101 protein-coding genes and 5 tRNA genes (2 of these 106 only partly in view) are annotated in these 115,343 nt (G+C 55.1%); 64 read left to right on the forward strand and 42 right to left on the reverse strand.

From position 1 onward, the window contains the following. On the forward strand, nt 1–95 hold the final stretch of the coding sequence (locus tag ACMG4M_RS08520) for a tRNA-(ms[2]io[6]A)-hydroxylase (RefSeq protein WP_035244177.1). The gene continues 511 nt to the left of window position 1, outside the view; the window shows 95 of its 606 coding nt (coding positions 512–606); its start codon lies off the left edge, out of view; it ends in the stop codon at nt 93–95. Between the two features lie 163 nt (nt 96–258). On the opposite strand, the gene ACMG4M_RS08525 is transcribed toward ACMG4M_RS08520, so the two are convergent. The 3 genes from ACMG4M_RS08525 to ACMG4M_RS08535 are packed head-to-tail and all read right to left on the reverse strand — an operon-like array spanning nt 259 to nt 2,088. Continuing rightward, nucleotides 259–987, reverse strand: coding sequence for a UDP-2,3-diacylglucosamine diphosphatase (locus tag ACMG4M_RS08525; RefSeq protein ID WP_335625617.1), 729 nt, complete (start codon nt 985–987; stop codon nt 259–261). A gap of 2 nt (nt 988–989) precedes the next feature. After that, entirely contained in the window at nt 990–1,586 is a 597-nt protein-coding gene (locus ACMG4M_RS08530) for a peptidylprolyl isomerase (RefSeq protein WP_277672961.1), read from the reverse strand. 4 nt (nt 1,587–1,590) lie between these two features. Continuing rightward, entirely contained in the window at nt 1,591–2,088 is a 498-nt protein-coding gene (locus tag ACMG4M_RS08535; RefSeq protein ID WP_272961884.1) for a peptidylprolyl isomerase, read from the reverse strand. Nucleotides 2,089–2,250: 162 nt separating this feature from the next. Between ACMG4M_RS08535 and ACMG4M_RS08540 the strand changes: the two genes are divergently transcribed. Next, nucleotides 2,251–3,933, forward strand: coding sequence for a glutamine--tRNA ligase/YqeY domain fusion protein (locus tag ACMG4M_RS08540; RefSeq protein ID WP_277672962.1), 1,683 nt, complete (start codon nt 2,251–2,253; stop codon nt 3,931–3,933). Between the two features lie 244 nt (nt 3,934–4,177). Here ACMG4M_RS08540 and folD read toward each other — a convergent pair whose 3' ends face one another. Further along, complete coding sequence (gene folD, locus ACMG4M_RS08545; protein WP_035244188.1) at nt 4,178–5,023, reverse strand: bifunctional methylenetetrahydrofolate dehydrogenase/methenyltetrahydrofolate cyclohydrolase FolD; 846 nt, start codon at nt 5,021–5,023, stop codon at nt 4,178–4,180. 243 nt (nt 5,024–5,266) lie between these two features. Between folD and ACMG4M_RS08550 the strand changes: the two genes are divergently transcribed. The 10 genes from ACMG4M_RS08550 to ACMG4M_RS08595 all read left to right on the forward strand — a co-directional run bounded on the left by ACMG4M_RS08550 (nt 5,267) and on the right by ACMG4M_RS08595 (nt 14,461). Beyond that, nucleotides 5,267–5,343, forward strand: a tRNA-Pro gene (locus ACMG4M_RS08550). Nucleotides 5,344–5,369: 26 nt separating this feature from the next. Then, nucleotides 5,370–5,446: transfer RNA gene (locus tag ACMG4M_RS08555), tRNA-Arg, on the forward strand. Nucleotides 5,447–5,474: 28 nt separating this feature from the next. Then, nucleotides 5,475–5,550: transfer RNA gene (locus ACMG4M_RS08560), tRNA-His, on the forward strand. A 179-nt stretch (nt 5,551–5,729) separates the two neighbouring features. Continuing rightward, nucleotides 5,730–7,043: a trigger factor gene (gene tig, locus ACMG4M_RS08565; RefSeq protein ID WP_035244191.1), complete on the forward strand. Its 1,314-nt coding sequence runs from the start codon at nt 5,730–5,732 to the stop codon at nt 7,041–7,043. Nucleotides 7,044–7,363: 320 nt separating this feature from the next. Beyond that, nucleotides 7,364–7,981 (forward strand): ATP-dependent Clp endopeptidase proteolytic subunit ClpP, encoded by a 618-nt coding sequence (gene clpP / locus ACMG4M_RS08570; RefSeq protein ID WP_035244764.1) that lies wholly within the window; start codon nt 7,364–7,366, stop codon nt 7,979–7,981. Nucleotides 7,982–8,112: 131 nt separating this feature from the next. Beyond that, nucleotides 8,113–9,393 (forward strand): ATP-dependent Clp protease ATP-binding subunit ClpX, encoded by a 1,281-nt coding sequence (gene clpX, locus ACMG4M_RS08575; protein WP_035244193.1) that lies wholly within the window; start codon nt 8,113–8,115, stop codon nt 9,391–9,393. An 82-nt stretch (nt 9,394–9,475) separates the two neighbouring features. After that, on the forward strand, nt 9,476–11,818 hold the full coding sequence (lon, locus tag ACMG4M_RS08580; protein ID WP_414431127.1) for an endopeptidase La: 2,343 nt from the start codon (nt 9,476–9,478) through the stop codon (nt 11,816–11,818). 185 nt (nt 11,819–12,003) lie between these two features. Then, complete coding sequence (locus ACMG4M_RS08585) at nt 12,004–12,276, forward strand: HU family DNA-binding protein (RefSeq protein WP_035244197.1); 273 nt, start codon at nt 12,004–12,006, stop codon at nt 12,274–12,276. A 10-nt stretch (nt 12,277–12,286) separates the two neighbouring features. Continuing rightward, nucleotides 12,287–12,363, forward strand: a tRNA-Asp gene (locus tag ACMG4M_RS08590). Between the two features lie 166 nt (nt 12,364–12,529). Beyond that, nucleotides 12,530–14,461, forward strand: a complete 1,932-nt coding sequence (locus ACMG4M_RS08595) for a SurA N-terminal domain-containing protein (protein ID WP_414429825.1) — start codon at nt 12,530–12,532, stop codon at nt 14,459–14,461. A gap of 85 nt (nt 14,462–14,546) precedes the next feature. On the opposite strand, the gene ACMG4M_RS08600 is transcribed toward ACMG4M_RS08595, so the two are convergent. The 8 genes from ACMG4M_RS08600 to gloB all read right to left on the reverse strand — a co-directional run bounded on the left by ACMG4M_RS08600 (nt 14,547) and on the right by gloB (nt 25,439). After that, the gene (locus tag ACMG4M_RS08600; RefSeq protein ID WP_035244203.1) at nt 14,547–15,347 is read right to left on the reverse strand and encodes an enoyl-ACP reductase; all 801 of its coding nucleotides are present in this window, start codon (nt 15,345–15,347) and stop codon (nt 14,547–14,549) included. Between the two features lie 110 nt (nt 15,348–15,457). After that, complete coding sequence (locus ACMG4M_RS08605) at nt 15,458–17,086, reverse strand: ABC transporter ATP-binding protein (RefSeq protein ID WP_272961880.1); 1,629 nt, start codon at nt 17,084–17,086, stop codon at nt 15,458–15,460. After that, nucleotides 17,083–18,126 carry an ABC transporter permease gene (locus ACMG4M_RS08610; protein ID WP_035244205.1) on the reverse strand — a complete coding sequence of 348 codons (1,044 nt, stop codon included), beginning with the start codon at nt 18,124–18,126 and terminating at the stop codon, nt 17,083–17,085. Before ACMG4M_RS08610 ends, ACMG4M_RS08605 begins: the two co-directional genes overlap by 4 nt. Continuing rightward, complete coding sequence (locus ACMG4M_RS08615) at nt 18,126–19,202, reverse strand: microcin C ABC transporter permease YejB (RefSeq protein WP_035244207.1); 1,077 nt, start codon at nt 19,200–19,202, stop codon at nt 18,126–18,128. The genes ACMG4M_RS08610 and ACMG4M_RS08615 overlap by 1 nt, the downstream gene beginning before the upstream one ends. After that, nucleotides 19,202–21,019: an extracellular solute-binding protein gene (locus tag ACMG4M_RS08620; protein ID WP_414429826.1), complete on the reverse strand. Its 1,818-nt coding sequence runs from the start codon at nt 21,017–21,019 to the stop codon at nt 19,202–19,204. Before ACMG4M_RS08620 ends, ACMG4M_RS08615 begins: the two co-directional genes overlap by 1 nt. 159 nt (nt 21,020–21,178) lie before the next feature. Further along, nucleotides 21,179–22,975, reverse strand: a complete 1,797-nt coding sequence (locus tag ACMG4M_RS08625) for an extracellular solute-binding protein (RefSeq protein ID WP_414429827.1) — start codon at nt 22,973–22,975, stop codon at nt 21,179–21,181. 16 nt (nt 22,976–22,991) lie between these two features. Next, nucleotides 22,992–24,596 carry a LysM peptidoglycan-binding domain-containing protein gene (locus ACMG4M_RS08630; RefSeq protein ID WP_277672706.1) on the reverse strand — a complete coding sequence of 535 codons (1,605 nt, stop codon included), beginning with the start codon at nt 24,594–24,596 and terminating at the stop codon, nt 22,992–22,994. A 69-nt stretch (nt 24,597–24,665) separates the two neighbouring features. Then, nucleotides 24,666–25,439: a hydroxyacylglutathione hydrolase gene (gene gloB / locus ACMG4M_RS08635; RefSeq protein ID WP_035244214.1), complete on the reverse strand. Its 774-nt coding sequence runs from the start codon at nt 25,437–25,439 to the stop codon at nt 24,666–24,668. A gap of 57 nt (nt 25,440–25,496) precedes the next feature. Between gloB and ACMG4M_RS08640 the strand changes: the two genes are divergently transcribed. Genes ACMG4M_RS08640 through dnaQ form a run of 3 tightly spaced genes read left to right on the forward strand, consistent with a single transcriptional unit; the run spans nt 25,497 to nt 27,470 of the window. Then, nucleotides 25,497–26,273, forward strand: a complete 777-nt coding sequence (locus ACMG4M_RS08640) for a class I SAM-dependent methyltransferase (protein ID WP_035244215.1) — start codon at nt 25,497–25,499, stop codon at nt 26,271–26,273. A 4-nt stretch (nt 26,274–26,277) separates the two neighbouring features. Then, nucleotides 26,278–26,733 carry a ribonuclease HI gene (rnhA, locus tag ACMG4M_RS08645; RefSeq protein WP_035244217.1) on the forward strand — a complete coding sequence of 152 codons (456 nt, stop codon included), beginning with the start codon at nt 26,278–26,280 and terminating at the stop codon, nt 26,731–26,733. Next, nucleotides 26,733–27,470, forward strand: coding sequence for a DNA polymerase III subunit epsilon (gene dnaQ / locus ACMG4M_RS08650; RefSeq protein WP_035244219.1), 738 nt, complete (start codon nt 26,733–26,735; stop codon nt 27,468–27,470). Before rnhA ends, dnaQ begins: the two co-directional genes overlap by 1 nt. A 96-nt stretch (nt 27,471–27,566) precedes the next feature. Here the strand turns inward: dnaQ and nhaB are convergent, their stop codons facing one another. After that, the gene (gene nhaB / locus ACMG4M_RS08655; protein WP_035244221.1) at nt 27,567–29,156 is read right to left on the reverse strand and encodes a sodium/proton antiporter NhaB; all 1,590 of its coding nucleotides are present in this window, start codon (nt 29,154–29,156) and stop codon (nt 27,567–27,569) included. A 517-nt stretch (nt 29,157–29,673) separates the two neighbouring features. Here nhaB and ACMG4M_RS08660 point away from each other — a divergent pair. The 6 genes from ACMG4M_RS08660 to ACMG4M_RS08685 all read left to right on the forward strand — a co-directional run bounded on the left by ACMG4M_RS08660 (nt 29,674) and on the right by ACMG4M_RS08685 (nt 36,290). Next, entirely contained in the window at nt 29,674–31,353 is a 1,680-nt protein-coding gene (locus ACMG4M_RS08660; RefSeq protein WP_035244223.1) for a hypothetical protein, read from the forward strand. Further along, a complete protein-coding gene (nudC, locus tag ACMG4M_RS08665) occupies nt 31,353–32,159 on the forward strand; it encodes an NAD(+) diphosphatase (RefSeq protein WP_414429828.1) in 807 nt (268 codons plus the stop codon). Before ACMG4M_RS08660 ends, nudC begins: the two co-directional genes overlap by 1 nt. A 12-nt stretch (nt 32,160–32,171) precedes the next feature. Next, complete coding sequence (locus tag ACMG4M_RS08670; protein ID WP_035244225.1) at nt 32,172–32,819, forward strand: hypothetical protein; 648 nt, start codon at nt 32,172–32,174, stop codon at nt 32,817–32,819. A 147-nt stretch (nt 32,820–32,966) separates the two neighbouring features. Beyond that, nucleotides 32,967–34,019, forward strand: coding sequence for a protease SohB (gene sohB, locus ACMG4M_RS08675; protein WP_198030595.1), 1,053 nt, complete (start codon nt 32,967–32,969; stop codon nt 34,017–34,019). Between the two features lie 185 nt (nt 34,020–34,204). Continuing rightward, entirely contained in the window at nt 34,205–35,194 is a 990-nt protein-coding gene (locus ACMG4M_RS08680) for a YhdH/YhfP family quinone oxidoreductase (RefSeq protein ID WP_414429829.1), read from the forward strand. Nucleotides 35,195–35,333: 139 nt separating this feature from the next. Then, the gene (locus ACMG4M_RS08685) at nt 35,334–36,290 is read left to right on the forward strand and encodes a zinc transporter ZntB (RefSeq protein ID WP_414429830.1); all 957 of its coding nucleotides are present in this window, start codon (nt 35,334–35,336) and stop codon (nt 36,288–36,290) included. 42 nt (nt 36,291–36,332) lie between these two features. Here ACMG4M_RS08685 and ACMG4M_RS08690 read toward each other — a convergent pair whose 3' ends face one another. The 3 genes from ACMG4M_RS08690 to ACMG4M_RS08700 form a co-directional block, all read right to left on the reverse strand. Beyond that, nucleotides 36,333–36,824: a DUF934 domain-containing protein gene (locus tag ACMG4M_RS08690; protein WP_272974604.1), complete on the reverse strand. Its 492-nt coding sequence runs from the start codon at nt 36,822–36,824 to the stop codon at nt 36,333–36,335. Beyond that, nucleotides 36,817–38,463 carry a nitrite/sulfite reductase gene (locus ACMG4M_RS08695; RefSeq protein ID WP_035244231.1) on the reverse strand — a complete coding sequence of 549 codons (1,647 nt, stop codon included), beginning with the start codon at nt 38,461–38,463 and terminating at the stop codon, nt 36,817–36,819. The genes ACMG4M_RS08690 and ACMG4M_RS08695 overlap by 8 nt, the downstream gene beginning before the upstream one ends. 181 nt (nt 38,464–38,644) lie before the next feature. Next, on the reverse strand, nt 38,645–38,878 hold the full coding sequence (locus tag ACMG4M_RS08700) for a DUF2970 domain-containing protein (protein WP_035244233.1): 234 nt from the start codon (nt 38,876–38,878) through the stop codon (nt 38,645–38,647). A gap of 409 nt (nt 38,879–39,287) precedes the next feature. Between ACMG4M_RS08700 and nfuA the strand changes: the two genes are divergently transcribed. Beyond that, the gene (nfuA, locus tag ACMG4M_RS08705) at nt 39,288–39,887 is read left to right on the forward strand and encodes a Fe-S biogenesis protein NfuA (protein ID WP_035244235.1); all 600 of its coding nucleotides are present in this window, start codon (nt 39,288–39,290) and stop codon (nt 39,885–39,887) included. 113 nt (nt 39,888–40,000) lie between these two features. Here nfuA and ACMG4M_RS08710 read toward each other — a convergent pair whose 3' ends face one another. The 3 genes from ACMG4M_RS08710 to ACMG4M_RS08720 are packed head-to-tail and all read right to left on the reverse strand — an operon-like array spanning nt 40,001 to nt 43,876. Beyond that, nucleotides 40,001–40,792, reverse strand: coding sequence for a M48 family metallopeptidase (locus ACMG4M_RS08710; protein ID WP_272961875.1), 792 nt, complete (start codon nt 40,790–40,792; stop codon nt 40,001–40,003). Nucleotides 40,793–40,799: 7 nt separating this feature from the next. Continuing rightward, a complete protein-coding gene (locus tag ACMG4M_RS08715; RefSeq protein ID WP_035244239.1) occupies nt 40,800–42,461 on the reverse strand; it encodes an ABC1 kinase family protein in 1,662 nt (553 codons plus the stop codon). Then, entirely contained in the window at nt 42,458–43,876 is a 1,419-nt protein-coding gene (locus ACMG4M_RS08720) for a haloalkane dehalogenase (protein WP_272961873.1), read from the reverse strand. The genes ACMG4M_RS08715 and ACMG4M_RS08720 overlap by 4 nt, the downstream gene beginning before the upstream one ends. 89 nt (nt 43,877–43,965) lie before the next feature. Here ACMG4M_RS08720 and ACMG4M_RS08725 point away from each other — a divergent pair, with 89 nt between their 5' ends. Continuing rightward, on the forward strand, nt 43,966–44,289 hold the full coding sequence (locus ACMG4M_RS08725; protein WP_035244240.1) for an SET domain-containing protein: 324 nt from the start codon (nt 43,966–43,968) through the stop codon (nt 44,287–44,289). Nucleotides 44,290–44,408: 119 nt separating this feature from the next. Here the strand turns inward: ACMG4M_RS08725 and ACMG4M_RS08730 are convergent, their stop codons facing one another. From ACMG4M_RS08730 to ACMG4M_RS08740, 3 genes are all read right to left on the reverse strand, one after another. Then, on the reverse strand, nt 44,409–45,086 hold the full coding sequence (locus ACMG4M_RS08730) for a pseudouridine synthase (RefSeq protein ID WP_035244241.1): 678 nt from the start codon (nt 45,084–45,086) through the stop codon (nt 44,409–44,411). Nucleotides 45,087–45,177: 91 nt separating this feature from the next. Beyond that, a complete protein-coding gene (gene lon / locus ACMG4M_RS08735) occupies nt 45,178–47,550 on the reverse strand; it encodes an endopeptidase La (RefSeq protein ID WP_272961872.1) in 2,373 nt (790 codons plus the stop codon). 109 nt (nt 47,551–47,659) lie between these two features. Next, nucleotides 47,660–48,295, reverse strand: a complete 636-nt coding sequence (locus ACMG4M_RS08740) for a class I SAM-dependent methyltransferase (protein WP_035244245.1) — start codon at nt 48,293–48,295, stop codon at nt 47,660–47,662. Between the two features lie 123 nt (nt 48,296–48,418). Here ACMG4M_RS08740 and ACMG4M_RS08745 point away from each other — a divergent pair, with 123 nt between their 5' ends. Further along, nucleotides 48,419–49,666, forward strand: a complete 1,248-nt coding sequence (locus ACMG4M_RS08745) for an ABC1 kinase family protein (protein WP_035244247.1) — start codon at nt 48,419–48,421, stop codon at nt 49,664–49,666. A gap of 16 nt (nt 49,667–49,682) precedes the next feature. On the opposite strand, the gene ACMG4M_RS08750 is transcribed toward ACMG4M_RS08745, so the two are convergent. The 3 genes from ACMG4M_RS08750 to rimO all read right to left on the reverse strand — a co-directional run bounded on the left by ACMG4M_RS08750 (nt 49,683) and on the right by rimO (nt 52,925). Beyond that, nucleotides 49,683–50,633 (reverse strand): alpha/beta fold hydrolase, encoded by a 951-nt coding sequence (locus tag ACMG4M_RS08750; protein WP_414429831.1) that lies wholly within the window; start codon nt 50,631–50,633, stop codon nt 49,683–49,685. Nucleotides 50,634–50,749: 116 nt separating this feature from the next. Continuing rightward, nucleotides 50,750–51,595, reverse strand: coding sequence for a DMT family transporter (locus ACMG4M_RS08755; RefSeq protein WP_035244773.1), 846 nt, complete (start codon nt 51,593–51,595; stop codon nt 50,750–50,752). 4 nt (nt 51,596–51,599) lie between these two features. Further along, complete coding sequence (rimO, locus tag ACMG4M_RS08760; RefSeq protein WP_414429832.1) at nt 51,600–52,925, reverse strand: 30S ribosomal protein S12 methylthiotransferase RimO; 1,326 nt, start codon at nt 52,923–52,925, stop codon at nt 51,600–51,602. Nucleotides 52,926–53,046: 121 nt separating this feature from the next. Between rimO and thpR the strand changes: the two genes are divergently transcribed. Continuing rightward, nucleotides 53,047–53,559: an RNA 2',3'-cyclic phosphodiesterase gene (gene thpR / locus ACMG4M_RS08765; RefSeq protein ID WP_035244250.1), complete on the forward strand. Its 513-nt coding sequence runs from the start codon at nt 53,047–53,049 to the stop codon at nt 53,557–53,559. A gap of 85 nt (nt 53,560–53,644) precedes the next feature. After that, on the forward strand, nt 53,645–54,274 hold the full coding sequence (locus ACMG4M_RS08770; RefSeq protein ID WP_035244251.1) for a YbhB/YbcL family Raf kinase inhibitor-like protein: 630 nt from the start codon (nt 53,645–53,647) through the stop codon (nt 54,272–54,274). A gap of 63 nt (nt 54,275–54,337) precedes the next feature. On the opposite strand, the gene ACMG4M_RS08775 is transcribed toward ACMG4M_RS08770, so the two are convergent. Continuing rightward, nucleotides 54,338–54,414: transfer RNA gene (locus ACMG4M_RS08775), tRNA-Pro, on the reverse strand. A gap of 141 nt (nt 54,415–54,555) precedes the next feature. On the opposite strand from ACMG4M_RS08775, the gene ACMG4M_RS08780 reads away from it, so the two are divergent. Further along, nucleotides 54,556–55,662 carry a methyltransferase gene (locus ACMG4M_RS08780; RefSeq protein WP_414429833.1) on the forward strand — a complete coding sequence of 369 codons (1,107 nt, stop codon included), beginning with the start codon at nt 54,556–54,558 and terminating at the stop codon, nt 55,660–55,662. A gap of 114 nt (nt 55,663–55,776) precedes the next feature. On the opposite strand, the gene mtnC is transcribed toward ACMG4M_RS08780, so the two are convergent. The 5 genes from mtnC to ACMG4M_RS08805 all read right to left on the reverse strand — a co-directional run bounded on the left by mtnC (nt 55,777) and on the right by ACMG4M_RS08805 (nt 59,231). Then, the gene (gene mtnC, locus ACMG4M_RS08785) at nt 55,777–56,166 is read right to left on the reverse strand and encodes an acireductone synthase (protein ID WP_414429834.1); all 390 of its coding nucleotides are present in this window, start codon (nt 56,164–56,166) and stop codon (nt 55,777–55,779) included. A 400-nt stretch (nt 56,167–56,566) separates the two neighbouring features. Next, complete coding sequence (locus ACMG4M_RS08790) at nt 56,567–57,112, reverse strand: 1,2-dihydroxy-3-keto-5-methylthiopentene dioxygenase (protein WP_035244271.1); 546 nt, start codon at nt 57,110–57,112, stop codon at nt 56,567–56,569. A 5-nt stretch (nt 57,113–57,117) separates the two neighbouring features. Next, complete coding sequence (locus ACMG4M_RS08795) at nt 57,118–57,753, reverse strand: methylthioribulose 1-phosphate dehydratase (RefSeq protein ID WP_035244272.1); 636 nt, start codon at nt 57,751–57,753, stop codon at nt 57,118–57,120. Between the two features lie 4 nt (nt 57,754–57,757). Continuing rightward, nucleotides 57,758–58,786, reverse strand: coding sequence for an S-methyl-5-thioribose-1-phosphate isomerase (gene mtnA, locus ACMG4M_RS08800; RefSeq protein ID WP_414429835.1), 1,029 nt, complete (start codon nt 58,784–58,786; stop codon nt 57,758–57,760). Continuing rightward, nucleotides 58,776–59,231, reverse strand: a complete 456-nt coding sequence (locus tag ACMG4M_RS08805; RefSeq protein ID WP_035244276.1) for a PGPGW domain-containing protein — start codon at nt 59,229–59,231, stop codon at nt 58,776–58,778. Before ACMG4M_RS08805 ends, mtnA begins: the two co-directional genes overlap by 11 nt. 123 nt (nt 59,232–59,354) lie before the next feature. On the opposite strand from ACMG4M_RS08805, the gene ACMG4M_RS08810 reads away from it, so the two are divergent. Beyond that, complete coding sequence (locus tag ACMG4M_RS08810; protein WP_035244281.1) at nt 59,355–59,813, forward strand: DUF2489 domain-containing protein; 459 nt, start codon at nt 59,355–59,357, stop codon at nt 59,811–59,813. 71 nt (nt 59,814–59,884) lie between these two features. Here ACMG4M_RS08810 and ACMG4M_RS08815 read toward each other — a convergent pair whose 3' ends face one another. Further along, nucleotides 59,885–60,670, reverse strand: coding sequence for a DUF3108 domain-containing protein (locus ACMG4M_RS08815; RefSeq protein WP_332248846.1), 786 nt, complete (start codon nt 60,668–60,670; stop codon nt 59,885–59,887). On the opposite strand from ACMG4M_RS08815, the gene ACMG4M_RS08820 reads away from it, so the two are divergent. Then, nucleotides 60,650–61,327 (forward strand): hypothetical protein, encoded by a 678-nt coding sequence (locus ACMG4M_RS08820; RefSeq protein ID WP_035244282.1) that lies wholly within the window; start codon nt 60,650–60,652, stop codon nt 61,325–61,327. The two genes, ACMG4M_RS08815 and ACMG4M_RS08820, sit on opposite strands and share 21 nt — an antisense overlap. Beyond that, entirely contained in the window at nt 61,317–61,706 is a 390-nt protein-coding gene (locus ACMG4M_RS08825; protein WP_232221941.1) for a PilZ domain-containing protein, read from the forward strand. The genes ACMG4M_RS08820 and ACMG4M_RS08825 overlap by 11 nt, the downstream gene beginning before the upstream one ends. Nucleotides 61,707–61,764: 58 nt before the next feature. Here the strand turns inward: ACMG4M_RS08825 and ACMG4M_RS08830 are convergent, their stop codons facing one another. Next, complete coding sequence (locus ACMG4M_RS08830; RefSeq protein WP_335625658.1) at nt 61,765–62,391, reverse strand: hypothetical protein; 627 nt, start codon at nt 62,389–62,391, stop codon at nt 61,765–61,767. A 427-nt stretch (nt 62,392–62,818) separates the two neighbouring features. On the opposite strand from ACMG4M_RS08830, the gene ACMG4M_RS08835 reads away from it, so the two are divergent. Next, nucleotides 62,819–63,736 carry a 5'-nucleotidase gene (locus tag ACMG4M_RS08835; RefSeq protein WP_035244285.1) on the forward strand — a complete coding sequence of 306 codons (918 nt, stop codon included), beginning with the start codon at nt 62,819–62,821 and terminating at the stop codon, nt 63,734–63,736. Between the two features lie 227 nt (nt 63,737–63,963). Here the strand turns inward: ACMG4M_RS08835 and ACMG4M_RS08840 are convergent, their stop codons facing one another. Further along, on the reverse strand, nt 63,964–64,761 hold the full coding sequence (locus ACMG4M_RS08840; RefSeq protein WP_272974978.1) for a sulfite exporter TauE/SafE family protein: 798 nt from the start codon (nt 64,759–64,761) through the stop codon (nt 63,964–63,966). 179 nt (nt 64,762–64,940) lie between these two features. On the opposite strand from ACMG4M_RS08840, the gene cysB reads away from it, so the two are divergent. Then, on the forward strand, nt 64,941–65,915 hold the full coding sequence (gene cysB, locus ACMG4M_RS08845; RefSeq protein ID WP_035244292.1) for an HTH-type transcriptional regulator CysB: 975 nt from the start codon (nt 64,941–64,943) through the stop codon (nt 65,913–65,915). A gap of 194 nt (nt 65,916–66,109) precedes the next feature. Further along, entirely contained in the window at nt 66,110–66,727 is a 618-nt protein-coding gene (thrH, locus tag ACMG4M_RS08850; protein ID WP_035244297.1) for a bifunctional phosphoserine phosphatase/homoserine phosphotransferase ThrH, read from the forward strand. Nucleotides 66,728–67,110: 383 nt separating this feature from the next. Here the strand turns inward: thrH and ACMG4M_RS08855 are convergent, their stop codons facing one another. Both ACMG4M_RS08855 and ACMG4M_RS08860 read right to left on the reverse strand, forming a co-directional pair. Continuing rightward, a complete protein-coding gene (locus ACMG4M_RS08855) occupies nt 67,111–67,332 on the reverse strand; it encodes a hypothetical protein (protein ID WP_232221942.1) in 222 nt (73 codons plus the stop codon). A 162-nt stretch (nt 67,333–67,494) separates the two neighbouring features. After that, nucleotides 67,495–68,433 (reverse strand): anthranilate synthase component I family protein, encoded by a 939-nt coding sequence (locus ACMG4M_RS08860; protein ID WP_272974979.1) that lies wholly within the window; start codon nt 68,431–68,433, stop codon nt 67,495–67,497. 525 nt (nt 68,434–68,958) lie between these two features. Between ACMG4M_RS08860 and ACMG4M_RS08865 the strand changes: the two genes are divergently transcribed. The 19 genes from ACMG4M_RS08865 to ACMG4M_RS08955 all read left to right on the forward strand — a co-directional run bounded on the left by ACMG4M_RS08865 (nt 68,959) and on the right by ACMG4M_RS08955 (nt 96,452). After that, nucleotides 68,959–69,819 (forward strand): DUF6160 family protein, encoded by an 861-nt coding sequence (locus ACMG4M_RS08865; RefSeq protein WP_272974980.1) that lies wholly within the window; start codon nt 68,959–68,961, stop codon nt 69,817–69,819. A 114-nt stretch (nt 69,820–69,933) separates the two neighbouring features. Continuing rightward, entirely contained in the window at nt 69,934–71,841 is a 1,908-nt protein-coding gene (locus tag ACMG4M_RS08870) for a tetratricopeptide repeat-containing sulfotransferase family protein (protein ID WP_272974981.1), read from the forward strand. A gap of 202 nt (nt 71,842–72,043) precedes the next feature. After that, the gene (locus tag ACMG4M_RS08875; RefSeq protein WP_035244303.1) at nt 72,044–72,853 is read left to right on the forward strand and encodes a C39 family peptidase; all 810 of its coding nucleotides are present in this window, start codon (nt 72,044–72,046) and stop codon (nt 72,851–72,853) included. A 45-nt stretch (nt 72,854–72,898) separates the two neighbouring features. Continuing rightward, entirely contained in the window at nt 72,899–73,915 is a 1,017-nt protein-coding gene (locus ACMG4M_RS08880; RefSeq protein WP_052042407.1) for a transporter, read from the forward strand. 30 nt (nt 73,916–73,945) lie between these two features. Continuing rightward, nucleotides 73,946–75,613 (forward strand): outer membrane protein transport protein, encoded by a 1,668-nt coding sequence (locus ACMG4M_RS08885; RefSeq protein WP_035244305.1) that lies wholly within the window; start codon nt 73,946–73,948, stop codon nt 75,611–75,613. Further along, nucleotides 75,613–76,428, forward strand: a complete 816-nt coding sequence (locus ACMG4M_RS08890; protein ID WP_272974985.1) for a MalM family protein — start codon at nt 75,613–75,615, stop codon at nt 76,426–76,428. The genes ACMG4M_RS08885 and ACMG4M_RS08890 overlap by 1 nt, the downstream gene beginning before the upstream one ends. A 44-nt stretch (nt 76,429–76,472) precedes the next feature. Further along, nucleotides 76,473–78,416, forward strand: a complete 1,944-nt coding sequence (locus tag ACMG4M_RS08895) for a hypothetical protein (RefSeq protein ID WP_035244308.1) — start codon at nt 76,473–76,475, stop codon at nt 78,414–78,416. Between the two features lie 97 nt (nt 78,417–78,513). Then, nucleotides 78,514–79,209, forward strand: a complete 696-nt coding sequence (locus tag ACMG4M_RS08900) for a GntR family transcriptional regulator (RefSeq protein ID WP_035244311.1) — start codon at nt 78,514–78,516, stop codon at nt 79,207–79,209. 78 nt (nt 79,210–79,287) lie between these two features. Continuing rightward, on the forward strand, nt 79,288–80,175 hold the full coding sequence (gene prpB / locus ACMG4M_RS08905; protein ID WP_272974986.1) for a methylisocitrate lyase: 888 nt from the start codon (nt 79,288–79,290) through the stop codon (nt 80,173–80,175). Nucleotides 80,176–80,306: 131 nt separating this feature from the next. Then, the gene (prpC, locus tag ACMG4M_RS08910; RefSeq protein ID WP_035244315.1) at nt 80,307–81,437 is read left to right on the forward strand and encodes a 2-methylcitrate synthase; all 1,131 of its coding nucleotides are present in this window, start codon (nt 80,307–80,309) and stop codon (nt 81,435–81,437) included. A gap of 143 nt (nt 81,438–81,580) precedes the next feature. Next, nucleotides 81,581–84,172, forward strand: coding sequence for a Fe/S-dependent 2-methylisocitrate dehydratase AcnD (acnD, locus tag ACMG4M_RS08915; protein WP_339840356.1), 2,592 nt, complete (start codon nt 81,581–81,583; stop codon nt 84,170–84,172). A gap of 123 nt (nt 84,173–84,295) precedes the next feature. Next, entirely contained in the window at nt 84,296–85,474 is a 1,179-nt protein-coding gene (prpF, locus tag ACMG4M_RS08920; RefSeq protein ID WP_035244320.1) for a 2-methylaconitate cis-trans isomerase PrpF, read from the forward strand. Nucleotides 85,475–85,640: 166 nt separating this feature from the next. Next, the gene (locus tag ACMG4M_RS08925; protein WP_272974989.1) at nt 85,641–87,125 is read left to right on the forward strand and encodes a bifunctional 2-methylcitrate dehydratase/aconitate hydratase; all 1,485 of its coding nucleotides are present in this window, start codon (nt 85,641–85,643) and stop codon (nt 87,123–87,125) included. Between the two features lie 368 nt (nt 87,126–87,493). Continuing rightward, on the forward strand, nt 87,494–88,789 hold the full coding sequence (locus ACMG4M_RS08930; RefSeq protein WP_339840358.1) for a hypothetical protein: 1,296 nt from the start codon (nt 87,494–87,496) through the stop codon (nt 88,787–88,789). A 92-nt stretch (nt 88,790–88,881) separates the two neighbouring features. Beyond that, nucleotides 88,882–89,607: a hypothetical protein gene (locus ACMG4M_RS08935; protein ID WP_272998407.1), complete on the forward strand. Its 726-nt coding sequence runs from the start codon at nt 88,882–88,884 to the stop codon at nt 89,605–89,607. Nucleotides 89,608–89,609: 2 nt separating this feature from the next. Continuing rightward, the gene (locus ACMG4M_RS08940) at nt 89,610–92,054 is read left to right on the forward strand and encodes a DUF6160 family protein (protein WP_272998408.1); all 2,445 of its coding nucleotides are present in this window, start codon (nt 89,610–89,612) and stop codon (nt 92,052–92,054) included. A gap of 95 nt (nt 92,055–92,149) precedes the next feature. Further along, nucleotides 92,150–93,676: a hypothetical protein gene (locus tag ACMG4M_RS08945; RefSeq protein ID WP_272998409.1), complete on the forward strand. Its 1,527-nt coding sequence runs from the start codon at nt 92,150–92,152 to the stop codon at nt 93,674–93,676. Nucleotides 93,677–93,846: 170 nt separating this feature from the next. Then, a complete protein-coding gene (locus tag ACMG4M_RS08950) occupies nt 93,847–95,511 on the forward strand; it encodes a hypothetical protein (protein ID WP_414429836.1) in 1,665 nt (554 codons plus the stop codon). A 116-nt stretch (nt 95,512–95,627) separates the two neighbouring features. Then, nucleotides 95,628–96,452, forward strand: coding sequence for a phytanoyl-CoA dioxygenase family protein (locus ACMG4M_RS08955; protein ID WP_272998411.1), 825 nt, complete (start codon nt 95,628–95,630; stop codon nt 96,450–96,452). Here ACMG4M_RS08955 and ACMG4M_RS08960 read toward each other — a convergent pair. After that, on the reverse strand, nt 96,394–97,410 hold the full coding sequence (locus tag ACMG4M_RS08960; protein WP_339840365.1) for a lysylphosphatidylglycerol synthase transmembrane domain-containing protein: 1,017 nt from the start codon (nt 97,408–97,410) through the stop codon (nt 96,394–96,396). The two genes, ACMG4M_RS08955 and ACMG4M_RS08960, sit on opposite strands and share 59 nt — an antisense overlap. A gap of 45 nt (nt 97,411–97,455) precedes the next feature. On the opposite strand from ACMG4M_RS08960, the gene ACMG4M_RS08965 reads away from it, so the two are divergent. The 4 genes from ACMG4M_RS08965 to ACMG4M_RS08980 are packed head-to-tail and all read left to right on the forward strand — an operon-like array spanning nt 97,456 to nt 100,620. Then, complete coding sequence (locus ACMG4M_RS08965) at nt 97,456–98,088, forward strand: sterol desaturase family protein (RefSeq protein ID WP_414429837.1); 633 nt, start codon at nt 97,456–97,458, stop codon at nt 98,086–98,088. A gap of 38 nt (nt 98,089–98,126) precedes the next feature. Next, nucleotides 98,127–99,044: a hypothetical protein gene (locus ACMG4M_RS08970; protein WP_272998415.1), complete on the forward strand. Its 918-nt coding sequence runs from the start codon at nt 98,127–98,129 to the stop codon at nt 99,042–99,044. A gap of 3 nt (nt 99,045–99,047) precedes the next feature. Further along, the gene (locus tag ACMG4M_RS08975) at nt 99,048–99,794 is read left to right on the forward strand and encodes a hypothetical protein (protein ID WP_272998416.1); all 747 of its coding nucleotides are present in this window, start codon (nt 99,048–99,050) and stop codon (nt 99,792–99,794) included. Beyond that, the gene (locus ACMG4M_RS08980) at nt 99,787–100,620 is read left to right on the forward strand and encodes a hypothetical protein (RefSeq protein ID WP_272998417.1); all 834 of its coding nucleotides are present in this window, start codon (nt 99,787–99,789) and stop codon (nt 100,618–100,620) included. Before ACMG4M_RS08975 ends, ACMG4M_RS08980 begins: the two co-directional genes overlap by 8 nt. A gap of 9 nt (nt 100,621–100,629) precedes the next feature. Here the strand turns inward: ACMG4M_RS08980 and ACMG4M_RS08985 are convergent, their stop codons facing one another. Both ACMG4M_RS08985 and ACMG4M_RS08990 read right to left on the reverse strand, forming a co-directional pair. Beyond that, nucleotides 100,630–101,196, reverse strand: a complete 567-nt coding sequence (locus ACMG4M_RS08985; protein ID WP_414429838.1) for an aspartyl/asparaginyl beta-hydroxylase domain-containing protein — start codon at nt 101,194–101,196, stop codon at nt 100,630–100,632. A 33-nt stretch (nt 101,197–101,229) separates the two neighbouring features. Beyond that, nucleotides 101,230–102,258, reverse strand: a complete 1,029-nt coding sequence (locus tag ACMG4M_RS08990; RefSeq protein WP_414429839.1) for a hypothetical protein — start codon at nt 102,256–102,258, stop codon at nt 101,230–101,232. Nucleotides 102,259–102,682: 424 nt separating this feature from the next. Between ACMG4M_RS08990 and ACMG4M_RS08995 the strand changes: the two genes are divergently transcribed. Both ACMG4M_RS08995 and rffA read left to right on the forward strand, forming a co-directional pair. Then, complete coding sequence (locus ACMG4M_RS08995; RefSeq protein ID WP_414429840.1) at nt 102,683–102,955, forward strand: hypothetical protein; 273 nt, start codon at nt 102,683–102,685, stop codon at nt 102,953–102,955. 347 nt (nt 102,956–103,302) lie between these two features. After that, nucleotides 103,303–104,451: a dTDP-4-amino-4,6-dideoxygalactose transaminase gene (gene rffA / locus ACMG4M_RS09000; protein WP_414429841.1), complete on the forward strand. Its 1,149-nt coding sequence runs from the start codon at nt 103,303–103,305 to the stop codon at nt 104,449–104,451. 210 nt (nt 104,452–104,661) lie between these two features. On the opposite strand, the gene ACMG4M_RS09005 is transcribed toward rffA, so the two are convergent. Beyond that, on the reverse strand, nt 104,662–105,480 hold the full coding sequence (locus ACMG4M_RS09005) for a pyruvate, water dikinase regulatory protein (protein ID WP_035244330.1): 819 nt from the start codon (nt 105,478–105,480) through the stop codon (nt 104,662–104,664). A 465-nt stretch (nt 105,481–105,945) separates the two neighbouring features. Here ACMG4M_RS09005 and ppsA point away from each other — a divergent pair, with 465 nt between their 5' ends. After that, the gene (ppsA, locus tag ACMG4M_RS09010) at nt 105,946–108,318 is read left to right on the forward strand and encodes a phosphoenolpyruvate synthase (RefSeq protein ID WP_035244333.1); all 2,373 of its coding nucleotides are present in this window, start codon (nt 105,946–105,948) and stop codon (nt 108,316–108,318) included. Between the two features lie 216 nt (nt 108,319–108,534). Then, complete coding sequence (locus tag ACMG4M_RS09015) at nt 108,535–108,837, forward strand: Rieske (2Fe-2S) protein (RefSeq protein ID WP_035244335.1); 303 nt, start codon at nt 108,535–108,537, stop codon at nt 108,835–108,837. An 83-nt stretch (nt 108,838–108,920) separates the two neighbouring features. Here the strand turns inward: ACMG4M_RS09015 and ACMG4M_RS09020 are convergent, their stop codons facing one another. Further along, complete coding sequence (locus ACMG4M_RS09020) at nt 108,921–109,571, reverse strand: transglycosylase SLT domain-containing protein (protein ID WP_035244337.1); 651 nt, start codon at nt 109,569–109,571, stop codon at nt 108,921–108,923. A gap of 346 nt (nt 109,572–109,917) precedes the next feature. On the opposite strand from ACMG4M_RS09020, the gene gorA reads away from it, so the two are divergent. Then, nucleotides 109,918–111,282, forward strand: coding sequence for a glutathione-disulfide reductase (gene gorA, locus ACMG4M_RS09025; RefSeq protein ID WP_272998422.1), 1,365 nt, complete (start codon nt 109,918–109,920; stop codon nt 111,280–111,282). A gap of 304 nt (nt 111,283–111,586) precedes the next feature. Here the strand turns inward: gorA and ACMG4M_RS09030 are convergent, their stop codons facing one another. Beyond that, on the reverse strand, nt 111,587–112,930 hold the full coding sequence (locus tag ACMG4M_RS09030; RefSeq protein ID WP_035244340.1) for a cytochrome P450: 1,344 nt from the start codon (nt 112,928–112,930) through the stop codon (nt 111,587–111,589). Between the two features lie 470 nt (nt 112,931–113,400). Here ACMG4M_RS09030 and ACMG4M_RS09035 point away from each other — a divergent pair, with 470 nt between their 5' ends. From ACMG4M_RS09035 to ACMG4M_RS09045, 3 genes are all read left to right on the forward strand, one after another. Further along, nucleotides 113,401–114,183: a ParA family protein gene (locus ACMG4M_RS09035; RefSeq protein ID WP_272961828.1), complete on the forward strand. Its 783-nt coding sequence runs from the start codon at nt 113,401–113,403 to the stop codon at nt 114,181–114,183. Beyond that, nucleotides 114,173–114,574: a YkvA family protein gene (locus ACMG4M_RS09040; RefSeq protein ID WP_272961827.1), complete on the forward strand. Its 402-nt coding sequence runs from the start codon at nt 114,173–114,175 to the stop codon at nt 114,572–114,574. Before ACMG4M_RS09035 ends, ACMG4M_RS09040 begins: the two co-directional genes overlap by 11 nt. 281 nt (nt 114,575–114,855) lie before the next feature. After that, nucleotides 114,856–115,343 carry the 5' portion of a hypothetical protein gene (locus ACMG4M_RS09045; RefSeq protein ID WP_035244346.1) on the forward strand. The gene runs 307 nt beyond the window's last position, so 488 of the gene's 795 nt are visible here — the first part of the coding sequence; its start codon is at nt 114,856–114,858; the stop codon falls past the right edge of the window.

A 115,343-nucleotide genomic window follows, 5' to 3' on the forward strand; every position in this document is an offset into this window, starting at 1 on the left:
AGGAGAGGGTGAGTTTTTTCAAGGAAGTGGAGCGTGAATTGGTGGAGTCGCCGGATTCGGAGTTTCGGTTTCATTCCGGTATTCCGCAAGCCTGACAGAATTCCCTGTAGGAGCGGTGCTCTCTGTGCTCTGCGAGTATGAGCCGCGAACCTCGCTTGCGAGGAAATCGCCGATAGGCGATCAGGCATGGTCGCTAGGGACAGATCTGTCAGGTATTTTCCGGCGGATTCGCGCCTCGAGCGGCGCTCCTACAGGAGGTCAGATTTCAAAGCTTTCCAGTCTTAAGCCCTTCTCGCTATCCGCCACAATCTGCCACCCCAGCTTGCCCCAATCACCCAGCACCCAGCGCTTACCCTGGCCGTCGGCCAGTTCAACATCGTGGATATTGGGGCGATGGGTGTGGCCGTGGATCAGGTGTTTGACGCCGGCCTCTTCCATAACCCGAACCACTTCTTCCGGGGTCACGTCCATGATGTTTTCTGCCTTGTTGGCGTTGTTGCCCTGGCTTTGCATGCGCATGCCCTGGGCGATCATGCGGCGCTCTTCCAGCGGCTTTGCCAGCATGCCCTGTTGCCACTGGGGATTACGGGCCATGGTGCGAAACTGCTGGTAGGCGGTATCCAGGGTGCACAGGCTGTCGCCGTGCATCAGCAGGACGGGGGTGCCATACAGATCCACCACGGTGCCTTCTTCCAGCAAGGTGCCGCCACAGGCAGCGGCGAAATCGTCACCGAGCATGAAATCCCGATTGCCATGCATGAAATAGAGCTGGCTGCCGTTGTCACTGAAGCTGCGGAAGGCGCCAATGGCTTCCTGATTGAACGGGGTGTCATCGTCGTCGCCAATCCAGGCTTCAAACAGGTCGCCCAGTACATAGAGGGCATCAGCCTGGCCGGCGTGGGCTTCCAGCAGTTTGCCCAGCGCTTCCAGATGCTCCGGCCGGGCCGGATCCAGGTGCAGGTCTGAAATAAACAGGGTATAGCTCATGGTTACTGTGCGCCTTTTTCTTCTTCGCCGGCTGAATCCAGGCGGTAGGCTCGGGTAATCAGAATGGGCACTTCCGGCACGTCCCGCGCCAGCATTCCGTTGAGGCGCTGGCTGGTGGTGCGTTCACTGGCGATGTTGTCCACTACCGCCATCCCGTCTGTGACCTTACCGAAGACGGCATAGCCCCAGCCACGGGCATTCTTGCCAGAAAAGTCCAGGTTGTCATTGTCGACCAGATTGACGAAGAACTGGGCCGTGGCAGAGTGCGGGTTGCCGGTGCGGGCCATGGCCAGGGTGCCACGCTCATTGCTCAGGCCGTTGTCCGCTTCATTCTGGATCGGTGAGCGGGTGGCCTTGCGCTGCCCGCTCTGGTCAAAGCCGCCGCCCTGTATCATGAAACCGCGGATTACCCGGTGGAACTGGGTGCCGTCGTAGAAGCCGTCATCCACATACTTGAGGAAGTTGGCGACTGTCTGCGGTGCCTTGTCCTCGTAGAGTTCCACGGTGACCGGGCCGGCAGAGGTTTCCAGGCGAACCTGCGGGTTGGCGAGCAGCAGGGTCGGTAACAGGGCAAGCAGGGCAGTGGCCAGAACGCGCATGGTGTCAGTCCTCGATCAGTTCAGCAGACTCGATGAGTACCGGCTCCACCGGCACATCCTGGTGGAAACCGCTGTTGCCGGTGGCCACATTGCGGATTTTTTCCACCACGTCCATGCCGTCGCTGACCGCGCCGAATACCGCATAGCCCCAGCCGTCCTGGCTGCGTTCCTTGTCCAGGAAGTGGTTGTCGGCCACGTTGATGAAGAATTGGGCGGAAGCGGAATGGGGATCCGGGGTGCGCGCCATGGCGATGGTGCCGGCCTTGTTGGACAGGCCATTGCCGGCCTCGTTCTGGATCGTGTCACGGGTGGGCTTCTGCTGCATATCTTCGGTGAAGCCGCCGCCCTGGATCATGAAGTTGCTGATAACACGGTGGAAGATGGTGCCGTCGAAGTGGCCATCCTTGACGTATTGAGCAAAGTTCTCGGTGGTAATCGGCGCCTTCTCTGCGTCCAGCTGCAGGGTGATTTTGCCGTAGGTTGTTGTCAGCACCACTTTCATCAGGTTTTCTCCGCAAGATGGGCCTGGTTAGGGGTTTTTGTTCCCCGGCGGGCCCTGAGTCTTTGACTGTTGGGGGGCGTACAGTACACTAGCGCACCTTCATTTTCACCGTGAGAGCCTGCCCATATTCAGGCTCTCTGCCTTCCGGACTGGCCAAGACCCATGAGCGAAACGAAAGCGCCCAGCAATTTTATCAGACAGATCATCGACCGTGACCTTGCAGAAGGTAAAAACGACGGCCAGGTGGTGACCCGTTTTCCACCGGAACCCAATGGGTACCTGCATATTGGTCATGCCAAGTCTATCTGCCTGAACTTCGGGATTGCCGAAAGCTATAACGGCAGTTGCAATCTGCGCTTCGACGATACCAATCCCGAGAAGGAAGAGGACGAGTACATCCAGTCCATTAAGCAGGATGTGCAGTGGCTGGGCTTTACCTGGAATGGCCAGGAGCGTTTCGCCAGCAACTACTTCGACCAGCTTTATCAGCTGGCGGTGGAGCTGATTCATAAAGGGCTGGCCTACGTGGACAGCCTGAGCCCGGAGCAGATCGCCGAGTACCGCGGTAATTTCACCACGCCGGGCAAGCCCAGCCCCTATCGCGAGCGCAGCGTGGAAGAGAATCTGGCCCTGTTCGAGCAGATGCGCAGCGGTGAGATGGACGAGGGGGCGGCGGTGCTGCGTGCCAAAATCGACATGCAGAGTGCCAACCTGAATCTGCGCGATCCGATTCTCTATCGCATCCGCAAGAAAGTGCATCATCAGACCGGTGACAAGTGGGTGATTTATCCCATGTACGACTTCACCCATCCGCTGTCCGATGCCCTCGAGGGGATCACGCACAGCCTCTGTACCCTGGAGTTCGAGGATCACCGGCCGTTTTATGACTGGGTCATCGAGCACACCTCCGTGCCGGCGAGCCCGCGCCAGTATGAGTTTGCCCGCCTTAACCTGAATTACACGGTGACCAGCAAGCGCAAGCTCAAGCAGTTGGTAGATGAAGGGCATGTGGAAGGCTGGAACGATCCGCGTATGCCCACCATCAGCGGTCTGCGTCGTCGTGGCTACACACCGGCTTCACTGCGCACATTCTGTGAGTCTGTGGGCGTCAGCCGGGCGGATTCCGTGGTGGACATGGGGATGCTGGAAGCCGCCATCCGCGATGATCTGAATCAGCATGCCCCCCGCGCCATGTGTGTGCTGAATCCCTTGAAAGTGGTCATCGAAAACTGGGAAGGGGGCAAGGAGGAATCCCTGACCGCCCCGGTGCATCCGCAGAACGAGACCATGGGAACCCGCCAGGTACCCATGACCCGGGAGATTTATATCGACCGGGAGGATTTTCGGGAAGAGGCCAACAAGAAGTTCAAGCGCCTGGTGCTGGGCGATCGGGTGCGTCTGCGCTACGGCTATGTGGTGCGTGCTACCGATGTGGTCCGCGATGACAGCGGCGAGATTGTGGAAGTGCGCTGCAGCTATGATCCGGACACCCTGGGCAAGAACCCGGAAAATGCGGATGACCAGGGCAAACTGCGCGGGGTGATCCACTGGGTCAGTGCCAGCAAGGGTGAGCCCTGTGAGGTGCGTCTCTACGACCGCCTGTTCACCGCTGCGAACCCCAACAAGACAGAAGAAGGGCAGACCTTCCTGTCCCATATCAATCCGGATTCATTGAGCGTGCTGGATGGTTGCTGGGTGGAGCCAGGTCTGCGTGGGGTTCTGGCCGAAACCCGTTACCAGTTCGAGCGTGAGGGTTACTTCTGTGTGGATCAGAGCAGCAGCGCTGACAAGCTGGTGTTCAATCAGACTGTCGGTCTGCGTGAGTCCTGGCCCAAAGACAGTTAGTAATTAACAGTGAAGAGTTAATAGCTGCGCGATGTCGCGTGCGTGGTGTTGACAGAAAGCAAAGAGGCCGCGCCTAAGGTTTGGGTGCGGCTTTTTTGTGGGAATTTACATTTGTGGAACGCGATTATCAGTAGGGCCGGCGCCTGTTGGTGTTGTAGTGGTGGCACCGTTAGAGGCGTTAATTAGGCAGTAGTGGCCACCCAAAAGCCGCGACCATAATGAACGCGGCTTTTGGGTTGGTCGGTTAGCCCAGGGCTTTTTCACCGGACTGCAGGGTCTGGAAAATCAGGGTGTTGATGGTCATGGGGCCGACGCCGCCGGGTACCGGAGTATAGGCGCTCACTCTATCTACCAGTGGTCCCAGCTCGATGTCGCCACACTTTTCCGGGTGGAAGCCGGCATCGACGACCACGGCGCCATCCTTGATCCAGTCTGCCTTGATGAACTCCGGCTTGCCCACGGCGCCGACAACGATGTCAGCCTGTTTGACCAGGGCTGGCAGATCCCGGGTGCGGCTGTGGCAGATGGTGACTGTGGCATTGGCTTCCAGCAGCATCATGGCCATGGGTTTGCCAAGAATGGCGCTGCGACCCACCACTACGGCATGTTTGCCTTCCAGTTCCACCTGGTAGTGCTCCAGCAAGCGCATGATGCCTTTGGGGGTGGCGCAGCCGTAAGCGTCCTCACCCATGCTCATGCGACCAAACCCGAGGCAGGTGACGCCGTCCACGTCCTTTTCCAGGCTGATGGCGTCGAAACAGGCGCGTTCATCAATCTGGGCGGGCACCGGATGTTGTAGCAGAATGCCGTGCACATCCGGATTGGTGTTGAGTTCGTCAATTTTTGCCAGCAATTGTTCGGTGCTGGTGTCTTCGTCCAGCTCAATGGCGACAGATTCCATGCCGACACGCTGGCAGGCGTTGCCTTTCATCTTTACATAGGTGGCAGATGCCGGGTCAGCACCCACCAGAATGGTGGCAAGAATCGGCGTGCGGCCGTTGGCCTTGGCTTTCAGGGCGTCGACGCGCAGGCGCATCTCCTGTTCGAACTGCTGGGCCAGGGTTTTGCCATCAAGAATCTGGGCGGTCATGTGGGCGGTCTCTCTGAAATTGACTACAATAGGGGGCGGCTTGGCGCGGTTGCGTTAATCGCAGCCTGCCGGGGCTAGCCGTGAACGGCGCGATTCTCGCACGCGCAGGCACAACGCGCAAAAGTTGACTAAAATCTGAACGTTAGACATTTTTTTGCGTCGAACCCCGTTGACGCTCATGGGGGTGCCGAGTATTATGCGCGCCTCGCTTTCGAGCTTAGTCACTGACGCAGCTTTAAAAGACGGGGTGTAGCGCAGCCTGGTAGCGCGCCTGCTTTGGGAGCAGGATGTCGGGGGTTCGAATCCCTCCACCCCGACCAGTTGGCTTGATGGCGGAAATCTGCAAGCGCCTGTAGCTCAACTGGATAGAGCAACGGCCTTCTAAGCCGTAGGTTGCAGGTTCAAGTCCTGCCAGGTGCGCCAGGCAGGAAAGAAAGCAGACAGTTTTATGGTGATTGTAGCTCAGTTGGTAGAGCTCCGGATTGTGATTCCGGCGGTCGTGGGTTCGAGCCCCATCAGTCACCCCATATTAAAAGCCTCCGGGATAGATCCCCGGAGGCTTTTTCGTATGGGCTTCAGGCACTGCTGAACAGTCAGGCTGTAGGCAGCGAAGCCCCCTTTGATTATAATCTTCGCCCTTCATTAGGCCGTCTTCGCGTTATTTCGGCGGCGGGCAGAGATAAAAGTCTTTTTTAAAGAGGATGTTATGCAGGTTTCTGTTGAAACGACTTCAGGTCTTGAGCGCCGTGTAACGGTGGGTGTACCCGCGGAAAAAGTGGATGTGGCAGTAGAAGGCAAGCTGCAGGAAGCCCAGAAAACGATCCGTCTGGACGGTTTCCGCCCGGGTAAAGTGCCCATGCGTGAAGTAAAGCGTCGCTTTGGCGGGGCCGTGCGTAACGAAGTGCTGGCTGACGTAATGCGTGAAGCCTTCATCGAAGCGGTGGAGCAGGAAAAGCTGCAGCCAGCGGGTATGCCGGGCTTTGAAGCCAAGACCAACGAAGCAGGCAAGGACCTGGAATTCGTGGCTACCTTCGAGGTATACCCGGATGTCGAGCTGGCGGCTTTCGATTCCATCGAAGTGGAAAAGCCCAAGGCTGAAGTGTCCGATTCCGATGTGGATACCATGATCGAAACCCTGCGCCAGCAGCGCGCCGAGTTCGCCGATGTGGATCGTGCCGCGGAAACGGGTGACCGCGTCAACATTGATTTCAAAGGTCTGAAAGACGGTGAAGCCTTCGAAGGCGGTAGCGCCGAAGGGCAGAACCTGGAGCTGGGCTCCGGCCAGATGATCCCGGGCTTTGAAGACGGCATCGTTGGCATGAAAGCTGGTGAGGAAAAAGACATCGACGTGACCTTCCCGGAGGACTACCAGTCCGAAGAGCTGAAAGGCCAGTCCGTGGTGTTCCAGATCAAGGTCAACAAGGTTGAAGGCAAGGCGTTGCCGGAAGTGGATGCCGAGTTCATGAAAGCGTTCGGTGTTGACGATGGCGACGAAGCCAAATTCAAGGCAGAAGTGCGCAAGAACATGGAGCGCGAGCTGAAGAATGCGGTAACCGGCAAGGTGAAAGAGCAGGCGATGGATGGCCTGGTCAACCTGCACGAGTTTGACCTGCCGGGCGCCCTGGTTACCCAGGAAATCCAGCGCATGCGTCAACAGATGATGCAGCAGTTTGGTGGCGGTCAGCAGTTTGATGCCTCCATCCTGCCGGATGATCTGTTCAAGGAGCAGGCTGAGCGTTCCGTGCGTCTGGGCCTGGTGGTTCGCGCTATCCTCGACAAGCACGAGATCAAGGCCGATGCCGACAAGGTGAAAGCCCGTGTTGAGGAAATCGCCGAGCAGTACGAGAAGCCGGAAGAGGTGGTGAGCTGGGTTTACAGCAATCCGCAGCAGCTGCAGCAGATTGAAGGTGCGGTACTGGAAGAGCAGGTTGTCGACCTGGTTCTGGATAGTGCCAAGGTGGAAGAGAAAGCCATGTCCTACCAGGACGCGGTGAAGCCACGTGAGCAAGCAGAAGGCTGATTCTTTCCGCTTTTTGACACCAAAACGGGGCCTTCTGGCCCCGTTTTGCGTTATTTATGCACAATTTGCGCAAGTTTTGCGCATTCAGACCCCGCCAAAGCCCACTTTTATAGACGCCCCCCATACACCGTCATAAGATGCGGGAAGCCCTGTTCGTCCAGCCTGCCTTGTTTTCGGCTATGTCAGCCCCCATTGCAGCATTCAGGATGAGGTCGGCTACCGGCCGATACCAATAAATCGCAAGAGCGTCCCCGGACGATCGACGAGAAGGAAAGCGCTACATGATCGACTTGAGCCGTATCAACTCCATGACCCCGGAAATGCAAGAGCTGAGCAAGGATCCCACCAATCTGGGTCTGGTGCCGATGGTGATCGAGCAGACTGCCCGTGGTGAGCGTTCTTTTGATATCTATTCCCGCCTGCTCAAGGAACGGGTGATTTTCATGATCGGCCAGGTGGAAGACCAAATGGCCAACCTGATCGTGGCCCAGATGCTGTTCCTGGAGTCGGAAAACCCGGACAAGGACATTCATCTCTATATCAACAGCCCGGGTGGTTCTGTCACAGCCGGCATGTCCATCTATGACACCATGCAGTTCATCAAGCCGGATGTGTCCACCATGTGCGTGGGCCAGGCTGCCAGTATGGGGGCTTTCCTGCTGGCCGCCGGTGCAGCAGGCAAACGCTATGTGCTGCCCAATGCCCGGGTGATGATCCATCAGCCGCTGGGCGGTTTCCAGGGCCAGGCTTCGGATATCGAGATCCACGCAAGGGAAATCCTCAAGATCAAAGGGCAGCTCAACAGCCTGCTGGCGCATCACACCGGCCAGTCGCTGGAAAGGCTGGAGAAGGATACCGACCGCGACAACTTCCTGGGCGCGGAAGAAGCGCAGGAATATGGCATCGTTGACGCGGTATTGCGTCAGCGTCCGGTGTAATTCGGTAACCTTCGTACAAAAAGTGTCCTAACGGAAGGCCTGAGAGGCCCGGCGGGCTTGAAAAAGCCCCCGTCTCCCTGCATCTTCAAAGAGACGCAAATACTCAAATACACAGGTTTAGAGGCGATTCAATGACCGACTCCACTGGCAAGGGCGACGACGGCAAGCTGCTGTACTGCTCTTTTTGTGGCAAAAGCCAGCATGAGGTCCGCAAGCTGATTGCGGGGCCCTCGGTCTTTATCTGCGACGAATGCGTGGATCTGTGTAATGACATCATCCGCGAGGAAGTGCAGGAAGACACCGGGGACACCGGCGGAGAAGCCCTGCCCAAGCCCAACGAAATCAAGGAAACCCTTGATGAGTACGTGATTGGCCAGGAGCGAGCCAAACGAGTCCTCGCCGTGGCGGTATACAACCATTACAAGCGCCTGCGCAGCAGTAGCAAGGGCCGTGATGAGGTGGAACTCGGCAAGAGTAATATTTTGCTTATCGGTCCCACCGGTAGTGGTAAAACGCTGTTGGCCGAGACCTTGGCGCGGTTGCTCAATGTGCCTTTCACCATCGCGGATGCCACCACCCTCACCGAAGCCGGTTACGTGGGTGAGGATGTGGAAAACATCATTCAGAAACTGTTGCAGAAGTGCGACTATGATGTGGACAAGGCCCAGCGCGGTATTGTCTATATCGATGAAATCGACAAGATCTCCCGCAAGTCTGACAACCCCTCCATCACCCGTGATGTGAGCGGGGAGGGCGTGCAGCAGGCCCTGCTCAAGCTGATTGAAGGTACCGTGGCCTCTGTGCCTCCCCAGGGCGGGCGCAAGCATCCCCAGCAGGAGTTCCTGCAGGTGGACACCTCCAACATGCTGTTTATTTGTGGTGGTGCCTTTGCCGGCCTGGACAAGGTGATTCGCGAGCGCTCCGAGAAAGGTGGTATCGGCTTCTCTGCAGAAGTGAAGAGCAAGGATGATGCCCGTAACCTGGGTGAATTGCTGGTAGATGTGGAACCGGAAGATCTGGTCAAGTATGGCCTGATTCCCGAGTTTATCGGCCGTCTGCCGGTGATCGCGACCCTTGAAGAGCTCAGTGAAGAGGCGCTGGTTCAGATTCTCACTGAACCACGCAATGCCCTGACCAAACAGTACGCCCGCCTGTTCGAGATGGAAGGCGTGGAGCTGGATTTCCGCGATGATGCCCTTCGCGCCGTGGCCCACAAGGCCATGGAAAGAAAGACAGGGGCCCGGGGTCTGCGCTCCATTCTGGAAAGTGTGCTGCTCGATACCATGTACCAGGTTCCTTCCATGGACTCTGTTGCCAAGGTGGTTATCGACAGTCCCACCATCAAGGGCGAATCCGATCCGTTGTTGATTTACGAGAACAACGAGCAGTCTTCCAAGGTGGCACCGGATTAAGGTGCCACCACGGCAATAGAGGCAATACGTGCTGAAAGATATCCCGCTTTTACCACTGCGTGACGTAGTGGTGTATCCCCATATGGTGATCCCGCTGTTTGTTGGCCGGGAAAAGTCCATTGCTGCGCTTGAAACCGCCATGGCGGACGACAAACAGATCATGCTGGTTGCCCAGCGCAATGCCTCTGACGATGCCCCGGGTGCGGATGACATTTACCGGGTCGGTACCGTCTCAACCATCCTGCAGCTGCTCAAACTGCCCGACGGCACCGTCAAGGTGCTGGTTGAAGGCGGTCAGCGTGCCCACGTGGTCAAGGCCGAGTTCGGCGACCAAGGTGGTATCGCTGATGTGCGAGAGCTGGAAGAGGGGCTGCCGGATGAGGGTGAGCAGGAGGCACTGTCCCGCTCGCTGCAATCCCAGTTCGAGGATTACGTCAAACTTTCCAAGAAAGTGGCGCCGGAAGTCACCGGCTCTGTCTCCTCCATTGATGAAGTCAGCCGTCTGGCCGACACCATTGCCGCCCACCTGCAATTGAAACTGGAAGAAAAGCAGGACGTGCTGGAAATGGTGGATGTGCGTGAGCGGGTTGAACACCTGATTGCGCTGATGGAATCCGACATTGATGTGCTCAAGGTGGAAAAACGCATTCGTGGGCGCGTCAAGAAACAGATGGAGAAAAGCCAGCGCGAGTACTACCTGAACGAACAGATGAAAGCCATCCAGAAAGAACTGGGTGATCTGGACGACAGTGGTAACGACCTGGAAGACCTGGAAAAGAAAATTGAAAGCGTGGGCATGCCCAAGGAAGCCCTCGAGAAATCCATGAACGAGCTGAACAAGCTCAAGATGATGTCGCCCATGTCTGCGGAAGCCACGGTAGTGCGTAGCTATCTGGACTGGATGACATCGGTGCCGTGGAAGAAGCGCAGCCGGGTACGTCACGATCTGGCCCATGCCAAAAAAGTGCTGGATGAGGATCATTACGGTCTGGAAGAAGTGAAGGACCGGATTCTGGAGTTCCTGGCGGTACAGAGCCGTGTGGGCAAGGTAAAGGGGCCGGTGTTGTGCTTGGTGGGCCCGCCAGGCGTGGGTAAAACCTCCCTGGGACAATCCATTGCCCATGCCACCAACCGCAAGTTTGTCCGCATGGCGTTGGGTGGAGTGCGAGATGAAGCTGAAATTCGCGGTCACCGTCGCACTTATATCGGCTCGTTGCCGGGCAAGGTAGTGCAGAAGCTGTCCAAGGTCGGTGTCAGGAACCCGCTGTTCCTGTTCGATGAAGTGGACAAGATGGGCATGGATAACCGTGGTGATCCGGCCTCTGCGCTACTGGAAGTGCTCGATCCGGAACAGAACGATACCTTCAGCGATCACTATCTGGAGGTGGATTACAATCTGTCGGAAACCCTGTTTGTCTGCACCTCCAACTCCATGAATATTCCGGCACCCTTGCTGGACCGTATGGAAGTCATTCGTCTGCCGGGCTACACCGAGGACGAAAAGGTCAATATTGCTCTCCAGTATCTGGTTCCCAAGCAGATCAAGAATAATGGTCTGAAAAAGGACGAAGTGGTTTTCGACGAATCCGTGCTACGTTACGTGGTTCGTCATTACACCCGTGAAGCCGGGGTTCGTGGACTGGAGCGTGAAGTCAGCAAGATTTGCCGCAAGGTAGTCAAGGAACACCTGCTGGCTGGAGAGAGTACCAGTGTCGCGCTCACCGAGGAGCTGGTGGAACAATACCTGGGTGTGCGCAAGTTCAGCTTTGGCCGTGCGGAAGAAAAGGATCAGGTAGGGCAGGTTACCGGACTGGCGTGGACCTCTGTAGGTGGCGAGCTGCTGACTATCGAAAGTGTTTCCACTCCGGGCAAAGGCCGCGTAATCTCTACCGGCTCCTTGGGCGATGTGATGCAGGAATCCATTCAGGCGGCCTGGACGGTTGTGAAAAGCCGTGCTGGCACTCTTGGTATCCGTCGCCGCACCCTGGACCGTAACGATTTGCACATGCATGTGCCGGAAGGTGCTACGCCGAAGGACGGCCCCAGTGCGGGTGTCGGCATGTGTACTGCCATGGTGTCCGTGCTCACAGGTATACCGGTGCGTGCAGACGTGGCCATGACTGGTGAAATTACCCTGCGTGGCCAGGTTCTGCCCATTGGTGGCTTGAAAGAGAAATTATTGGCTGCTCATCGTGGTGGCATCAAGACGGTATTGATACCGGAAGAAAACGAGCGGGATCTCAAGGAGATTCCGGACAATATCAAGTCGTCCCTGGATATCCGTCCTGTTAAATGGATTGACCAGGTGCTTGATGTGGCGCTGACTCATCAACCCAGCCCGCTGAGCGAAGCGGAACTGGAAGAGGATTTGGCGCTCGCAGAAGAGAAAAACCAGGAAGGTGAAAAGCGGCCCAGTACACATTAATGAGCCGGAATTGAAGCTTTTTAAATTATTGATCTATATGGTTTTTCATTTTTTTTAACTTGGGTGCGATGATACCTTTCCTTTCTTGACGCTCCTTATACCCGTTGGTATAAAGGCTGCTTGCTCAGGAGGAGAGTACATCACGCCTCGACCATAAAACCGGGAAAAACAGAAAGGGGAACTTTGTGAATAAGTCAGAGTTGATTGATGCGATTGCCGCTAGCGCGGATATTTCCAAAGCCGACGCAGGTCGTGCACTGGATGCTACTTTGGAAGCGGTTACTGGCGCCCTGAAAAAAGGTGACAGCGTTTCTCTGGTAGGTTTTGGTACTTTTGCTGTGAAAGAGCGCGCTGCTCGCGAAGGCCGCAACCCGCAAACTGGCCAGACTATTCAGATCGCCGCTGCCAAAGTACCGGGCTTCAAAGCTGGTAAGGCACTGAAAGACGCGGTGAACTAAACTGTTTGCTGGAGCGGTAGTTCAGCTGGTTAGAATACCGGCCTGTCACGCCGGGGGTCGCGGGTTCGAGTCCCGTCCGCTCCGCCAGTTTGAGGAAGCGCAGCCGTAAGCGGGTGCGCTTTTTTCCGTTTAGGGGAACCTGTGGTAAAAATTGCGGTTCTCACATAACAAGATCGAATTCGAAAGTTTTCACCTGAAGCCATGCTTAAGTCACGGCTCCAGGTTTTAATAAGAGTCCCTACGGAGTATTTTCATGCAGGAGTTCAGACGGTTTGTCCGCGGTCCCGTGGGCAAGGTCCTGCTTGCCGCGATTATCCTTCCTTTTGTGATTTCCGGTTTCTACGGCTATTTCACCGGTGGTGGAAGCGGAGATGTGGTTGCCGAAGTGGAAGGCAACAAAATCACCCGCAGTGTGGTGAATCAGCGTGTGGAGCGTGTTCGTGACATGCTGCGCCAGCAGAGTCCGAATATGGACCCGTCCATGCTGGATTCCTTTGTTCGCCCCGAAATGGTGCTGGAAGGACTGGTTAACGAACAGCTGATTCTTGCAGCAGCGGATAACGCCAAGCTGGCATTCAGCGAAAAGCAGGCCGCCCGCGATATTTATCAGGTCCCCCTTTTCCAGGAGAATGGCAGGTTTTCCGAGATTCGTTTCGAGCGGGAACTGCGTAGCCGTGGCTTGACGCCACAGGGTTATATTCAGGGCCTGCGTCAGGACATGCTGAAAGAACAGTATCGCTCCGGCTTCATGGCAACGAATTTTGCATTGCCAACGGAACTGCAAGAGCAGCGCCGACTGGGTGAGCAGGTTCGTGATATTCGTTATGTGACGCTGGACCTGAACGCGCTACGCAGTGATTTTTCCGTCAGCGATGAAGACATCAAGGCTTACTACGATCAAAACCAGGCAGAGTTCATGCGTCCGGAAGAATTCCGGGTTGCCTATGTGAAGCTGTCAGCGCAGGACTACACCGATCAGGTATCCGTGAGTGAGGAAGACGTGGCGGCGGAGTACGAAGTCCGCCGCTCTATCATGGAAGAATCAGGTGCGAGCACCGCTCGCAAAGTGGCCCATATTCTTGTCGAGATCAATGGCGACAGAGATCTTGAGCAGGCTCAGACCCGTGCGACTGAAGCCGCACAGGCAATTGCCGCCGGTGGCTCCTTTGCTGAAGTGGCCGCTCAGTACTCCGACGATCCAGGCTCTGCCGACGCCGGTGGCGATCTTGGTGTGGTATCCAAGGGGGCGCTACCTGAAGAAATGGAAGAGGCTATCGCCAGTCTGGAGCCGGGCATGGTTTCCGATCCGGTGGTGACCGATGCCGGCGTGCATCTGATCAAGGTATCTTATGTTGTCCGTGAGCAGGATTTGCCCACACTTGAGGAACTGGCCGAGCAGATTCGTGCAGATCTCAAACAGGGCCGCGCGGAAACTCTGCTGAATGAAGATGTGGCACGTCTGGAAGAGCTTCTGTACGAACACAGCGACATGACCGTTCCCGCCGAGCAGGTTGGCATCGAAGTCGTAAGCACCGACTGGGTTTCCCTGTCGTCGCTGCCTGAGCCACTGTCTGCTCGTCAGGTGCAGCAAGCTCTCAACAGTGACCAGGTTCGTAAGGATCGCCACAACAGTGATCTGATCGAGACTGCCCCTGGTGAGTACCTGGCTGTCAGTATCCTCGACGACAAACCGGCGGAGCCGCTGCCGCTGGAAGATGTCTCCTTCGCAATTCGCGAGCGCCTCAAGGGCGAGCGAGCTGCTGACAGGGTGCAGGAATTGTCTGCACAGGCAGAAGAGAAATTGCAGCAGGGCGCGAGCCTGGATGAGATCGCCGCCTTGTTCGAGACCGGGATTGAAGAGCAGGAAGGCCTTCAACGTGGTGGGGCCGAGCCCTCCATGGAAGTTGTCAACGGCGCCTTTGCGCTGCCGAAGACTGCGGAAGGGGAAGGTTCGGCTATAGAGCTGACTCGCGTGGGTGACGGTTCTCTGGTGGCTTACCAGGTGACCCGGGTGGAAGACGGTAATGCCGAACCGCTGTCGGACGCCCAGCAACAGGCCGCGCTGCTTGAGCTTGGAAATATCGAAGGGCAACGTAACTTCCGTCAGGTGGTTGCATTGTTGCGCGACGAAGGTGATGTGGACCTTAATCTGCAGCGACTGAGTAGCAGTTCTGCCGATCAGTAATCGAGCGGTAGAAACAAAAAAAGCTCACCAGCGATGGTGAGCTTTTTTTTTGCCGCAATTCCGGGTTGCGGGTGCTTCTTCTGATTTACTCGTTTTCAAGCTCAAAAGGCATGGATACGGTGCTGGCGCCGGCATCCACATAGGTGATTTCGCCGGTGATGCCGGATGCCAGGTCAGAGCACAGGAAAGCGGCCACGTTACCCACTTCCTCGATAGTCACATTCCGACGCAGCGGTGCCTTGGCGGCGTTGTAGTCCAGCATGCTGCGAAACTTCTTGATGCCGGATGCTGCGAGGGTACGGATGGGGCCGGCGGAAATCCCGTTCACACGAATGCCGTCCGGTCCCATGCTGGAAGCCAGATAACGAACTGAGGCTTCCAGGCTGGCCTTGGCCAGGCCCATCACGTTGTAGTTCGGCACGGTCTGACGCGCGGCATGGTATGTGAGTGTCAGCAGGGAGCCATTGCGGTTGGCCATCATCTGACGCCCGGCTTTGGCCAGGGCAACGAAGCTGTAGCTGGAAATATCATGGGCGATGCGGAATCCTTCGCGGGTTGCCACTTCCGCAAAGCTGCCATCCAGTTCGCTGCCTGGAGCAAAGCCCACCGCGTGGATAATTCCATCCAGCCCGTCCCATTGATCGCCCAGCGCCGTGAATACTGCCTCGATCTCTTCGTCACTGACGACATCGCAGGGGTAGCATAGTGTTTGGTTGCTGCCATAGCGTTCTGCGGCTTTCACGACACGGCTTTTCAGCTTCTCGTTCTGGTAGGTAAAGGCCAGCTCGGCGCCTTCGCGGTGCATCGCTTCGGCAATACCCGTGGCAATGGAGCGGTCACTGGCGACGCCGACGATAAGGTAGCGTTTGCCTGCTAGAAATCCCATGTCTGTCCTCGATGTATTTTGAGTTGGAAGTTGGAAGTTGGAAGTCGAAAAGCGCGTGTTAATGGCGCTTCTTAACTTTCAACTTTCAACTTGTTACTGATTATAGGCAATTAAACGGGTTTTGACGTCTGCTCAGGGGTTGCCAAATGCAACGGTGTGTTTCCCGTGGCAAAGGCCGCGGACATGAGCTTGTGGGTATAACTGTGTTGTGGCTGGTCAAAGATAGCCTCTGTATCGCCTTGCTCAACCACCTTGCCATCCTTCATCACCATCACCCGGTGACAGATGGATCGTATGACTTTCAGATCATGGCTGATAAACAAATAGCTGAGATCATGTTTCTCTTGCAGGGATTTGAGCAGTTCCAGGATCTGATATTGCACACTCCGATCCAGGGCTGAGGTGGGTTCATCCAGAATCAGCAGCTCGGGTTCCATGATCAGGGCACGGGCAATGGCGATACGCTGCCGCTGACCGCCGGAAAACTCATGGGGGTAGCGATGTCGTGCTTCGGCCGGAAGGTCCACTTCTTCGAGCATCTGGATGACTTTGGCATCCCTTTCCTGTCGAGACAGGCTGCCGGCGTGCACGGCCAGACCTTCCGCCACGATCTGGCCCACGGTCATGCGCGGATTGAGGCTGCCGAATGGGTCCTGGAAGACCACTTGCAGGCGGCTGCGCCAGCCGCGCAGCTGCCGGGGGGTTAGTTGTCGCAGATCGGTACCGTCCATGAGGATCTGGCCCTGGCTCTTTACCAGGCGCAACAACGCCAGCGCCAGAGTGGATTTACCAGAGCCGGATTCGCCGACAATACCGAGGGTCTCGCCGCGCCTGACGCAAAGATCAATCTCATCCACCGCCCGCATCAACGGGGCAGGGGAGAACAGGCTCCGGCGCTTTTCCTTGAAGGTGACCGCCATGGTACTGGCTTCCAGAAGCAGCGGTGCATCCTCCGCCAGTGGCGGCATCCGGCCTCGGGGCTCCGAGTCGATCAGATGGCGCGTATAGGCCTCCTTGGGCTGTTCCAGCACCTGTGCCGTGGGGCCGGCTTCCACTTTCTTGCCGCGATGCATGACAAGAATGTCATCGGCAAAGCGGCTGACTACCGCCAGATCATGGCTGATCAGCAGGATCGACAGGTTCAGTTCGTTCTGCAACCGCTTGATCAGCGTCAGAATAGTTTCCTGAACGGTCACGTCGAGAGCGGTGGTGGGCTCGTCGGCAATCAGAATCTGTGGATCGTTGGCCAGGGCCATGGCAATCATTACCCGCTGGCGCTGGCCACCACTGAGCTGGTGCGGATAACGGCCCAGCATTTCCGATGTAGCAGGAAGCTCAACCTGGCCGAGTAATTCCAGGCAGCGCGCACGGGCCTTCTGCCGGCTCATTCCCTGATGAACAAACAGGCTTTCGTTGATCTGTTTTTCCACCGTATGCAGAGGATTCAGGGCCGTGAGTGGTTCCTGGAAAATGGTGCCGATACGGCCGCCGCGCAGGGCGCGTTTGCGGTTTTCCGTGAGCCCGAGCAGGTTTTCGCCATCAAGAGTCAGTGTGTCGGCGTGCCAGCTGGCACTATCCGGCAACAGATCAAGGATCGACAGGGCGGTCAGGGACTTGCCGGAACCAGACTCGCCCACCAACGCCAGCATGTGGCCGGGTTCCAGATCCAGGGACAGGTTATCTACGGCCACATCCTGGCCAAATCGAATGGTCAGACCACGCAGGGATAGGAGGCTCATTGCAGAAACTTCCTCGTGTCGAATGCATCACGAACGGCTTCGCCGATAAACACCAGCAGGGTCAGCATGACCGTGAGTGTGGCAAAGACGCTGATTCCCAGCCAGGGAGCGTGCAGATTGGCTTTCCCCTGACCCACCAGGCGGCCCAGGGAAGGCGCATCGGGGGGTAGACCGAAACCGATAAAGTCCAGGGAGGTGAGTGTCACCACGGCACCGTTGAGAATGAAAGGCAGGAAGGTGATGGTGGCCACCATGGCATTGGGCAGCATATGGCGGAACATGATCACCGGTGTGCGCACCCCCATGGCGTGAGCGGCGCGTACATAGTCCATATTACGACAGCGCAGGAATTCGGCCCGCACCAGGTCCACCAGTGTCATCCAGGAAAACAGCAGCATGATGATCAGCAAAATCCAGAAGCTAGGCGTCACAAAGCTGGAAATGATGATAATCAGGAACAGGGTCGGCATGCTTGACCAGATTTCCAGAAAGCGCTGCCCGGCCAGATCCAGCCAGCCACCGTAGTAGCCCTGAATGGCACCAACAATGATGCCGACAATGCTGGAGAACAGAGTCAACATCAGCCCGAACAGTACGGAAATACGAAAGCCGTATATTAATCCGGCGGCCACATCGCGGCCCTGGTCATCGGTGCCGAGCCAGTTTTCCGCCGAGGGTGGGGCAGGCGCGGGTTCGCTCAGATCGTAGTTGATGGTGTTATAGCTGAATCGAATCGGCGGCCAGAGTATCCAGCCATTCTCTTCGATCAGATCTTTTACCACCGGGTCCCGGTAGTTGGCTTCCGATTCGAAAAAGCCGCCAAAAGTGGTTTCCGGGTAGGCATTGAATACCGGGGTGTAGAGGTCGCCGTCATAGTGAACCAGCAAGGGCTTGTCGTTGGAGATGAATTCCGCGCCCAGGCTGAGGATAAACAGCACAAGGAAAATCCATAACGACCAGTAGCCCCGGCGGTTGCTGCGAAAAGCTTGCCATTGGCGGGCCGATACCGGATTGCTGAAACGCAGGGAGGGTAGAGCCATTAGTTATCCCTCCGTTCAAAGTCGATGCGCGGATCCACCCACATATAGGTCAGGTCGCTGACAAGCTTCAGCAACAGGCTGATGAGGGTGAAGATGAACAGGGTGCCAAAGACCACCGGATAGTCGCGGTTGATCACCGATTCAAAGCCCAGCAGCCCGAGCCCGTCCAGGGAGAAGATGAATTCGATCAGCAGTACACCGGTAAAGAACATGCTGATAAAAGCGGCGGGAAAACCGGCGATGATGATCAGCATGGCGTTGCGGAACACATGGCCGTAGAGCACCTGCTTTTCACTCAGTCCCTTGGCTCGGGCGGTTTGCACATACTGTTTGCGAATTTCGTCCATGAAGGAATTTTTGGTCAGCATGGACAGGGTGGCGAAGTTGCCGACCACGATGGCGATGGTGGGCAGTGTGATATGCCAGGCGTAGTCGACAATCTTGCCGAACAGGCTAAGCTCATCAAAATTGTCAGAGGTAAGGCCGCGAAGCGGGAACCACTCGAAATAGGAGCCGCCGGCAAACAGCACGATCAACAGGATGCCCAGCAGAAAGCTGGGGATGGCAAAGCCGACAATAATCGCGGTGCTTGACCAGACATCAAAGCGAGAGCCGTCTCTGACTGCCTTGTGAATGCCCAGTGGAATGGAAATCATGTAGGCAATCAGGGTGCTCCACAGCCCCAGAGAGATGGACACTGGCAGGCGTTCTACAATCAGCTCGGTGACGGAACGGTCCCGGTAATAGGATTCGCCGAAATCGAAGCTGAAATAGTTTTTTATCATCAGCCAGAAACGTTCATGGGCAGGCTTGTCAAAGCCGTACATCTTTTCAATACGTTCCACCAGCTCCGGTGGCAAACCCCGGGAACCACGGTATTCGCCGCCGCTGACGGTGTCCGCACTGCCGCCGGCAAAGCTGCTGCCGGTGCCGCCGCCGCCAATTCCTTGCAGTTCCGCCAGGGTCTTTTCCACTGGTCCGCCGGGAGCGGCCTGTACCACCAGAAAGTTCAGTAACAGGATGCCGAACAGAGTAGGAAGAACCAGCAGCAGCCGTTTGGCAATGTAGTAGCGCATCATTTCGCTGTGCTATCCCACCAGGTATCCAGGGCCGCATCCATGCCAACGTACTTGCCAAGTTCAGGGTGTCGCAGGCGGGACTGGTAGGCGAGTCGGTATTGGTCGGAATACCAGTTGAAGACACTGTAATGCTGCCATTGCAGCACCCGGTCCAGGGCCCGGCAGCGGGTAATCAGTTCTTCACGGGTCTGGGCTGCGACGATCTTGTCCACCAGCGCATCCACAACCGGATTCTTGATGCCAATCAGGTTGCGGCTGCCGGGCTGTTCGGCAGCCTGGGAAGACCAGTATTCTTGCTGTTCATTGCCCGGTGAGCTGGATTGCCCCATGCGATACACAATCATATCGAAGTCGAAATTCTGGATGCGCTCAACCCACAGGGACGAATCCACCTTGGAAACGTTGGCCACAATACCCAGTGCCTTCAGGTTACGGGAGAAAGGCAGAACGATGCGCTCAAAGGCCGGAGAGCTGAGGATAAACTCGAAGCGAACCGGCTTGTTGTCCGGGGTGTAAAGCTGTCCGTCGCGGAGCTGATAGCCGGCTTCCTTGAGCAACATGGATGCCTTGCGCAGATTTTCACGGGGACGACCAGACCCATCGGTTTTGGGAGGCTGGTATTCCTTGTTGAAAACCGCTTCCGGTAGTTGCTCTCGGTATGGCTCCAGCAATGCCAGCTCCGCCTTTGAGGGAAGACCCGTGGCGGCCATTTCGGAGTTATCAAAGTAGCTACGGTTCTGTTTGTATTGTCCGTAGAACAGATTGTCGTTGGACCATTGGAAGTCAAACGCGTAACCAATCGCCTCTCTCAGGACTTCATCCTGGAATAATTCCTTGCGCAGATTGAAGATGAAGGCCTGTGCGCCCCAGGGGTTTCCGTGGCTGACTTCATCAGTAACAATCTTGCCGCTTTCGAAGGCCGGGCCCCGATACGCTGTGGCCCAGAGTTTGGAATTGTTTTCATGGCGCCAGTCGTAGCGACCACTTTTGAAGGCTTCCAGAGCCGCGGTTTCATCCAGATAGTAATCATAGATGATGCGATCGAAGTTATTACGTCCCTTCATCACAGGCAGTGATTGCGCCCAGTAATCCTTGCGGCGCTGGTAAACCACTTTCTTGCCGGGTTTCGCTTCGGCCAGGCGGTAAGGGCCTGAGCCAAGGGGCGGGAGCATGCCGTCTTTGTCGAACTCCCGATCTTGCCAGTGGTGCTTGGGCAGCACGGGAAGCTGGCCGATGATCAGCGGCAGTTCCCGGTTGTCACTGGCCTTGAAGTGAAAGGTAACGGTGCGCGGATCGTTGATTTCCACGCGTTCAACGGCTGCGTAGTAGTAGCTATAGAAAGGCTTGCCTTTCTCCATCAGGGTGTCAAAGGTCCAGGCCACATCGTCGGCCTGCACCGGTTCTCCATCTGCGAAACGGGCCTCCTCGCGAAGGTGGAAACGCACCCAGCTGCGGTCATCCGGCCATTCGATGCTTTCTGCAAGCAAGCCGTACTGGGTGAAAGGTTCGTCTTCACCGCGCACAGTGAGTGAATCGTACAGGTAGGAGTTGTCCAGATACGCCATGCCAGCGGCGGCGCGGCCCTTGGAGACAAAGGGGTTGAGAGAGTCGAAACCGCCGATCACATGCAGCCGCAGCTCGCCGCCTTTGGGGGCGTTGGGGTTGGTGTAATCAAAATGCGAGAACCCGGGGGAATATTTGGGCTCGCCATGCATGGCAATGGCGTGGCTCTTGTGGATTTCGGCATGTGCCAATGCTGTGAACGCACACAGCCCAACAAACAGCCCACGCAGCACAGTGCTGTGAATGGCCATAATGACTCCTTTTTTTCATGCGGCACGCTCACGGGCAACATGCAACGGGCTATAGCAACAATGTCGTCGCTGCTCCAGGTATCGTGGCGTAATCAGTGCTGGCCCACCAGGAATAAGCGTGGCCATGCTTGTTACATGCCAGCGTGAAGCGTGCGCGCGTTATTTATTTTTCATCCACCAGGTATCCAGACCCAATCCGAACGGGATCGGTTCCGAAGGGCGGGAAAATCTGTCCCACCAGGCAACCCGGTGATGGCGAATATGGTAATTCAGGACGCCGTAATGCTGGTAGCGCAACATCCGGTCCAGCGCTTGCAGGCTGAGCACATACTCGGCTTCTTGCTCAGCAGACAGGGCAGTGCGAACCAGAAAATCGACAACCGGGTGGCTAATACCCGCCAGATTCTTGCTGCCGGGGATATCTGCACTGCTTGAAGCGAAATAATCGGTCAGCTCCGGTCCGGGATAGTCGCGTACCGGCAGTACAAACAGCACCACATCATAGTCGAAGTTGTCCAGCCGCTCCTTATAGGCAGCGGGTTCTACTTCCCGGTAATCGGCCTCAATGCCCAGACGCTGCAGGTTACGGAACCAGGGGGCGACGATGCGATAAATGCCGGGGTTGTGATAATTGAGAACGGTAAAGCGGAGCGGCTTGCCTTGCTCGTTGACCAACTTGTGATCCTGCAGGCGCCAACCGCTTTCCTGCAGCAGTGATAGTGCCTCGCGCATGCGGTTGCGGATCTGGCCGCTGCCATCATTCACGGGAGGATGGATATCAGCGCTGAAGAAATTGTCCGGCAGATGCTTGGCTTGATCAGCCAACAGCGCTTGCTCTTCAGCGGTTGCGGGAACCGGGGCAGTGTAGGGGCTGTTGGGAAACCAGCTGACAGTGCGGCTATAGGCATTACTGAACAGGTTGCGGTTGGACCATTCGAAGTCAAACAGCAGGCTGGCAGCCTTACGGACGTTCAGGTCATTAAACGGGGCGCTGCGGGTATTGAAAAAGAAAGCCTGCACCGGACGAGGCATCTGGTGAGGGATTTCCTGTTTGATTATCTGACCCTGTTCAACGGCGGCAAAGTCGTAGGCGGTGGCCCAATGCTTCGAGCTGTAGTCGTAATGCAGGTCATAATCGCCAGACTTGAAGGCTTCAAAACCCACATCAGCATCGCGGAAAAACTCGAAAATCACTTGATCGAAGTTGTAACGGCCGCGGTTAACAGGTAGATCCGCTGCCCAGTAATCCTTGACCCGCTGGAAAACCACCTGCTTGCCCGGTTTGACTGAGCTGACCTGATAAGGGCCGCTGGAGAGTGACGGAGTCAGGGTGGCTCGCTCGAAATCGTGCTTCTCCCAATAATGCTTGGGGAGGATGGGGATCGAGCCGACCACCAGGGGTAAATCCTTGCGGCCTTCCTTGAAGGTGAACCTCACCGTGAGCGGGTCCACCGCCTTAACATCGGCCAGGTCAGCCAGCTGCAAGGTATACTCGGGCTTTCCCTTGCTGAGCAGAATCTCAAAGCTGAACACCACGTCTTCGGCGCGGATCGGGTGGCCGTCATGGAAGCGAGCCTGTTCGCGGATGCGGAAAGTGGCCCAGCTGCGGTCATGAGGATATTCCACCCATTCGGCGATCAGGCCATAAGCGGCTCCGGGTTCATCGCCCAGCCGGTTATGGGACTGGTTGCCCATCAGCAAACTGTCGGCCAGCTCGGTGACACCGTACATCTGCATGCCGGGGGTATCAGCCGGGCTAATGCCCTTGAGAATATACGGGTTGAGGCTGTCAAAGGAGCCCTGGCCATAAAGACGCATAGTGCCGCCTTTGGGGGCATCCGGGTTGACGTAATCAAGGTGCTGAAAGTCGGCGGGGTACTTGAGGTTGCCGAAGGGATGGTAGCCGTGGCTGCGGGTTACCTCGGCGTGGCAAGCCACGCCGAGGAGCAGGGCCACAAGGGCCAGTAAGGGTCTAGAACGTTTTGCGAATATCAACGTAGAGTGTCAGCCGTTGCCCGGGTTTAATGTAACGATTGCTGGCTACACGGTCGTTCCAGCTCTTGATGTCGTTCACCGATACATTAAAGCGGTCTGCAATGGCATACAAGGAGTCTCCGTTGCGTACTGCATAGCGTAGCTTGCGGACCATCTTGTCATTTTCCGGCGGGACGACGCTGCTGCTGTTCTGGGCGGATTCACTCCACACGGCCAGGGACTGGCCGATGCTAAGGCTGTCGCCGGGGGCCATGTTGTTCCATTTGGCCAGTTCCTTCACGCCAACACTGTAGCGACGGGAAATTTCCCACAGGGTGTCGCCGGATTGCACGGTGTAATTGACCCGTTGCCGACCTTTGCGCTCCCGGGACTGATTGGCGGCCAGGCGCGAATCTTCACTCAGGCTGTAGTCGCCTTTCCCGGAGGAGGGCCCCGGAATCAGGAGGGTTCGACCGGCGATGATGGTGTTGCCGTTGAGCTTGTTGATGCTGCGCAGGACCTGCGGCGTGGTGCGATGTTTGCGAGCAATGGCGCCCAGGTTATCGCCGGGGCGGATTTCGTAGCGGGCCCACTGCATGCGCTGGTCCCGGGGCAATTCGGCCAGCCCGGTACGGAAGCGCTCTTCCCGGTCAACCGGAACCAGAAGACGGTGTGGACCATCCGGCGAGGTGGCCCAGCGGTTAAAGGAAGGGTTAAGCAGATAGAGCTCTTCCACGGAAATATCCGCCAATCGGGCGGCCTGGGTCAGGTCAATCTGGCCACCGATTTCCACGCTGCTGAAATAGGCTTCGTTACGGATCGGATGCAGGGTGACGCCGTAGGTTTCCGGCTCCTGCACGATCTGGGCAATCGCCAACAGCTTGGGAACGTAGGCGGTGGTCTCCCGCGGCAGATTCAGGTTCCAGAAATCCGTGGGCTTGCCCGCCTCTTCGTTGCGGCGGATGGCTCGCGACACGGTACCGCCGCCGGCATTGTAGGAAGCCAGTGCCAGTAGCCAGTCGCCGTCAAAGCGGTTGGAGAGCTTTTGCAGGTAATCCAGAGCTGCGTTGGTGGATTTGAGAATGTCCCGTCGTTGATCCTGCCACCAGGTGCGCTCCATGCCGAAGTAATCACCGGTAGACGGAATGAACTGCCAGGGGCCAGCGGCTCGGCCGTGGGAGTAGGCGAAGGGGTCAAAGGCGCTTTCCACGATGGGCAGCAGGGCCAGCTCCAATGGCATGTTGCGCGCTTCTGCTTGCTCGATGATGTAGTGAAGGTAGCGCTCGGATCGGGTGGTGACACGGGTGAAGTATTGCGGGTGGCGGGCGTACCAGTCGCGCTGGACGCGAATGCGGTCATTTTCCACTTCCAGATCAAGGCCATAACCCTGACGTAGTCTTACCCATAAATCGTTGTTGTCTTTATCTTGATCCGGGCTGCTTTCCACGGGGGTCGGCTCGTCCATGCCGTTGGCGAGATTGACATCGTCCACCGACGGTTCGGCGGCGGGCATGGGAGGAAGCTCATCCAGGGACTGATTCGAGGCACAGCCTCCCAGGACTCCCAAGCCCAGACACAGGGCGAGAGTGGTAATTTTTTTCATAATAATAACGACAGCAAAATATTTTAGTCATTTTAGGGGCATGCAAAGGGCCCCCACAAGCAGTCTCAGCTAAAAGTTGTCTTTCCAGCGACGCAAGGCGGCAAAACACTGCATATCAGAGCCGGCCGTTCCCGCTTCCCGGGCTTCGCAGGCGCGCTTGAGTGTCGGCTCATGGGCGCGCAGAAAGGGGTTGCTGCGTACCTCTTCTTCCAGGGTGGAGGGCAGGGTGATCTGACCCGCCTCGCGGGCCTGGCGCACGGTGTCGAGGCGTTTTGCCACAGCATCGTCATCCGGGGTGACTGCCGCAGCAAAAGTCAGGTTGGCCAGGGTATATTCATGGGTACAGAATACCTGCGTTTTAGCGGGCAGGCTGGCTAGCCGCTGCAGTGAGTCAAACATCTGCGCCGGGGTGCCCTCGAACAGCCGTCCGCAACCGCCGGCAAACAAGGTGTCACCGCAGAACAGCCAGCAGCGGTCTGTGTCGTGGAAGGCGATATGGCCAAGGGTATGGCCGGGAACTTCCATGACTGCCAGGGTCATGTCCACGCCTGCTGGCTGGATGGTGTCGCCTTCGGCAAGCGGGTGCGTCATCCCGGGGATGGTTTCCCTGGCAGGCCCGTAAACGGGAATATCCCTTTCCCGGAGTAGAGCAGGAATGCCGCCGACATGGTCCGGATGATGGTGAGTCACCAGAATGCTGGTGAGTCGCAGCCCGTTGTCCTTAAGGAACTGCTCGACTGGTGCAGCATCGCCCGGGTCCACCACCACGCAGCGGTCCTCCTGGCGGATGGCCCAGATGTAATTGTCGCGAAATGCGGGGATGGCGGTGGGGCTTGGCAACATGTCGTGCTACGCTCCTGAAAAACGGCAATCTTTTGTGATCAGGGGTCATTGTCCGTCATGCAACTGCCTCCACTCAACCGTATTTCCTATAATGCTTCTTCACCGGAGCTGGGCCGCAATTTTGATAACTGGCTGGACAGCGAGCCAGGTCAGGCTTTGCTGGCCGCAGAGCGAGCCATGCTTGGGGAGTGGTTGCGCAGCCAGGCCGGCCAGCGTGCGGTGGCCCTGTATAGTGGCAGCGGTCGGGATATGTTGGCCGAGAGCCCGCTACCCTGGCAGACCAGCATCTCTACCGAAGGCTTCGGAGGCACCCGGGTTCGCGCCCGGCTCGAGCTGTTACCCCTGGCCAAGGCCAGTGTGGATCTGCTCCTGCTGCACCATGTCATGGACTTCAGTCATGACCCCCACCAGGTGTTGCGTGAAGCGACTCGAAGTATTGCGCCTGGCGGCAAGGTGGCCATTATCGGCTTCCACCCGATCAGCCTGATGGGGCTGGCTCGGTGGTTCTTCTGGCGGAAGCGGCCGGGCTGGTCCGGGCGCTTTTACCGGCCCACCCGGCTCACTGACTGGTTGCAGGTATTGGGATTTGAGGTCGATGGCATGGCCAGTGGCTTCTATACTATGCCGCTTTCCGACCGTGGCCGGGAGCGGCTTGGGCTGCTTGAGTGGCTGGGTAGTCTGCTGTGGCCCCGCCATGGCAACGCCTATTTACTGGTAGCCCGCAAGCGGGCCGGCATTGCCAAGTTGTTGCCCAGCCGGCAACACAAGGTGCCGCGCAATACAGTGGTGCCCGTACCGGTTGCCCGCTGGGGACAGCAAAACAAGGAGTCCTGATTCATTGAAGCAAGTGATTATTTTCACCGACGGCGCCTGCCGCGGTAACCCCGGCCCGGGTGGTTGGGGAGCGCTACTGCGTTACGGCACCACCGAGAAGACGCTTTTCGGTGGTGAACCTGATACCACCAACAACCGCATGGAGCTGATGGCCGCGATCATGGCCCTGGAAGCGCTGACAGCGCCCTGTCAGGTAGTGCTGACAACGGACTCGCGTTATGTCATGGATGGCATCACCAAGTGGATGGCCAACTGGAAGAAGCGGGGCTGGAAAACCGCATCCAGGCAGCCGGTGAAAAATGCGGATCTGTGGCGACGCCTGGATGCGGCCTGCGAGAAACACACCATTGAATGGCAATGGGTCAAGGGCCACAGCGGACATCCCGAGAATGACAAGGCCGATGCACTCGCCAACCGTGGCATTGATGAACTGCTTCAGAAAAAAGGAATGCCGAGCTAATGCGTCAGGTAGTACTGGATACGGAAACCACCGGCCTTGAGCCTAATGATGGCCACCGGGTGATCGAGATTGGTTGTGTAGAAGTGATTAATCGTCGCCTCACCGGCAACAGCCTGCATTTGTATCTCAATCCGCAGCGCGAGATCGATGAAGGAGCGCTGGCCGTTCACGGCATCAGCACCGAGTTCCTGGCGGACAAACCCACTTTCGACAAGGTGGCGGATGAATTCCTCGCCTTTGTGGATGGTGCGGAGCTGGTGATCCATAACGCCCCGTTCGATGTGGGCTTCCTCAACCACGAGTTGCGCCGCCTTGGCAGCCGCTATGGGACCATGGAGCAGCGCTGCGGCGTGCTCGATACCCTGGTAATGGCGCGGCAGAAGCATCCGGGGCAGAAGAACAATCTGGATGCGCTGTGCCGCCGTTATGGGGTGGAAAACGGCCACCGGGAGCTGCACGGGGCCCTGCTCGACGCGGAGATCCTTGCCGACGTCTACCTGGCGATGACCGGCGGCCAGACCCGACTGTCACTCGACGGCAATAACAGTGCAGAGCAGGGCGGAGAGATGGCGGCTGAGGCTATCCGCCGGCTGGATGGTCAGCGCCCGGGGCTGACCGTGGTGCGTGCCTCGGATCTGGAGTTGCAGCGGCATCGCGACAAGCTGTCCGCCATCGCCGACAGTAACGGTGAGCCCACCCTGTGGGACCGGCAGGAAGAAGACAGCCCGCTGCATTGATGAACGCCTGACGCAAAAGAATCAAAAAAGGCGGAGATGGGTTTAATGCCCATTTCCGCCCTAAGACCACTATTTGCGTCAGGTGTCAGGTATCAGCTAGTGCCCCTTGTCTGGAGATACCTGGAATTCACTGACATCGTGGTGTTCGATCCAGCCCTTCTCGTAGAGATAATCCGTTGCCGGCCCCAGTGCCATCATCGACATGAGCAAGCCGGTAATCGACATGACGATGGTATAGGGCAGGGCCATGACGACCATGCGTCCGTAGGACAGCCGCACCAGCGGCGCCAGCGCCGAGGTCAGCAGGAACAGGAAGGCGGCCTGGCCATTCGGAGTGGCAACCGAGGGAATATTGGTGCCGGTGTTGATGGCCACTGCCAGTAAATCGAATGTGTCCCGATCGATTTCACCCTTCAGTAGTGCCTGACCGACTTCATCCACATAGACCGTCGCCACAAAAACATTATCGGACACCGCCGACAGTACCCCATTGGCTACATAGAAGGCTGGACCCTGGATCTGTTTTTCCAGGCTCAGCACGTATTCAATGATCGGTGCGAAAAGTTGCTGGTCGGCAATTACCGCCACCACGGCAAAAAACACCGTCAGCAGGGCGGTAAACGGCAAAGCTTCTTCGAACGCGGCACCCAGACGGTGTTCCTCGATGATGCCGGTAAAGGAGGTGGCCAGAATGATCACCGTCAGACCCACCAGGCCCACGGAGGCGGCGTGGGTAGCCAGCCCGACCACCAGCCAGACGGCGGTGAGCGCCTGTACCACCAGAGCGGCCCGGTTCTGCATGGTCCGTTTGCGGTCCTGCTCCAGGGCGTATTGGCGCATGATGCCCCGGACCTTTTCTGGGATGTCTTCGCCATAACCAAAGCTGCCGCTAATTTCCAGGAACACGCAGGTCAGTAGGCCCATGACCAGAACCGGCAGGGTGATTGGCGCCATCCGCAGGAAGAATTCGCCGAATTCCCAGCCTGCCTTGTTCGCGATCAGCAGGTTCTGAGGCTCGCCCACCAGAGTGCAAACCCCGCCCAGGGCAGTGCCCACTGCTGCATGCATGAGCAGGCTGCGCAGGAAGGAGCGGAAGCGGCGAAGGTCTTCGCGGTGTAGGTCTTCAACACTGGTGTCGTCGCCGTGATCATGCTTCTGCTGAAAGGTCTTGCCTGAGGCCACCTTGTGGTAGATGCCGAAGAAGCCGGTACACACTGCAATGACCACAGCGGTAACGGTGAGCGCATCCAGAAAGGCCGAGAGAACTGCAGCCGCCACACAGAACAGCAGGCTCAGGCGTACCTTGGATTTCACCCCCAGCAGGATGCGGGTAAACAGGAACAGCAACAGATCCTTGAGAAAGAAAATCCCCGCCACCATGAAGATCAGCAGCAGCATCACCTCCAGGTTGCTCTCAACCTTGTGCAGTACCGTCTCCGCAGAGGTGAGCCCAATTAGTACCGCTTCAATGGCGAGCAGGCCGCCCGGCTGGAGCGGATAGCACTTCAGTGCCATGGCCAGAGTAAAGATGAACTGCGCCAGCAGCAGCCACCCGGCGACGACCGGACCCAGAGTCAGGTGGATCAGCGGATTCACTGCCAGGAAGGCAATGATGGTGTACTTGTACCAGGCGGGAGCTTGCCCAAGAAAGTTGTGCAAAAAGGCACGGCCAAGCGTGGCTGACATGGCGGAATCCTGCGCGAGGGATGAACGGGGTTTTTGCGGTCGCAATCATACGGACTTGCCTTGCCCCAGTACAGTGCAGATGGCGGGGAGCGGGACCGGACGATGGTAGGGGTTGACACTCAAGCAGCCGGTTTAGGGTTGGCGATGGTTAAAACGCCATTGCCAGAGTGTGGCCAGGTTAACAAATGGCCAATAAATCAGTTGCTTACAAATGAAAGTTGACGCACTGTTTGATGACGTGCAAAAGTTGATGCGCCTTTCTCGGTCGGTGCTGAAAAGGACAGTAAAGTCCTTTTCTTGCCGCCTGGACGGCAGGCTGCCGCCAAGGTAGACACAGTAAACCACGTGCTCTGCGTGTTTGAGATGACAGCAATGCTGTCTCTGTGGTGTCTGCCCGGCTTGCTTTCGATGGCCTGCCGACACTTCTATCATGAGAATTGCGGCGTATCCGGGGGTTTTTGTACGGCTTTACGGATCGGACCGATGATAATAACAGTTGGGTGCTTGCGGAGAGTCCATGGTCGCCATAACGAATACCACCTCCCTGACTTTTCTCAAGGAAGCGATTGACGCCACCCTGACGGAAGCGGAAAACAGCTTGGAGGCATTTTCCGACGACCCCTCCCGTCAGGAGGAGCTGGCACGCTGTGCCGAAGACTTCCAGCAATTGCGGGGTATCTGCCAGGTGGTAGAGCTGCCTGCGGCTGCGCTGATGAGTGAAGAGATGTCTCTTGCCGCCCGGGAGCTGCGTGAAAAGCAGTCCGATGCCCGGGTACAGGCATTGAGTAATGCCATTGTGTTGCTCACCCGCTATTTCGATTATGTCCAGTTGAAGAACCGCACTCTGCCGGCACTGTTGATCGGCGGTATTAATGAGCTGCGTCGCGCCGGTGGTAAGGCACTGATTCAGGAAAGCCATTTTTTTAGTGCCGAGCTATCCCGGCCCCGTAACCCGGTAGCGCCGGACAGTGACCTGCCTCGCGCCGAATTGCCGGCACTGGCCCGTCGCCTGCGCCACATGTATCAGACTGGCCTGCTGGGTGTATTGCGAGATCTGAACCCTTCGGTAAGCCTCCGTCTGATGGGGCGGGCCATGGTGCGCCTGGATCGCGCCGCCGGTGATTGTGGTCTGAGTCGGTTTCTGTGGATTGGCCAGGCCGTCATCACGGCCATGGTGGCCGATGACATGGCGATCACCCCGGCCCGTAAGGCGCTGTTGTCCCAGTACGACCGACAATTGAAGAAGCTGGTCTATGGTGGGGATCAGGCGCTCAGCGAAGAAGCGCCGTTGTTGATGATCAAGGAAAGTCTCTATCTGGTGTCTCTGTCCTCCCTGGACACAGGTGTGGTTGCGGAAGTGAAGCAGGCGTTTGCTCTGAACAATGATGTATCCGACGCCATCCTGCAGCGCGAACTGGCACTGATGACCGGTGCCAGCGGCTCGGTGATCCGTTCGGTTGCCAGTGCCATGCGCGATGAAATCAGTGAGCTGAAAGAAAGCCTGGATATGGCCTCCCAGGGAGTGGCTGACACCAATTATCAGTCCGTGGCCGCCAGCCTCAACCGTCTCGGTAGCACCCTGGCCATGATCGGTAAGGACGATGAGGCAGGAGTGATCAAACAGCGTGCCGCGCAGGTAAACGAGTGGCGTGCTGACCAGAACGTTGAAAGCGAAGCATTTCATGCGCTGGTGGATGACCTGCTTATGGTTGAGAACGTGGCGGCAAATCTGGAGCGCAGTATTGCGCCGGAAGACGACATCCATCGTGGCAGCAACAACAGCGGTATTTCTCTTTACCAGCTGGATGATGCTCGCATGACCGTGGTCGGGGAGTGCCGTGCCGGGCTGGCTCTGGCCAAGCGCTCCATCAGTTCTTTTATGGATAACAACTGGGATGCCATGCATCTTTCCAATCTGCCCGGCACCTTTGCGTCAATTGCCGGCGGCCTGATGTTCCTGGAGTTGCAGCGGGCCCGTGGTGTGACTGAGTCATGCCACAAATACATCGTTCATCAGCTCATTGAGGCTCCGACCACTCCCACCAAGGAAAATATGGAAACCTTGGCCGACGCCCTCACCGGCGTGGATTACTACCTGGAAAGTATGGAAGAGCAAAAGCCCATCGGCGACGGTGTGCTCGAGGTGGCTGAAGAAAGTATGAAAGCGCTGGGTTACCCGGTGGCCAAAGTGGCTTGATGACCATGATTGATCTCTCCAGCCCCGAACCCAAGGATGCTGAACACGCCCGTTGTTATGTCATCCATGAGCAAAATATCCTGATTGCCGCCGATCAGTGGCAGCTGCCGGTGATGCCGGCTTATATGCTTCGCCAGCATCCTCATTACTTTTATCTGGGTCTGTTGAACGGCGAGCCCTGTTACGTTTGTGAACTGGTCAACCACGAACTGGATGATGGTTCCCTGCAACCGGTGCCGCTACGGCAATTGATTTCCGGAGGCCTGGATGAGCCAGGCTTCTCGATGGTCAGCCGGGCCTTGCAGTTCCTCAGTTGGCAAAAGAACCACCGTTACTGCAGCCGCTGTGGCTCACTCACTGAAGCCCACCATCAGGATCTGGCCATGACCTGTCAGGCCTGTGGCTATTTCCAGTACCCGAGAATCACTCCCTGCATCATTACCCTGGTGACCCGCGGCGAGCATGCACTGCTGGGGCGCTCAACCCGTTTCCCGGAAGGGATGTATTCCTGTTTGGCGGGTTTCATGGAGGCAGGGGAGTCGGCGGAGCAGGCGCTGGCCCGTGAAGTGCGGGAAGAAAGTGGCATCGAAGTGACCAATCTTGAATATCTCACCAGCCAGTCATGGCCGTTTCCGCATTCGTTGATGCTGGGCTTCCACGCAGACTACGCCGGCGGGGAAATCTGTATTGATGATGACGAGATAGTAGCGGCGGACTGGTTTCACTACCGGTCACTGCCAATGATACCGCCACCGGGCAGTATCGCCCGAACCCTGATTGACCATTGGGTAGCGCGTTTCCAATAAAGGACAGAAGCAATGAACTACACACTCGCGCCTCTGGTGATTTTTATTTTCAGCCTGCTTTTCGTCTTGCTGGGCGCCTGGGTGCTGCTGCGCCAGCAATGGTTGATGCAATGGCTAAAAGGCACGGCAGGGCTGCTGATGGTGGGTCTGGCTATCTATCTGAGCCTGTTCGCCCTGAATATCTACGGCTACCGTGAATACGCTCAGGAAGTGTCCGTGGCCACGGTCAGCTTTCGTCAGTCCGGTGAGCAATCCTTCATTGCCACCGTTACCCGCACCGATGGCACCACCGAAGATTTCCGTCTGAAAGGGGATCAGTGGCAGCTGGATGCCCGGATTATCAAATGGAAAATGCCTTTCAGCCTGTTGGGCCTGCAGCCCGGCTACCAGTTGGACCGCATCTCCGGTCGATATTACGCACTGGAAGATGAGCGCTCGCGGGACCGCACTGTCTACAGTCTGCACCGTGACCCGGTGGGTATTGATGTCTGGAAGATGGCCCGGGACGGCTGGAGTCTGCTGGTGGATGCCAGTTATGGCAGTGCCGCCTATTTGCCCATGGCCGAAGGGGCGCTGTTTGAAGTGAATGCCGGCGCCACCGGTCTGGTGGCTCGCCCCATGAATGGCAGTGCCCAGCAAGCCATCTCCGGCTGGGATTGAGGCTGTCGGCTGGTCTTGAGGTGCCATTACAGCGTTCCTGTGGTGGCCGCCATACCCCATTGCCGCTCGGTTAGGTAGAATCCCTCTCACTCCTTTTCATCTGCCGACCACGGGCAGGTACCAATCCTACGGACAAGCAGGTAAACAGTGATCGCGTTTTTATCCGAATATGGCATGTTTCTGGCCAAGGTCGTTACTCTGGTGGTAGCAATCTTGTTTGTGATCGGCGGCATCGCCGCTACCGCTTCCCGCGGCCGCAACAAGGCGGGCCAGGACGGAGAACTGAGAGTCCGCCACCTCAATGAAGAATTTGAGGACCTCAAGGACTCTCTGGAGGCGGAAATCCTGCCCGAGGCACAGCGCAAGAAAGCCCATAAAGCGAAGCGCAAACAGGAAAAACTGGCAGCCAAGCAAAAGAAAAAGGCCGGGACCGAAGACAAGGTCGAACCACGCCTGTTCGTGCTGGATTTCGATGGCGATGTGCAGGCCAGCGCGGTGGATCATCTGCGCCGGGAAATCAGTGCCGTGCTGCAGGTAGCCACCCAGAATGACGAAGTGCTGGTGCGTTTGCAGAGCCCTGGTGGTCTGGTGCACAGCTATGGCCTGGCTGCGTCCCAGCTGCGCCGCATCCGTAATAGCGGCATCAAGTTGACCGTGACTGTGGACGAAGTGGCTGCCAGCGGCGGTTACATGATGGCCTGCATTGCTGACCGTATTGTGGCGGCGCCTTTCGCGGTGATTGGCTCCATTGGTGTGGTTGCCCAGATCCCCAACTTCCATCGTCTGTTGAAAAAGAACGATATCGACGTGGAGCTGATGACCGCCGGTGAATACAAGCGCACCATGACCATGCTGGGCGAGAACACCGAGAAAGGGCGCGCCAAATTCCAGGAAGAACTGGAAGAAACCCACCAGCTGTTCAAATCGTTTGTTCGCGACAATCGCCGCGGCCTGGATCTGGATAAAGTGGCCACTGGCGAGCACTGGTTTGGTAGCCAGGCCAAGGAACTGGGCCTGGTGGACGAGATCATGACCAGTGACGAACTGTTGCAACTGCGCCAGGGCACCCACTCTCTCTATCAGGTACAGTGGGAAGCCAAGCGCAAGCTGGGCGAACGGCTCGGTTTCTCCCTGGAAACCAGCCTGCACCGCGCCGTAGAAAAATTCTGGCACCGAGGCAGCCAGCGACAGATTCATTAAAAACTAGCTACTAGCTGCGAGCCACAAGACGCGGGAAAGTAGGGTGCCAATCGACAGAATATTGTCGCTGCGCACAGAGTCGCAAAGGTGTTGTTTCGCTGCGAGAGCGTTTCTGCTTGGTCGCAACTTGATTCGCGACTCGTAGCTGGTCGCTCGTAACTAGCCGCTTCAGAAGGAGTTCCATCATGAGTTTCCAAGCCCTGCTGACCCGTGAAACCGAGAACGGGTACCAAACCGCACTGGAAGAACGCGAACTGACTGATCTGGGGGAAGAGGGTGTGTTGGTGCGTGTGCACTGGTCATCTCTGAACTATAAAGATGCGCTTTCAGCCACCGGCAACAAGGGGGTTACCCGCCAGTTCCCCCATACGCCAGGTATTGATGCGGTGGGTGTGGTGGAGGAAACCACAGACGGCCCCTTCAGCGTTGGCGATACTGTGATCTGCACCGGTTATGACCTTGGCATGAATACGGATGGTGGCTACAGCCAGTACATCCGGGTGCCTGCGGAATGGCTGGTTCCGCTGCCTGAGGGGTTGGCCCCCCGTGATGCCATGGTGCTGGGTACCGCCGGGCTCACCGCTGCACTGTGCGTGGAGTCATTGCTCGATACCGGTCTCAATCCGGATCAGGGTCCGGTGTTGGTGACCGGCGCCACTGGGGGAGTGGGGAGTATCACGGTCGCCATTCTCTCCAAGCTGGGTTTTTCCGTGACCGCTGTGAGCGGCAAATCGGAATCACACCCGTGGCTCAAGTCGCTGGGCGCCAGTGAGGTGATCAGTCGCGACAGTTTTCTTGAGAACGCCGGCAAACCCATGCTGAAAGAGCAATGGGCCGGGGCGGTGGATTGTGCCGGTGGTGATATGCTGACCACGGCATTGAAGAGCCTTAAATATGGTGGCTGTGCCGCCTGCTGTGGGTTGGCGGCATCTCCCAAGCTGGAAATGACCGTATTGCCCTTTATTCTGCGCGGTGTGAACCTGTTGGGCGTGGACAGTGTTGAGCTGCCCTGCGAGATCAAACAGCAAATGTGGCAGTTACTTGCGGACGAATGGATGCCCGTGGATCTGCCTCTGCTGGAAGCGGATGAGGTTGAACTGGAAGGTGTTAACGCCTGGGTGGATAAAATTCTCCAGGGCGGCGTCCGGGGCCGTGTGGTTGTGCGCTTGCCCTGATGGCTGAAACGTTCAATCTTGATAAAAAAGCGCGGCGAGGCCGCGCTTTTTTATTTGTCTGAAGAAAGGCACTAACGCATTCTATGAGCATACGGTATTTCGATAGCATGCAGGCGAGACAACAAGGGCATGAGCCACAATGACTGACAGCAATTGGCTGAAAATTGCATTGCAACTGAATGGCCAGGGTGGCGCATCTGAACTGGCCGCGGAGCAGTCTCTGGCGGAAAGGACTGCCTACTGGGTGCATCTGGACTACACCCGCGAAGAAAGTGAGCAGTGGTTGCGCCGACAGTCCATACCGCTGGCGGTGATCGATTCGCTGACCGCAGCGGAAACCCGCCCTCGCGCCTCGGAAGTGGCCGGTGGCGTACTGGTGTATTTGCGCGGCGTTAACCTGAATCCCGGTGCCCGGCCCGAGGACATGATTGCCTTGCGCATGTGGGTTGGGCCAATGGGCCTGGTGAGCAGCCAGAGACGTGCCTTGCTCAGTGTTGATGCGGTGAAGGGCACGCTGGACAGTCAGCAGGGGCCGGAATCAATCAGCGCTCTGGTGGCCGAATTGGTAGATCAGTTGATCTGGCGTATGGAAGAGGTAATCGCGAATCTGGAGTCCGAAGTCGAGGGCTGTGCCCTGCAGCTGGAAGAGGCTCCCACATCCAGCCTGACGCCACAACTGAGCCTGCTACGCCGGCGAGCGATTACGCTGCGACGGTATCTTGCCCCCCAGCGTGAGGCATTGATCAAGCTACAGAATGAATCGCTGTTTGCGGCGGCGGATACCATGCTGATCCGAGAAGCCACGGATCGTTTGCAACGTTTGCTGGAAGATCTGGATGCAGCCAGGGAGCATGCGACCTTGTTGCAGGAAGAGGTCTTTTCGGTGCAGAACGAAGCGATCAATGATCGTATGTATCTGCTGGCGATCATTTCCGCATTGTTCCTGCCGCTGGGGTTTCTGACCGGCCTGTTCGGTATCAATGTGGGCGGGCTGCCGGGCGTCGAGGATCCGCATGCTTTCTGGTGGTTCTGTTCCGGCGTGGGGGTGATTGCCGTTGGCGTCGCCATCTGGATGCGAAAACGCCGCTGGTTGTAGCCAGCGGCGTTGTCGTGGATCTGCCGTTGAGGGGGTTGCCGTTCAGCCCCGGCGGTAGATCGGTTTGGGCTCGTTCACATCGCCCTGGTAGGTAATGCTGAAATCCTTGAGGCCCTGCAGTGCGTCTTCAATGCTACGATCTGCACGGACTTCAAAGGCATTGAAGCCGCAGCGGGTCATATAGAACAGCTGGTCACGCAGCACATCGCCGGTGGCACGAACTTCACCTTTGAAACCATAGCGGGTTCGCAGCTCACGGGCATAGGAGTAACCGCGACCGTCCTTGAAGGCCGGAAAGTGGATCGCCACCAGCGGCAGGCTGGCCAGATCGTCTTCCAGGTCCTTGGGCTCTTCGCCCGGTGCAAGCCATACGGCCACATCACCACGGTCGATCAGGGCATCGCGATTTTCCTGCCAGTAGGCCAGCGGCACAATGATTTTGCCTTGTGCCGGCACGCCGCTTTCCAGAGCATCTGCTTCCAGTCGCTGCCACAGGTTGTCCGCGATGGCGCCATCAATGATTACCTTATCCATAGATGCGCTCCTTGAACGGGTCCATGCCAATGCGCTCGTAGGTGTCGATAAACGGCTCGTTTTCGAGGCGCTTTTCTACATAGAGCTTGATGATATTTTCAACCACATCGGTAATCTGATCAGACTCGAAGGACGGGCCCAGTTTCTCGCCCACGCGTGACTCTCTGTCACCACGGCCACCCAGGGTGACCTGGTAGAACTCCTTGCCTTTCTTGTCCACGCCGAGAATACCGATGTGGCCAATATGGTGGTGACCACAGGCGTTCATGCAACCGGAAATGTTCAGGTCGATGAGCCCCAGGTCATGCACATAATCCATGTTATCGAAGCGGCGCTGGATGGATTCCGCCACCGGAATGGATTTGGCGTTGGCCAGGGCGCACAGATCGCCACCGGGGCAGGCCACGATATCGGTGATCAGGCCCAGGTTGGGGGTGGCGAAACCGAGAGCGTCCAGAGCTTTCCACAGGTCGTAGAGATCCGAGGCGGCCACATCAGCCAGCACCATGTTCTGCTGGTGACTGTTGCGCAGCACACCGAAGCTGTACTGGTCCGCCAGATCGGCAACGGCTTCCAGCTGCTCATCGCTGATATCGCCCGGTACCCGACCAGTTTTCTTCAGGGTCAGGGTAACAGCGCGGTAACCGGCCTGTTTGTGGGCGCGGGTATTGGTGTGATACCAACGGCTGAACGCCTTGTCTTCGGCCAGTTTGGCGTTCAGGGCGGCGCTGTCCACGGTTTGGTAGTCCGGGGCGCTGAAGCAGGACTGAATACGTTCTACTTCTTCCCGGGTCAGGGTCATCGGGCCGTCTTTCAGCTCGGCGAATTCCTGTTCCACCAGCTCGCGGTACTTGTCGGCACCCAGAGCCTTGACCAGAATCTTGATACGGGCCTTGTACTTGTTGTCGCGGTTACCGTACTTGTTGTACACCCGCAGGATGGACTCCAGGTAGGGCAACAGGTCTTGCCATGGGACAAACTCGCCAATCACGGAACCTGTCATGGGGGTGCGGCCCAGGCCGCCACCGGCCCATACCTGGAAGCCGGTCTCGCCGTTGGCATCGTGAACCAGCTGTACGCCTATATCGTGGACGCCGATCAGGGCCGGGTCCGCATCGGGGACGGCATTCACGGCAATCTTGAATTTACGCGGCAGGTAGGCGAATTCCGGGTTGAAGGTGGACCACTGGCGAATGATTTCACACCAGGGACGCGGATCTTCAATTTCGTCCGGATTCACACCAGCGAATTCATCGGTGGTGATGTTACGGATACAGTTGCCGCTGGTCTGAATGGCGTGCATCTGCACGTCAGCCAGCTCGGCAAGAATATCCGGCACTTCTTCCACGGAAGGCCAGTTCAGCTGAATATTCTGGCGGGTGCTGACGTGGCAGAAGCCCTTGTCATAGGTGCGCACAATATGAGCCAGACGGCGCAGCTGACGACTCGCCAGTAAGCCATAAGGAACGGAAATGCGCAGCATCGGCGCATAACGTTGAATATAGAGGCCGTTCTGGAGACGCAGGACGAGAAATTCGTCTTCGCTCAGTTCTCCAGCCAGATAACGGCGGGTCTGGTCGCGATACTGCGCAACCCGCTCTTCCAGCAGTCGCTGGTCATGTTCCTGATAGACGTACATGGGACCGATTCACCGTCCTTTATGCTTGAACCTAAATCCATGTCAAATCATAGATTCGGGTTAGAATTCAACAGGTAAGCGTCGCCCTCAGGGGAGGGAGAGCGGCACTCTAACAAAGCGCCCTTATAGTGAAAAGAAATATCTTGGCATATCGCTATAACGAATGCTCATCTAAGCGGGCTTATTTCGCGACGGCGTCCAGTACCATATTCACGGTAACGATCATGCCGATGATCAGTGCCAGAACCAACACTACATAGACACCGATATAGTTGCCGGCATCGCCTTTGGTGAAGTCCCGCTCGCGGTTTTTCGAGCTCTGGACCCCGAATAAAGCGGCCAGAATGCTGCTGATGGTCTGGATTAACGTCGGTTTTTTGCCCTGATCGGAGGGGGTGTGATGCTGCTCGGACATGGAAAATCCTGCGTTTTGGCGATTGGCTGAACGATAAATTACGTCTGCTATTGTACGCTTGCCGAGCGCCGGGTAACAGCGGAGAAGGCCGGGGTTGAATTCACTTCACCACGGCACCATTGCAACTGTGGAATACCTGACTAAAATAGTCAGGAAAGCATTACCACCCCCAGCAGGCTGGTGAAAAACCCTTTGCCTGCTCAGGCTTTCAGGCTGGCTGGTAATCTAGGCGCAATTTTGAAGGTGTGTGTCCACCCATCGAGAAATTGCAACAACGAGTACGGGCCAGCCTGAAAGCCTCGAAGGGCGTCGCCTGAAGCGCATATCTGCTGCGCGCTTCAGGCTACGCTGAGCATGCAAGGGGTTTTTCAGCAGCCTGCCAGGTGGCCATTCATCCCGAACAGGAATCATGATGGCAGAGCAGTTGATCGATATTACCGAAACCGCCCAGGATTACTTGCGTGACCTGTTGGGCAAGCAGGATCAGCAGGGCGATATCGGCGTGCGCATTTTTGTAGAGCGTCCCGGTACCCCCCATGCGGAGTGCTGCATGGCCTATTGCCCGGATGGCGAACAGGAAGACAGCGACGTTCGCTACGACTACGAGGGCTTTCACGCCTGGGTAGAAGGCAAGAGCGTGCGCTACCTGGAAGATGCGGTGATCGACTACAAGAAAGACAGCATGGGAGGTCAGCTCACTTTCCGCGCCCCGAAATCCCGGGTGCCCGATATCAGCGAAGACGCCAGCATCGAAGAGAAAATCAATTACGTCTTGTATGCCGAAATCAACCCCAACCTGGCGGCCCATGGCGGCAGCGTTCAATTGCTGGAGCTGACGGAAGATAACGTGGCCGTGCTGGAATTCGGTGGCGGCTGCCAGGGTTGCTCCGTGGTCGATGTGACCCTGCGTGATGGCGTAGAGAAAACCCTCAAAGAACGCGTGCCGGACCTGACCGGTGTGCGCGACAAGACCGACCACACCGTCACGGACAACGCTTACTACAGCTAACAGCTTCGAGCTACTAGCTTCTAGAAAAGAAAACGCAGCCTTAGGCTGCGTTTTCTTGTTTAAGGTCTTCGCGTTTACTAGAAGCTAGTGGCTAGCAGCTCGTAGCTTCCCCCTCACCCGCACTGCGGCTTGCGTCCCGCCGCCTGAGCTTGCTGATACAGCGGCATCACTTCCGGTATGCGCGCGCGCAGTCCGTTAATGCGGGTGGAATTGGAGGGGTGAGTGGACATGAATTCCGGCGGCTCGTTACCGCCATTGGCCGCTGCCATGTTCTGCCACAGATTGACGCTTTCGCGGGGATCGAAACCGGCCTGAGCCATCAGCTGCAGGCCAATGATATCGGCTTCCGCTTCGTGCTTGCGACTGAAGGGCAGGGCAACACCATACTCTGCGCCCACCCCCAGTGCGGCCATGATGCCCTGTTTGGCCGCGCTGTCCTGGCCAGCCAGGGCGCCCAGAAGCTGCATGCCGCCCTGGGTGGCATACTGCAGGGACATCCGTTCGTTGGAGTGCTGGGCTTGCACATGTCCGATCTCATGGCCGATCACGGCGGCAAGCTGGCTCTGGTTCTTGGCCACATTCAACAGGCCGGTGTGGACACCGATCTTTCCTCCGGGCAGGGCAAAGGCGTTGGCGCTGTCTTCCTGGAACACGGTGACTTCCCATTGCTGGTTGCCACCCACGGTGTTGGTAATGGCATTGCTCACGCAAAGGACATAGTTCACTTCACGGCTATCTTTGCTCTGTGGTTTCTCTTCTTTCATTTGTGCATAGGCGGTGGCGCCCATTTGGTCCATCTCACCGGCGGGCATCAGCAGGAACTGATTGCGGCCCAATGGCGAGGTGGCACAGGCCACAAGCCCGGCAGTGAGGGCGGAAATCATAATCAGACGTCGAAATTTCATTATTCTGTTACTCCCATTCCCGCAGAAAACGGCGGGACACAAACATAAGCCAGCTTGCCCAGCCAGCGCTTCCGAGGAAGATGATAAGGCCAAACAGGGAAATTTCCCATGGTGCAGGAGGCACACGGCCGGCCAGCATAAGTGAACCGCCTATAAAACCGGCTGACACCAATAACGCTTGGACCTGTCGATACTGGCCGCGTTCCAGTCTGGCTACCAGCCTTTCAAGGTGGCGTGGATCAATGCTGCCCTCCTGTTGCGACGGCAAATTGCCGGCGTGGGGCGGCGCATAAACCTTGTCCACCACGTCCAGTGCACGCAGGCTCAGGCTCTTGGCCAGCCGCACCGGGGAGTAGCGGGTGCGGATCATGCGTTTGAGTAGTGGCTCCGCCTCGGTCATCAGATCAAAATCCGGGTTGAGCAGACGCCCGAACCCTTCCAGCGTGATAATCGCCTTGATGAACAGGGCGATATCACTGGGTAGTACCAGGTTATGGTTGCGCACCAGGGCGGTGATATCCGTGAGCAGGGCAGTAATGTCCAGCTGTGACAGGGAGATGCCGTGGTACTGGCTGATCACGTCTTCCACGTCAGACACTAACTGATCGAAGCGGACCGGTTGGCCATCGGACCAGTTGGAAAGCACCGCCGCGCATTGCTCGGCCTCGCGCAGCACCACCGAGCGGGTGATCTGCAGTATCTGCTCGCGGCGGCTATGGCTGAGTTTACCGACCATACCGAAATCCAGCATGGCGATGCGGTTGCCGCTCTGGATGATGAAGTTACCCGGGTGCGGGTCGGCGTGGAAAAAGCCGTCTTCCAGGGCCATCTTCCAGGCGGCCAGGGCACCGCGCCGGGCGATTAGTACCCGGTCGAGGCCTTCTGCATCCAGCTCGTCTGTGGCGCGGGCGGGAATGCCCTGGATATGCTCCTGCACCTGCAGGGTCTGTGATGACAGCTCCCAATACACCCGGGGAACTGTCAGCCACTTCAGAGAGCGCAGGTTCTTGCGAATACGATCGGCGTTGCGCGCTTCGATGGTGAAATCCAGCTCCCGGGTGAGGGAGCGTTTGAACTCGCGCACCAGTTCCACGGGACGGTAGCGGCGCAGCTCCACAGAGTTGTCCGCCGCCAGCTTGGCGAGCTGGTCCAGCAGGCGCAGATCGGATTCGATTTTGGCGCGGATGCCGGGTTTCTGGATCTTCAGCACCACTTTCTGGCCACGGCGGGTAAGGCCGCTGTGCACCTGACCGATGGAGGCTACACCAATGGGTTTGGGATCGATGCGGGCAAAGGCCGACTCCAGAGATTTGCCCAGGGCCGCTTCGAGATGGGGGACCAGTTCTTCATAGGGGATGGCGGTGGCCTGGTCCTGGAGCTTCTCGAACTCGGCAATCCAGTCCAGCGGGAACAGGTCCACCCGGGTGGCCAGTACCTGCCCCAGTTTGACGAAAGTGGGGCCCATCTCTTCCATGGCATGGCGCAGTCGCTCGGCGGTACCCATGCGCAGCATGTCCGGGCGCATGGAACTGCGCACCAGCTTGCCGGCATGTTCCACCGGAGTGGAAAGCCCCAATCGACGAATCACGTCGGCAAAGCCGTATTTGAGCAGAATGGTGGCCAGCTCATTCATGCGTAACAGATCTTTGCCGGTGTGGAGAATGCTCACGGGGAATTTCCTTTTGTCGTACTCTCCTGATCCAGCAACCGCTGTTTCAGTGCTGTGCCCCAGTAGAATCCGCCGTGACCCCCATCGGCACGGGTGACCCTGTGACAGGGCACCAGGACTGCCAGGCGGTTCTTGCCCACTGCCTGGCCTACGGCCCGGGCCTGGCTGCCAACTTGCCGGGCAATCTCGCCATAGGAGCGGGTGCTGCCGGGGGGAATGTGTAATAGCGCTTGCCATACCTGTCGCTGGAATGGCGTGCCGCAAAGATGTAGCGGGCTCGGCGCGGAATCGGGGTGGTCCAGGGTGGCCAGCAGTGCCGGGGTGGGTTGCTCTATGAGGTTAGCGGCGGGAAAGCGCTGCTTCAGTCTGCCCAGCGCGTCATCCTTGTTGTTGCAGAAATCGAAGTGGATCAGGCCGTGAGCGGACTCGGCGACCAGAGCATGGCCATAGCAGCTTTCGCCATAGTACCAGGTCAGTGGCTCTGCATAATCGTCGGATTCATGCAGGTGCGGACTGGCGGGGGTGGCGGCCTCTGCCATGGTTCCTGTCAATGGATGCAGCCAGTGTTCGATCGCATCAGCGATCGCCTCAGGGTTATCTTCCTGCACATAGTGCAGCCCGCGACCGCAATCGGAAATATCCAGATTGGGGATCTGATCCAGCAACCAGCGAATGCGCGCCGGGCCGAGCACGGCCCCGGGGCGAAACCTCAGTAGCAGCATGGGCTGGGGCATGCTGCCCAGTCCCTTTTCAATCTCCTCAATGGCCTTCCAGGCTTCATCCTGGCGGTCATTGATCGGTAGTTGGTTGGGCCAGACATATACCGGGTAGCGGGACGCCCGCTGACGAAACGGCTTCTGGTAGATGCGCCTGACGCTGCGGGGAAGATGACGAATAACACCGAAAGGCAGCACCATCCTGACAAACAGATTGCGGTTGATAATCAGAAACCGGCCCAGGCGTTCTTGTCGGAAGGCAAAGAAAAGAGGGCGCAAGGGCAGGGGGAACTCATCCCAGTCACAGGTGAACGGGAAGGTTTCCATAAAACACAGACGGCTGACGGTCCGGGGTTGTTGCTGTGCCAATCGAAAACCCAGGGGGCCGCCCCAGTCGTGGAGCACAAGGGTGATGTCGGAGAGCCCCAGGGTAGCAACGAAATCTTCCAGATAGCGGTAATGGGTCAGAAAGCGGTAATCGATGTCGGGCTGGTCGCTGTTGCCAAAACCGATCAGGTCCAGAGCGATACAGCGATAGTGGCCCCGAAGCGGCTTGATCACGTTGCGCCACAGGTAACTGGAGGTGGGATTGCCATGGATGAACAGCAGTACCGGTCCTTCACCTTCATCAATATAGTGCAGGCGGTGGCCATTCAGCGTGACGTAACGTGACTCAAACGGAAAATCCGCAAAACCCATGACATGCATCCCTTGCATCGAATTTTTCAACTGTTACCGCTTTTCTGGCAAGATGCCATGGCTGTGTCAGTAACGTAAAGTGCGAAAAAATGTCAAAACCCTATCTCCGTGACGATCTAGTGGAAGTGCGCCATAGCGCCGTCCATGGTCGTGGCCTGTTTGCCACCCAGCGAATCAAGAAAGATACCGAGCTGGGTTTGTGTAAAACCAAGGTTGCCAAAAAAGATGGCCCCTATGTGTTATCGCTGGATGACGAGGGCAAAGAGCGCTACCGGGTGCTCTGTGATCTGCGCTTCATCAACCACGGCAAGAAACCCAACGTGGCTTACTATGACGACCTGACCGTGGTGGCCCTGAAGTCCATCAAGGCCGGGGAAGAGCTGCTGCACGACTACGGCGATGATTGGGAATAACCTGTAGGAGCTATGCTTGCATGGCGAACCTGCTCGCGATGATATTTATCGCGGTTTCCGGGCGGTTCGCCATGCAAGCATAGCTCCTACAGCTGCGCAGGGTGCACCATTTGGGTTGCTTAAAACGGGCAGGGTGAGGTGAATTCCTGCCATAGCCCGGTCATCGGGTGGTTGAAGGCCAGCCACTCCGCGTGCAGCAACAACCTCGGGCTCAGTGCCTCAATCTCCGGCGGCGCATACATGTCGCAGCCTATGATGGGATGACCCAGCTCCCGACAGTGAATCCGTAGTTGATGGCTGCGGCCGGTGACGGGGCTTAACGCTAGCCGGGTGCGGTTGCGGGCTTCGTCCCGTTCCAGCACCTGGTAATGGGTGAGGGCGGACTTGCCTGTGTCGTAACAGACCTTCTGCAACGGGCGGTTGGGCCAGTCCGCGATCAATGGCAACTCGATGCTGCCGCTATCTTTTGCTACCAGGCCGTGCACCACCGCCTGATAGCGTTTCTTCACGGTACGTTGCTGGAACAGCCGGCTGAGTTGGCTCTGCGCCTGGCGGGTGAGAGCGAAGACCATGATGCCTGACGTATCCAGATCCAGTCGGTGTACCAGGCGTATATCCGGATCTTTTCGCGCCAGGCGTCGCACCGCACAGTCCTGATTTTCCGGTGCGCGCCCCGGCACACTGAGCAGATAGGCCGGTTTGTTGACCAGCAGAATATGCTCATCCCTGTACACCGTGCTCACCCGCTCATGGCAGGTGGGCACGACATAGTAGGGTTTGTCGGCGGGTGAATTCATCGGGCAGTTCGTCGTTGAGATCGCAGAGATACTGACTCCGGGACTTCAGCCCGTTTTTGCCTTTCGCTATTCATCACTCGTTTCTCGCAACCTATTTACCCCAGAGTATCTGAAAGACATCGTCGTACTGTTTGGCAAAATGCACAGTGAGTCCGTCTTTCAGGTACCCCGGCAGTTCGTCGAAATCCCGCTGGCAGGCGTCCGGCAAAATCACCTCACGAATACCTACACGCCGGGCGGCGATAATTTTTTCACGGATGCCGCCAACCGCCAGTACCTGGCCGGTGAGGGTCAGCTCGCCGGTCATGGCCACCTTGCGCGGCAAACGCTTCTTCAACAGTAGTGACAGCAGGGCGCTGGCCATGGTGATACCGGCACTGGGGCCATCCTTGGGGGTTGCCCCTTCCGGCACATGGAGATGGAGAAAGGCTTCATCCAGGCGCTCTTCGCTCAGGCCGTAATCGCGCAGATGGCTGGCTACATAGCTGTAGGCAATCTCCGCGGACTCTTTCATGACATCACCAAGCTGACCGGTGAGCTTGAAGCCCCGCTGCTTGCTGTGCACCTGGCTGGCTTCCACGGAGAGCGTGGCGCCGCCCATGGAGGTCCAGGCCAGGCCGGTTACCACGCCCACGCCTCGCTGGGTCTTCTCGGTCTGGAAGTAGGGTTGGCCGAGGAAATCCGCCAGATTCTTGCCGGAGACGCTCAGTTTCTTTTCCCCAGCCAGCAGTTTCACCGCCGCCTTGCGGATGATCTTGTTGAGCTGTTTTTCCAGATTACGGACCCCGGCTTCGCGGGCATAGCCTTCCACGATCTGGCGCAGCGCGCTGTCGCTGATGCGCAACTGGCCGGGTTTTACGCCGGCACGTTCCAGGGCACGGGGCCACAGGTGCTGGCGCGCGATCTGCACTTTTTCTTCGGTGATATAGCCGGACAGGCGGATCACTTCCATGCGGTCCAGCAAGGGACCGGGAATGCTGTCCATGGTATTGGCGGTACAGATAAACAGGGCGTGGCTCAGGTCCAGCCGTTCATCCAGGTAGTGGTCGAGAAAATCCTGGTTCTGTTCCGGGTCCAGCACTTCCAGCAAGGCCGAGGCAGGGTCACCCTGGAAAGACTGCCCCAATTTGTCCACCTCATCGAGCATGATCACCGGATTAGCGGTGCCGGTTTCCTTGAGTGCCTGCACCAGCTTGCCGGGCATGGCGCCGATGTAGGTGCGCCGATGGCCCTTGATCTCGGCTTCGTCGCGCATGCCGCCCAGGCTGAATCGGTAGAATTTGCGGTCCAGGGCATCGGCGACGGATTTACCGATGCTGGTCTTGCCCACACCCGGTGGGCCCACCAGCAGGATAATGGACCCTTTGACCTCGCCACGCAGGGCGCCCACGGCCAGAAATTCCACAATCCGGTCCTTCACATCATCCAGGCCGCTGTGGTGGGCTTCCAGGATCTCCCGGGCATGTTTCAGATCCAGGTTGTCGTCGCTGTATTGGCCCCAGGGTACGCTGGTGAGCCAGTCCAGATAGTTGCGCGTGACGCCATATTCCGGTGAGCCGGTTTCCAGCACTGACAGCTTCTGCAGCTCGTCTTCAAAACGTTTCTGTACGGATTCCGGCGGCGCCAAGGCGCTCATGCGTTCGCGGAATTCCTCCGCTTCGGCGGTCTTGTCATCCTTGCTCAGGCCCAGCTCCCGCTGGATGATCTTGAGCTGCTCGCGAAGGAAGAAGTCGCGCTGGTGCTGACTGACCTTCTCGTTGACCTCTTCGGAAATCTGGCTCTGCAGTCGGGCCACCTCCAGCTCTTTCTTGACCAGAGTGAGCACTTTTTCCATGCGCGGTTTCAACGGCACGGTTTCCAGAATGGCCTGCAGCTCAGCGCCGTTGGCGCTGGTTAGCGCTGCTGCGAAGTCAGTCAGCGGCGAGGGGTCGCTGGGGGAGAAATTCTGTAGATAGTGACGCAGCCCTTCATTGTAGAGCGGATTCAGGGGCAGCAGTTCGCGGATGGTGTTGATAATGGCCATGCCGAAGGCGCGGATGGTTTCATCCGCCTCGACACGAGGTTCCGGATAGCTGACCTCAGCCATGAAGGGCCGCTTGCGGGTCAGCCAGTTTTCAATATGAAATCGCGTGGTGCCCTGAGCCACCATCTGGAACTGGTCGTTTTCTTCATTGAGGGCGTGAACCTTGACCAGGCAGCCGTATTCCGGGAAATCTTCCGGCGTCACCGAATCCGGGTCGTTATCGCCGACATAGACCAGCCCCAGCGACTGATGTGGGGTCTGACTGACTCGTTCCAGGGTCGCCTGCCAGCGTTCCTTGTCCAGCATCACCGGTTGTACCAGCCCGGGCATGAAAGGCCGGTGCTGGACGGGAATCAGGTAGATGCGTTGGGGTTTCGGCTGGTCAGGCAGCGCCAGGCTGCTCGAGGGTTGCTCAACAGTATTGCTATCGTCTTGGCTCATAATGTTGTCACTTCCATTCAGCGTGGAAACAACATGGTGGCGAGGTGCGAAAAATCAATAGTGCGGCACTGGGGTGCGCCGCATGTTTGATACATCGCAGACCGCTGCGTTAGCGATTAATAATCAACAGATCCGCGCTCAGGACTTTTGGGGTTTTGGTCCGGCGCTCCACGACACGGGCATCCATACCGGCATTCTCGCATTTTTCCGCAAGGGCATAGAACGGCGACCGCCCCGGGTCGGCAATAATCACCTGTTTGACCCCGCTGCGCAGGCCCCGGCGTATCAGATTGAAAAGCACCGGGGTCAGTTCATCCCAGAAGCAGATGTCGGCACCGGCAATGATGTCCACCTCGGCCAGGCGCTTTTGGGTGAGCTTTTCGAAGCTATCCTGCTGTTGGTTGATCTGAACCTTGTTGATCTGTGCATGCAGGTCGAGATAGGGAAACACATCCGGATCGGCATCCACAGCCGTGACCCGGCAACCGAAACGCTTGGCCGCAAAGATGGAAAGGGGACCCCAACCACAGCCAATATCCATCATATGCTCGTCGGCAGACACTTTTCGGCGGGTCAGGTGGTCCATGATCAGGAAGCTGGAGTTCCAGACCTTGTTACCGTGAATGGAGGGGGTGTGGTTTGCACGTTTCAGGCGACGGATTTCCCGGTGGCCGGAACGCAGCAGGGTGATGCCGCGAGTGCGAATGGTATGCGGCTCTCCAGCGCGTATAACTGTTCCTGACATAATCGCTCACCAGCGGCAAAGCTAGAAACAGTACGGTCAAGCCCGACGGGTTTCAAGCCGTATCTATGCGGCTTACTCTGGGCAAACCGAATTCCGGTGAATAACCATAATGAATAAAGCCTAATGATTAAGAAAAGTATCGCCGGTGTCGGTGGCCTGGCTGGAGGGCGCTCCCGGTATTTGCGGGCACTGACGGCCATGGCTCGTGTGGCGGCGATCTATGCGGGGGGCGTCGGCAAGGATGATCGCCACCAGCGTCACTGCCGGGGAGCGGACATTCTTACTGCCCTGTGTCGACGCAATGGTGCGATCTGGGTCAAGGCGGCCCAGTTCTTCAGTTGCCGGCCAGATGTGCTGCCGCAGGAATATATTGAAGCGTTTCAGCAATTGCAGAATGACGCAGCCCCGGTGCCTTTTTCACGGATTGAAGCTGCCCTGAAAGAATCCCTTGGTGCTGACTGGCGTGATGCTTTTCGCTGGGTGGACGAAAACCCGGTGGCAGTGGCCTCCATCGCCCAGGTGCACCGGGCGCGCCTGGAAGATGGCACCGATGTGGCGATCAAGGTGCGCTTGCCCGGGGTCAAGAAGCTGTTCGAGCAGGATGCCAAGGTATTCCAGGTTCTGGCGGCGATTGCCGCGCCCCGGTTTCGGGAATTTGATCTGAAGCAGGCCATAGAGCAGCTGCTGATCATGACCGCCATGGAGCTGGATTTTCGTAATGAGGCCGCCAATACCCGGCGCTTTTCCCGCCAGCCCCATCATGACCGTATTCGTATTCCCGATTTGATTGATGGCTTGTGTAGTGAGCGCATTCTGGTGACCAGTTGGGAGCATGGCTCAAGGTTGCGCAACCATCTGGATGAGAATCCGGAACAGGCCAGGGACCTGCTCTCGGTACTGTTAACCAGCTACCTTCAGCAGGTGACCCGTTTCGGGGTCTACCAGGCGGATCCGCACCCAGGCAATTTCCTGGTCAACGACCAGGGCCAGGTGGTGATTCTGGATTTCGGTGCCATTGGTGTGCTGACGCCGGACGAAGTGCGTCGCTATTCACGGCTGCTGTACGGCCTGATGGGCTTTGAAGGGGATGTGGATATCGGCGAGTTGTTTGTTCAGGCAGGCTTTAAAGGCGGAAGCCCGGAAACACTGAAAGAGCTGGCTCTCTTTGTACTGACTGACAAGGTCAATCAACAGGGGCCGGTGGCGGCGATGGGGGAGTTGATGCAGCGGTTCCGAGAAGAGCGAATCAGTATTCCCGATTCCTATATCGGCATCTCGCGGGTACTGATTACGCTGGGGGGGTTTCTGATGAGCTACCAGGTGCCGTTTGACTGGACTCCGCCGGAGCAGCGGCAGGCCCAGTCAACCTAGCGACGGTAAAGATGAATCAGGAGCTTGATTGCGCTTCCCGCCAGAATACCCGGAAAGCATCGGCACTTTTGGTAGGGGCTTCTGCCATGGGCACATGGCCAATGCCATCAAGGATCACCGCCCGGGCTTTGGGCAGTTCCTTGAGGAAAACATCCACGTTGTCCACGCCTAACAAGCGATCCTCACGGCCCCAGAGAACCAGTGCTGGTTGCTCAAGGCTGGCTAGTTTGCCGGTGCCTTCAAGGCTTAGACCCGGGTCAGTGTCCATATCCTCCCAGATCTTCTCGGTCACAGGAGCGTTCTGCGCCTTTTTCGCGCCCATGATATCGATGAAGAATTCCGGGATATAAGGTGCGTCTTCCATGGCCCACTTTAGCGTGGTGTGGAATTGTTCCGGGCTGCGCGGGATCAGCGGGTTGCTGTCGCTGGTGGCAAGTATGGCTTTGAATTCCTCGGTCTGGCGAGTCAGCCCGGCCGCATCCACCAGCCCCATGGAAAGCACCTGCTGTGGCGCTGCTTGCGCCAGAGCCAAGGTGATGGCGCCGCCCATGGAATTGCCGGCCACGTGGTAGGCTGGAATCTCCAGGGTCTTCATCAGGGTCACCAGGCGCTCTGCCTGGGCTGCCATGGTGTAATCCAGATCCGTGTTACGGGTGGTGTCGCCATGACCTGGCAGGTCCGGAACGACAAAATGGAAGTCGCCTTCAAGTTCGTTGACGAAGCGTACCCAGTTACTGGAATCGGCGCCGAAACCGTGAATCAACAGGACAGCAGGTTTGTCCTGCTGACCTTCACTGCGTAGCAGGTGCCACTGAATGCCGTCGCTGGTTCCCACGGTCTGATCCGTCAGACCGGCGCGACCCTTTTCCAGGCTCAAGCCACTCTCGTAGGCCCATTTTGCCAGTCCATCGCAGCCGGAAAGGACGATCGTGCTGATCAACAGCAGGCTGAGTTTTAATGAATGCATGCAGGAATCCCGTTGGTTGTTTTGCCGACCCAAGAGCATAGGGGATTTTGTCGCCTCGTGTCCTTCTCTGCGGGCCAATATCCAATAGGACCGTGAAGGCCTTCTGTAGATACTCACTAGCGGCTCTTCAGATTCCAGACGCCGGCGGCAACAATCAGCAGGGTACCGATCAGGGTGGTCAGGACCAGGGTTTCGCCCCAGAACATCCAGCCGAGCAGGGCGGCCCAGATGACAGATGAATAGTTGTAGACTCCCACCTGGCCCGGGCGGGCAATCTGGTAGGCGGTGGTCATGGCGTATTGCCCGCCGGTGGCCACCAGGCCGATGGCGAACAACCACAGGTAATCGCTGCCAGCAGGAGGAGTGCTGGCCCAAGGCAGGGGCAGGGCGGAAAACAGGGTGGCAAACAGGGCGAAGTAAAACACCACCCGTTGCGCAGGTTCCGATACTGCCATGCGCCGGATGCTTACCTTGGCCACACTCATGATGGCGGCCCCGGCCAGCGCCACCCACATCACCGGGTTCACGCTGCCACTGCTCACATCCATGATCACGGCAACCCCGGCAAAACCACCGATGATAGCCAGCCAGGTGCGCACGCTGATCACTTCCTGCAGCCACAACCAGGCCACGATGGGCAGAAAGAAGGGTACGGTCATTTTCACCAGTACCGCTTCTGCCAGGGCAATGTGACCGATGGTGTAGAAGAAGCAAAACATGGCAGTGACCCCGGTAAAACCGCGGATCATGTGCAGGTGCAGGAAGCGGGTGCGCAGCTGGCCAAAGCCGCCGCGCGAAGCAATGATGGGCAACAGGATCAACAGCCCGAACAGATTGCGGGCAAACACGATCACCTCGGTGTCGAGGTGATCGGACAGATGCTTGATCATGGCGGCCATCACCGCCAGCAGACCCTCACCGAGGACCAGTAGCAGAGCGCCCTTGAGAGGCTGGTCGTTCACCGGATTAATGGCCGACCGGTACCGGAGTACCCCACAGATCATGCTCGTCGGCGTTCTCGATATTCACCATTAACCGCTGGCCGGGCTTCAGGTCACTTTCCCCGTTGAGATAGACCAGGCCGTCGATCTCCGGCGCATCAGCCTGGGAGCGGGCGATGGCGCCTTCCTCATCCACCTCGTCCACCAGCACTTCCAGGGTTCTGCCGATTTTCTTCTGCAGCTTGGCGGCACTGATGCGGGCCTGCACGTTCATGAAGCGCTCGCGGCGTTCTTCCGCCACGTCCGGATCCACCGGGTCTGGCAGGGCGTTGGCCGGGGCACCGTCTACCGGGGAATAGGTGAAACAGCCCACCCGGTCCAGTTGCGCTTCTTCCAGCCAGTCCAGCAGAAGCTCGAAATCTGCATCGGTCTCACCGGGGAAACCGGTGATAAAGGTGCTGCGCAAGGTGATGTCCGGGCAGATTTGCCGCCAGCGACGAATTCGCTCCAGGGTGTTTTCGGAATGGGCTGGGCGCTTCATGTTTTTCAGTACGCTGGGGCTGGCGTGCTGAAAGGGAATATCCAGATAGGGAAGAATATGGCCTTCGGCCATCATCGGGATGATGTCGTCCACATGGGGGTAGGGGTATACATAGTGCAAGCGTACCCAGGCGCCAAGCTGGCCCAGGGCCTGACACATTTCCAGCATACGGGTCTTCACCGGCATGCCCTGCCAGAAACCGGTCTGGTACTTGCGATCCACCCCATAGGCGCTGGTGTCCTGGCTGATCACCAACAGTTCCTGCACACCGGATTTCACCAGGCGCTCCGCTTCATCCATCACATCGCCAATCGGGCGTGAATCCAGTTTGCCGCGCATGCTGGGGATGATGCAGAAACTGCATTTGTGATTGCAGCCTTCGGAAATCTTCAGGTAGGCGTAATGACGGGGAGTCAGTTTAATGCCCTGAGGGGGAACCAGATCGAGAAAAGGGTCATGGTTCTGGCTCGGCGGCACCACCTGGTGAACGGCGTTAACCACCTGTTCGTATTGCTGCGGGCCAGTGACGGACAGGACCGAGGGATGTACCTTGCGAATGGTGTCTTCTTCCACGCCCATGCAGCCGGTCACAATCACCTTGCCGTTTTCGCTGAGTGCTTCGCCAATGGTATCCAGGGATTCGGCCTTGGCATCGTCGATAAAGCCACAGGTGTTGACGACTACTACGTCCGCATCGTCGTAACTGGATGTGACTTCGTAGCCTTCCGTGCGAAGCTGGGTCAGAATACGCTCAGAGTCCACCAGGGCCTTGGGGCAACCCAGGCTGATGAAACCGACTTTACCGGACATAGTGATACCTCGAGATTGGCTGTCGTTCGCCGATAGCCATAACGGGGCGCAATTCTACCGCCGTGACCGCTTTGAAGCCATGCCGCTCGGCTGGCTTGGTTGATAGACAGGAGGTTTTTTCATGCGCTGTTTTGTCGGCGTACCGGTCACCGGGTCTCTGGCCCGGGAGTGCAAGGAGCTTTCCCTGGGGTTGCCGCGGGCCACTCCTCGACCCAACCTGCATCTGACGCTGGCCTTTCTGGGGCAATGTACCCCGGCGGGGGTGGCCCGGTTATCCGGTGAATTGCAGTCGCTGGCTGGCCGCTTTCCGGCGTTTGAACTGGACTTTGATTGCTGCGAAGCCTTTCCGGCGGAGCAGGGGCCTTTTCTGGCGCTGACCACGACCGTTTCCGGTCCTCTCAATACCTTGCACGAAGCCCTGTGGGAATGCCTCAGTCGCCAGGGCGTAGAGCGCGAACAGCGAGCCTTTCGACCGCACATTACCCTGGCAAAGCCGGGGCTGGCATTGGTACCGCAAACGGGGCACTGGCTGTTGTCGGTAGATCAACTCTGTCTGTACCAGAGTGAAATGATACAGGGCGAGGTCCCTACCTACCGGCCATTATCCCAGCACCCGCTGACCGGCATGGTTTGAACTGAAATGGCCATGACAGGTTGAATTTATCGCCTGCAACTGCAAGGTTGGGGGTTGTGCAAACACTGATTTAAGGAGTCGTACCATGGAGCTACTCAGTAACAGCATCACCGATCAGGCTCCCATCGCTGAGAAGTTCGCTTTCGCAGTGATTGACCCGGATAACCATGTGGCACTGTCCAGCAACATCAATCCTCATCTGGCCTGGAAAGGCGAGCCGGCCGGGACCCGCTCTTTCGCGGTGGTCTGTCATGACCCGGATGTACCCAGTGCGGGCGATGATGTGAATCAGGAAGACCGCGAAGTCCCTGCCGACTTGCCGCGGGTGGATTTCTATCACTGGACCCTGTTCGACATTCCCGCTGACCAGAGCGAGCTGATGGAAGGCAGCCATTGCCAGGGGATAACCCCACGGGGCAAATCCGGGCCTTCAGCACCACAGGGTATGCGGCATGGTCTTAACGATTACACCAGCTGGTTTGCCGGCGACGGGGATATGGAAGGGAGTTACTTCGGTTATGACGGCCCCTGTCCGCCCTGGAACGACAGCATTGTGCATCGTTATGTCTTTACCGTTTACGCACTGGACGTGAGCACATTGCCGGTCAAGGATGATTTCAGTGGTGCGGCCATTGTTGCGGCCATGGAAGGGCATGTACTTGCCAAAGCCAGTATCACGGTGAGCTACACGCTGAACCCGCGATTGGCAGACTGAGAAGACACAAAAAAGGCCGCAAAAGCGGCCTTTTTTGTAGGCCCTTGAGACAAGGACCTGAATTGGTCGGAATAGCAGGATTCGAACCTGCGACCCCTACGTCCCGAACGTAGTGCTCTACCAGGCTGAGCTATATTCCGAGTTCGCTGGCGCATTCTAGCAGCGAAATTGCAAAATACCATACCTAAATAGGCGTCGCCGGGCTGTTTGCGCAGAATCTGGCCAACAGCCGGTAGGGCAGGCAGAATGCGCGGTCTGATCGATCGGCAAGCAGGAATGGTATGACAACCTTTGAGCACCCCTGGGGCGAATTGACCCTGCAGCGTTGGCCTCGTCGCCGTAATGAGCCTCTGCAGGCCTGGGACAGTGCCGATCACTACCTGCTGAAGACTCTCAAGGAGCGCCATGCCGGTCCGTTAACGCTGGTGGTCAATGATCAGCAGGGGGCGCTGGCATTGGCAGCGGCCCAGCATGGGCCAGTGGTCAGCTGTGGCGATTCTTTTCTGGCCAGCCGGGCGCTGACCCATAACCGTCTACTGAATGGGCTGCCGGAGCAGGGAGCGACCCTGTGGCCTTTTGATCTCCTGCCGCAAGTGCCTGATCAGGTGATCATGCGTGTGCCCAAGTCTCTGGCGCTGCTGGAATGGCAGTTGCAATGGCTCAGCGAGCAGCTGGCGGGCGGCACACCGGTCTGGCTGGCGGGCATGGACAAGCACCTGCCTCGGCAACTGGTGCCGCTGATGGAGCAGTACCTGGGCAATGGTCGGGCGGAGCTGGGCTGGAAGAAGGCACGTCTGTTCAGTGCGACGGCGCCCGGCGAACGGCTCGTTGTGGCGCCATACCCCACCGAGGTGGAGGGCCCCATGGGGCCATTGACGGTACATGCGGGGGTGTTTGCCCAGCAGCAGCTGGATATCGGTGCACGTTTTTTTCTGGCGCATCTACCCGGCAGTCTGTCAGCGGGGGCGAAGGTGGCAGATCTTGGCTGCGGCAACGGGGTGATCGGGCTGGCACTGCTGCAGGCCCACCCGGACAGTCATCTGGTGTTTTGCGACGAATCCTGGCTGGCCCTGCAAAGTGCCCGTGACAATGTGGCTAGGTATTGCCCGGAAAGCACCAGCGAATTTCATCTCGGTGATGGTCTGGCCGGGTGCGATGAGCGTTTTGATCTGATCCTTCTCAACCCGCCGTTTCATGAAGGGCATGTGGTCGGTGATCACGTGGCGCGACGCCTGTTCCGACAAGCGAAGCAGGCGCTGAACGCTGGCGGGGAACTGCGGGTGATCGGTAACCGCCACCTGGGCTACCACAAGCTGTTGGGCAAGCTGTTTACCAAGGTGGAGGTGCTGGGCAGCAACCAGAAATTTGTTGTCTGGGGTTGTTCGTAGGACGCACTGAGCCGAAGGCAAACTGCTCCGACCCAGTGCCTGAATGATGCAGTTCGCCTTCGGCTCAGTGCACCCGGCATTTCCTGTTTTCCCGTTGTGCGGCCGTAGGTGGCGCTACAGGGCGATTTCGTCGAATGACGTCACTACCCGGTGCCGACTTTCCCCCTGGCTGCCTTCCCGGTCCAGGCGAATAGTCTGGAATCCCGCGTCAGCCGCCGCATCCAGTTCCGCTTCCACATCCGACAGAAACAGCAATTGCTCCGCCGGAAAATCGATCGCTTGCTGGATGGTGCGGTAGCTACCAGCGTCCTGTTTATGGCCGGAGGTGGTGTCGAAATAGCCGGAGAGAAGGCCGGTCAGATCCCCCGCATCGCTATAGCCGAAGAACAGTTTCTGGGCAGCGATGGAGCCTGAGGAGTAAACGTACAGGTCCAACCCCTTTTCCTTCCAGTGCTTGCAGGGCAGCGGCGGTATCCGGGTAGAGGTGAGCGGTGTAATCCCCATTTTGATAGCCGGCCTTCCAGATCATTCCCTGCAAGGGATTTCAGCGGGGTGGCTTTACGGTCCTCGCGGATCCACTGCTGGAAGAGGGCATTGGCTGAGGCTGGGCTTTCCAGAGTCCGACCGCTTTCCTGTTCGGCCGCCCGCACTTGTGCCTGTATCTCCGGTTGATCCCAGTGCGTTTCGAGAAACGCCGGAAATTGTCTGGCGGCATAAGGGAACAGGACTTCCTTGACGAAGGAAATGCTGCTGGTGGTGCCTTCAATGTCGGTAACGATGGCCTTGATCATGATTCGGTTCGCGGGTTGGATGGGCTGTTGTAGGAGGTTGCTTGCAGCCGAACCAGGCAGCCAGATTACGCACGGAGGTTCGCTTGCAAGCAAGCTCCTACAGGGGCCAGGTTTCAGTTTTCCAGGCGGTTGAACTGTTGGGCGATATCGCTGCCGGTAAAATTAGCCACCCAGCCTTCCGGGTTATTGAACAGGCGAATGGCGACAAAGCGGGGGTTGGGGCCCATGTCGAACCAGTGCGGGGTGTTGGCGGGCACGCTGATCAGGTCGCCTTTGCTGCAGAGTACTTCGTACACCTTGTCCTCGATGTGCAATGTGAACAGGCCCTGGCCTTCCACGAAGAAGCGCACTTCGTCTTCGCTGTGGCGGTGCTCTTCGAGAAATTTCTGTCGGAACGCCGCTTTTTCAGGGTGATCCGGCACCATGCTGACCACGTCCACGGTCTGGTAGCCTTCCTCATCAATCAGGCGGTCGATATCGGCCTTGTAGGCGGCGATGACTTCGTCTTGTTGAGGGGCATCGGACAGGGCCTGTGTGGCTTGCCACTGTTCATAGCGAATACCGGCCTTAGCCAGAGCGCTGGCCATGGATGCCTTGTCAGTCAGGTGCTGCTCAAGGGTATCGGGCTGGTTGTCATGAAAGATTTTCAGTTCGCTCATGGTGTTCACACTCCTTGCAGACGGCGGCGATCCAGCTCTATGGCGAGCAGGGTCTCCAGCGCTTCAAGCTGACGATAGCAGGTGGGTAAATCGCTTGCCCAGGTGTACAGGCCATGGCCGCGGATCAGGTAGGCGTGGCTAATACCATCGTCTGCCATGGCGGCATCCACCTGGTCGGCGAGGGCAGCAATATCCTGGGTGTTATCGAATACCGGGATGACCAGCCGGCTGTCATGGGTCGTAAAGCCTTCCAGGGCCTTGAGCAGCTCGTAGCCTTCCAGGGTGATGCTGTTGGCGGGCCAGTGCATGGTCAGCACGGTGCTGGCATGGCTGTGGGTATGCAGGACGGCCCCCACGGTGTCATGGCGACGGTACAGCTGGGTATGCAGCAGGGTTTCTGCTGATGGTTTGCCATCGCTAGCGGCCTGGCCGTTCATGTCCACGGCCATGATATCGGTTTCCTGCAGCAGCCCCTTGTCCTTGCCGGAGCGGGTAATCGCTGCATGGCTGGCATTCAGGCGCACGGAGTAGTTGCTGCTGGTGGCCGGCGACCAGCCATGCTGATAGATGCGCTGGCCGATAGTCGCCAGGGCGTGGGCAGCATCACGGTAAACGGCGGTAGAGTAGGGGCGCTCGATCATGTTTTTATCCACGAAGATGTGCCAACAGTGTATCGGTGGAGGGGGCCCGGATCACACCCCGTTCGGTGACGATGGCGGTGATCAGCTCTGCGGGCGTCACATCAAAAGCCGGGTTGTACACCGGGCAGTGGGCCGGTGCCAGCGTCTTGCCCTGAATGCTGCGTACTTCACTGGCATCACGCTCTTCGATAAAAATGTGGCTGCCATCAGGCAGTTCTGCATCCAGGGTAGACAGTGGTGCTGCAACGATAAAGGGAATGCCGTGATGGCGTGCCAGCACGGCCAGATTGTAGGTGCCGATCTTGTTGGCAGTATCGCCATTGGCGGTAATGCGGTCGGCACCGACGATCACGGCCTGTACCTTACCTTGCTGCATAAGTTGGCCGGCGGCACTGTCCGCGACAAGCGTGACAGGGATGCCGTCGTTGAGCAGTTCCCAGCTGGTAAGGCGGCTGCCTTGCAGCCAGGGCCGGGTTTCGCCTGCATAAACCTGCTGCAGATTACCCCGTGACCAGGCTGTGCGGATAATGCCGAGCGCCGTGCCATGCCCGCCGGTAGCCAGAGCGCCGGTGTTGCAGTGGGTATAGACGCTGGCGTTGGCCGGCAGCAGGTCAGCACCCAGCTCGCCCATGCGCTGGTTGGCCGCCAGGTCTTCCTGGTGAATGGCCTGTGCATCTGCTTTGAGGGCGCTGATCAGCGCCGCGCCGGAAAGGTCGCTGGCGATTCTCTGCAGACGCTCAAGGGCCCAGAACAGATTGACGGCCGTAGGGCGGCTGGCGGCAAGGGTGGCAATGGCAGGCGCCAGCGCTGCCGCTGAAGCGTCATCGCCCAGACGGGCAGCCTCCAGGGCGAGGCCGTAGGCGGCGGTGATGCCAATGGCAGGTGCTCCGCGAACGACCATGTCATGAATGGCGGTTGCGGCATCGTCGCTGCCGTGGATTGGCAGCCAGATGGTTTCTGCCGGCAGGCGTCGCTGGTCGAGCAGCTCGAGGTGATCGTCATGCCAACGGATGGCAGCGCTGTTAATGGCCATCGGTGATGTCCTTGTCATGTCCGTCAGGGTGTTTCAGAGGTGTTCTGTGGTATTTGCGGCGTATCCAGTTGGCTGTCCGGAAGATGCCGGGGCGGCGCATAATAGCGCGTTCCATACGGTATTTCCCTGGAAAAGTGCTTGTCATCAGTGCTATCAGAATGGTCAGCAGCCCTTGCCCGGGAAGCACCAGCATCAGAATGCCAGCGACCAGTAATACTATCGCCAGTACGTTACGAATCAGCCAGAAACACCAGGCCAAAGGGCCTCGGTGGGCGTGAGGCAGATAGCTCTCGGTGAAATAATCCTCAGGCATTCGCAGCAATAGCCAGGGAATGGCGACACAGGAGGCCAGGGCCATGACAATACCAGTTACCGTGAGTGCCGGCAGCCAGGGTTCCAGGTGCTGGGCCAAGGGCTCCAGCCAGACGGGTAACTCTGCGTTCAATGGGCCTCCGGTTTGCGGTGCTGTAGCAGAGAGAGTGTGCCGCGTACAATGCGACTATGCCCGCGGATTTTCAATGCCGATGGCATGGCTTTTTATCTTCACAGACTCCAAGGAGAATGCGTTATGGCCCAGGCCGGACAACTTATACTGGCAGCCTTGATCGGGCTGTTGATTGGTGCAGCCCTGGGCCTGGTGCTTTGGCGGTTCTGGCTGGCACGTCGCGAGACACGGGAAATACGAGCTCAGCAGGTGCACATTATCGAGAGTCTGGATGTGCTATGCCGGGCTGTGGAGCAGAAGCAGGTGGAATTAAGTGAGGCTTCCATCCGTATCAGCGCCTTGCTGGACTGCCTGCCTGACAGCATTGAACCAAAAGTGGATCTGGCCGCCATTCATCAGTTTGCCGAAACCTGCCAACAATTTGATCGCGGTGAGCAGCGCCAGGAACTGACTCCCCGGGCGCGATTCCAGCAGGATTCCCGTCGCTGGCAGCTGGAAGAGGATCAGGATGAGGTGGTCAACCAGGCGGCACGCCGCCTGGCAAAAGTACTGCCAACCTGGCGAAGCGGCTTGGGAGTCTAGGTTGGCAAGCCTGTGATGCTACCGGGGCGGCAGAGATTGGTCCCCTGCAGCAGATACAGATAAGGCGGGCTTCAGGGGGGCACAGTGAGATAACGGAACGAGGTCAACTCAATACGCCCCCGCACGAACAGGTTTTCCTGATGGTCCATGCGGACCATGAAGTAATCCAGCTCCCGCGCCGCCCAGAATCGGGAGCGTTTGCCCCGTTCCGGATAATCCCGCTCTATGCTGGCAGCATTCCAATCCCCGGCGGGCGTTTCCAAATTTTCCACACCCAGAGAACGGTATTGATAGTGTGCCATGCCGTCCGGCTCTGCTACCGGGTAGCTGAATTCTGCGTCTCCCTTTGCCATGTTGCAGCGTGCCACCATGGCGACACTCAAGGCATCCAGGGCTTCGTCGACTAATGGATAGATCGCCTTGCTCCCCTGAGCTTCCCGGTCTTGCCAGTCAAACACAATCTCCCCTTCACGGCGCAGTCCGAAACCGGCACTGGCGTGGCGATAGTGGTGGGGACGGGCGGTGCAGTCATGCCAACGGAAGGTGGCAACTTCTTCATGTTGAAACAGGCGATTTTCAATCCGGAAATGAAGCCGGTAGTCCTGGTCTTCCTGCGTGAGCCGGATGGTGGCGTTGAGACCAAGTGGGATGCCATTGACGACAACGCGGTACTCGGCCTCAGCAGGCTGCAGCGCTACCGGGAACGGGGCAGGCCGATTGCCGGGTTGAGCAAACAATGACTGGGACGCCAAAAGCAGCAGGCCCGACAGCAGCCGTAAGGGCCGCAGGATTACAGTATGATTCGCCACTTTCCCAGTGTCCCCAGTTAAATGAATATGGATGATAGCACGCTCCACATTGCCTTCGAGGCCTCACTGCCCCTCCAGCAATCCATTGAGGAATTTATTGATGGCGTGCCGGCTCAGCCCGGACGTTGTCACCTGGAAGAACTGGACGCTTTGGTTGTGTGTTTTGTCGATGAAGTGCTGTCTGTGTTCTTCAAGGGGCCGCTGCAAGCCGCCGAGGCAAAGGGGACATCGGCCAGATTGATTCTGGGTGCCATGAGAGTGATAAACCGGTCGGCTAACAGTCTGATTGGTCGCTTGATGAAAAATACCACTCTGGACGAGCAGCTGGCTCTGGCTCGCTATTTCCAGAATCTTCGCCGTTATCAGGGCAGCAAATTGTATGTGGCTTACCCCCTCAGCCCGGCCATGGCAGAGAAGGCCTCTCTGGTGTTTCAGGCAAGCCTGCTGGGTGAAGAAGACATGGGCGGGTTGCTGGTTGTGATGCAGGCGATCAATGATGGTGCGATCACCCATTTCATGGACAACTCGGTGGCTTGTCTGACACTGGGGCGGGTAAACCGTGCATTAGTATCGGCAGCTCGTGTTACAATTTGTAAAGCAACGGCATCAGCCACTCAAAAGGGGGTGCCGGGCATGGAGGCCAACGCCAGGACGGCGGTGGTGCGTTATTTTGATCAGATGCTGATACGGTTCGATGATGGATAGCAGGGAAAATCGCGGTGCCAACCGCCGAAAGCTGGCACGAATCAATACCCAAATGCGGGTCGATATCTTTCGCCACCGTTTGATTGGCGGATGGCGCTTTGTAACTCGTGCCAAGGCCATGGACTACAATCGCTATGGGGTGGGTCTGACATCACCGGTGAGTCTGTCACAGGGCACCCGACTCAAGCTGGACTTGTATGCGCCGGGCATGATTCTGCGGCAGGTATCCGCAGAAGTGGTCAGTTGCCATCGGGCAGGGCAGGCATATCGGATCGGCTTGCGCACCTATTCCAGCCTGCGGGAGCTGGCTGATGATGCGCGACAGCATCAGATCCGTTATCTGGCAGGAATGGAAGAACAGCTTTTCCCCCAGGGTTGAGGCTGGTAGCGAACACAAAAAAGCCGCCCTGAGGCGGCTTTTTTGATATTGGCTTGGCTCATTCGCCGGAAGAAGGCGCTGCCGCTTTCTTCTTGGCAGGAGCCCGCTTTGCAGGTGCTTTCTTCTTAGCCGCTGCTTTCTTGGCTGGGGCCTTTTTGGCGGCCGCTTTCTTCTTGGCAGGAGCCTTGCGAGTAGCAGCCTTTTTGGCAGCCGCTTTTTTCTTCGCAGGTGCCTTTTTGGCAGCCGCTTTCTTGGGAGCCACCTTGCGCTCAATTTCCTTGGCGCGTTTTTCCAGATCTTTCTCGTACTGACCGATAACCCGCGACAGGCTGTGGGCCTGCTTGGCAGTGGCCTTCAAAACCCGCACCTCGGTTTCCAGGATGCGCTTGCGGCCCTGAGAGGTTTCCACCTGTTTGCGGGCATCTTCTGCCGCCTTACGGGCGCGGTCGATCTGTTTCTTGACGGTGGCGGTGGCACGGTCACGGTATTCCGCCTGCAGCTTTTCAACTTTGGCGAAGTACTCCCGCTGACGCTTCATTTCCTGGTTCAGGCGATCGCGCACCTTCTCCAGTTGTTTCTCAAGTTGACTGATCTGTTTCTCGCGTTCCTTGTCGAAGCGCTCAGCCAGCTTGCGAATCTGAGCCTGAAGTTCCTCGACAGTATCTTTCACCTTGCTAGCAGCCATGGATGACTCCCTTTCCCCTTCGGATTGTTCGTAGTGGCTTTGCGCTGGTGAGCAGCAATGCCCGGATTCAATAGTAACGTGCAACGCCGTTGCTGTAGCAACTTTATGCCACATCCCACTACTGAACAACCATTGATCAATTAAAGAACGCTGGAAGTGGGATTCTCAACGCCAGACACAAGTCATTAGCCGCGATTTGATCGCGGTCCTCAGAGGAGGGCCAGGGAAGTAACAGGGGCGATAGTGAATGATGAAATAGAGGCAAGCCTATGTGGGAAGTGATGCTTGCATCGCGAATCAGGCCGCACTGGAACACAAGCCTTGCCTGCTGCAAAAGCACTGGCATACCTGGTGCTGCGTTGAGCTGTTGCGATTCAATGGGGCGCGCAGGATACTGGGTAAAATTCACCTTCACCCGGGACCTATCATGCCGGTTTCCTTTGATGGCAAGCTGGTTATCGCGATCAGCTCACGTGCCTTGTTCAATCTTGCAGACAGCCACAAGGTCTATCTGGAAGAGGGTCTGGAAGCGTTTCAGGATTACCAGACCCGCCATGAAGACGATGTGCTGGAGCCTGGCGATGCCTTTACGCTGGTGCAGAAGCTGCTGGCCATCAACGAACTGAAAGAGGGGAAAGGGCGGGTCGAAGTCATTCTGCTATCGCGTAATAGCTCGGATACCGGACTGAGGGTCTTCAACTCCATCGAGCATTACGGATTGCCGATCACCCGTGCGGCCTTTGCCGGCGGGCAAAGCCCCCACCGCTATGTATCTGCCTTCGGTGCCCATCTGTTTCTGTCAACAGACCCGGATGATGTACAGGAGGTACTGGAAGCCGGCTATGCGGCCGCCACCATTCTTTCCGGCGGCCAGTGTCAGCGCCCGGATGGCATTTTGCGGATTGCCTTCGATGGCGATGCGGTGCTGTTTTCCGATGAGTCAGAACAGATTTTCCAGAGTGATGGCCTGGAGGCCTTCACTGAGAACGAAAAGCGGTCCGCACGTCAGCCACTGGACGGCGGCCCGTTCAAGCCTTTCCTGGCCGCCTTGCATCAACTGCAGGACAGCTTCCCGGTGGAATCCTGCCCGATCCGCACCGCCCTTGTGACCGCCCGGGGGGCTCCTGCTCACGAACGGGTGGTACGAACCCTGCGCGACTGGAATATTCGGCTGGATGAAAGTCTGTTTCTGGGAGGGCTGGCAAAAGGGGATTTCCTGCGGGCGTTCGGTGCAGATGTGTTCTTCGATGATCAACAGGGCCACTGCGAATCCGCCGCCCGACACGTGGCGGCCGGGCATGTTCCCCATGGTGTCGCCAATCGGCGAAAAAGCGGTGAAGCTTGAGATCGCGTTTTTTGCCCCTGTAGGAGCCATGCTTGCATGGCGAACCTGCTTGCGACTGGGCGGCTGTTTACCATGCAAGCATCGCTCTTGCGTCTCTTACTATTAACCCGCAAGGGGTTGTTTCGCTGTAGGAGCCGCGAACCCGGCGTCCTTGCTTACCATTCGCGGCTCTAGCGCCGCTCCTACGGCGCACTTTTTTGCGTCCGGGTTAATATCAGAGCCTTCCTTCAAAACACCGCATACTTGATACCCAACGCCAGCAACACCGTCACTAACACCGGATGCATGATGTGGTTGGGAACCCGATGGCCCACATGGGTGCCGATATAAATTGCTGGCAGGGACCCCATCAGCAAGGCAGCGAGCAGCCCCAGATCCACATGGCCAAGAGCCAGATGCCCGAGGCCGGCGATCAGGGTGAGGGGGACCGCATGGGCCAGATCGGTACCCACCACCCGAATCGGTGCCAGGGCAGGGTAGAGAATCAGCAACACGGCGGTACCGATGGCGCCAGCGCCCACCGAGGACAGGGTGACGAAAACGCCCAGCAGAACCCCCATGACTACCGTCCACGCGCCGGCTCGCTGCTGAACGGATCCCAGTACGCCAACAGGACGGTGGTTCACCATCGCCTGCAGACGATGCTTGAACAGTAGCACCAGGGCGGTGACGATCAGGGTTATACCCAGTGCCGTTGTCAGCAAGGGGGCATAGTCGTCGGCATCGGAAGCCAGTAACCAAAGGGACGCTGCGGTGAGCAGGGCGGCAGGGATGCTGCCGGCAGCCATGCGCTTCATAATGGTCCAGTCCACGTTGCGGCGACGGGCATGCATCACCATACCGGAGGATTTGGTAATGGCGGCGTAAAGCAGATCGGTGCCGATGGCAACCTGGGGCGGGAAACCGAACATGAGCAGGAGCGGGGTCATCAGCGAGCCACCACCGACCCCGGTGAGGCCAACAGCAAAACCGACCAGCGCACCGGCGCTTATATAGAGAAGCAGCTCCGGTTGCAGTATCGGCATACAGTGGCTCCTGGCAGATTCTGTGGGAGAAATACTTGACGGAGCTACTATAAAGACGGTTATCTATGCTTTGAACGAATAATTATTCATATTTTTATAACCAGGTTGAGCTGTATCCTGATGTATCAACAAAGGATAGTCACTGAACCTGGCGCCGTGTTCCGATTGCGGAGGCAAGGATGAAACTGCAGCAACTACGCTACATTTGGGAAGTGGCCCGCCATGATCTGAATGTGTCTGCCACCGCCGCGGCGCTATTCACTTCCCAGCCGGGTATCAGCAAGCAGATCCGCATGCTGGAGGATGAACTCGGCGTCGAAGTGTTTGCCCGTAGCGGCAAGCATCTGACCCACATCACCCCGGCTGGCCAGGCGATCTTGAAGATTGCCGGCGAGATCCTCCAGCAGACCGAATCGATACGCCGGGTTTCCCAGGAATACCGGGACGAATCCCGCGGCGAACTCAGCATTGCCACCACTCATACCCAGGCCCGCTACGCCTTGCCACCGGTCATCCAGCAGTTCACCGGGCGCTTCCCGGATGTGTCCCTGCATATGCATCAGGGCACTCCCATGCAGATTTCCGAGATGGCCGCCAACGGCAGTGTGGATTTTGCTATCGCCACGGAAGCCCTGGACCTGTTTACCGATCTGGTCATGATGCCCTGTTATCGCTGGAACCGGACAGTGGTGGTGCCGGAGGGACATCCGCTGACCAAGGTGATGCCGCTGACACTGGAAGCCCTGGCTGAGTACCCCCTTGTCACCTACGTGTTCGGCTTTACTGGCCGCAGCAAGCTGGATGATGCCTTTGTCGACAAGGGGCTGGAGCCGAAAGTGGTGTTTACCGCCGCCGATGCGGATGTGATCAAAACCTATGTCCGTCTTGGCATGGGGGTAGGAATCATCGCCCACATGGCCGTGGATCCGGTGGAAGACAAGGGGCTGGTGGCGTTGGATGCCGGCCATTTATTTGAATCCAGCACCACGCGTATCGGTTTCCGCAAAGGGACCTTCCTGCGCGGCTTCATGTATGACTTCCTGGAGGCTTTCGCGCCACACCTGACCCGGGATCAGGTGGATGCTGCCATCAAGGCCCCCAACCGGGAGGAGCGTGAAGCCCTGTTCGAGGGCATTGAGCTGCCCATCCGCTAGTTCCTCCGTTGCGACCTCGTTGGAGCCTTGCTTGCAAGGCGAAGAGTCTCGGGAGCAGTGGCGCTTTCTCAGGCCCTTCGCCTTGCAAGCAAGGCTCCCACGGGTTCCGCCAAGCCTGAGCGTCTGTCAGCCATTGCAAAGCCCCCGGGGCGCCGCTACATTGTGCGCGCCTTATTAACCCAAAGGGGAAAACCGTGGAATTGCTGTGCCTGGACCTGGAAGGGGTGTTGATCCCCGAAATCTGGATCAACTTTGCGGAAAAGACCGGTATCGACGAGCTGCGTGCCACTACCCGGGACATTCCGGACTATGACGAGCTGATGCGCATGCGCCTGCGCATTTTGGATGAGCATGGCTACGGGCTACCCGACATCCAGGAAGTCATCGATACCCTGGACCCCATGGAGGGTGCCAAAGAGTTTGTCGAGTGGGCGCGTGAGAACTTCCAGCTGATCATCCTTTCTGACACCTTCTACGAGTTTGCCAGGCCGCTGATGAAGAAGCTGGGTTGGCCGACCCTGTTTTGCCATCGCCTGGAAGTGGACGAGAACGGCAGGATCACCGACTACAAGCTGCGCCAGAAGGATCCCAAGCGGGCATCGATCAAGGCATTCCATTCCCTGAACTACCACTGCATCGCGGCAGGTGATTCCTACAACGACACCACCATGCTGTCAGAAGCCGAGCAGGGCATCCTGTTCCATGCCCCGGACAACGTGATTGCGGAATTCCCCCAGTTCCCCGCCGTGTTTAGCTACGACGACCTGAAAAAGGAAATCGTCAAAGCCAGCCCGCGCGATATCCCGCTGTAATCAACTTGGGCCAAGCCCCCTGTAGGAGCTTGCTTGCAAGCGAACGCGAACACCGGCCTAGATCTGCCAACCCGGTTCGCCTGCAAGCAGCCTCCTACAGGACGGCGTGCTGTAGGAGCGTGCTTGCACGCGAACCCGCGCTACACCCAAACACAATCCCAATGCGGATACTCGCGAACACTACGACACAGCCCCGCTCTTAACGGATTGGCCACGATATAGCGAGCAGCACGGATCAAACTCTCCTCATTTCGCATGGCATGATCATGGAAGCCAGCCTGCCAGACCTGATTATGAATGTTGGTCTCTTGTTGTCTCAGCCCGCGAGTGACTTCTGACTTGACCCTCTGCACAACACGAGACAACGGTTCTTTATTTTCCAGTTAAACCAGCCAATGAAGGTGATCAGGCATCACCACAAAGGCATAAGTGCTGGAAAACCCCTGCCGGTCACTATTAAGAAGAGCCCGAACCACCACTCGAGCACTGTCAAAGCGCTGGAACCAGAAGTGACGCTGTTTGGTGACTATCGTAACAATGTAAATATTACCCGGCGCACTATGTCGGCCACGCCGAAGGGCCTTGCCATGAAAAACTTGATTCATGGAAAAAGCCTGACATGGCCTCATTTACATGGTTGTAAGCCCCTCGCTTCAGCCCGTGCCAGCAATGCTCGGAATATACTGTAGGAGAACCCCCTGTAGGAGCTTGCTTGCAAGCGAATGCTTTTCGTTCGGCCAGGTGTGGGTTCGCTTGCAAGCAAGCTCCTACAATGAAAGAAACCGCTCTTCCAGCGCCCCCATCAACTTGGCAACTTTAAAGCGGCTCTCCTCATATTCCGCTTCCGGCACGGAATCGAACACAATACCGCCCCCGCCATGACAATAGAGCCGGTCACCCTCGGTTTGCAGGGTGCGAATCAGAATGTTGCTGTCCAGATTGCCCTGGTTATCCATCCAGAAGAAGCTGCCGCAGTAGGCGCCGCGGGGCGACGGTTCTAGCTCGGCAATAATCTCCATGGCCCGTTTCTTCGGGGCGCCAGTGATGGAGCCCCCAGGAAAAGCGCCGAGCAGGGCGTCCAGTGGTGAGAGATCCCGGCGGAGGGTGCCTGTCACTGTGCTGACCAGATGTTGCACATTGCTGAAACGTCGTAACTCGAACAATGGATATGCCTGAATGCTGCCGGGTTCACAGCAGGCCCCCAGATCATTGCGCAGTAGGTCCACGATCATCAGGTTTTCCGCGCGATCCTTGGGGTTGGAGAGCAGCTCGTCGCCAAAAGCCTGATCTTCTTCAGGACTGTTGCCACGCGGTCGCGAGCCCTTGATCGGCTCGGTCACCACCCTCCGGTCGCGGATAGACAGAAAACGCTCCGGCGATACTCCGAAGATCTGGCTGTCGCCCGTATCAAAGTAGCAACTGTGCGGGGCAGGGTGAGCCTCCTGTAACGCAAGCCAGGCGGTAAGGGGATCGCCCTCGAAGTGGGAGCTGAAACGCTGGGCCAAGTTCACCTGATAGCAGTCACCGGCAGACAGATAGTCCTTGATCCGCGCGAGACTATGCAGATATTCCTCCCTGCGTTGCTCGGCCCGAAACGCTCCGCCGAGGATAAATCCCCCTGTACGAGCGGCGCTCGAGCCGCGAAAGGGTTTAGGGTGCGTCTTATAGAGATGAATTACCGCAGGCATCACAGAATGGTTATGCAAGCCCCTCCCTTTCACGGTACAGGAACGGTTAACCCCTCTCAGCCACGCCCCGGCCTCATAAGGCAACACGCCGGCCGCAAAAGCATAGCCCCCAGCCAGGGCCTTTTCCGCTTCCACAGTACAGCGCACCAGATCCGCGGCGTTATCCGCAGACAGCGTTAGATCGGGCCTGTTTAGGGCGACTAGTCCATTTGTATTACTGAAGAGACAGCTCGATGACATCATGGGCAACCAGATTCAGGAGCAGGTAGTCTACCCGTCGAGGTGAAACTTGCCTAACTCTGTTACTGAGCGTAACAGGTAGACTTTAACATGGGCTGTGTTTACATCTTTGTTCGATTGATGCTGGTGTATGTAAGGCTATAAAAGCAAATAAAAACAATGACCTATGTTTGAAATGCTGCGATTTCGACTTTTGTAACGGATGCATTTGTTTTTGTAACCATTGTGTTAACTTAGATGCGTGCCGATAAACGTGGCACCCGAACGATTACAACAAAACGTTGTGCACACGAGGAGATAACAATGAAATTCAAGAAGCTTGCTCTGGCGGCCGCCGTTGCAGCCCTTCCGGCTACCGGTTTTTCCATGGAAGCTATGGAAGATAGCGCTTTGTCCAGTGTAACTGGTCAGGACGGTATCACCATTGGCCTTAACACTGCACTGAGTGCTGAACTGCGTATTCACGATGCTGACGGCTTTGTAGATCCTGCTGGTGTCACTGCAAATGACCGCACTGATTCTGCGGCACTTATCTTCCAGGACTTTGCCATTACTGCTATCGGTGGTGGTGCTGCTCAGATCGATCTGGAAATTGATGCTGGTACCAACGCGGGTAATGATCCGACTTTGAACATCAATGTGGATCTGGCTAACGGTATTGATGTGAACATGGGTGATCTGGACGTGGCGGATTCTGGCCGAACTACTGCCTCCACGATTAGTGCAGGTTGGACGGTTGGCACTTCCGTTGGCACCAACCGCGTAGACAGCGTGATCAGCCTGGGCTCCCTGACTCTGGGTGCGGGGACTTCCCTGAACATCCAGCTGGGTAATGAAGCTCAAGGTGACATGATCGCTATCGACACGACCATCTCTAATGGTATCTCCATTAGCGGCTTCGCTATTAATGATGCTGACAGCGGTGGTGGTATTACCCAGGACGTAAGCATTGTGGATAACGGTGGTACTGATCTGACCGTGGCTACTGGTATCAACGTTGATGCTGACTCTCTGAATATCGGCCTTGCGGGCATCGGTAACGGTGGTGGCATGGATGTACGTCTGGCTAACCTGAACATCGGTGATGGTACTGGCGGTAACGTCGGTGATATCGAGCTGGTTGGCCTGCAGCTGACTGGTAGCCTGGAAATTTCTGGCCACTAAAGCTGAAGCTTGCCGTATGGCTTGCAAACGAAAACCCGGCCTTTTCAGGCCGGGTTTTTTTATTTTTTTTAACGATATACAGTCAATTCATTTTATATCTATGATTTCATGACCATGAATCAAACCCCGAAAGCCCAAGTACTGGTGCGCCAGGCTGCCTCATTGCTGCAACAGGGCTTTTCTCAAAAGGCGCAGCAGGCTATCAATCTTGCCTTTCAGCAGGGGGCTACATCCGGCGTGGCGTGGGATATCTACGCCCAGGCATGTGCGAATTTAAACCAGGTGCAACCTGCGATTCTCGGTCTAAAGAAAGCTATTTCTCTGGACGGAGGGCGGCTCGACCGTGCCCTTTTATTGGGGCAAATGCTGGTCCGGGCTGGACAATGGCAGGACGCTGCAAATATTTATCAGCAGGTTATTCAACAGGATGACAGTCAGGCCAAGGCATGGTTTGGCCTGGGCGAGAGTTTGCTTGGCACCAAGGATGTCGAACGAGCGTTGCGTTGTTTTAGCGGGGCTTTAGAGCGTGAGCCTGATTTCCCTGAGGCTCGCCAGCGCCTTGCCGTGTGTTTTCTCGAAAAAGGCGAGGCATTGAAGGCGCTTCGTCTACTTGAGAAATTGATTTCAGATTTTCCGGACGCGGTTGGCCCCAAAGTTGATTATGGCGAAGCCTTGCGTCAGGCAAATCGTTATCGGCAAGCCCAGCAGGAGTTGGAAAAGCTTCAAGACCACCCGGTTGTTGGGGCGCTGGCTCGGAGACGGCTCGTTGATGTGTACTTGCATACCGGTGAATATGATCTTGCTGAACAATTTCTGGATGGTATGGATGAGGTGCATCAGAAAGAGCCTGACTGGATTTTGCAGCGTGTGCGTCTGGATAACATTTATGGCCGCAATGCAGAGGCCTGTGAGCGTTTGCGTTTTCTCCTGCAAAGCGAGCCGGGAATTGCTAATGGTTGGAAGCAGCTTATGGAGCTCACCAAAAGCCCTCTTAGTGATGGAGAGTTAAGCTGTCTTAAGGAGCAGGCCCGCTTAGCGAGCAAATTTGGGCGTCAATCGACCGCCGCGGACTTTCATTTCGCGTTGGCTTTTCACTTCGAGCTTACGGGGGAAAGGGAGCTGGAGTTTCAATCTCTTGAAAAGGGTAACAATTTAAAGCATGGTTTGATCCGCTTCGATTTTGATAACTATCTTTCACGAGTACAGCCCTCGCGTGAGTGCTATTCCGCGGAAAATATCCATGAATGGTCGGCAGACTCGAAAGCCCGACCTTGTCCCGCGCCAATTTTCATTCTCAGTCTCCCTCGTTCAGGAAGTACTCTGGTAGAGCAGATCCTGGGAGTGCATGAAGATGCTGAAGCAACGGGGGAATCAGACTTTGCCGAGCAGGCCTGGTTTGCATTGACTGGTGAGCGGTCTTTGTTTTCTGCCCCTGAATTACACCGTCAAATGTCAGCAGAAAAGGTCGAAAAATTCCGTCAGTATTATCTTGCAGCGGCGGCAGAGGCCGGTTTTGATACGCGTAAGCGTTTGGTAAATAAAGGAATTAACAATCATAAATTTGCCGGATTGCTAAAAGCAGCCTTTCCCGAGGCCAGTTTTATCGATCTTCGGCGGAATATCATGGATGTAGCCTTTGGCTGTTATCGGCAAAATTTTGCTAGTCAGTTATTCAGCTTTTCCATGGACGGGTGTGCCCGCGAAGTGGCGCTTTTCTATGACAATATGGCCTTTTGGTATAACCAGTTGCCCGCTCAAGAGTTCCACTCCTTGTATTATGAGACCCTCGTCAATAATTTTGAGCCACAGGTCAGAGAGCTTCTTGCTTATTGTGCGCTTTCATGGGATCCGCGCTGCCTGGAGTTTCAACGCGCCAAGGGTAAGGTGAGTACTGCAAGCATCAACCAGGTAAGCCAGGGGCTCTTTACTCAGGGCGTTGCTCGATGGAAAAAATATGAGGCGTATCTAGGGCCTATGATGGATGCCCTGAGGTCACATGGACTGGAGCCATTAAGGGACTAAGGGGTGCTTCGTTGGACTTTCCTTTAAAAACAAGCGCTTATGGACGGAATTATAAGCAATAAGCTTCATTCGGGTGCCAACAAGATTGGCTGGAACGCCACCTGAGTCTGTCAGAATAGGTGGTTGCCTGCCTACTGGGACATGGTTAACATGTCTGCCTATGTTTGAAACAAACAATAACAATAACAGCGGATAACTTGCCATGCTGACGTCCATGCTGGGTGTAGCGCTGATCTACTTTGCCGCCAATGAGTCGGTAGTGGTCGAGCCCCCCGAGAAAGGCGTGATCTATTACGAGCACTCCACTGGTGACGGGCCTCTGCGTGAGAGGGGGGTTGCTGTTAAACCAGTTTCTGAATTCCGTTATCACAACGTTACGCGGCAGGCGTACGACTATTCCTGTGGCTCCGCTGCTCTGACTACCGTATTGAATCAATATCTTGGACGACAGTTCCAGGAGCGCCAGATCATGGAGGGCCTCTTGCGGTTTGGTGAAACCGAAAAGATTGTCCAGCGCCGTGGCTTTTCGCTACTGGATATGAAACGTTTGGCAACTGCCCTGGGTCACCCTAGTGGTGGGTTCAAGGCGGAGATGAAAGATATCGAGAGCCTTGACCACCCGGCAATCGTTCCTATCGCTTATGGCGGCTTTAAGCATTTCGTTGTGCTGAAAAAATATCAGGACGGCCATATCTATGTGGCTGACCCGGCGTTGGGCAATATCAGCTTTACTGAATCCAAGTTTCTTGAAGTTTGGGACCAGAATGTCCTGTTCATTGTATTTCCTAACGGCTTTGAGCCACAGGATGGTCTCGAATTGACTGATTATGACCTCCGTTTGCTGGATGAACGTACTATTAATCGATTGGCTTTCCAGGAGTTTCCAGTGTTTACCAATACCATCGAAAACTGGGCGGATAAGGCCAGTACGCTTCGTCGGGTATTGATTGAGGAAGAGGACGGTACAGAGCGTGTGATCAATGTGCCAACCCGCACCTATTTCAGAAAATAAGAGCCTGCAGTGGCAAATAAAAAACAGAATAAAGGACGGCTTTGCATGAATATGAAGTCTGGAAAAGTGGCAGCGATTGCTGCACTCCTGCTTGCCCAGCCCTATGTCTGGGCGGCCGAAAGCGTTGAAGAAGCACGCGATGCCCTGCAGACCAAAGAAGATGATGTGACCGAAGAAAAGAACCTGGAAGAAGTTTTCCAGGCGGCGGAAAAACAGTACTCCTTATTGCCCAGTGGACAGATGTCACTGAATTTCTCGGCGAACTATAACTATTATCGTGATGATAGAATTGATATTGCTCTGGATGAGGATAGTGGCAATATCAGCCGATTCCGTATTGAGCAGGATGCCCAGCACTCCTTCGGCTCCTCGCTGTCTTTTGATTATGGTATCTGGAACAACCTGACATTCAATACCCGGTTGCCTGTTTCCTACAAGTATGACACTGAAAAGGATGTGTCCCAGGCTGCCCTTGGGGATGTGTCTTTTGGGTTGCGTTATCAACCTTTCCCGGTGCGCCCTGGCGCCGTAAATACCACACTTTATACAACGTTGACGACGCCGACAGGGGATAGCCCTTACGACATCAACGTTAACAGTGAGGTTTCCAGCGGTTCCGGGTTCTATTCCCTGGGTGGTGGCGTCAGTATGAGCAAGGTTGTTGACCCCGTCGTGTTGTATGGCTCATTGGGCTATTCCATGGCATTTGACATTACCGGTATCAATCAGCGACGCGGCTCGGATATCCTTGAAGAGGTAAACCCGGGGGACAGCATCAACTTTTCCATGGGCTTAGCTTATGCGCTGTCCTATGAAGTGTCTCTGAGCGCCAGCTATCAGCAATCCTATAATTTCGATACCGAGTTCTTCTTTGATGGTGGTCGGATTGCTCGATCAGAAGACTCCACTTCCAGTGTAGTGAATACTTCCATTGGTTTACGTTCTTCCAAGAACCGCATCATTAACCTGAGTTTCGGCTTCGGTCTGACCGAAGACTCTCCCGACGTGCTGCTTGGGTTGTCCATGCCGATTGATTTCAGCGGTTTGAAACCCGGTGCCTAAGCCGATATTTGCAGTTGTGAGAGGCATGCCATGAAGAACAATAATAAGGCTTTGGCCTGCGGCCTGGCGGCTTTGCTGGCGGGTTCTTTTGCGACAGGTGCCAAGGCCCAGTTGGCTAACAACTTGGCGATTGATGTGCGTGCCATGAGTATGGGCCATGCGGTAACCGCTGATCCCCCAGGCATTATGGCAATCCATTTCAATCCAGCAGGGTTGGCCAAGCTAGACGGACGCAGGGTCGACTTACAGTTTTTGGCTGCGGACTTCAGCTTGAACTCCGAGTTTTCTGCGCCCCCGGACTATAATGTTTTTGGTTTTTCTGATGATCCGGTTGTCTGTAACGATGCGCCGAATGATGGTGTGGATTTCTGCCGTGATTTCAAAACCGCCAACAGTACGATTGAGGGCATTTCTCTCTATGTGCCGTTTATTAACGATACTGTGGATTTGCCTCCCGGCCCTTTGATTGCAGGTCCGCTACCTGCTTTTTCCATTCGTCCAGCAGGTTCCAAGTTCACTTTTGGTACCGCCACGTATCTGCCCATGGCTGCAGGCTTTTACCGTGATGAAGATGATGTCGGCAACTTTATGGGTGAGCGGGTAGCGCTGGAACGTATAACCTATCTCTCACCTTCGGTTGGTTACCGGGTCAACGACGAACTCTCAATTGGTGCTTCCATCGGCATGAGCTTCCAGGCTGTGGCCCTGGAGCAAGATTTTCGTGCCCCCAATGAGCTGCTGGGGTTTGCCAGGGTGCTGGATGAAAGTATTTGTGCGCCTTTCAAGGGCGAATCCAATATCGCTCTAGATCTGATTCTTTTCGGTATTTGCCGCCCGGAAGAGGGCTTGGGTCCGTTCAAGAATCTGGCGTCTCTCGATGTTAAAATGGATCAGCGTTTTAGTCCTTCCTACAACCTGGGTGTGCTGTGGGAGCCTCATGAGCGTTTTGCCTGGGGCGCTGTGTATCGCTCTGCTGCCAAAACGCATATGCGAGGTGACTACAAGATCAGCTATTCCAATGCTGCCCAGGAAACTATTAATGGGATTGGCGGCTCCGCAACGGGGGCTATTGCCTTGGCGGTGCTTGGCATACCTTCCCGTGTCGCAGCAGAAGAAGTCGGGCGTGTAAGCATGGATCTGACCATGCCTGCCTCTTTCCAGACGGGCATCAAGATTCGGCCAACAGAAAGATTGCAATTCAATGTGGATGCGGTATGGGCAGATTACAAAGAATGGGACTCCTTTGATTTTACTTTTGACCGCAGCTCTGCAGTACTCAGCCTTGCACGCCTGTTTTCACCTGGCTCTACCTCGTCCCGGTTAAGTTACCCGTTGAATTATCAGTCCACCTGGAACCTGGCGTTTGGTGCTTCCTACGATCTCACTGGCCGTATTCAGCTTCGTGCTGGTTACGAGCCTCGGGCATCGGCAATTCCGGAAGACCGTCGTAGCCCAATGGTTCCGATCAACGAGGCCAAGTACTACAGCCTTGGCCTTGGCTATAAATGGGATAAAGACACGGATATCGATCTTGGTATTGCCCAGCTGCGTAGCAAGGATGAAATTCCTGCAAATTCAAGCTGTGCGGCTAACTGCACGGGTATCGACAATGTGGTCTATAACCCCTATGCCGGGCTTGATATAAAAACTGAAGCTACGGTAACTATCATGGGCCTGGCGTTCAGAACTCGCTTCTAATGCAAAAATACTTATTTCTCTATGCGCTGATACTGTTGCTTGCTGCCTGCCAGGGGCAACCAGGGCAGGGCGATCTGTACGTCTACACGGATGCTCAAGGTAACCTGGTCACTATTGAGAAACCTGAAGACAAAAAACTAATTGAGGCTGATGGTAGTACTGGTGGGCTTTCTCTTGGTGAGCCGCTGGAAGACTACCGGCCCAGCGAAGAGATAGACCAGGAGCTTGAGGATAAAGAGCGGGATCGGTTTATTACCTATGTGGACGAAAGTGGGCAGCTAACCAGTCGACCAGTGGATATGGTGGCTGAAAAGGAGGCGCTGTCCAAGGTCGAACCGGAGTATTCGGAGGTTGCTGAAAGCGGTTTTCTGGAAACTTACCGCACAATACGGCAGGATTGCTGCCAGCATCTCCTTGAGGAAGCAGTCGAGCTTGCGCCAGGTACCGAAACTCTGATTAGTTTTGACCAGGATAGCCCGGTCATGCTGGGCGATGAGCCACTCAAGGCAATGGCCCTGACGGTAAACAAGAATGTGACTACCCTTGAATTGAAGGCCTTCATTCGAAAACAGGACTACGTAGCCGCACAACTGCTGTGGCTAGATGAAGCTGGCCGACCGCTGCTTCTGATCGATCAACCGTTCAGTCGAAAATACCCGGAGACTTGGTACCGATACGGCTATTTACAAGGAACCTTGCCGCATGAATCCGGTCAACGTCATTTGGTGGTTTTCCTGCCTTACTTACAAGAGCAATCGAGTACTGATGGGCTGCAAGCGGTGCTGAAAGGCGAATTGCTGCTTTCCGCCCAATGAATTCAGCCGGTTAGAGCCCGGCTTGCTATTACAGGTAACGAACTATGCGACACCTTACATTGATGGCTTTTGCCGCCTTGGCGCTGGCTGGCTGTAATGGCGGCGAGGATTTTTCTGATGCCACGGTTCCAGGTTGCCCGCTAGGGGCGAACTGTGACATTAATCCTCGTGGGGATTCTCTGATCGAACTACAGGGCCCGCGTGTGGCGAACCTGGGCTATCGATGTGGAAACTCGAACGGTTATACCCGTGACGAGGCTTATACCCCTGCTGGCCTGAATATCGAAGTTCCTGCTTTTCATGCACTGTGCCCGGCTAACTCGCGCAGCGTTGAGTTTTATATCGGCAGCGCCATTTTTGAGGGTAACCGGGTCACGCTGGGCAGCTACCAGTTGCCGCAGCAACTGCGTAAGGGGACTTATCAGCTTACCCTTGCGGATTTGATTGAGTCACCTCGCAGGACAGAGGTTCAAGATGGCGCGGCGGGCACGGCAAGCCCGGCATTGAACCGGTCTGCGTTATTGCATGCCCTTAATCAGCAGGGCAATAATCCTGACGCGAAGATTATCATTCCGGGTGAGCAGGATCTTCCTGCTGATTCCGGGGATCCGAATACCATACTCGATGCCCAGCCTGAGCTCGCTGCAGGAAACGGCTTTGATTACAGCGATTTCGACGAATTCAAGTCGGCTTGGCAGGGTTTCATTGACCGGGTAAATACGGAAACACCTATTGATGGATTCGCCAACGACACCGGTGCTTATGAGGATCGTCTTGTAGAAGGGAATAACCGAACTCGCGCCGGCCTCTATGCCTTTGAAATTGCGGGTGAGTGCATCATCCTGGATGGCTGTGACTTCGGTGGTGTTGATGGCTCGACGGTATCGTTCACGCTTAATGCCCTGGTACTCCCTGATGGCGATATCCTTGGCGGCGGCTTGGGTGTGAGGGCGTCAGAGGGCGGTGACGAGGTGCTGGATTACCTGGGGTTCAGATCTACTGCAGGACTATCGGCTCTTCTTGAACTTCAGAATCAGGATGACGACTCGCTTTCAGTCAATCTGCTAAGTGCAGGCATTGGTGATGCTCCAGCTAACAATACTGATGCCCAGGTTGCCGGTCGGTTCCTTGGGTCCAGCCTTTATGCGGGTGTGGAAATCGACGGTAATAGCGATTTCAAACTTGATTTCCCGAGCGCCGACACAAGCTTGCAGGAGCAAGAAAAAGGGAAAATCACGGAGAAGTTGCTGGATGCACAGCTGACCGGTCAGCCTCTTCCATTCCGGGCCACGAAAACTGGCTTTGTCCAGGCCCAACCTGTTGTCGCCACAGAATTGGTTGGTGATTACACCATTCGTTTAATGCGTGCCTGTGTTGACGATGATCTTGGCGACGATGATGACACCGGCGTGTGTATGGATATCGTGGACCCGAACGAAGATACGGATGAGAATGAAGAAATCAGTAATTCCGGGGGCAATTATCCAGAGACATTGGGTGGCGAAACCGTAATCCGTGAGCGTGTTCGCATGGACGAGAATGATATCGGCGAATTCTGTTTGAGAATTAATGCGGATGGACTCGTAACCACTGGTGCGGGCGGCGCTTGCGGGAATGCTTATGGCGTTGGTTTGGTGACACGCAGTTTTGACGATCCCAAAAGTGCCAACCTATCAATTCGTTTAGCGCCGGGCATGGATCTCAGGGCTGACACTCCTCATTTTAATGCCACCATTGAAGGGCGAGTTGATCTGACGGCTGATGCTAATAATTGTGCGCCACTCTACCGGCTGTCTGATGAAAACTTCGATATTGGTCTCCGAGCTCGATGGGTAGAAGAGACTTTTTTACCCCGCATTGTTCTGGCAGGTTTCGGGGATGAACCAAGTGACCCCGAAGCTCGCCGATTCAATTCCCTGCGCAGTGGGGCAGTGCAATTTTTCAAAGGTGCCCCGGGAGACCCAGCCTGTGACCCCATGGCGCCTTAATCTTGAGCCAAATTGTCAACAATGCCCCTTGAAACATCCTGTTTAGGGGCGTAAAGTCCAGCCCGGTTGTTCGGATTGTCAACAATCGGGCTATTTTATGACTGCTGCTCCCGCGGGTTCCGTACCCGAAAACACACGCACACTGGCAGATCGGGTCTTCGCCCGGCTGCAGGACGATATTGTGCGCGGGGAAATCCTTCCCGGTTCCAAGGTCAGCGAAACCGAGCTGGCCAGCCGCTACGGTGTCAGCCGTGGCCCCCTTCGTGAAGCTATCCGCCGTCTGGAATCCCGCAAACTGCTTGAGAGAGTGGTGCATGTGGGCACTCGCGTGGCGTCCCTCAGCGTCAATGACCTGATCGAAATCTACCATGTTCGCGAGGCCCTTGAAGGTATGGCCGCCCGGCTTGCCGCCGAACATATGACTCCTGAGGAAGTGCGAGGCCTTTACGACGTGCTGGCCCAGCACGAGCAGCAGCAAGACCTTCGCGAAGATGTCGCCTATTTCCAGCGTGAAGGGGATTTGGATTTCCATTACCGCATTATCCAGGGCAGCCACAATGCCACTCTGAGTCAGCTCCTGATCGGTGAGCTGTATCACTTGGTGCGTATGTACCGTTACCAGTTCAGCACCGTGGCCAACCGGCCCCAGAAAGCCCTCAATGAACATCGTCGAATTGTCGAAGCTATTGAGGCTCGTGATGGCGAAATGGCCGAGCTTTTGATGCGTCGCCATATCAGTAGTGCACGCAAGAATATCGAAAACCAGTATCAGAAACAGGCTGACACACTGTAGGAGCTTGCTTGCAAGCGAACCGCCGATCAGGATTCGCTTGCAAGCAAGCTCCTACGGCACATAACGAGGAGATCTACTATGAGCAAACTCACCTCCGGCGGACGTTTCCGCAAGGCTCTGGCTGAAGAGAAGCCGTTGCAAGTGATGGGTACCATCAACGCCTATGCGGCCATGATGGCAGAGCAGACCGGGTACCGGGCGATTTACCTGTCTGGCGGTGGTGTGGCGAATGCCAGCTACGGCATGCCGGATCTGGGCATGACCAGCATGAATGATGTGCTGGAAGATGTGCGTCGTATCTCCAGTGCTGTGGAAACTCCACTGTTGGTAGATATCGATACTGGCTGGGGTGGGGCATTCAATATCTCCCGTACCGTGAAAGAAATGATCAAGGCTGGTGCCGGCGCCGTTCATCTGGAAGATCAGGTAGCACAGAAGCGCTGTGGCCACCGGCCGAACAAGGAAATCGTCTCCCAGGAAGAAATGGTGGACCGGGTGAAGGCGGCCGTTGACGGCAAGACCGATGATGACTTCTTCATTATCGCCCGTACCGATGCTTTCCAGAAAGACGGTCTGGAATCCGCCATCGAGCGCTCCAGGGCCTGCATCGAAGCCGGTGCGGATGGCATCTTTGCCGAAGCCGTACACACCCTGGAAGATTACAAGGCCTTCAAGGAAGGTCTGGGCGACGTTCCGCTGCTGGCCAACATCACCGAATTCGGCGCCACGCCGCTATTCACCCGTGAAGAACTGGCTGAGGCGGGAGCGGACATGATCCTGTATCCGTTGAGTGCCTTCCGTGCCATGAACCAGGCAGCTCTGAAGGTGTATCAGAGTATTCGCGAGCAGGGCCACCAGAAAGACGTGGTAGACATCATGCAGACCCGTATGGAATTGTACGATTTCCTGAATTACCACGATTACGAGCAGAAGCTGGATGCGCTCTTCGCCAAAGGCAAGGGCTAAGAGGTTTTAGATAGGAGCACCTCTTGAGGTGCGAATCAGAAGATATCGGCAAGCCGGTTTGCGCCTCGAGAGGCGCTCCTACAGAACTGAATTCGTATTGGCGAAAAATTGGTTTCACAAGGAGATAAACAATGGCAGAAGGCAAAAAAGTCGGCGGCGCAGGTCTGCGTGGCCAGGTAGCAGGTAAAACCGCACTCTCCACCGTAGGCAAGAGTGGCTCCGGCCTGACCTACCGTGGCTATGATGTGAAAGATCTGGCGGAGAATTGTGAATTCGAAGAAGTGGCGCACCTGATTCTGAAGGGCGAACTGCCCACCCAGGACCAGCTGGCCACCTACAAGGCCAAACTGAAAAGCCTGCGTGGCCTGCCTGACGCCTTGAAAACCGTCCTCGAGCAGATCCCCAAGGATGCTCACCCCATGGACGTGATGCGCACCGGCTGCTCCATGCTGGGCAATCTGGAAACGGAAACCGATTTCAGCCAACAGGAAGATGCCACCGACCGTTTACTGGCAGCCTTCCCGAGCATCATCTGTTACTGGTATCGCTTCAGCCACGACGGTGTGAAGATTGATCCGGGAACCGATGACGATTCCATCGGCGCCCACTTCCTGCACCTGCTGCGTGGCGAAAAGCCGAACGAGCTGCATGAGCGTGTGATGAACGTGTCGCTGATCCTTTATGCAGAGCACGAATTCAACGCCTCTACCTTCACCGCTCGCGTCTGCGCCTCGACTCTGAGTGATCTGCACAGCTGTGTTACCGGTGCCATCGGTTCCCTGCGTGGTCCGCTCCATGGCGGCGCCAATGAAGCGGCCATGGATATGATCGAGAAGTTCAGCGACGCGGATAATGCCGAGAAAGAAATGTTGGGCATGCTGGAGCGCAAGGAAAAGATCATGGGCTTCGGCCACGCGATCTACACCGAATCCGATCCCCGTAACGCTATCATCAAGCAGTGGTCCGAAAAGCTGGCCAATGATGTGGGCGATACCGTGCTCTATCCGGTATCCGTCCGTTGTGAAGAAGTCATGTGGCGCGAGAAGAAACTGTTCTGTAATGCCGATTTCTTCCACGCTTCTGCATATCACTTCATGGGCATCCCCACCAAGCTGTTCACGCCTATTTTCGTGATCAGCCGTCTGACTGGCTGGGCCGCTCACGTGTTTGAGCAGCGTGCGGATAACCGTATTATCCGTCCCAGTGCGGAGTACACCGGTCCGGAACTGCGCAAGGTAACGCCAATTGCCGAGCGTAGCTAAAACGCTATAACTGTAGGTGGCGGCTTGCAGGCGAATGCCTTGATACCCGAACGGATTCGCTTGCAAGCAAGCTCCTACAGCTGCTCCCACATTCATTACTCAGGTCTCCCCCCAAAGAGCCCCCTGAACAAGAGTCCCAGGCTATGAACACCGAATACCGCAAATCCCTTCCCGGCACCGAGCTGGAGTATTTCGACACCCGTGCGGCTGTCGATGCCATCCAGCCTGGGGCCTATGACAAACTGCCGTACACCTCACGGATTCTCGCCGAGCAGCTGGTACGACGTTGCGCTCCGGACGCACTGACGGATTCGCTCAAGCAGCTGATCGAGCGCAAGCGCGACCTGGATTTTCCCTGGTACCCGGCCCGGGTGGTCTGTCATGACATCCTCGGTCAGACCGCTCTGGTGGATCTGGCCGGTCTGCGTGACACCATCGCCGAGCAGGGTGGTGACCCGTCCAAGGTCAACCCGGTAGTGCCGACCCAGCTGATTGTGGATCACTCCCTTGCCGTGGAACACCCGGGCTTTGAAGAAAATGCTTTCGAGAAAAACCGGGCGGTGGAAGAGCGCCGCAACGAAGACCGTTTCCACTTTATCAACTGGACCAAGACAGCCTTTGATAACGTGGACGTAATTCCCCCGGGCAACGGCATCATGCACCAGATCAACCTGGAGAAGATGTCTCCGGTAGTTCAGGTGCGTGATGGTGTTGCCTACCCGGATACCTGTGTCGGTACTGACAGCCATACACCCATGGTGGATGCACTCGGTGTGATTTCCGTCGGGGTAGGGGGCCTGGAAGCAGAAAACGTGATGCTGGGTAACCCCTCAATGATGCGTCTGCCCGACATCGTCGGCGTGGAGCTGAGTGGTAAACTCCGCCCGGGCATTAACGGTACTGACCTGGTACTGGCAATCACAGAATTCCTGCGTCGCGAGCGTGTGGTGGGTGCCTACCTGGAATTCTTCGGTGAAGGGGCTGACAGCCTGTCCGTGGGCGACCGTGCAACCATTGCCAACATGACGCCTGAGTATGGCGCCACCGCCGGCATGTTCTTCATCGACGACAACACCCTGGAATATCTGAAGCTGACCGGCCGCGAAGACAAGCAAGTGGCGTTGGTGGAAAATTATGCCAAGGCCACTGGCCTGTGGGCAGACAGTCTCAAAGGTGTCGAGTACGAACGCGTCCTCAAGTTCGACATGACCAGCGTTGGCCGCAACCTGGCCGGTCCGTCCAACCCGCATTCCTTGCTGCCAGCCTCAGAACTGGCCAGCCGCGGCATCTCCGGCAAGTGGGAAGAGAAAGAAGGTGAAATGCCAGATGGCGCAGTGATCATTGCCGCCATCACCAGCTGCACCAACACCAGCAACCCGCGCAACATGATTGCCGCCGGCCTGATCGCCCGCAACGCCAATAAGCTGGGTCTGATCCGCAAACCCTGGGTGAAATCCTCCCTGGCGCCGGGTTCCAAGACGGTGAAAATGTACCTGGAAGAAGCCAATCTGTTGCCAGAATTGCAGGATCTGGGCTTCGATGTCGTGGCGTTTGCCTGTACCACCTGTAACGGCATGAGCGGCGCGCTCGATCCGAAGATCCAGAAAGAAGTGATCGACCGCGATCTGTACGCCACGGCGGTACTGTCCGGTAACCGTAACTTCGATGGTCGTATTCACCCGTACGCCAAGCAGGCTTTCCTGGCCTCACCGCCGCTGGTAGTTGCTTACGCCATTGCCGGTACCATCCGTTTCGATATCGAGAAGGATGTGCTGGGCCATGATCAGGACGGTAACCCGATCATGCTCAAGGATATCTGGCCTGCGGATGAAGAGATTGATGCCATCGTCAAGGCATCAGTGAAGCCGGAGCAGTTTCGCAAGACCTACATTCCCATGTTCGAGAAGAAAGGTGACGGTGAGCGCGCTGCCAGCCCGTTGTACGACTGGCGTCCGCAGAGCACCTATATCCGCCGTCCGCCTTACTGGGAAGGGACCATGGCCGAGGCTCGTGCCCTGAAAGGCATGCGTCCGCTGGCAATCCTGCCGGACAACATCACCACCGACCACCTGTCGCCGTCCAATGCCATCCTGCTGGACAGCGCTGCGGGCGCCTACCTGGACAAGATGGGATTGCCGGAGGAGGACTTTAACTCCTACGCCACCCACCGCGGTGATCACCTCACCGCCCAGCGCGCCACCCTGGCCAACCCGAAACTGTTCAACGAAATGGTCAAGGACGAGCAGGGCAATGTGATTCAGGGGTCTCACGCTCGGGTCGAGCCGGAAGGCGAAGTGAAGCGTATGTGGGAAGCTATCGAGACCTACATGGATCGCAAGCAGCCGCTGATCATCATCGCCGGCGCCGACTATGGTCAGGGCTCGTCCCGTGACTGGGCGGCCAAAGGCGTAGCACTGGCAGGTGTGGAAGCCATCGTCGCCGAAGGCTTCGAACGCATTCACCGTACCAACCTGATCGGTATGGGCGTGATGCCTCTGCAGTTCGAGGAAGGTACCACCCGCAAGACCCTGGGCCTGGATGGCACCGAGATCTTCGACGTGGAAGGTGAGCGCGCGCCGGGTGCGACCATGACCCTGGTGATCCACCGCGCCAATGGTGATGAGGAACGCGTACCGGTGATCTGTCGGCTGGACACCGCGGAGGAGGTCTCCGTGTACTCCGCCGGTGGTATCCTGCAGAAATTCGCCAAGGATTTCATGGCAGAAGCCAGCTAAATCATTCGCCTGATAATGCGGGCAATGCCCCAACAGCAAACCGTTGGAGCCTTGCTCGCAAGGTGAAGAATTTGAAACCCCGATGGCTTCGCACGTCGGGGTTTTTTTGAAGGAGAAACTCGCATGGCTCATGCACCTCAAATTAAAGTCCCCGCCACCTATATGCGTGGCGGCACCAGCAAAGGCGTCTTTTTCAGCCTCACCGATCTGCCGGACGTGGCCCAGGTGGCCGGCGAAGCCCGTGACAAGCTGCTGCTGCGAGTCATCGGCAGCCCGGATCCCTATGGCAAACACACCGACGGCATGGGCGGCGCCACATCCAGCACCAGCAAGACGGTGATTCTGGCCAAGAGCGAAAGCGCCGACCACGATGTGGATTACCTGTTTGGCCAGGTGTCCATCGACAAGCCGTTCATCGACTGGAGCGGCAACTGCGGCAACCTTACGGCTGCAGTAGGGGCCTTTGCCATCAATAACGGGCTGATCGCCGCCGACCGTATTCCCGAAAACGGCATTGCCGTGGTGCGCATCTGGCAGGTGAATATCCAGAAAACCATTATCGCCCATGTGCCGATCACCAAAGGTGAAGTCCAGGAAACCGGTGACTTCGAGCTGGACGGGGTGACCTTTCCGGCCGCGGAAGTACAGGTTGACTTCATGGACCCGGCAGACGGTGACGGCGCCATGTTCCCCACCGGCAATGTGGTTGACGAGCTCGAGGTCCCCGGTGTGGGGTCCTTCCCGGCGACCATGATCAATGCCGGTATCCCTACGGTTTTCGTGAATGCAGAAGATATCGGCTACACCGGTACCGAGCTGCAGGGTGACATCAACGAAAACAAGGACGCCCTGCAGAGGTTCGAGACCATTCGTGCCTATGCTGCCGTGCGTATGGGGCTTATCGAGAACATTGAGGAAGCGGAAGCCCGTCAGCACACCCCCAAGATTGCCTTTGTCTCCAAACCGAAAGCCTATGCCGCCTCAAGTGGTAAGCAAATCGGCGAGGCGGATGTGGACCTGTTGGTGCGAGCCCTGTCCATGGGCAAGCTGCATCATGCCATGATGGGAACTGCCGCAGTCGCTATCGCCAGCGCTTCGGCAGTGCCGGGCACCCTCGTCAATCTGGCAGCCGGTGGTGGCGAGCGCGACAGCGTGACCTTCGGCCATCCCTCCGGCACCCTGCGTGTCGGCGCTGGAGCCCAGCAAGTTAACGGTCAGTGGACTGCCACCAAAGCCAGTATGAGCCGCAGTGCCCGCGTGCTGATGGAAGGCTGGGTGCGTGTCCCTGGTGACTGCTTCTGACTTGCCAGGCTGATTTCACTTTGTGAGCTAAGCTCCAACAACATTTATCCCCGTTGGAGCCTTGCTCACAAGGCGAATACCTACCGATTTAGTCTCCTCCAGCCCTTGACCCTCCGCCATCCTGGGGCGACCCTGAAAGCCAACCCAGCAAGGGGAGGCTTCTGCCATGTCCACCAACGTCGACCACAATGAACGCCCGGATTACGATAAGGAAATCCAGGCTATCGCCGACTATGTCCTCAATTACAGAATTGACTCGGAAGAGGCGTGGGACACGGCCCGCTATTGTCTGATGGATACCCTGGGTTGTGGTCTGCTGGCGTTGCGTTTCCCGGAATGCACCAAGCATCTGGGGCCTTTAGTGGCAGGAACCCTGGTTCCCCATGGTGCCCGGGTCCCTGGAACCCCGCATCGACTGGACCCGGTCAAAGCCGCCTGGGATATTGGCTGTACCATCCGCTGGCTGGACTATAACGACACTTGGCTGGCTGCGGAGTGGGGGCATCCGTCGGATAATCTGGGTGCGATCCTGGCTGTGGCAGACCACCTATCTCAACAGAGGGCGGCACAGGGTGGGGAGCCGCTGACCATGAAAGATGTCCTCGATGCCATGATCCGGGCTCATGAAGTACAGGGTGTATTGGCGCTTGAGAATTCTTTCAATCGGGTCGGGCTTGACCATGTGGTGCTGGTAAAAGTGGCGTCCACTGCGGTTGCGGCAAAAATGATGGGTGCCAACCGCGAACAGCTCTTGTCTGCGATTTCCCATGCCTGGGTGGATGGCCAATCACTGCGTACCTATCGCCATGCTCCCAATGCGGGTTCGCGGAAATCCTGGGCCGCCGGGGATGCCACCAGTCGAGCCGTGCGGCTGGCCGATATTGCCCTTAGGGGAGAAATGGGGATACCCGGTGCCCTTACCGCAGAACAGTGGGGCTTCTACGACGTGCTGTTCTCCAAAACCAACAAGGATCAGAAGGTCAAACCTGACGCGGAGCGAAAATTCCGTTTTCAGCGGGACTATGGCTCATACGTCATGGAGAATATTCTCTTCAAGCTTAGCTTCCCGGCTGAGTTTCATGCCCAGACGGCCTGTGAAGCTGCTGTTACGCTGCACGCCCAGGTAAAGGACCGTCTCGACCAGATCGACAAGATCGAACTCACCACCCACGACTCGGCCATTCGCATCATTTCCAAACAGGGTGCGCTGGCCAATCCGGCCGACCGGGACCACTGCCTGCAATACATGGTTGCCGTACCGCTAATATTCGGTGAATTGACTGCCGAGCACTATGAGGATGACTTCCACAAAAGCCATCCCTTGATCGACACCCTGCGTGACAAGATGGAAGTGCAGGAAGACAAGCAGTACTCAGCGGATTACCACGACCCGGCCAAACGCTCTATCGCCAATGCCATCCGGATAGTCTTCAAGGACGGCACCCACACGGACAAGGTGGCCGTAGAGTATCCCATTGGTCATCGTCGTCGCAGAGAGGAGGGCACCCCCGTTCTGGAAAGCAAATTCCGACGAAACCTGCTGACCAGTTTCCCGCGAGCGAGAGCAGAACGTATTCTAGAACTCTGCCGGGACCGTGATGAACTGGAAGCCATCCCAGCCAACGAGTTCATGGACATGCTTGCGCTCTAGACCTGTAAAGCCAATGAGTCAGGCCTTTCTCCGTAGGAGCTATGCTTGCATGGCGAACCCTCCCCACGCCTTCAATATTCGTGCACAACTCCTGCAGAGCCCAAGCATCCACAATCCCCGTCAAAGTGTGCATATTTGTAACAGATTTGCTATTTTTCCGGCGCACGTATATTCATAGAAAGCGTAAACTCTATGTTTACTAGCCATAACCCATTGAAATAACTGAAAATTAAAACCTAACATCGTGTAGTGTTTGTGTTAACACATGTTGTCGATCGTTATCATGCTGTGTAGTCTTGTGGCATAAGTCACCAGTCCTGCCTCAAGCACCTTACGGCCAGACTGATAACAACAAAACAGAGGTCACAGTGCGGCGCAACAACTCCCTTTCCCACTTGCTGCTGGGAGCGGCCCTCACCCTCGGCGCTTCCCAGGTAATAGCTCTGCAAGAGCTGGATGACTCCTCGCTGTCTGATGTGCAGGGCGCAGGTTTGGCCTTTGCCATGGATGATTTCAGTTTTCGCTTTGCACCTACCAGCTATATAGAACTGACCGGAACCCAAGCACAGGGTGCAGGTTGGGAACGGGGTGATGCCCGTTACTACGGCCTTTCCATTACCAATGGAGAGCAAATCGCCGGTATGGATTGGCATGGTTCAGGCTGTGGCTCCGGCGGGGCTTTCGGCAATGATCACCTTGCTTGTCCAATGGGTACGGACAATGGTGGGGGAATCGGTGCCTTTGCCTCCATTTACGACCCCTACGTCTTGCGTGCCTACAAATACGAAGGCTATGACTATTCGGGCGCTTACCTCAGCACCCCTGCAAATATGCCTACCGTGATGGAGTTGATAGGCCCCAGCGATACTGACCGCTGGCGCTGGTCTTTCTGGGGTGAGCTTGAGGTGGATCGGTTAAATAACAATCCGGCCGATGGTGCTCTCAATAATAGCTATAACGTTGGTGGTGCCGATTTCCTTCAGAGCCAGACCATAATCCACGGCAAACCGGTAACGACAGATGGCAGGCCCGCTCGACTTAGACTGATGCGCACCACCGGTATGGACTCAGCACTCTACCCTTGGGCTGACTCCAATACGTTTGGCATTAACTACGAAAGTGCTCTTTCGGGCGACTTCCGCTTCTCTGTGCGTCAGAAAGCAAACTCTGAAGATCGCCTGCATTGGGTGCCGGACTTTGAAGATAATGAAGGCATGTACTTCAAAAATGTTGATGCCTATCTGCCTCTTGGACAATTGCACTACCAGGCATTGACTCTCGATGCAGTAAGAAGTGGCAGCGAGCGTGGTAATTTTATTATCGAATTAACCCGAATTCCCAATATTGCTGCAGTTTATGAGGATTTCTACTGTGATGGTCCCTGCAACATTAATGGTAACGGGGAAATCCAGAACCCTAACGAAGATACTCTTGGCTATGTTCGTTGGGGCGACTTTACTGATTTTGATTTAAATGGCCCGTCGGGATTGCCCGGTGCCACTGATACTAACAATGGCATTTATTTCGTTGGTGGGGGAACTGAACCAAGTCCGGGGGCTGGCGTCACTGCCAGTACTCAGGATGTCACAAATATTGGTATTTCTCGTATTGAAGGAATGCGAATACACCATATGAAAATCACCACCTTGGGAGCAGGGCAATGATGAATAGGGCTCTGAGCACTCAATTCAGCATATCGCCCTCTCCTGTTGTGAGAGGCAAAGCCTTTTGGGCTGCGCTAGTTGCAGGAATCTCAATGTTTTTTGCTATCCCGGGCTATGCACTGGAGCGCATGGATGATTCTGAAATGGGTGCCGTCACTGGTCAGGAAGGTGTTCTTATCAGCCTGGAGTATTATTACAACAGTGATCCCTCACCTGGTGTGAATCAGGGCGCGGCGTTAGGTGGCGCATTTGGCTGCAGCGCTCCAAATGGAGGGACAAGTCTTGCTAATCAGAATTGTCGTCTCGCATTGCAGCTCGAAAACCGCGACTTTGGTTGGCTGGTATTTAAAAACGGGCATGCCTCAGTGGTGATGAATCGCTTGAGCTTGGATGCTGCTTTTCTGGGCGGAGATCCGGTAGCCGACAACGGTGTCAGCACAGCTAATAAAGCAATAGCCTTGAATGATGAAAAATTCCGGGATGAATCAGGGGCTTGTCTTTTTGGTGATTGCACCACCACGTGGATCGATAACTCTCCTGCGGTTCGTGCCCAGTACATAGAAACTGGCGGTATTTATACTGCAGGTTCTCCTGGGCAGCCGGGCACTAGCACTGGTTATAACGATGTACTTCTGGGTATGTATGTTGAGGGCCTTGCTGTTGAATACAATCAACCGCAAGCCGGTGATAGCTGGACTGCTGCTCCAGGCTGGCAGGCCAATAATTTTGGCTCTTTCCTGGGTTTTGAAATAGCCGATAACAATGGTCATCAAGCCGGTATTGCCATCGGCGGCAACTTCTACATGTACGGGTTCTGAGCATGAGAAAACGCAGAATAACAACACAACGCGTTTGTATTCAGTTGACCCGTCCGTTACTTACAGGCGGTCTGTCAGCATCACTGCTGATCGCAGCTGTTCCTTGCTCAGCCATGCAGGCCTTGGATGACAGTGCCCTAGCAGGTGTTTCTGGGCAGGACGGGTTGACCATAAACCTTGAAGCAACAGAGGGTTGGAGCGCAGATAGTATTAAATGGAAGCCTGACGCCGCAGAACTCAGTCTCAATACTATTGATCTCACAGGGGTCGAAAGTGATGGCACTTTGGCAGGCTCTGATCCGGCTGCAGCTACTTTTACGGTTGACGCTGGTACCGCCGGAGATGGTGTGCCCCTGATGGCGCTGGGTCTTCATACAGACAATCGTATACGTGTGCGCACTGATTCATTGACTATTCCTTCCGCGAGCAACACTCGTTCCATGGGGACATTTGCCTTCGACTTCGAAGGTGGTATCGACCTTGTTAATAATGGCATTTTGAACATGGGCTATAACAAGGCCTATCTTCTGGGTGAAATCCGTGATGGTGATCTGTTCTATCGTCAAGGAGACGATACTAATCACTGGATAGCGCTGCATGATTTCGCTCTTCGTTGGGAAATTCAGGAAGGCACCTTGGGGGTTGAGGATCAGTCTATCGTGCATCGGGCAGGTAACCCGTTTGACCCAAACGCAGTTTCTGGGCCTTCATCAGAAATACCAACGTCTTCGAACATCCAAGCTTCAGATTTGATCAATTTAGCGTTGGACTTCGATTTAATCTATGGGCAGAAAGTTGGTGCGGAAGAGTTCCGCATTACCAATAACGCAAGAGGTTTAATGCATTTTGGTTTTCTGGGCAGTGTTCGTGACGCTGAACTGAAGTGGATGTCAGGCGGTGTTTGGCAAGGAGCGACTGCCGGTGCTTTTGATCCCAATGGTGTAAATGCTGTGACTTCGGAAGGGTTACGCTTTAGCTCCCAATGGGATTATGTGAATCTCGACGACATTGCTGCGAATAACTTCCTTTCTGCGGAAAACGAATTTCGCTGGAAGCTTGGTGAAACTGCAGATGTTGCAAGCGTAGATCGGTCCAGAGTCAACTTTGAGCTTGGTGACTGGACTATGTGGGGCGAACGGACAGAGCGAAAACCATCGGCGCACTATTTTCCTTTGATTGCAATAGATGTGATTAATGGAGCAGGGCAGGGCCCGGGCGGACTCTGCTGGGGCCATGGAACCAATTTCCAGGCTGCTGGTTGTGCTAGTGCAGGTGGGCAGTTTATTAATATTCAGCCTGGGCGGATTGGCAATTATTACGGCTTTACCCATGGCGGTGATTCAGGGGCTCTAGCCATTGTTGTTCGCGACGGGCAACTTCAAGCGTACTCTCGAAAAGTGCGGCTTCTTGAGAGGCAGTCAGATGGAGAAACAGTAAATACCCGAGAATTTGATTGGGGGCTCATCTATTCATTGGCAAATATTGATGCCAACTTTTATTTGTATCCCGGCGGCAGTCGTTATGATTCCGGGTCGGCTTCTTATGTCGGCGGAGATGGCATTATTGCTGATATCTTGCTCAAATCACAAACCCTAGATGCCAGCAATGAGCTTCAAACACAGAACTGGGATCACGGCACACATCTGATGATTGCTGATACTGAAGCCAACATGGGCATTGGCTTTATGAGTTCAAGTTTTGTAGTGGCTGGTAACGATACCCGGATCTGGGTAAAACCACAGGTTGGAAACGACTATTACTCCGGTGGTGTCGATATCTTTTCCCCTGAAGCACGCTTCAACTACCGTGCCACTTTTGGTGGAGGCTTGTTGCCTGGCCATCCCGACTACGACCCTGATAGCACGACTCGCGCTCAGACAGTCAATGGAGCCAACCTGGATTTGAATTTGGAGGGGTTGGTAAATCTACGTTTTTCACCATCTGATCCTGCTTCAACTGCAGGCAATAACTATTTGGGGTATAGCGGTGCTTTGAGCCTTGGTGCTGGCCATAGCGATGGCATGTCGGGGGCCACTACTGACTTGTCTAATTGTGGTTCTCTTGGTGATACGAATTGCGGTAGTTACCTTTCTATCGCTGAACCAAGCCAGCCTGAAGCAGCAATTAGGCTTGCCAATATTACTGGCGACTTTGCTTTTACGGAGGGCAGGGTGGACATTGTCGGCACTGGGGAAAGAGCTGCGAGCCCTGAGCCAAAGATGATAATTGCCAACAATATAAAGTTAGGCTACGCCGCGGCAGATCACCTAACTGATATTCTCGATACCGTTCCAGGAATTTCCAGTGTTAATGCCGGGCAGCCCGTCATTATCGATAGCATTATGCTGGGTGATGCTAGGCTTGGGGGCATGGTTATCCCCTCCGCTCAGATTCATTCCAGCATTACCTTGGAGCCACAAAGCGCCGCGGTACCCTTTTCACCTTAATTTGAGTCGAATATTGGCTGCCAATGGCTTGCTCTTCTGCAGAAAGCAAATAGGGATTAGCCGCGTTAACAGTATTCTCTTAACGGATCTCGAAGATGGTTAAAAGAGAGAAAATAATAATTGAACGATCAGTTTTCTTTCAGAAAAAGAAGGAAACTGCTCGCGCTCGAGGCATGCTCATGAATCTCTCTGGTATTGGTTCTCTATTACATAAAAAAAGTTTCTCCCAAGTTTCCGGGTTGGTACTTAACTCTATGCTGCTGCCTGCAGTACTAATGCTTTCGCTAATCTCTCCTGTTGCTATTGCAATGACCGAAATGAAAGATAGCGAACTTTCTGCTGTTTCTGGTCAGGCTCTTCTACAAATGAATAAAACACCTGGAGCAGGATCATCCTCTGACGTCACTTTCTATAAAGCAGGATTAGATGCTGAATTAGAACTGAATTTAAATATCGAGAAGTTACAGTTAGGCTGCACTGCAGGTGCTATTAATGGCCAATATTGTGATATCGACATTGATCGAGTAAGTCTGAGTGGCCGCAATTGGTCAACTGACCGCCCCGAGTCCTCTGCTTTGTTAACTCGTCCTTTCTTTGAGTTCGCTATTAAGAATGATCAAACCGCTACGTTAAGGGAGGTCATGGGAATTCGGTTAAGTGCCGAAAATGCATTTGGGATGATGACTTTTGGTGATCAGACAGAAGGTATGTCTGAAGCGAATAGTAACAATGGTATCAACAGTTTGAGTGGCTACATGGAAATCGGTTCAGCGACGGGGGTGGCGCAAACGACGTCACGCCCTATGAGCTATGCCAATACAACTTTCAATGGGCAAAACTATGCAGGTTTGGGGCAACCGATAACTGGCAACCTCTGGTTGACTGTTCTCGGCATAATTAACGATGTCGTAGGTGTTACCTCGACTGATTACAATTTAATTCTGGATTCAGCAACAGCAAATGTAGTTACAAATCCTACTACAGTTTCAGGGAAACGATTGACGGAGGTCAATCTACAGGGTGCGGCTACAATTAACCCTATTAACTTTGCAGGCCCGATGCAGGCTAATGTTCAAAACTTGCTCGGACTTGGTATTGACTTGGATCTAGACAAGGAAGTTACCGGGACCATAACGGGCTTGACCGCTGATGTGCCGATTGTAGAAAGCTTGGGATTTATTCATAAGCTTGATATCGACAACCCATTTTCTTTGTCAATGCAGTCCAATGACGTGTTGTGGCCCGGTGCAGCTACTGTGGCTCAGCAGGGCTGGTGGTTGGCTTTTGAAGATGAAATCGATATCGGAAGTATTAGTCCAGCGAACGAAGTGGCATTGACTAATGATGTTTTGTTGCAAGTACTGAATGGCGCCACAGGCAATGCTGGTACAGGGACTAATTGCACCACAGCCAGTGTCAATTGTGCGCTTTTCCGTGGTTTGGGAACGCGAAATGGCGAGCCTTACGGAATTCGTTGTAATGGGTTGAATGCCTGCCTGGGTGGCTCTTTGCCTATCGGCACTGTTAACGTACCACGCGAAGTAGTTTTCCCTTTGGAAAATTTGAAGCTTGGTGCCCAGAATGTCACGCCGAATTGTTACGGTTCGGCTAGATTTTGTTAGTATCCAAGCATGCTTAATCGTCAGTGAGGCTCAATCAGTAGCGGCTTAGGTGTAATAATTCTTAGCTGAATGGTTGCGGTGTCGGGTGGTATTTTCAGGTCTTAGGCTCGACTCAAAGCTCCAATCTTGAGATGGTTTTAAGAGTTATTTCATTTTGCAGAGGTTTTAGCGTGGAAGTTTCGCGTGGTCTCACCAGCATATTTGGCTCAAAGAAATGGCAGGCGATATTGTTATTCCTTGTCTTTTCAATTTTTTATATTTTTCTCGCCTGGGTTGTTAGCGGAGGGGACACTTGGTGGATTATTGATATTATCAATGGTACGAACGTTTTTTATGGAGATGATGCGTATCGTTTTTTTCTAGCTAGATCAGCTTGGCTTGACCCGTCACTTTACTCATATAATTTTGTGCTGCCAGGTGCTTTGATTCTGGATGGCCTCATAATATCACTTTCCGGTGCAGACTTATTCTTTTCCAGGAGTATGCATGCCGTGCTGGGGGGGGGGGCTCTTTGTTTTCTATGGGGGGCTGGTAGAAGTTTAGGTATAAACAGAACAATTATGACCGCGGCGATCCTTGTCATGGGACTGATTCCACGTTTTGTTTTTACTACGTTAAGTTTTTATGGGGAGTCTTGGGCTACTTTCTTCATTTGCTTTGCTCTGTGGGCATTCACCCGTAATCATTACTATTTACTGGCACTTGCTGCTGGACTTTTACCTCTTATTCGACCCGAAGGGATATTCTTTTTAGGCTTTATTTGGCTTTATATGATTAAGGAGATGCGCTGGAAAGAGGCTGCAATAATTATTGCTCCAGGAGTTTTCTATTGTATATTCCTAATTGTTCAGCTTCCTGCTTTTTCAGACTATAGCCTTTGGCGAACAGAGTTAACAAAAATCCTTGAAAAAATTCCCTTTAATCTTAGCAAGTGGGAAATTCTTGAAACCTATACTTGGCTAATATTGATTCCTTCAATTTTTGGCTTACTTTATCGGCCTGTGTGGCGTATCTGGCCTTTTTTGCTGGCTGGCCTAGCTTGGATGTTGAGTCTTCAGCTCACAGTCATGTTTGATTTGGCAAAGTTTGAAGAGCGCTATACTCTTGTTTTACTTCCTGTTTTGATAATCTTGTGGGCCTCCTTTCTTGCATGGACATGCAGTAAAATAGATAATTTTATTCCAGCTAATTACGTTAAGTTAATAATAATTGGTGTTTTTACTGCTTTTGTGGTTTTGGACGGCTTTAGGCAGTTAAACCAGATAGATAATAAAATCCAAGAGAAAGGCTTTTATTGGGTGGCAGGCAGGATTATTGATGCTAAATGGGAGGAGATTTTTATACATCACTCACGTGATGCCTTGGCCGCCAGGGAATCGATGTCAGAAACCATAGAAACCACGTTAAACATGGACTATGGAATTGATAAGCTGGTAATACAAGACCCTTTTCTTTACTACAATATTGACCCTAATAACATACCATCACATGTAACCGTCGGTTATCCCGCGACAACGTACATGGTTTTTCATCTTCTTTTAAATGGACAGGTTTTTATTCAGCATTCTCGTAATAAAATGTATAGCTACTTACGCTTTGGAGAGCCAGACTTTCGAGACGGTGAAAAACGAGCTTTATATGTGGACTTAATGCCAATTAATAATTATCCCTTTACTTGGAAATATAATGGTCTGCTCTACGAACTATATCTTTTTTCATATATTGAGTCTTACGAACCAGAAAATGATATCCGGTTGATTCCACCACTTACCCAGAGAAAAATTAATAATGCATGGCGGGATTGGATGCTTGAATATAACAAATCTTCAAACTGATGTAAGTAAATAGTTTCTTCTTCTTTGGATCTATAAATGCATTTTACCTTAATGCGGATTGCTTTTGATTGATTTTAGAAATGTAACTTTATTTTATATTAGATAATGGCAGCTACATGATATATACAATTAATGGCATGGATGTTTTTATTAACGTATCTGGCCCGATTGTTGTTGGTAATGATTTATGCCTTATTGATTCAGATGATAACTTATCGGAAAATTGTTCATGGAAAGAGCTTGGTTTCTCTGTAATTAAAATGCTCAGCCGAGAAGATCTTGCTTTATTGGTGGAAGGCATCTCGGATTTAGTGTTGAAAGGATTAATATATGCAGGTTGCAATGTGAAGTCCGAAGAATTTGCGCTTGAAAATTATCATCTATATTGTACCGATCAAGATACACACCTTAAAGTCGTTGCTTTTTTAAAGAGCATGGGTAGCCTTCATAATCTTCCTATCAGTCATACTATCCTGGATGAGCTAATCAGTAACCACTGTGGGGTGTTAGTTTCAAGTCAAATTTCTTCTCAAGTTGCATCAGGTCGTTTCTTCGTTCGCCTCGTTCGCCCTTTTCCCCTTAAGGATAACAACCCTCCCCATAAAGATGTCTGGTTAGATCGGTTACGGAATGCGATCAACTTGTATTTGCCATTAGCGGGGAGTGATGAAAACTCATCGCTTTCTCTCGTTCCAGGCAGTCATTTGTGGCAGGAGTCCGAGATTCCTAGAACAAAGGTGGGGGCAGTGGTTGACGGTGTTAAGTATAGTGTTCCAGCTGCAGTGATTGAAGATAATGTTCTTGATATGATAAGACCAAAAGTAGAGCCAGGAGAGGCAATGCTTTTTTCTCCATATCTGATACATGGTGGAGCGGTCAATTTTAACGAAGATAAAACGCGCGTTTCTCTGGAAATGCGTTTTTGGAAGTGCTCAAGTTGATGCCGAGTGCGAACATCGAAAGTGCTCCTAAAACTAGTGCCGGAAACAAAGTTGTGCCTCTCCAAAGGAGCACAGCCGCTGCAGCGGTAGTAGGGGGAACCCATAAAATCAATAGCGCCGTTGCAACGGCCTCGAGCCCTCCTGAGCCAGCAGGTAGTAATGTCAAACGTCCAGCGCCCATAGCCATAAATTGGACAACTGCTACTGTGACCCAGGTGATATCAGCATCGAGTAGGTGCAAACAGGCATAGAGTATAGAAAACTGAGTAAGCCAATATAATATTGAGCTAGCAGAGACCATTGTTTTTATGGTGACTGGAGTGGCCCCCAAAGCCCTCCACGCTCTTTTCATCATAACATATTGTCTTGTTATGAATCTTTTGAAACGTGGTGTACCGTGCGTTTTATATAACAACCATTCAACGGCAATAATTAATTTTCGGTTATAACAGATAAGAGCAGTCAACATTATAATGAAAAAAATAAAAGAAAATGTCGTCATTGCCATGTTCAAAGTAACTCCTGCCTCCGCCCATTTTTGCAGGTTGACAATGTAAAGAATTAGGGAAGACGCCAGCATGAGAATAACGTCAATTAAAAAAAGCAAGGAAAAAGCGACAACAGTTGTTGTGGGATGAATTGACATTTTTCTTAAGAAACTTATAGCAGTTATAGGGCCGCCAAACCCTGCGGGCGTCACTTTGACAGAGAAATCACACGCAATGATCAATGCCAATGCCTTGAAAAAACTCAGTTTTTTTTCGTCATCATTCAGCAATAAAAAAACACGGGAGGCATTAAAGAGCCAAGTAAGCATCACTAGTGATATGAGCATAGAAATCGCCAGAGGAGATGTCTCCGCTAAGAGCGATAAAGCTGCTGTTCCACCAAAAAAAACCGGGATCGATGCGCCGATGCCAAGCGACATCACCAAGAGAAAGAATGTGCGTTTTTTCATGAAGTGCTCAAGTTCTATATCGCCCCATAGATTGTATCTTTTAATATGCAAAAAAATCAATCAACTTTCTGGTATGATTTTAGTGTAGTTGTTATGTCTAAAGTGCCAAGAACATACTTTCAAATGTTTCGTTTTTTTTTCAGTGGTAGCGGATCGTGGGCAACTATTTTTTTGTTAGTAAGCTTTTTAACTGGCAAGTCTATCGCTGGTTGGACGTTATGGGATATCTTTATTTTTTCTGGGTTTTTTCTGTTGCGAGGAATTTTTGAGTGGTTGACCCATGCCTTTTTCTATCATGCAAAAAAGATCCCATTTCTAGGGTTTAGAATAAAAGGTGATGTATGGCGCCAACATATGAAGCATCATAAAGACCCCCGCGACCTCAAGAGAATATTGATCACATATAAAGGTGTATCTATACCGCCTATTGTGTTTTTTGTCTTTACATTGGTTGTTTCAAGTAATGTGAGTCTTTCATTTTCACTGGCACTTGCATCTTTAATGCTTGGGGCTTTTGTTGAGCTGGGGCACTTGATCTGCCATTGTGAGATACGTCATCGAACAGAATTTATGAAGCGCTTTGTGTTGCTTCATCGCCATCATCATTCGACTGACCCTAATAGTTGTTATGGCTTAACCTCCACACTTGGTGACAGAGCTTTTGGGACGTTTTATTGACCATTGGGTAATCAAGGTGAATTAACAGGTAATCTACGATGAGCTTATTTCGTTCAGATGGTCGCTATTATGACGTGAATTTTTTTGAGTACACGCCGGCCGATGCAGAGCCCGAGTCTCTTCCTCTTTCAGCTTTATTCTTTAAAGTGGTTTCACTTTTCTCTCTGGGTGATGAATGTCTAGATTTAGCGAGTAAATGCCGCCAATGGTTTGGGGTTAATAAAGTTCTTTGGGGTGTAAGAAAAGATGCTAAGGGTTACTCGCTAGAGTTTTATTTTTATTACCCCGCTAAGTATCCGAAAAACTCACTGTCTTCAGTTGTGGATTTTGCTGAGAGTTTTTACGCAATTGATATTGATCTTCCGGAGATAGGTGGTGACGCGGATTTTTACCTTACTTCGATGAATATAACTGACGGTGTCCTCTCTGATATCAATGTGTATAAATCTTTACTAGACCCTAAGTCAGACCCTTTTTATTTTGAAGATAAAGGCTTGATTATTGATCGGAATGACCCAAGATTTTGCTCCTTTTCTCTTTGGAATGTGGGCGATAAACCAAAGAAAATGAATAATTACTGGGGGTATTTTGATGGCAAAATATTACATCGCTTGCTTTCTCGGGTTTATTGTCTTGCTGCTATGAAATTCCCTGCCGAGCCGCCGTTAAAATCATACGATTTCCTTGAATGCTGTTATGAATATTGCAGAAATTCGGTTTTTAGTGATGCTCTTGTTGCCGACAAAGATAATGCAATTGGCCTTTATTTTCTACATCTTAATATTGATGAATTTATTTCTTTTCTGTCCACACATGGTTATGCAGCCGCTTTTATTAATTATATAAAGAATAACAAGAAGCTTTTTTCTCATATCAAGTTTGACGTTGGCCTTGATTTTTATCTTTCTGATGGGGGCTTTCATATAAAGAAAACCGCTTTCTGGGGGACACTTTAATATATGTCTGGTGAGAGTAGTGGGGAGGCCGTAGTCTCTTTTTCTCGTCTTGTAGTGCTGACGGGCGCGGATCCTGATTTGCTAATAATGCATTCATTTTTTCGGGAGCTTGATGATTTTGCAAGTAATCTTGATATAGAGGTTGTGTGGCGAATAATTGATGGGCTAAAAGCTTACCCCTCTTCGTTTTCGGGGTTTGATTTTGCTGCTAACTCGGTTCGCGTTGAATGGAACTCTCCTTATGCAGCTTTGTCTCATGCCGAGGCTATAGCTTATGGATTTTTTTTATCCCAGGCAGAATTTGTGGTTATGATGTCCCCTGATATGGTGGGTAATATTAAAGATATTCCTAAGTTTATACTTGAAATTAAAAATGGGGCCCCTGTTGTTGCTGCCTGGAGGAAAAAAAGAAATGGTGTTTCAATTTTAAGAGTGGCCTTGACAAAGGTTTTCAATGGTTTTGCAAAAACTGTCTTTGGTCTATCAGTTCATGACGTTAATACAAGCATGGCGCTTGTTTCTCCTGCAGCTATTTCTTTTTTTCTGAATGTCTCTGATGATTGCCCTTCACCTGCCTTGCATACCGCCAGAACGTTAAAGAGGGAAATTAGGGAGGTTCCCATAACTGTTGACGAATTTCCTGGCAAAACCAGTGTATACAGTACCGGGATGCGAATTCGGGTCGGAATAAAAAGGGTTAAAGAGATTTTTTTATATTATCTTTGGAGTTTTTGTCGTAGAGATGACTGATTACGATACTATAAAAAAAATGGCCAACCATTCGATGGTGCTTGCCGCTTACGAGAAATTCAATTCTCTCAGAGTTTCTGAATATCCTGATATGAATTATTTTGGGTTGAATTTTCTAAACGGCAAGATTTCCAGTGTAAAGTTTTATTTTTCTATATATAGAAGAATTAATGCGGGCGATGTCGAGGCATTTCTTCCAACTGCTGATGACTTCATGAAGTACTACCACCTTTGGGAGTCCTCAAAGGTTCGTACTGGTTCGCATACCGGCTGTGCTTTTAGTGTTAAGTTCAAAGGGGACGAGGAGCCGGAGGTTGGCTTCCATTATCGTTTGATTGAAAATTCTGAATCTTTCAGGCTGGTTGGTCAGCCTAAAACTTTGCCATTTTCAATCGATGAACTAGGAACTAGACCAGGTATCAATTATGAATATGGTCCCAGAGGGCGAGTTATTAGGCGAAGATATTATTACCTTGAGCGCCAAGTACACAAAGATTACGTTGCACAAAGATTCTGTTGGCCGTTTGCAAGTAGTTGCCGGCTATGTGAATTAACTGAATTTGGTGATAGAGCTAAGGTGATTTTCTGGACGCCGGATTATATTAAAAAATATCTTGATCGGCCTGACCCTTTTGATGAGAACGCTCGCTCAGTGATTTCTCGATTGAATAATGAATACGGCTTGGTAAATGCCATGGATGGTTTTTACGAGGAAAATGGGACCGTTTCTTCTTACTTCTTTAATACTATCGGCCCCAAAACAGGGAATATCAATGAAGGTAAAAGAAACTTTCATATGGATACGCTAAAGCTGTTTCTCAAGTAGCGTCATAAATTACTCAGTTACAAAGTCTACCATAAGGTTGAATCGAATATTGTCAGCATGGCTTATGCTTTCGTGTGGAAGGCTGTAGTCAAACAATGCGGTATCCCCCATAAACGCTATTTCGTGGCGCTTGCCATCACAGATTAATTCACAGTTACCGCCTTTCAAGTCGTTGAGCAAAAGATGGAAAATGTGTCGTTGTCGATTATGGGAATGAAGACCTAAATGTGCCTTGGGTCCCAGAGCGGAAATGCAGGCATACTCGATCCCGCTCACGTTTTGCAGTAAATCTACAGTCTTAGGAAAGGCGCCTTGGATTGCGTGTAGATCATGACCTGTCTTGTAGAGGCTCATCATTGTGTAGTTGCCTTCACGTAGGTCATAGCCGACCGCTGCTGTGTTAATGGCGTTATCCCAAGTCCATTGATTGGAGGGGAAGTCTATAGCCATATCTGTGAGTAGCGCTTTCTTCACATGGCTATTATTTTGAAGGGCTGCTTGTAACTCATCACTGACCTGGGTTGCATTGTCAGCAAGCTGTTTCAAGTATGGATAGCGAGTTGCGTCGAGGAACATGGGTCCGCTTTTCGGTTGATTTATATTTATAGGTTATAATTTAAGACGTAAAGCATAACGGGTCGACTCTGCTCCCGTATTCATTCTCTCAAGAACCCGACTCGCTGAGCGGTTATTCAGTGATACACAAGTTTGTACGGAATCAAATCGCGCCAGCGCGTGCTCGGCCAGACTGTAAATAATGGGGTAGTAGCTGCCTATTGCATCTGGGGAGGATATGTAAATACCGTTGCTCATCGTTTGCACATCGACACCAGCATAGTTTAGATCTTGTTGTTCTATGGCACCACAGGCCTGGACTCGGCCATTCTTTTCAATCACTAGGGCAATTCTGTTGGCTTCGTTACCGTCGAGAAGCTTTTCAAGCCAGATCTGGTAAAGCTTGCGGGTCTTGGCCGCTGCAAGATGTGTGTCGCGGGAAAAGCGGCTTTCGAAATTATTGTGTACTGCTAATTGCATTACTTTCGGTTTGTCATGTGAGTCATATTCACGCACCTGGGATAGGAATTTCGGTGCTTTGATGCCCTTGAGTGATGTCCAGCGATATTCGCGTTTGATGTCAAGAATTTCTGCGCCCAGATCGAGTAGGGTATTCAGACAGAGGTAGTCGTCGATGTCTACCTCACAGGATATATGCAGGCTATTGTCTTTTTGGTTTGCGACACGCAAGGTATCACGGAGCAAGTTGTTGAGAGCGCTAGCGGGGCAGCCAGAGGCTGCGGCAAGACTGAGCTTAGCCATAGATAGACCAAAGTGCTGAGTATCCCAGCTAAGAGGTTTGATAGCGCAGGCGGCGACTATTTCATGTTTGCTGCTGATGGTACTGCAGGCGCCTCCTGATTCAACGGCAGAAACTAATTCGTGCTTGAAAAGGCGCTGATGGGCGGTACTGCTTAGTTGTGGGTGCCCCCTGTAGCGGTCATAGATGTTCAAAGCGTCTAAATTTAGTTCGGCGATCCTGTCAATTTTGTGGAATTCCGCGCTGTTGGCTGGTAACTGTGATGCTATCACGCGTCCTCCTGTCCCGATTTGTTTGGTTTCAGGCGCATATCGCAAATCCATTCGAATGACTTGAGTTGATTTTGCCTGAATGATCTAACTGGCGCGACTTTAATGACAGGTTAGGGAGGCCGGATTGGCCTAGTCATGACTGGCGTTTTACATTAAATGGAACCAAAGTGCTGGCACTGAATTGGCGGCCACAGGTGCAGTTGGGCAGGGGGTGCGTGATACTGGCGCGTTTTATTTAGGATGTTGATGTGCATGTCGAAGCTGGTCGATTTACCTGATGGGCCTTACGCTAAACAATGACAAAACAACAGCTCGGAAAGGTATGCTGTTCGCGGGTGGGCCGGGCTCTCGACTGCACCCAATAACGCTGGGTGTATCCAAGCATTTATGCCTGTTTAAGACAAGCCAATGATCTATTATCCGTTGTCTGTGCTATTGACTATCTTTAAGCAGCAAACGCTTGGAGGAATTGCTGATGCACTGGCTATTGCGGCTGCTTGGACTGGAATGGAATGGCGCCAGCATGCCCTTTTGGGGCGACAATATCGTCCTTGGGCAAGGGCTTTACATGCTCCTGCGCAGTGTTTCCGCCATGGTGTCTGGTTTGACCTTGTTTGCTTATCCATTGAAAGGCCCCCAGCGCTTTGGTGTCGTGTCGTTTGACGAAGCAGGCAATGGCCTGACGCTTGAGGAAAAAACCTTCCTAGCTAGTCTCCATTCATGCGATTACCGGTCTCTATTTTCTTAATAACAGGGCATTGGATATTGCTGTAACGCTAAAGCCTTCAGCTCGAGGCGCAAAAGAGAGGTTGTTGATGTCATGTGCGGATATTTGGAACAGGGGGAATTGTATACTGAGGTCTTTGCAAGAGGGTTCGTTTGTCTGGATGCCGGCACACCTGAAAGCCTGATTGTTGCAGCAAACATGGTGCGTACTGTTGAGCAGCGTGAGCTACCGAAGATCGCTTGTCTCGAGGAAATTGCCTGGCGGGCGAGTTGGATTTGCTCCGAGCAGTTGATGGAGCTGCGAGGGAACCTTAAGGCTCCGGACTACGGCCAGGACCTTGTCGACTTACTGGAACAGGAGGGTGGGCAATGACTGACGCATACCGGGTGCCATTTAATCGTCCCTTGTACTTGGGGCCAGAGCTGGCAGCCATGGCGACCGCAATGTCTTCCGGGGCGCTGGCCGGGAATGGTCCTTTCACCCATTTCTGTGAGACATGGTTGAAGGAATATATTGGCTCGGCTGCCCTGCTGGTGCCTTCCTGTACCCATGCGCTTGAAATGGCAGCTATTCTGATAAACATCAGGCCCGGGGATGAGGTCATCATGCCTTCCTGGACCTTTGTCAGTACGGCTAATGCCTTTGTGTTGCGTGGTGCTCGACCAGTTTTTATCGATATTAGCGCTGATACCGCCAATCTGGACGCGCGCTTGATTGAGCCCGCGATCACAGACAAGACTCGTGCCATTGTACCTGTGCACTATGGTGGGTTCGCTTGCGACATGACTAGCATTATGGGCATTGCCAGGGAGTATGGACTTTGGGTGATTGAAGATGCTGCCCAAGCGCTGATGTCCACATGGAGAGACAAACCGCTGGGGGGAATTGGCCACTTGGGTGCTTTCAGTTTCCATGCGACCAAAAATCTGACGAGCGCAGGTGAGGGTGGGGCCCTATTGATCAACGACCAGGCCCTGCTGGCACGTGCGGAAGTTATTCGTGAGAAAGGAACTGACCGAGCGGCTTTTCTGCGCGGTGAAGCCTGTACCTATGAGTGGAAAGACATTGGTAGCAGCTATCTCCCCAGCGACTGCCAGGCTGCTGCACTGTCTGTGCAATTTGAAGTGGCGGAGGTGGTCACACAGCGGCGGCTGGATATCTGGGAACGATACCAGGTGTCTTTGTCGCCGGACTGTCAATTGAACCGTGTTGCTCTATTCAAATCGCCAGAGGACTGTGGTCACAATGGCCATCTCTTCGCCTTAAAAATGCCCGATGGGCGTCGTCGTGTAAATTTGCAGCAACGCCTTGCGGATGCAGGTGTGACTGCTGCGTCACACTATGCTCCTCTGCACAGCTCTCCGGCAGGACGACGCTATGGCAGAGTCGCTGGCAGTATGCGGGAAACCGATTGCATGGCTGAGTGTCTGTTGCGACTACCGCTTTATTATGCACTGACCGATGTTGAGCAGTCGTTTGTGATTGATAAGGTAAAGGAAGGGTTGAAGGTATTATAGCCGTGCGGGGTGAGTTCAAACATTGTGAAAAAACATTATGCCGGGATAGATTCAGAACCCTTCGCTTTGAGGTGAGTTGTGCCCCACCCAGTGAAGACGAAAGGCCCGGTTTATTAACTCGGCAACGAGACAGGCTGCTGGGGCCTGCTTGCAGTCGCAATCGAGTACCCCGAAATTCGCCCGCAAAACAAACTTCTCGGCGGAAATCGATTACTGCAACCGCCGCTCCAGCCCCTTCATTGCCAACACCCGCGTGCTAATCTCCTCGATCGATAGCTCCGTTGCATCCAGGTAGGGGATGTTGTGTTTGTTGTACATGGCTTCCAGAGCTCTCAACTCCATATCACACTGCCGCAGGGAAGCGTATTTGCTGCCTGCCTTGCGCTCGCTGCGAATGGCGCTGAGGCGGTCGGCGTTGATGGTGAGGCCGAAGAGCTTTTGTTTGTGCTCGACCAGCGGCTTCGGCAGCCGAAGGTCGTCGAAATCGTCTTCAGTGAGGGGGTAATTGGCGGTGAAGAGGCCAAATTGCAGTGCCAAGTAGAGACAGGTCGGGGTTTTGCCGGAGCGGGAAACACCAATGAGAATCACGTCCGCCTGATCATAGTGGCGGGTGCGGGCGCCGTCGTCGTTGTCCAGGGCAAAATGCACGGCATTGATACGGATGCGGTAGGACTCCGCATCGCGGATGGCGTGGCTCTGGTTGATCTTGTGGCTGGAGCGCACGCCCAGTTCGTCTTCCAGGGGGTTCAGAAAGGCGCCGAACAGATCCAGTACCAGTCCGTCGCAGCCGTGTAGGAGGGTGCGATGGTCGTTATTGACTAGGGTGGAAAAGACAACGGGCTTCTGGCCATCCTCTACCGACGCTCTGTTGATGCGAGCGATGGCTTCCCGGGTCTGTTCATCGGACTGGACGAAGGGGAGGGTGATTTGCACAAACTCAATATCGCCGAACTGGCTGAGCATGCTGTGGCCAAGGGTTTCTGCGGTGATTCCGGTGCCATCTGAGAGATAGAATGCCGTTCTTTTCATTGGTTTCAGCCGTCTTCTGTGCCTGTAGGAGCGGCGCTTGAGCCGCGAATTGCTCAACACACGACTTGCCAGGCATATTCGCGACTCAAGCGCCGCTCCTACGGGGTTTTGTAAGTCATTGTTTTCAATGATGACAGTCTAGAGCCCGCAGAGGTTAGGGGCCAGTGCTATCTGTGGGCAGTTGGCGCTCAAATCCGGTAAATCCTGCCTTGGGCGTTGTCCCTGCCTTCACATCCTTCTAAACTGCGCCGCATAGGCTGGTCCGCAGGTTAAATACCCTTTCATTTTCAATGGGATAGTGCTCCCGAGAGGGGCAGGACTAGCCACAGATGCAGGGATTGACCAAAGTCGTACCCAAATTACGACTAGGGGCGGGCAAACTGTGCGGGTTTTGAGTAGAATGGCGGCTCGATTAGCGCCGGCTCAGGCCAGTAATCAACGGTAATACGTAAAAAGGAGACGACCTTGGCGGAATATGTAGTCTGGTTTCAGGACCTTGGGAAAAATGACGTTGAGCGCGTAGGCGGCAAAAATGCATCCCTCGGTGAGATGATCAGCAATCTGTCGGCAGCGGGTGTCTCCGTTCCGGGCGGTTTTGCCACCACAGCTGAAGCCTTTCGCGAGTTCCTTGAGCACAACAATCTGACCCAGAAAATCAACGAGGCCTTAAGCGCTCTAGATGTTGAGGATGTGGTTGCTCTGGCCAAGACCGGCGAGCAGATTCGCCAGTGGGTCGTGGACGCCCCGTTCCAGCCAGCGCTGGATAGTGCTATCCGTGAGGCTTACGCACAGATTGGCGAAGGAAATGCTGATTTGCCGGTGGCAGTACGTTCTTCTGCCACTGCGGAAGATCTGCCCGATGCCTCCTTTGCTGGTCAGCAGGAAACCTTCCTCAATATTCGCGGTATCGACAGCGTAATGATTGCCGTCAAGGAAGTGTTTGCCTCTCTATTCAACGATCGTGCCATCAGCTACCGCGTTCACCAGGGTTTTGATCACAAGCTGGTTGCACTGTCCGCCGGCGTTCAGCGCATGGTGCGTTCCGAGACTGGTGCCGCTGGCGTGATGTTCTCCATGGACACCGAGTCCGGCTTCAAGGACGTGGTTTTTATTACCGCTTCCTACGGCCTGGGTGAAATGGTAGTGCAAGGTGCAGTGAACCCGGATGAGTTCTACGTTCACAAGAAAACCTTGCTGAACAAGAAACCCGCCATCCTGCGTCGCAATCTTGGCAGTAAGATGCAGAAAATGGTCTATGGCGCCGAAGGCTCTGCGGGCAAGTCTGTGAAAATTGTGGACGTGGATAATGCCGAGCGCATGGTCTACTGCCTCAATGACGAGCAGATCGAAAACCTGTCCCGTCAGGCCATCGAGATCGAAAAACACTACGGTATGCCCATGGATATTGAATGGGCGCTGGATGGCGACGACAACAAGCTTTACATCGTGCAGGCCCGCCCGGAAACCGTGAAGAGCCGCTCCGATGTGAATGTCATGGAGCGCTACCTGCTCAAACAGACCGGCAAGGTCTTGGTAGAGGGCCGCTCCATTGGCCAGCGTATCGGTGCCGGCAAGGTGCGCATCGTTACCAACATCAAGGAAATGGACAAGGTCCAGCCCGGCGATGTGCTGGTTACCGACATGACCGACCCGGACTGGGAGCCGGTCATGAAGCGTGCGGCGGCCATTATCACCAACCGGGGTGGGCGTACCTGTCACGCGGCGATCATTGCTCGTGAGCTTGGGGTGCCGGCCATTGTAGGCTGTGGCGATGCCACTGATGTGCTCAAGGACGGTCAGGAAGTGACTGCGTCCTGTGCTGAGGGTGATACCGGCAAGATCTATGAAGGCCAGCTTGAATTCGATATTCAGCGTAACTCCATTGAATCCATGCCCAAGCTGCCGTTCAAGATCATGATGAACGTGGGCAACCCGGATCGCGCCTTCGATTTCGCCGGTCTGCCGAACCAGGGTGTTGGCCTGGCGCGTCTGGAATTCATCATCAACCGCATGATCGGGGTGCACCCGAAAGCGCTGCTGAACTACGACACTCTGCCCAAAGATGTGAAGCAGAACGTGGACAAGCGCACTTCCGGTTACGGTGATCCGGTGGACTTCTATGTGGAGAAGTTGGTCGAGGGGATCTCCACCCTGGCCGCCGCTTTCCACCCGGAAAAGGTGATTGTTCGCCTGTCCGACTTCAAGTCCAATGAATATGCCAACCTGATCGGCGGCAAGCTCTACGAGCCGGAAGAAGAGAACCCCATGCTGGGCTTCCGGGGCGCCAGTCGTTACATCAGCGAAAACTTCCGTGACTGTTTCGAGCTGGAATGCCGTGCGCTGAAAAAAGTCCGGGATGTCATGGGCTTCACCAATGTGGAAATCATGGTGCCCTTCGTGCGGACGGTGGGCGAAGCCGAGCAGGCCGTTGATCTGCTCGCCAAGAACGGTCTGAAGCGTGGCGAGAACGGCCTGCGTGTGATCATGATGTGCGAGCTGCCCACCAATGCACTGCTGGCTGACGACTTCCTGCAGCACTTTGATGGCTTCTCTATCGGCTCCAACGACCTGACTCAGCTCACGCTGGGCCTGGATCGGGATTCCGGTATCGTCAGCCACCTGTTTGACGAGCGGGATCCGGCGGTCAAGAAGTTGCTCAAGATGGCCATCGATGCCTGTAATGCCCAGGGCAAGTACATCGGTATCTGTGGCCAAGGACCTTCGGATCATCCCGATCTGGCCAAATGGCTGATGGAGCAGGGCATCTCTTCCGTGTCTCTGAACCCGGATTCGGTACTCGACACCTGGTTCTACTTGGCGGAGAAGCACGGCAACTGATCCTTTGCCTGCTTGACCTGCAAGGTGCTTCACAGCACAGTAAAAAGCCCGCGATTGCGGGCTTTTTACGTTATGGGCTGGTTGGCAGAGACGTTTCTCAGCGGTTTCCTTTTCCTCTTTTATGTTGAAGAGTCTGTGGATGCGGATAGAGGTCTGAGCAAGAGGAATCTGGGCTGCCATGGACCGCAAGTTCAAAAACCTGGATGAAGGTAAGCCATGTTTCATCGCCTGCTAAGGACTCTGGATCTGTACGACGGCCTGCGACTGCCTGTCAAAGTGGGCCGGTTGGAGCTGTTGCTGATCCACGAGGAGGGGGAGACCCGGTTAATGCAACGGCGCTGTCCCCATGCGGATTTCCCACTGGATCGTTGCACCATCAGCCATGGCGAGCTGCGCTGCCCCGGCCATGGGCTGATGTTTTCCCTGCGAAGCGGCCGCTGTCTCAGCGCTGGCTACCAACTCGAGCAATATCCACTGAGCTATGACGGCCCGTGGTTGGGAGTGGATCTGCCCGCATAGGAGAGAGCAATAACGATGCTTGAAAACGTAACGCTGGTTGCCGCCCGTTTGCGGGTCTGCTTGTGCAGAAATCAGAGGGCAGCTTACTGGCGAATGGGAGAAGCGTAGACCACTTTCTCTTCGCCCAGCCCGGCAACAAAGTGGCTGCTATAGCGCTGGCGTAGTTGTTTGACCTTGCGCACATAGGCCTGGGTTTCCTTGAAGGGGGGGATGCCGCCGTAACGGCGCACATTGCCTTCCCCAGCATTATAGGCCGCCAGGATATGGTCCAGGGTAGAGAATTTGCCTTTCAGGTACGCCAGGAAGCGGGTGCCGCCGAGGATGTTTTCCCGGGCATCAAAAGGATTGCTGACTTCCAGATAAGCAGCGGTTTCTGGCATCAGCTGCATCAATCCCTGGGCGCCGACACGGGATATGGCCTGAGGGTTGAACAGGGATTCGGCATGGATCACGGCCTTTACCAGAGCCGGATCCACCCGGTGCTGGCCTGCCGCCAGGGTGATCAGATTGTCGTAGCGGTCCCGCTCTGCATCACTCAGGGCGCGGGGCTGGTAATTCCAGCCTTTGCGGATGGATAGCAGGGTATGGTTGCGGCCAACCCGGTCTTGAGGTTGATCCGTAAACAGAATGGTGCCGTCAGCGGCGCGATACTTGTATATATCACTGGCCCCGACAGTGCCTGAAAAACTGATCATGCCGCTCATTAGTAGAGCCAGCAGCCCGCTCAGTCGCATTGGTGTCCCGTTCCCCGTTAATGCGCTGTGGTGTGCCACGCGTTGTTGTTGTAAGAAAAAGCCCTGTGAGCTTTTCCCGCCGACGTTACCCCCATGATAACGTCAGGCCTGACAGGTATTACCCATGACCGACGAGTTGTCGGTATGAGCCGCTGAGCGTACCCGGCCAGCGCTCAAATATCATACTATCGCTGCCCTCGACGCCCAAGAGGTCTGGCGCACATTTCGGCTTCATTCTGGCATATGGGAAAATCCATTGCTGTTGGCTATGGCACGTATTAGCTCACCAGCCTTGTTAATCCCTTCGCCCTGCGCACAATAGGGGCAAACCTAGCAGGAGACAGCAGTGACAACAGAATTTGATCTGGTGGTGATCGGTGCCGGTTCCGGCGGCGTTCGAGCGGCGCGGATGGCTGCAAGCCACGGCGCCCGGGTTGCCATCATTGAGGAACGTTTTTTTGGCGGTACTTGTGTGAATGTGGGCTGTGTTCCCAAGAAGCTGTTTTCTTATGGTTCCCATTTCCCCCAGGAATTTGCACTGGCCGAAGATTTCGGTTTTTCCGTGCAGGGCTGGTCGTTCGACTGGGCAACCCTGCGAGATAACAAAAGCCGGGAAATTGAGCGCTTGAATGGCATTTACCAACGCATTCTCGATCAGGCCGGAGTCACTGTTTTCGAAGGACATGGCAAGGTGTTGGGCCAGGGACGAGTTGCGGTGGATGACCAGGAACTGAGCGCAGCCAATATCCTGATCGCCACCGGCGGCAAGCCTTATGTGCCTGAATTTCCCGGCTGTGAGCTGGCACGGATCTCCGATGACCTGTTCTATCTGGAGACGCTGCCTGAGCGAGTAGCGGTGGTGGGGGGCGGCTATATTGCCACCGAGTTCGCGGGCATCCTGCATGGCCTGGGCTGCCACGTCACCCAGGTATATCGGGGTGATCTCTTCCTGCGCGGGTTTGACGGCGATATTCGTCAGTTCGTGGCAGAGCAGATGCGCGGGCAGGGGGTGGATCTGAAGTTCAACAGTGACGTTACCCGCCTTGATAGGGTCGGCAGCGGCAAGCAGGTCACCTATCAGGACGGCAGCCAGCAAACCTTTGACGAAGTCTTTTACGCCACCGGCCGCGTGCCAAAGCTGGATGGTTTGTTTGCAGACGGGGCGACGCCAACGCTGACAGAGAACGGGGCGATCAAGGTTGATGACGGCTTTGCCACCTCCATCCCGGGCCTTTACGCCCTGGGCGATGTGATTGACCGTGTCCAGCTTACCCCAGTGGCCCTGGCTGAAGGCATGTGGCTGGCTGCGCAGCTGTTCGGCGAGAGCAAGCCGCAGGCTACAATGGATTACCGCAATATCGCCACCGCTGTTTTTAGCCACCCGAACATCGGCACCGTAGGGCTCAGTCAGGAAGAAGCGCTACAGCAGGCCTCTGCAATCCGGGTTTACAAAAGTGGCTTCAGACCCATGCGTTACACTCTGGGTGACAAGCAGGAACGCAGCTTTATCAAGCTGATCGTGGACGACGAAACTGACAAAGTGCTTGGGCTGCATATGGCCGGCGAGGACGCGGCAGAAATTACCCAGGGGTTTGCTGTGGCTATCAAGATGGGTGCCAGCAAAGCGGATTTTGACGCTACCGTGGGCATCCACCCGACGGCGGCTGAAGAGCTGGTCACCATGCGTCAGGGGGAAAGAATCACCGCCTGATCAGCCAATATTGGTTGACTATGCCGTAGGGGCCGTAACTGCCGGCGCAACATCCTCCACACTTTCTACAAAGCCGCTGTAGGAGCTCCGCTTGAGGGGCGAACCACGCGTCAGCGTGGAAATAGCTCGCAGGGCGATCAGGAGTATCTTGCTTGGCAGACTCCATTGCGGGCACCTGCCAAGCTGTTATCTCGCTGCGCTCGGTTCGCCCCTCAAGCGGAGCTCCTACAGCGGCTGCGAGACATGATCGGGGGTGCGCGATTCTGGCTATCGCGCCGCCAGCGACGCTCCTGCGGTCTGGGTGTCAGATTCTCTCCAGTTTCACCGGTAGCCCATCGCCGGGTACCGGCAGGCTGGTGGTATCCACCGGCATCTCATAGTCCTGCGGTACGCTCCAGCGAAAATTGAGCAGCACCTGGTGCAGAATCGCCTTTACCTGCATTTCCGCAAAGTGCAGGCCGATACATTTGTGCGCACCGCCCCCGAACGGCACCCAGGCATAAGGGTGCACCTTGTCTTCCCGGCGTGCTTCACTGAACCGTTCCGGATCGAACTTTTCAGGTACCGGCCAGTACTCTTCCATGTAATGCGTGAAGTAGGGCACCACATTGATAAAGCTGCCACGGGGGATGAAAAAGCCCTCGTATTCCACGTCCTTGACGGTCTTGCGGGGCAGGGATGGCACCGGGGCACAGAGCCGCAGTGCTTCTTTCATGGCCATGCCAATGCCTTCCAGCCGGGGCAGGTCCTCATAGTCCAGGCAGGTTTTGCCAAGGGCCTGGCTTTCTTCCCTCAGACGCTCCTGCCATTGCGGGTTCTTGGCCAGATAATAGAAGAGGGTGGAGAGCGTGATGGTGGACGTATCGTGGGCCGCCATCATCAGGAAGATCATGTGGTTGACCACATCGTCATCGCTGAATTGTTCGCCATCTTCTGTTTCGGCGTGACAGAGCACACTGAAAAGATCGGAGTCGCGGCTTTGCCGTTTGGCGGCAATTTCCTTGCGGAAAAAGGCCTCCAGTAGCTTTCTCCCTTTGAGACCTTTTGACCAGCGTAGGCCGGGGACTCGAGTACGCACGATGGCAGTACCGGCGCGAACCGTATCCACGAAGGCCCGGTTGATGTCGTCAGCCTCCGGGCCCAGCTCATAGCCCATGAATACATCAGTGGCCAGATCCAGGGTGAGCTGTTTTACCGCATTCAGCACATGAAAATCGGCGATGTCTTTCCAGGGGGCAATTCCCGAGGTGATGTGCGGGCCCATCCGCTCCAGATACCCCTTGAGCACATCCCGGTTGAAGGCCTGCTGCATGATTTTGCGATGCCAGCGGTGCTCTTCGAAATCCAGCAGCATGATACCGCGATGGAAAAAACGACCAATAAAGTAATCCCAGCCCTGGTGATTGGAAAACAGATCGCCCCGATTGAGCATGACGAACTGATTGGCATCGGGCCCCAGCAGTTGCACCATTTTCAGGCCAAATACGCTAGTCCATGAGACCGGACCGTATTGGTCGTAGCGCTTACGCATAAGACCGATGGGGTCGCTCATGAAGGAGAGCGTATGGCCGATGAGCGGCAGCCCCTTGTCGCCGGGCACAGCTCGAAGCTGACTGTGTGCGGGCAGCGAACAAAACGGTTGTGACATGAATCTCTCCCAATAAACAGAGCGTTTACTATTAGCTGGATACCCCGCTTAGCTCAATACCACTAAACAGATTTCGTTATGACATTTCCCTCTCAGCCGAACGGCTCAGATCTCGTAGTCCCCGGGTGCTGTGTGCTGTTTTTTTGACCTGAACCTGTCTGGCTCACAGCCCGGCAAGGCTGGGGCCAGTCACTCAAGGGTTATGCACTCGGTTATCCACAGAAACTGTGGACAGAAAAAGAGAACCGGTGGGCACTGGGAGAGCCTCCAAGGCCTGTGTATGATTCGGCAACAAACAAAAACTGCGTGCAGGCCCAGATTGAGCCCGCTTCGAAAGAGTGGGCTTCCAGTGGTCGAATGGCTTAAGTCAAACCCGGATCAAGCAGGGCGTCAGCGCCAATAGCGCGGATGCCTGCGGAGCTCTGGCCTGCAGACAGTCCGCAAGCCTGCTGTATTAAGGAGAACAAGGAATGCGTCGTGTGGTGTTTAACCAGAAGGGGGGAGTGGGTAAATCCAGCATAACGGTAAACCTGGCTGCCATCAGTGCTGCCGAAGGAAACCGCACCTTGGTGGTGGATCTGGACCCGCAGTGTAATGCCAGCCAGTACCTGCTGGGGATGCCCGCCTACAGCAATGGTGAAGGCCCCAAGCCGAATATCGGCACCTTCTTTGCCCAGACGCTGTCGTTTCGGTTGAAAGAAAAGGACGCTCGCGACTATGTGCATGCCACGCCTTTTCAGAACCTGTTTGTATTGCCTTCGGATGGCGAACTGGGCGAAATCGAGCACATGCTTGAATCAAAGCACAAGATCTACAAGCTCCGCGGCCTGCTGAAAAGCCTGTCCAAGGATTTCGATACCATCTTTGTCGATACCCCGCCAGCGTATAACTTTTATACCCTGTCCGCGCTGATTGCTGCTGATCGTGTATTGATACCCTTTGATTGTGATGCCTTCTCACGCAAGGCGCTGTATACCCTACTGGAAAACATTCAGGAGGCTCGCGAAGATCACAATGACGAGCTGCAGGTGGAAGGCATCGTCGTCAACCAGTTCCAGCCCCGAGCCCGTTTGCCGCAGGAGCTGGTGGCGTCGCTTGTTGAAGAAGGTTTGCCGATGCTGAGCAGCAAGCTTTCTGCCAGTGTGGTAATGCGAGAATCCCACGAACAGGCGACCCCCCTCGTTAATTTGCAGCCAAAGCACAAGCTGACCGAGGAATATCGGGCATTGTTCCACGAGCTCAATGGCCGCTAATCCGTTTCGCAAGCAGGCGTCTCGCCGTGCCGAGCGTATATTGCGTTCGGCCACGGCCAGCCGATGGCTGGCCAAGGCGGTATTCAACCGCTCTGATCAGTTGCAACAACGTCTGGGGAAGGCGGCGGGGCAGCTCAAGCTACTGGCCCAAATGCTGCTGGACTGGACGACTGGGCGCTACCGTCAGGTGCCCTGGGGAACCCTGCTCACCATCACCGGAGCGCTGGTGTATTTCCTGATGCCCCTGGATGCTATCCCAGACCCGATTATTGGCCTGGGTTTGCTGGATGATATTGGGGTGCTGGCCAAGGCCTGGCAATTTGCCGGAAAGGATATCGAGCGATATCAGCAATGGCGTGAGATCCATGACGACGCTGCTACAGGTCTATAGCAGCCTGTTAGGTGTGATTGGCCTTATGACGCCAGGCCTCGATACCATGAAGTGGCCATAACGCCAGCTACGATTTTGAGGTAGGACCCTGCCCGGACAGGACCCAGGGTGAAAGGCAGCGTGACAGTGACCATTTTGATATCAATACCGGGTTCCTCTCTCTTATGAATTTTGTGATAGTGTTTACTCATATTGAGTGAGTGCCTGCCCTGGGCCGGCGTGATCAGACCAAAAACAAGCAATTCACAACAACAATTAGCGATCAGGAAAAGGGAGTAGTTATGGGCAAGCGTCTGCTGGGGAGCCTTCTGGCTATCGCCTTGCTGCCAGCGCAGGGGATGGCAGCCATTACCAATGCGGATCTTGAAGAGTTTGAGTTGTCGCTGTGGAAGGTGCGCACAAACTTCCATATGCTCACGGTGATGGCAGGCAGTGAGATTTATGCGTCTGACCTGAAGCGTACTATTTCCCAGTCTAGGCAGGCTCTTTCCGAGCTCAGAGCCAATGCCGAGGGCAGCGAAGAGCGCCAGTTTGTGGCAGATCTGGAAAAGGAATTAACCCTATACGTCGATGCCGCCAGGGGTAACACCATGGCGGAGCAAGGGTATACCAATGCCTATATCATCAAGGATGTGAACGAGCTTCCCGCTATTATGGCGGACAAAATGGATGCTTTCGAAAATGCCACCGGTGGCAAGTATGATGAAATTCGTGAGTTATCGGCATACCTTCAGCGGATGACATCAGAGTATCTGAATGTGGCAGCGGA

Source organism: Alcanivorax sp. IL3 (genome assembly GCF_047495465.1).
Taxonomy (GTDB): Bacteria; Pseudomonadota; Gammaproteobacteria; order Pseudomonadales; family Alcanivoracaceae; genus Alcanivorax; species Alcanivorax jadensis.

Excerpts from the sequence above, each read along its gene's own strand:
- ACMG4M_RS08525 (WP_335625617.1), bottom strand. The coding sequence starts at position 987 with ATGAGCTATACCCTGTTTATTTCAGACCTGCACCTGGATCCGGCCCGG.
- ACMG4M_RS08530 (WP_277672961.1), bottom strand. The coding sequence starts at position 1,586 with ATGCGCGTTCTGGCCACTGCCCTGCTTGCCCTGTTACCGACCCTGCTG.
- ACMG4M_RS08535 (WP_272961884.1), bottom strand. The coding sequence starts at position 2,088 with ATGAAAGTGGTGCTGACAACAACCTACGGCAAAATCACCCTGCAGCTG.
- ACMG4M_RS08540 (WP_277672962.1), top strand. The coding sequence starts at position 2,251 with ATGAGCGAAACGAAAGCGCCCAGCAATTTTATCAGACAGATCATCGAC.
- folD (WP_035244188.1), bottom strand. The coding sequence starts at position 5,023 with ATGACCGCCCAGATTCTTGATGGCAAAACCCTGGCCCAGCAGTTCGAA.
- tig (WP_035244191.1), top strand. The coding sequence starts at position 5,730 with ATGCAGGTTTCTGTTGAAACGACTTCAGGTCTTGAGCGCCGTGTAACG.
- clpP (WP_035244764.1), top strand. The coding sequence starts at position 7,364 with ATGCAAGAGCTGAGCAAGGATCCCACCAATCTGGGTCTGGTGCCGATG.
- clpX (WP_035244193.1), top strand. The coding sequence starts at position 8,113 with ATGACCGACTCCACTGGCAAGGGCGACGACGGCAAGCTGCTGTACTGC.
- lon (WP_414431127.1), top strand. The coding sequence starts at position 9,476 with ATGGTGATCCCGCTGTTTGTTGGCCGGGAAAAGTCCATTGCTGCGCTT.
- ACMG4M_RS08595 (WP_414429825.1), top strand. The coding sequence starts at position 12,530 with ATGCAGGAGTTCAGACGGTTTGTCCGCGGTCCCGTGGGCAAGGTCCTG.
- ACMG4M_RS08600 (WP_035244203.1), bottom strand. The coding sequence starts at position 15,347 with ATGGGATTTCTAGCAGGCAAACGCTACCTTATCGTCGGCGTCGCCAGT.
- ACMG4M_RS08605 (WP_272961880.1), bottom strand. The coding sequence starts at position 17,086 with ATGAGCCTCCTATCCCTGCGTGGTCTGACCATTCGATTTGGCCAGGAT.
- ACMG4M_RS08610 (WP_035244205.1), bottom strand. The coding sequence starts at position 18,126 with ATGGCTCTACCCTCCCTGCGTTTCAGCAATCCGGTATCGGCCCGCCAA.
- ACMG4M_RS08615 (WP_035244207.1), bottom strand. The coding sequence starts at position 19,202 with ATGCGCTACTACATTGCCAAACGGCTGCTGCTGGTTCTTCCTACTCTG.
- ACMG4M_RS08620 (WP_414429826.1), bottom strand. The coding sequence starts at position 21,019 with ATGGCCATTCACAGCACTGTGCTGCGTGGGCTGTTTGTTGGGCTGTGT.
- ACMG4M_RS08630 (WP_277672706.1), bottom strand. The coding sequence starts at position 24,596 with ATGAAAAAAATTACCACTCTCGCCCTGTGTCTGGGCTTGGGAGTCCTG.
- gloB (WP_035244214.1), bottom strand. The coding sequence starts at position 25,439 with ATGTTGCCAAGCCCCACCGCCATCCCCGCATTTCGCGACAATTACATC.
- ACMG4M_RS08640 (WP_035244215.1), top strand. The coding sequence starts at position 25,497 with ATGCAACTGCCTCCACTCAACCGTATTTCCTATAATGCTTCTTCACCG.
- dnaQ (WP_035244219.1), top strand. The coding sequence starts at position 26,733 with ATGCGTCAGGTAGTACTGGATACGGAAACCACCGGCCTTGAGCCTAAT.
- nhaB (WP_035244221.1), bottom strand. The coding sequence starts at position 29,156 with ATGTCAGCCACGCTTGGCCGTGCCTTTTTGCACAACTTTCTTGGGCAA.
- ACMG4M_RS08660 (WP_035244223.1), top strand. The coding sequence starts at position 29,674 with ATGGTCGCCATAACGAATACCACCTCCCTGACTTTTCTCAAGGAAGCG.
- nudC (WP_414429828.1), top strand. The coding sequence starts at position 31,353 with ATGACCATGATTGATCTCTCCAGCCCCGAACCCAAGGATGCTGAACAC.
- ACMG4M_RS08670 (WP_035244225.1), top strand. The coding sequence starts at position 32,172 with ATGAACTACACACTCGCGCCTCTGGTGATTTTTATTTTCAGCCTGCTT.
- ACMG4M_RS08680 (WP_414429829.1), top strand. The coding sequence starts at position 34,205 with ATGAGTTTCCAAGCCCTGCTGACCCGTGAAACCGAGAACGGGTACCAA.
- ACMG4M_RS08685 (WP_414429830.1), top strand. The coding sequence starts at position 35,334 with ATGACTGACAGCAATTGGCTGAAAATTGCATTGCAACTGAATGGCCAG.
- ACMG4M_RS08690 (WP_272974604.1), bottom strand. The coding sequence starts at position 36,824 with ATGGATAAGGTAATCATTGATGGCGCCATCGCGGACAACCTGTGGCAG.
- ACMG4M_RS08695 (WP_035244231.1), bottom strand. The coding sequence starts at position 38,463 with ATGTACGTCTATCAGGAACATGACCAGCGACTGCTGGAAGAGCGGGTT.
- ACMG4M_RS08700 (WP_035244233.1), bottom strand. The coding sequence starts at position 38,878 with ATGTCCGAGCAGCATCACACCCCCTCCGATCAGGGCAAAAAACCGACG.
- nfuA (WP_035244235.1), top strand. The coding sequence starts at position 39,288 with ATGATGGCAGAGCAGTTGATCGATATTACCGAAACCGCCCAGGATTAC.
- ACMG4M_RS08710 (WP_272961875.1), bottom strand. The coding sequence starts at position 40,792 with ATGAAATTTCGACGTCTGATTATGATTTCCGCCCTCACTGCCGGGCTT.
- ACMG4M_RS08720 (WP_272961873.1), bottom strand. The coding sequence starts at position 43,876 with ATGGGTTTTGCGGATTTTCCGTTTGAGTCACGTTACGTCACGCTGAAT.
- ACMG4M_RS08725 (WP_035244240.1), top strand. The coding sequence starts at position 43,966 with ATGTCAAAACCCTATCTCCGTGACGATCTAGTGGAAGTGCGCCATAGC.
- ACMG4M_RS08730 (WP_035244241.1), bottom strand. The coding sequence starts at position 45,086 with ATGAATTCACCCGCCGACAAACCCTACTATGTCGTGCCCACCTGCCAT.
- lon (WP_272961872.1), bottom strand. The coding sequence starts at position 47,550 with ATGAGCCAAGACGATAGCAATACTGTTGAGCAACCCTCGAGCAGCCTG.
- ACMG4M_RS08740 (WP_035244245.1), bottom strand. The coding sequence starts at position 48,295 with ATGTCAGGAACAGTTATACGCGCTGGAGAGCCGCATACCATTCGCACT.
- ACMG4M_RS08745 (WP_035244247.1), top strand. The coding sequence starts at position 48,419 with ATGATTAAGAAAAGTATCGCCGGTGTCGGTGGCCTGGCTGGAGGGCGC.
- ACMG4M_RS08750 (WP_414429831.1), bottom strand. The coding sequence starts at position 50,633 with ATGCATTCATTAAAACTCAGCCTGCTGTTGATCAGCACGATCGTCCTT.
- rimO (WP_414429832.1), bottom strand. The coding sequence starts at position 52,925 with ATGTCCGGTAAAGTCGGTTTCATCAGCCTGGGTTGCCCCAAGGCCCTG.
- thpR (WP_035244250.1), top strand. The coding sequence starts at position 53,047 with ATGCGCTGTTTTGTCGGCGTACCGGTCACCGGGTCTCTGGCCCGGGAG.
- ACMG4M_RS08770 (WP_035244251.1), top strand. The coding sequence starts at position 53,645 with ATGGAGCTACTCAGTAACAGCATCACCGATCAGGCTCCCATCGCTGAG.
- ACMG4M_RS08780 (WP_414429833.1), top strand. The coding sequence starts at position 54,556 with ATGACAACCTTTGAGCACCCCTGGGGCGAATTGACCCTGCAGCGTTGG.
- mtnC (WP_414429834.1), bottom strand. The coding sequence starts at position 56,166 with ATGGGGATTACACCGCTCACCTCTACCCGGATACCGCCGCTGCCCTGC.
- ACMG4M_RS08790 (WP_035244271.1), bottom strand. The coding sequence starts at position 57,112 with ATGAGCGAACTGAAAATCTTTCATGACAACCAGCCCGATACCCTTGAG.
- ACMG4M_RS08795 (WP_035244272.1), bottom strand. The coding sequence starts at position 57,753 with ATGATCGAGCGCCCCTACTCTACCGCCGTTTACCGTGATGCTGCCCAC.
- mtnA (WP_414429835.1), bottom strand. The coding sequence starts at position 58,786 with ATGGCCATTAACAGCGCTGCCATCCGTTGGCATGACGATCACCTCGAG.
- ACMG4M_RS08810 (WP_035244281.1), top strand. The coding sequence starts at position 59,355 with ATGGCCCAGGCCGGACAACTTATACTGGCAGCCTTGATCGGGCTGTTG.
- ACMG4M_RS08820 (WP_035244282.1), top strand. The coding sequence starts at position 60,650 with ATGGATGATAGCACGCTCCACATTGCCTTCGAGGCCTCACTGCCCCTC.
- ACMG4M_RS08825 (WP_232221941.1), top strand. The coding sequence starts at position 61,317 with ATGATGGATAGCAGGGAAAATCGCGGTGCCAACCGCCGAAAGCTGGCA.
- ACMG4M_RS08830 (WP_335625658.1), bottom strand. The coding sequence starts at position 62,391 with ATGGCTGCTAGCAAGGTGAAAGATACTGTCGAGGAACTTCAGGCTCAG.
- ACMG4M_RS08835 (WP_035244285.1), top strand. The coding sequence starts at position 62,819 with ATGCCGGTTTCCTTTGATGGCAAGCTGGTTATCGCGATCAGCTCACGT.
- ACMG4M_RS08840 (WP_272974978.1), bottom strand. The coding sequence starts at position 64,761 with ATGCCGATACTGCAACCGGAGCTGCTTCTCTATATAAGCGCCGGTGCG.
- cysB (WP_035244292.1), top strand. The coding sequence starts at position 64,941 with ATGAAACTGCAGCAACTACGCTACATTTGGGAAGTGGCCCGCCATGAT.
- ACMG4M_RS08855 (WP_232221942.1), bottom strand. The coding sequence starts at position 67,332 with ATGAATCAAGTTTTTCATGGCAAGGCCCTTCGGCGTGGCCGACATAGT.
- ACMG4M_RS08865 (WP_272974980.1), top strand. The coding sequence starts at position 68,959 with ATGAAATTCAAGAAGCTTGCTCTGGCGGCCGCCGTTGCAGCCCTTCCG.
- ACMG4M_RS08870 (WP_272974981.1), top strand. The coding sequence starts at position 69,934 with ATGAATCAAACCCCGAAAGCCCAAGTACTGGTGCGCCAGGCTGCCTCA.
- ACMG4M_RS08875 (WP_035244303.1), top strand. The coding sequence starts at position 72,044 with ATGCTGACGTCCATGCTGGGTGTAGCGCTGATCTACTTTGCCGCCAAT.
- ACMG4M_RS08880 (WP_052042407.1), top strand. The coding sequence starts at position 72,899 with ATGAATATGAAGTCTGGAAAAGTGGCAGCGATTGCTGCACTCCTGCTT.
- ACMG4M_RS08885 (WP_035244305.1), top strand. The coding sequence starts at position 73,946 with ATGAAGAACAATAATAAGGCTTTGGCCTGCGGCCTGGCGGCTTTGCTG.
- ACMG4M_RS08890 (WP_272974985.1), top strand. The coding sequence starts at position 75,613 with ATGCAAAAATACTTATTTCTCTATGCGCTGATACTGTTGCTTGCTGCC.
- ACMG4M_RS08895 (WP_035244308.1), top strand. The coding sequence starts at position 76,473 with ATGCGACACCTTACATTGATGGCTTTTGCCGCCTTGGCGCTGGCTGGC.
- ACMG4M_RS08900 (WP_035244311.1), top strand. The coding sequence starts at position 78,514 with ATGACTGCTGCTCCCGCGGGTTCCGTACCCGAAAACACACGCACACTG.
- prpB (WP_272974986.1), top strand. The coding sequence starts at position 79,288 with ATGAGCAAACTCACCTCCGGCGGACGTTTCCGCAAGGCTCTGGCTGAA.
- prpC (WP_035244315.1), top strand. The coding sequence starts at position 80,307 with ATGGCAGAAGGCAAAAAAGTCGGCGGCGCAGGTCTGCGTGGCCAGGTA.
- acnD (WP_339840356.1), top strand. The coding sequence starts at position 81,581 with ATGAACACCGAATACCGCAAATCCCTTCCCGGCACCGAGCTGGAGTAT.
- prpF (WP_035244320.1), top strand. The coding sequence starts at position 84,296 with ATGGCTCATGCACCTCAAATTAAAGTCCCCGCCACCTATATGCGTGGC.
- ACMG4M_RS08925 (WP_272974989.1), top strand. The coding sequence starts at position 85,641 with ATGTCCACCAACGTCGACCACAATGAACGCCCGGATTACGATAAGGAA.
- ACMG4M_RS08935 (WP_272998407.1), top strand. The coding sequence starts at position 88,882 with ATGTTTTTTGCTATCCCGGGCTATGCACTGGAGCGCATGGATGATTCT.
- ACMG4M_RS08940 (WP_272998408.1), top strand. The coding sequence starts at position 89,610 with ATGAGAAAACGCAGAATAACAACACAACGCGTTTGTATTCAGTTGACC.
- ACMG4M_RS08945 (WP_272998409.1), top strand. The coding sequence starts at position 92,150 with ATGGTTAAAAGAGAGAAAATAATAATTGAACGATCAGTTTTCTTTCAG.
- ACMG4M_RS08955 (WP_272998411.1), top strand. The coding sequence starts at position 95,628 with ATGATATATACAATTAATGGCATGGATGTTTTTATTAACGTATCTGGC.
- ACMG4M_RS08960 (WP_339840365.1), bottom strand. The coding sequence starts at position 97,410 with ATGAAAAAACGCACATTCTTTCTCTTGGTGATGTCGCTTGGCATCGGC.
- ACMG4M_RS08965 (WP_414429837.1), top strand. The coding sequence starts at position 97,456 with ATGCAAAAAAATCAATCAACTTTCTGGTATGATTTTAGTGTAGTTGTT.
- ACMG4M_RS08970 (WP_272998415.1), top strand. The coding sequence starts at position 98,127 with ATGAGCTTATTTCGTTCAGATGGTCGCTATTATGACGTGAATTTTTTT.
- ACMG4M_RS08975 (WP_272998416.1), top strand. The coding sequence starts at position 99,048 with ATGTCTGGTGAGAGTAGTGGGGAGGCCGTAGTCTCTTTTTCTCGTCTT.
- ACMG4M_RS08980 (WP_272998417.1), top strand. The coding sequence starts at position 99,787 with ATGACTGATTACGATACTATAAAAAAAATGGCCAACCATTCGATGGTG.
- ACMG4M_RS08985 (WP_414429838.1), bottom strand. The coding sequence starts at position 101,196 with ATGTTCCTCGACGCAACTCGCTATCCATACTTGAAACAGCTTGCTGAC.
- ACMG4M_RS08990 (WP_414429839.1), bottom strand. The coding sequence starts at position 102,258 with ATGGATTTGCGATATGCGCCTGAAACCAAACAAATCGGGACAGGAGGA.
- ACMG4M_RS08995 (WP_414429840.1), top strand. The coding sequence starts at position 102,683 with ATGCACTGGCTATTGCGGCTGCTTGGACTGGAATGGAATGGCGCCAGC.
- rffA (WP_414429841.1), top strand. The coding sequence starts at position 103,303 with ATGACTGACGCATACCGGGTGCCATTTAATCGTCCCTTGTACTTGGGG.
- ACMG4M_RS09005 (WP_035244330.1), bottom strand. The coding sequence starts at position 105,480 with ATGAAAAGAACGGCATTCTATCTCTCAGATGGCACCGGAATCACCGCA.
- ACMG4M_RS09015 (WP_035244335.1), top strand. The coding sequence starts at position 108,535 with ATGTTTCATCGCCTGCTAAGGACTCTGGATCTGTACGACGGCCTGCGA.
- ACMG4M_RS09020 (WP_035244337.1), bottom strand. The coding sequence starts at position 109,571 with ATGCGACTGAGCGGGCTGCTGGCTCTACTAATGAGCGGCATGATCAGT.
- ACMG4M_RS09030 (WP_035244340.1), bottom strand. The coding sequence starts at position 112,930 with ATGTCACAACCGTTTTGTTCGCTGCCCGCACACAGTCAGCTTCGAGCT.
- ACMG4M_RS09035 (WP_272961828.1), top strand. The coding sequence starts at position 113,401 with ATGCGTCGTGTGGTGTTTAACCAGAAGGGGGGAGTGGGTAAATCCAGC.
- ACMG4M_RS09040 (WP_272961827.1), top strand. The coding sequence starts at position 114,173 with ATGGCCGCTAATCCGTTTCGCAAGCAGGCGTCTCGCCGTGCCGAGCGT.